We start from the raw sequence: 112,674 nt of genomic DNA, 5'->3' as shown, positions 1-112,674 counted from the left end.
CTCGGCGAGCAGCTCCTTGCGCGGCACCACCACTCCGGGCCGGGCGGCGAGGAAGGCCAGCAGGTCGAACTCACGTCTGGTCAGATCCAGGCGCACGCCGTCCAGTTCGGCCTGGCGGCGCAGCGGGTCGACGGTCAGACCGCCGACCTGCAGCACGGGGGACGGCGCCGCCTCGGCCCCGCCGGACCGGGCGCGGCGCAGCACGGCGGCCATCCGGGCCGAGAGATGCTCCACGGAGAAGGGCTTGGTCAGATAGTCGTCCGCACCGGCGTTCAGCAGCCGCACGATCTCCGTCTCGTCGTCCCGGGCGGTGGCCACGATCACCGGCACGTCCGTGATCCCGCGCAGCATCTTCAGGGCCTCGGAGCCGTCCAGATCGGGCAGTCCGAGGTCCAGAACGACCACGTCGAAGCGGAAATGGGCGACCTCGCGCAGCGCCTCCAGCGCCGTGCCGACGCTGCGCACGGTGTACGAGGCCTCGGTGAGGTGCCGGATCAGCGCCGAACGTACGAACTGGTCGTCCTCGACCACGAGAACACTTGCCATGGGCGGCACCGTACGCCATACGGGCGACCCCGGCGGCGGGCTGTGGACAACTCCGGCGGCGGCCTCGCGAAGCGCGTCCCGTCTTGCCCGGATCTTGTCCCGGACCGGCCCCGGTCCTGTCCCGGACCGCGACACGAGTGCGGCGGGTGAGGCAGTATGGGCCGACGATGCGCAGAGGACTCGTACACGTACTGGCCTGGCTGCTCGCCACCGGCGCGGCGGTCACGCTGTCGTGGTGGGGTGTCCACACGGTGATGGCGGCCACCGCCTACACCCCGCCCCGCGCCCTGTCCGTCTCTGCGGCCGACTCCGCGACGCAGGAGTCCAGGCCGGTGTCGTCCTCCACGCGGCGCCCGACCGGCGCCGGGGGCGCGGAGGAGACCGGGAAGGCCGGCGAGAGCGGCGGGGACGCCAAGGGCTCGGCGACCCGGCCTGCCTCCCCCGGCGGGAAGTCCTCCTCCCCGTCCGCGTCGGCCCGGGACCGGACACAGACGCCCGCCCCGACCGCCTCCGGCCAGGTGAAGAGCTACGACACCAAGGGCGGCCGGGCGGTGTTCGACCTCGGCGAGACCTCGGCGACGCTGGTGTCGGCGACGCCGGGCGCGGGCTGGTCGATGCAGGTGTGGAAGACGGAGACCTGGATCCGGGTGGAGTTCAGCTCGGGCGCGGACCGGGTGTCGGTGTTCTGCACCTGGCACGACGGCCCGCCGCGCGTGGAGATCGGGACGTACTGAGCCGAAGCGCCGCACGCCCCCGCGCAGTTCGGCCGCGCGGTCGTCCAGGCCCTTGGCCGCTCGGTCGAGAACGGACGGGCCGCTCGGCTGCTCCGTCGCTCGGCCGCTCAGGGGCTCAGGCGCTCTGCCGCTCTGCCGCTCTGTCGCTCTGCCGCTCGGCCGCTCTGTCGCTCTGCCGCTCAGCGGCAGACGGTCAGCCGCTCAGCGGAAGACGGACGGCGGAGGCGCCGGCGAGGCGACCGCCGCGAGGTCGGTCACCGGCGCGGCCCCGCCGGTGAAGTCGCGCAGCTCCCTGCCGTGCTGGACCCGCGCGGGATGCGGGTCGGAGGCGGATCTGCGGGTCAGCTCGGCGACCGGCAGGGGCGCGTCGGAGGCGACCAGCACCGCGTTGCCGAAGCGCTTGCCGCGCAGCACGGCCGGGTCGGCGATCAGGGCGAGTCCGGCGAACCGGGCGGCTGCGGTCGCGATCTGGCCGCGCAGGTACGGCAGCGGCGGGCCGTCGGCGATGTTGGCCGTGTAGATCCCGCCGGGGGCGAGCGCCCGGCGCACCTCGTCGAGGAACTCGGTCGAGGTCAGATGGGCCGGGGTGCGTGCCCCGCTGAACACGTCGCCGATGATCAGGTCCGCCCACCCGTCGGGCACCTTGGCGAGCCCTTCGCGGGCGTCCGCCGACCGCACCCGGATGCGGTCCCTGGGCGGCAACGGCAGTCTGCTGCGGACGAGTTCCACCAGCGGTGCGTCCCGCTCGACGACCTGCTGGGTGGAGCGGGGCCGGGTCGCGGCGAGGTACCGGGCGAGGGTGAACGCGCCCCCGCCGAGATGCACCGCCCGCACGGGCCGGCCGGCCGGGGCGCACAGGTCGATGACATGCCCGATCCGCCGCTGGTACTCGAAGGAGAGGTACTCGGGATCGTCGAGGTCGACGTACGACTGCGGGGCCCCGTCGATCAGCAGGGTCCACCCGCGGGCCCGGTCCCGGTCGGGCACCAGCTGGGCGAGCCCGCCGTCCACCTGGACGGCGACGTCCTCGCCCTCGCTCTGCCGCCGCTTCCTGGCCTTTCCCATGCCCGCATTGTCGCAAGCGGCGCGCTCACCCGCCGCAGGGGCGGTCACGGGCGGGCGGCCTCAGCCGCTCACTGACAGCTGTCGGCCGCGTCGATCAGGCGCTGTGCCTCGCCGAGCGCCTCCCGCAGCACCGCGGGGTCCGTGGCCAACTCCGCCTCACCGGGCGGCAGCAGCCACTCCCCGGCCCCCGCGGCCGCCGGTTCCGTCTCGGTGCAGACGCTGCCCGGCACGTCCCATCCGGCGGCCGTTCCCGGCGGCACCAGGAAGGCGAGCGTGTCGCCGCCGTCGTCGTGCAGCACGGGACCCACCGCCTCGTCGCCGGCCCCCCTGCGCAGGATGTCCACCGCCTCCAGGCCCTGCCGGGCCGGCACCGTCACCACATCGCACGCGGCAACCGGCGCGCCCACGGAATCCGCCGAACCCGCCGAACCTGCCGCACTGGTCACCATCTCGGCCTCCACACAAACTCCGCGCACGGAACCCTGCACAGGGTTCAACGCGGCGGGGCGTCAACGGCTACGCCGGAAGTGCGCCGCAAAGGATGGCACTTCATGGCAGATCACGGATGAGATATCCGGTTTGTAGCCAAACCCCGCGTGGCGGCTCCGTCACAGCAGGTACGTTCTTGCCCGCCGGAAACAGGGCGTCTCATGGACAAACCGCCCGCGAGTCACCCCGTCTCCGGCATGGTTCGACGGTTCGCAGAGAGGACCCGGCCATGGCGTCGTCAACGGTGCCCTCGCCCCAGCCAGCCCAGCCGCACCGGCCACCCCGGCCGAATCTCGTCTTCCGGCAGCTGCGCGGATCGCGCTCCCCTGCCGAGTTCGCCGCGGCGGTCCGCCGGGCCGCCCGCGAGATCGGCGAGCGGGTCAGCTGTGACGCGCGGTACGTGCACCGGGTGGAGACGGGCGAGATCCGCTGTCCCAACTACGCCTACGAACGGGTCTTCCTGCACATGTTCCCCGGCCGCACGCTCACCGACCTGGGCTTTCTGCCCCGCTCGGAGGTACGCGGGCGCCGGGCGCGGTACGACGGGGCCACGCCCCCGGCCGGCACCGCGGACCCGGCGGACGCGACGAGTGAGACCAGCGGGGCGTACGAGCCGTATGACACGTATGACGCGTCGGACCCGTACGACACGCACGACAACGAGGAGAGCGACGTGCTGCGTCGCGCATTCATGACCGGCGGCGGTGCCACGGTGGCCGCCGCCTCACTGGGCCCGCTGGCGTTCGCCGCGGACGCCTCGGCGGCACAGCGCACGGTGCGCCGCGCCGGGGCGGGCGACGCGCGCGCCCTGGAGGAAGCGGTGCGCCGGATCCGGCTGCTCGACGACCGGCACGGGGCCGACGGGCTCTACCGGCGGGCGGCCGCCCCGCTGCGCGCCGCCTACGCCCTGCTGGACGCGGGCACCACCCGGCAGCGCACGGCGGACCGCCTGTACTCGGGCGCGGGTGAACTGGCGATCTCGGTGGGCTGGCTGGCGCACGACTCCGGCCGCTTCGACGACGCGCGCTCGCACTACGCGGAGGCCCTGGCGACCGCGCGGATGGCGGGCGACGCGGGCCTGGAGGCGCACGCCTTCTGCAACACGGCGTTCCTGGCGCGGGACGCGGGCCGGCCGCGGGAGGCGGTGCGGGCGGCGCAGGCCGCGCAGCGGGTCGCCCGCCCGCTGGGCTCGGCCCGGCTGATGTCGCTGCTCGCGCTGCGGGAGGCGGGCGGCTGGGCGGGGCTCGCCGACCGGGCGGGCTGCGAGCAGGCGCTGGCCCGGGCCCAGGCGTACTTCGACCGCGGCCCGAGCGACGCTGACCCGGAGTGGATGACCTTCTACGGCGAGGCCGAGCTGGAGGGCCTCGAGGCGCAGTGCTGGTCGACGCTGGGCGACTGGCCGCGCGCCGCCCGGCACGCCCGCCGGGCGGCCGAGCTGCAGGACCCGCACTTCACCCGCAACATCGCGCTCTACACGGCGGAGCTGGCCGACGACCTGGCCCGGGGCGGACGCCCCGACGAGGCGGCGGTCGCGGGGATGCGGGTGCTGGACCTGCTGACGGACGTGCAGTCGTCCCGTATCCAGACGATGCTGGCGGGCACCGCCCGCGTGCTGCTGCCGCACCGCCGCACCTCGGGCGTCTCGGCCTTCCTGGACCGCCACGCCTCGCTGTCCGCGCCGCGCTCCCGCTCGCTGTCCGCGTAGCCCGCCCGCGGTCTCCCCGGGTTCCGCCGGCCTCCCGCGCGCTCCCCGTCGCACTCCCGCCGGGTCCCACCCTCTCGCCACCACCGGATGTACGCCCGCGTATGTCCGTATATGCCCGAGCATGCCTGCGTGTCGTGCGGGGGCGCGGCGAGGGGCGGGACCCCACGGGACGAAACTCACAGGCATGACCTCCCCGCGATCGCGCACCCTGTTCCGGAGCAACCCCGAGGGCGATCTCAGCGTCTCTCAGGGCCGAGGGCGCCCGCGCCAGGCGTCCGCCACACCGTAGAGTGGCTGACCGCCGACAGGCCGCGTCGCACGAAGAGGAACGGGGAGGGCGGTCGGATGCCGCACAGCGAGAAACCGGGCACCGAGGGAGCCCCGGCGACCCGGCTGCGCTGGTGGACCGAGCTGCCGCTGATCGTCCTGGTGTACGCCTGCTACTCGGCGGGCCGGCTGATCGTACGGGGCGACGTCGCGGACGCCGTGGACCACGGTCTGGCGATCCTGCGCATGGAGAAGGCGCTCCACCTCAACGCCGAGCACCCGCTGAACCGCCTCTTCACCAACGAGCCCTGGATCGGCATACCCGCCGACTTCTGGTACGCCTCCCTGCACTACCTGGTCACGCCGGCGATCCTGGTCTGGCTCTTCCGCTGCCGCTCCGTGCGCTACCGCGCCGAGCGCACCTGGCTGATGACCTCGACGTTCATCGGCCTGATCGGCTTCACCCTGCTGCCCACCTGCCCGCCGCGGCTGCTCGACGCAAGTCACGGCTTCGTGGACACCATGGCCCAGTTCAGCTCCTGGGGCTGGTGGGGCGGCGAGGCGAGCGCGCCGCGCGGCCTGGGCGGCATGACCAACCAGTACGCGGCCATGCCGAGCCTGCACGTCGGCTGGGCGCTGTGGTGCGGCGTGATGCTGTGGAGGTACAGCAGCAGCCGCTGGGCCCGGACCGCCGCCGTGGTCTACCCGCTGGTGACGACGATCGTGGTGATGGGCACCGCCAACCACTACTTCCTCGACGCGGCCGCCGGTGCCGCCGTGATGGGCGCCGGTCTGCTGCTCACCCCGTTCGCCCTGCGCACCGCGGACCGGGTCAAGGCGCGGCTGCGGACCGGCACCGCGGCCGTTCCCGCGGCGGGCTCCGCCTCCGGTGCGGCGGTGGGTTCACCCTCCGGGGCGGTGGCCGCCTCGTCCGCCGCCGCGGACACGTCCGGTGCGGGTTCTCCGATTGTCAGTGCCGGATGCCAGACTTCCGCGGGTGAGCGAATTCCACGGCAGCGAGCGTCACGGTTCGAGTCAGGAGCCGAGCAGCCGGGTGCCTCCCCCTCGGACGCGGGAGAAGGCGCTGCGGCACCGGCTCGCTGAGCTGCGCGGCCCCGAGGTCCAGGCCAAGGCGCTGGACGCGCGGGCCCTGGCCGCCCTCGCCGCCAACCCGGGCTGCCGGCGCCGCGCCATTCTCGACGGCGCCGGGGTGGACAAGGCGAGGCTGGCGAGCGCGCTGGGCGCCCCGTCCGTCTTCGGCCAGTCGCAGTTCGCCTTCGTGCGGGGCAACGCCTTCGAGGCGAAGGTCAAGGCCGACGGCGGCACGGAGCTGCTGCGGCTGGCGCACGAGAAGCTGGACCGCTCGGCCGAGCCGCCGGCCGGCGCGAGCGTGCCCGACCTGACCGCGCAGGGCCCCGAGGGCCGCGCCGCGCGCACCGCCCTCGCCCTGCGCGAGGCCACCGGGGCGAGCGGCACCTGGACGCTGCTGGACCATCCGATGCTCGCCCTGGACGTGGCGGGCTCGCCCGCCTTCCTGGAGCCGGACGCGGTGATCGTGCACCCCGACGGCAGCTGGTCGGTGGTGGAGATCAAGTCGTTCCCGATGCTGGACGGCTCCGCCGATCCGGCCAAGGTCGGCGCCGCGGCCCGGCAGGCGGCGGTGTACGTGCTGGCGCTCGAGGAGGTGGCGGCGCGGCTCGGCCCTCCCGCCCGGGTGCGCCACCGCATCCTGCTGGTCTGCCCCAAGGACTTCTCCAACCTGCCCACCGCCTCCGCCGTGGACGTCCGCAAGCAGCGCGCGGTGACCGCACGGCAGCTGACCCGCCTCACCCGCATCCAGGAGATCGCCGACGCGCTCCCCGAGGACGTCTGCTTCTCGCCCGAGCTGCCCGCCGAGCAGCTGGCGGCGGCCGTGGAGTCGGTCCCCGCGACGTACGCGCCGGAGTGCCTGTCCTCCTGTGAGCTGGCCTTCCACTGCCGGGAGCGGTCCCGCGAGGCCGGGGCGGTGACCTGCCTGGGCCGCCCGGTCCGCGCCGAGCTGGGCGGTCTGTCGACGGTCGGCGAGGTGCTGGCGGCGGCCCGCGGCGAGGCCGGCGACCCCGAGGACCCGGCGGTGGCGGCGCTGCGCCGGGCCGCCGCCCTGCGCGCGGAGGCGCTGGCGGCGCGGGAGGTGGCCGGGTGTCGCTGATCACCACCCTGGCCCGGCTCGAGGCGGTCAGCAGGGACCGGGCGCAGCCCGCCGCGACCGTGCGGCACCGGCATCTGTCGGACCGTCCGCTGGTGTTCGTGCCGCTCACCACCGCCGGTGAGGCGGGAGCCCCGCTCGGCGCGCTGGTCGGCACCGACCGGGACGCGCCGAGGCTGCTCGTGGTGCCCCAGCCACGCGACCGGGACCTGCGGTTCGCGTTCCTCGCCGAACTGGCCGACGTGGTGCTGCCGTACGTCGACTCCTACGGAGAGGCGGTGGAGGCCGCCGAGCGCACCGAGACCGACCCGGAGACCGGCAAACGCGTCAAGGTCGAGGTCGAGCTGTGCGCGGACGCGCCCCAGCTGATCGTGCCGAGCCGGGCCGGTGTCGAGCTGGTGCGCCTGCTGGGCCGTTCGATGCGCTTCCGGCGCACGGCCGAGGAGGACCCGCAGGCCCCCTTCCCGGCGCCGCCGCGGGTGCCGCTGCTCGGACGGTGGCTGACCCACTTCGGGGAACGGGCGCGGGTGCCCGGGTCCTCGCTGCTGCTGGCGATGACCGATGTGCTGTCCCGGCACTGGGCGACCGGCCAGTCCAGCCTGGAGGACCAGCACCTGGGCGCGCTGCTGGCGTGGATCGACCCGCCCGAGGGGCGCGGCGGCGCGGAGGCGGCCCGGGAGCGGGAGCTGGCGCGGGACGCCGACGGCCAGCTGCTGTACCCGCCCGCGGGACCGGCCACCGACCCGGCGTTCGACAACAAGCTGCTCGCCCCCGCCATCGAGGCCTACGACCGGGCGCGTTCCGCGCTCGCCGCGGCCGAGGACGGCGTCGAGGCCGATGCCCGTCTCGGCGAGCTCACCGCCGCCGAGCGGCGCGTCCGCGACCTGGTGGAGAGCCGCACGCTGCCGACCTGGCGGGCGGTGTGGCAGGGCCTCGACCTGCTGCGGGAGCTGCCCGAGGGCGCGCATGTGGCCGAGCGCTGGACCCGGGACCGCTGGTCGTACACCGGCCACCGGGAGCGGGTGCTGGCCGGTGAGCCGCCGCAGCCGCGCCGGGACGACCCGGTGACCGCGGCCACCAAGCTCGCGACCCGGGAGCGGGAGCAGGCCCGTCTCGAGGCCCAGGAGGCGCTGGACGATCCGCTGGTGATGGCGGCCCGCCGGCTCTCGGGGGAGGCCTTTGCGGGCGAGGTCACCGACGTGGTGATGACCTGGACCGAGAGCAGACGCCCCAGCCCCCGCCCGCTGGTGACCGTCCGCACGGACGACCGTCCGCATCTGGCCGAGGGCGCGCGGGTGTACCGCTCGTCGAACGGCAAGCCGCAGACGGCGGAGCTGGTGGCGCGCGAGGAGGACGGCGGGGTGCTGGTGCTGCGCGTGCTGGACCGGATGGGCCGCGGCCGCGAGCCCGAGCCGGGGTCGGTGCCGGAGAAGGGCGAGCGGCTCTGCTTCACGCTCTTCGAGCACGAACCGCGTGGCGGCGCCAAGCTCCCCGACCCGGAGGAGACGCCCTGGACGCACGGCGGCCCGCCCGGTGAGGAACCGGCGGCCGAGCCCGCCGACCCGGTGACGGAGGAGGACATCCTGTGACCGCTGAGGTCATGAGCGACGTGGCCGACCCGGGCGCCGCCGCCGCGCTCGCCACCGAGGCGATCCTGCACGACACGCTCCACGGCTCCGCGCGCGGTGTGGTCGTCGACTCCCCGCCCGGCGCCGGCAAGTCCACCCTGGTGGTGCGCGCCGCACTGGAACTGGCCGCGGCGGGCCGCCCGCTGATGGTGGTGGCGCAGACCAACGCGCAGGTGGACGACCTGGTGCTGCGGCTCGCGGAGAAGAACCCGGACCTGCCGGTGGGCCGCCTGCACAGCAGCGACTCGGACCCCTACGACAAGGCGCTCGACGAGCTGGCGAACGTCCGCACCTCGGCGAAGGCGGCGGACCTGGCCGGCCTGGACGTGGTGCTGTCCACGGCGGCGAAGTGGGCGCACGTCAAGGGCGTCGAGCCCTGGCGGCACGCGATCGTCGACGAGGCGTACCAGATGCGCTCGGACGCGCTGCTCGCCGTGGCGGGGCTGTTCGAGCGGGCGCTGTTCGTCGGCGACCCGGGCCAGCTGGACCCGTTCTCGATCGTCGGCAGCGAGCAGTGGGCGGGCCTGTCCTACGACCCGTCGGCCTCCGCCGTCACCACGCTGCTGGCGCACAACCCCGGCCTGCCGCAGCACCGGCTGCCGGTCTCCTGGCGGCTTCCGGCCTCGGCGGCCCCGCTGGTGTCCGACGCGTTCTACCCGTACACGCCGTTCCGCAGCGGCACCGGCCCCGGCGACCGCCGGCTCGCCTTCGCCGTCCCGTCCGACGGTTCGGCCCCCGACCGGGTGATCGACGAGGCCGCGGCCACCGGCTGGGGTCTGCTGCAGCTGCCCGCCGCCCACACCCCGCGCACCGACCCGGAGGCGGTCGGGGCGGTGGCCGCGGTGGTCCGCCGGCTGCTCGACCGCGAGGGAGCGGCCGTCTCCGAACGCTTCCCGGACGCCGCCCCGTTGACCGCCGACCGCATCGCCGTCGGCACCGCCCACCGCGACCAGGCGGCAGCGGTGCGCGCGGCGCTGGCCCGTCTTGGCGTCACCGAGGTCACCGTCGACACGGCGAACCGGCTCCAGGGCCGCGAGTACGACGTCACGGTCGTCCTGCACCCGCTGTCGGGCCGCCCCGACGCCACCGCCTTCCACCTGGAGACCGGCCGCCTGTGCGTGCTGGCCTCCCGCCACCGGCACGCCTGCATCGTGGTCTGCCGTGACGGGGTCACCGACCTCCTCGACGACTACCCGTCCACCGAACCGGTCCAGCTCGGCACCGTGGTGAAGTTCCCGGACGGCTGGGAGGCCAACCACGCGGTCCTGGCCCACCTCTCCGCCCACCGTGTGACCTGGACGCCGTAGCTCCCGTCCGGCGGCCCGGATCCCACGACCAAAGCCGCACCCCCGTAGACCATCGGCCGATGCCCCGGCCGGCCGCCCCGGCGCACACTCACCAGGCCGGACGTCACACCCACGGGGACACGAGTGAACCTGCACAAGAAGCCGCTGACCGCGACCCGCGAGGAAACCGTCCTCGCGGAGTCACCCCTGATCGTCGTCGTCGCCTGCACCCTGCTCGGCGCGGCCCTCGGCGGCCTCCTCCCCCTCCTCGCCGGACTGCTCCTGAACTCAAGTGGGCCCCGTTCAAGGGCCCCGCCGAGCTGCTCACCTCCGTCCCGGAGCCCTGCCTCACCCTCGGCGCGGTCGGCCTCGGCACCCTGCTCGGCCTGCTGCTCGCCTTCCTCGCCCTCCACGAGTCCCTGTCCGTCCGCATCACCGACGACCTGCTCGTCCTCACCGTCCGCGACACCGCGCACGAGATCCCGCGCCAGGACGTCGCCTCCGCACACCGCGACGGCAAACAGCTCGTCCTCCTCGCCCACGACGGCACCGAACTGGCCCGCGAGGACAGCGACCTGCCCTGGAACCGTCTCTCCACCGCCCTCACCGCCCACGGCTACCGCTGGGCCCCGCAGGATCCGCACCGCGACGCGTGGCGCCGCTGGGTCCCCGGCACCCCCGGCCTGCCCGCCGGCGCCGACGCCCTGCTCAAGGCCCGCGCCGGCGCCCGCAGGCGCGACGACGCCGACGAGGCCCGCGAACTCCGCGAGGAACTCCGGCGCCTCGGCGTGACCGTCCGCGACGAGAAGAACCGCCAGTACTGGCGATCGACCGTCCCGCAGTCCTGAGTCAGCCGGCACACCCGTGGTGCAAAATATGACAAGTTGAGGCCAAACCGACCATCTGCTACAAGAGAGCGACCTCACACAGCAGATGCACACTTCGGGGGACCCATGCCCGCCTCTCCGCCTCCGGCGACGCCACCCGGCGAGGAGACTCCGTTATGGAAGCGGATCAACAAGTCGCTGGCCGTCATCGGCGGTGCCGCCGCCCTGGCCGGGATCGTGTTCGGGGCGGTCACGCTCCACCAGCAGGAGCGCAGCACTGACGCCGCCGTCGAGTCCGAGGACCGCGAGCGGCAGAAGGACGAGGAGGAGAAGAACAAGGAGGCCGGCCCCCCTGTCGAACAGGCCATCGGCGCCCCGGCCTTCTACGGAAGCCGCTTCGCCTTCCCCGACCGGACCACGTCCCTGGACGCGGGGGGCCAGTCCGCGTACGGGACACCGGAGTACGCGGACTGGTTCCGCAGGAATCACGCACGCCCCGTGGGCGTCGACGCGCACCGGGTGACGCTGTCACCCCTCCACAAGGGGACCGTGGTGATCCAGAGCATGCGCATCACGGACCGCACGTGTCGTCCGACGCGATACACGGGGACTGCTGTGGTGCCGCCCCCCATCGGGGACGGCGGCGAGGACGTCACGCCCACAACGGTCGCGTTCGACCTGACGGAGAGGACCCCCGTGCCCAGGGCTCTCGAACGTCCGGATCCGTCGAGGTCCACCGGCGTGGAGACATGGCAGCTGGCGGGCAACGCGTTCTCGAAGGCCGTCTACCTGGACGGCGGGGAGGAAAGAGACGCGCGCACCTTTGATCTCTATTTCTTCACCGGCGGCCATGACTGCGAGTTCAAGGTCGAAGCGAACATCACCAGCGGTTCGAAGGACGCCTGGTACCCCCTGAAGATCGGCGACAAGGGCACCGTCGAGATCGCCGGTCAGACCGATCGCTACGAGTCCGTCGTGATGCCGCGGCACGTCGACTACTGGGACCCCGTGCAGCACGAACTCCGCGGTCCGGGAAACCCGTTCGACACGGTGAAGGTGGACAAGGAGAGCCGCTGATCCGCGGCCGCCGCACAGGCCCGGCCATCCGCGACTCGCGGGAATCCGGGCCCGGACACCCCGCACGGAATAACCGGAGACCGTCTCCTGTTAGGGCTCAGCGCGGTACCGCACCGCACGGTCGAGCACGGCCCAGTACGACAGGAGGCACCCCACCGTGACCGCAGACGACGAGACAGGCGACGAGATCCGGGGCACCGCACGCGGCAGCGCCCCCGTGCCCCTCTCCGTTCTCGACCTGGTCACGGTCGGCGCAGGGCGCACCGCGAGCGACGCGCTGCGCACCAGTGTGGCCCTGGCCCGACTCACCGAGGCCCGCGGCTTTCACCGGTACTGGGTCGCCGAGCACCACTCCATGCCGGGCGTCGCCTCCTCGTCCCCGGCCGTGATCCTCGCCCACCTCGCCGCCCACACCGACCGCATCCGGCTCGGCTCGGGCGGCGTGATGCTGCCCAATCACGCTCCCCTGGTGATCGCCGAGCAGTTCGGCACGCTCGAGGCGATGGCGCCGGGCCGGATCGATCTGGGGCTCGGCCGCGCTCCGGGGACGGACGGGGCGACCGCGGCGGCCCTGCGCCGCACCGACCGTCTGAACGAGGGGGCCGACGACTTCCCCGAGCAGCTCGCGGAGCTGACCCGGTTCCTGGACGACGACTTCCCCGACGGGCACCCCTACCGGCGCATCCACGCCGTGCCGGGGCCCGTCCAGGGCACCGCCCCGGGCGGTGTGCAGTCGCCGCACCGGCCGCCGATCTGGCTGCTCGGCTCCTCCGGCTTCAGTGCCCGCCTGGCCGGGATGCTGGGGCTGCCCTTCGCCTTCGCGCACCACTTCTCCGCACGGAACACCATCCCCGCGCTCGACCTCTACCGCGAGTCCTTCCGGCCCAGCACGGTCCTGGACCGGCCGTACGCCCTCATCGGGGTCGCCGCGCTGGCCGCCGACGAGGAGAAGGAGGCCCGCCGGCAGGTGCTGGCCGCCGCGCTGAACATGGTGCGGCTGCGGACCGGGCGGCCCGGCCTGGTGCCGACCCCGGAGGAGGCGGAGGCGTATCGCTTCTCACCGATGGAGCGGGAGTTCGTCGACTCCTGGAACGCCAATGGGGTGCACGGCACCCCGGACGAGGTCCGGGCCGGTCTGGACGACCTGCAGAAGCGCACCGGCGCCGACGAGTTGATGCTCACCGCCAACGCCCACAGCGGCCAGGCGCGGCTGCGCAGCTATGAGCTGATCGCGGACGCGTACGGCCTGCCCCGCGGCTGATCGGCCGTCAACCGGCAGACAGCGGCTAGGACTTGGCCGCACCCGCCTGGACCCCGGCCTCGGGGCTGTCCAGCAGCTCGGAGATGCGGTCCGGCGGCACCGGCCGGGAGTAGAGCCAGCCCTGGCCGGTGTCGCAGCCGATGCGGCGCAGGCGGGTGGCCTGGGCCGAGGTCTCCACGCACTCGGCGGTGACCGTCAGGCCCAGCCGGTGGGCGAGCTGGACCATCGCCTCGACGATGACCTCGTCGGCCGGGTTGGGCGGGGCCGCGGCCCGCTCCTCGTACTGGAAGCCGCGGACGAAGGAGCCGTCGAGCTTGAGGACGGACACCGGCAGGCGGCTGAGGTAGGCCAGGTTGGAGTAGCCGGTGCCGAAGTCGTCGATGGCGATGCGCACGCCCATGTCGCTGAGCGCCTTGAGCGCCTGCAGCGGGCGGCCCGCCGAGCCCATCACGGCGGACTCGGTGAGTTCGAGCTGGAGCAGATGGGGCGGGAGCCCCGTCTCGGTGAGGGTCTCGGCCACGTCCGTCACCAGGTCCGAGTCCCAGACCTGGCGCACCGCCACATTGACGCTGACGAAGATCGGCGGCTCGTCGGGGTGCTCCACCTGCCAGCGTCGGGCCTGGCGGCAGGCGGTGCGCAGCACCCAGCGGCCCAGCGGGACGATCGAGCCGTCCTCCTCCGCCAGTCCGATGAACCGATTCGGCGTCAGGGTGCCGAACTGCGGGTGGTTCCAGCGGATCAGCGCCTCCACGCCGTGCACCCGGTCGTCCTCCATGCCGACCAGCGGCTGGTACTCCAGCGCGAACTCGCCCCGCTCGATCGCCGGCCGGAGGGTGGAGGCGAGGGCCTGCCGGGTCATGCGGTGGGCGTTGCGCTCGGGGTCGAACAGCGTCCAGCGGGCCTTTCCGTCGGCCTTGGCCCAGTACAGCGTGGTGTCGGCGGCCTGCATCAGCGCGGTGGGCGTGGTGCCTGCCGCGTGCCGTTCGACCACGCCGATGGACGCCGACACCGACAGCCGCTGCCCGGCCAGGTCGTACGGCTCCTGGATGGCGGCGAGCAGCGATTCGGCGAGGTCGGCGACCTGCTCGGTGCCGGTGGTGTCCTCCACCAGCAGCGCGAACTCGTCGCCGCCGAGCCGCGCCACCAGCGGGGTGCCGGCCCTGGTCGCCCGGGCCCGCCCGGCCTCCTCCGCGCAGCGGACCAGGCGTTCGGCGACGGCGGACAGGAGCCGGTCGCCGACGCGGTGGCCGAGGGTGTCGTTGACGGCTTTGAAACCGTCGAGGTCGAGGTAGCACAGGCCGATCCGGCCGGTGCCGCTCTGCTCGTAGGACTCGGCCTCCAGCGCGGCGGTGAGGCGTTCGAAGAACAGGGTGCGGTTGGGCAGCCGGGTCACCGGATCGTGCATCTGCAAGTGCCGCAGCCTGGCCTGGAGTTCGCGGCGTGAGCTGATGTCGGTGACCGAGAGCAGGACGGGACCGTCCGCCTCGGGCAGCGGGGTGACCGTGACCTGCACCCACAGCGAGTGGCCCTCGGGGTGCTTCAGCCGGCGGGTGCAGCGCAGCTTCGCCTGCCGGCCGCGCAGCACCTCGAGGTAGGCGTGCCAGGTGCGGGCGTCGGAGGACAGGTCCACCAGGTCGGCGGCGACGGCCCCGCTGAGGCTGTCCGGGTCGCTGCCCAGCAGGGCGGCGAGGGTGCCGTTGGCGCTGACCACCATGCCCTCGCGGTCGACGACGGCCATGGCGAGCGGGGCGGCCGTGAAGACGGACTGGTAGGGCGGCTGGGGCGGCGCCCCCTCCGGCCCGCCGCCCGGACCGGCCTCGGGGTCCGGCCCGTGCAGCGGGTCGGAGGGGGCGGCCAGGGCGGTCGGCTGCGGTGTGGATTCGGTACCGGGAGACGTGACAATCTCACTCTCTGTGACGACCGGCCGGTCGAGATGTGCGGGCGCCGGCCCTTCGGACGTTCCGCTCACCGCTCGCTCCCGCAGTGCACTCGATCGCTGTCCGTGCAGGAAGGTCTCAGGAAAGTGTGCCGATCATAGAGGCTGGCCCAGGGGCCTTCCAGCCACTGTCCAGTCTCAGGGACGGTCCCGCATCTCTGCCAGATCGTTTCTGCCCGCAGGTGGAGGCATTCTTCGACCCTCCGACCAGTTGTGACGTTCCGTGAGTGGTTCGGGGGTGTCGGACCCGCCCGGTCGGACGCACTCCTCACCCGGGCGGCGTAGCCGAACAGGGCGCAGTACGACAAATCCTCTCAATCTGGGTGCGGTGTCCCGTGAGCCGTCCCCCGGAGGTCCCCGTGCCGCGTCAGCTCCCCCTGAGAGGACTCGGCCGCGAGGCTCTCCGGGGATTGGGCCGACTGGGTGTACGGGCCCGGCCGGCCGGGCGGCTGACGGCCACCACCCGGCCCCGGCTGCGCACCACGGCCGCGATGTGCACCACGATGTCCGCGCTCGCGGCGACCTCGCTGGTCACCGCGCCCTCGGCCGACGACGAGCCGTTCTCCACCGCCTCCTGCGCCCTGGCCAGGACCGAGGCGCACCACTCGGAGGGCCTGGACACCTGGAACGCCGCCTACCCACGGCCCAGCCGCGTGCTGGACGCCGTGATGGTGTTCCTGTCGTTCCCGGACTCCCACCCGCTCACCACGCCCGCCGAGCTGGCCGCCGACCACTTCCCCGCCACCAGCGACTTCTTCCGGCGCTCGTCCTACGGCCGCTTCACCCTGCGCCCGCACCCGCTGCGCCAGTGGATCCGCATGCCGCGCCCGTCCACCGCGTACGCCATACAGCGCGACTGGACGGTCGCGCACCGGGCGGCCTATCTGCGGGACGCGCTCGCGGCGTCCGACGCGCACGTGGACTTCTCGCGGTACGACATCGTGTACTTCGTCGCCGACCCGGACGCGCCCGGTGTGGACTCCGACGCCACCAAGGTCGTCAATCTGGATTCCCCACTGCGGGCCGACGGCCGTGACATCCGCCGCTTCGTCACCGTGTTCGAGAACCATCCCCCGGACCGGCTGGTCCTCGCCCACGAGACCGGCCACGTCTTCGACCTGCCCGACCTCTACAACCGGCCGGTGGACGGCAAGGGCGACTGGGACACCCATGTGGGCGACTGGGATCTGATGGGCAGCCAGTTCGCTCTCGCCCCGGACCTGTTCGCCTGGCACAAGTGGAAGCTGGGCTGGCTGGATCCGCGCCAGGTGCGGTGCGTGCGCGGCGGCGGTCCGGTGCGGCTGACCCTCGAGCCGCTGGGCGCGGGGCCCGGGGTACCGGTGACGGGCGCCGCGGGGGCGCCGTCCTTCGGCCTGGGGCACGGGGTGAAGCTCGCGGTGGTGCGCACCGGCCCGCAGAGCGTGCTGGCCCTCGAGGCGCGCGGCCCGGTCGGCAACGACGCGGCGGCCTGCCGGGAGGGGGTGCTGGTCTACCGGGTGACCAGCGGCACCCAGTCCGGCAGCGGCCCCATCGAGGTGATCGACGCCCACCCGGAGACGGAGGCCTGCTGGGAGAACTCGGTCTACCCGCCGCTGGCGGACGCCCCGGTCGCCCTCGGCGAGACCTTCACGGTGCCGGACGAGAACGTGCGGGTGGAGGTGGAGGGGCGCACGGCCTCGGGGGCCTGGACGGTGAAGATCACCACCGGCTGATCAGGAACGAGGAAGGCCCTCCGCTCGCGCGGAGGGCCTTCCTCGTGTCGTGCGCCGCCAGGGACTCGAACCCCGGACCCGCTGATTAAGAGTCAGCTGCTCTAACCAACTGAGCTAGCGGCGCCTGCTGACGTCGTAGACATTAGCACCCTGATCCTGGGGAGGAAAAATCGATATCCGCACCGCCGCGCGGGCCGCCCGGACGGCCGCCCAGAGCAGCACCTCCGGGCCCGGCAGCCAGGGGTGACGCGTGTCCGGGGCCACCAGCCAGCGCGACCCGGAGCGCTCCCCGGGCACCGCGCCGACGGGGGCCGGGACGGTCACCGCGTCACCGGCGCCGTGGCACAGCAGCGGAGGCACGGCGTCGGCGCGCCCCCGGGACCGGCCGCCGGCACCCCACTCCTCCCACTCGAGCAGCGCCGGGAGCCGCCGGGCGGTGCCGACCACGGCGAAGAGCAGCATGCGCCCGCGGAACTGCGCGACCGGGCCGGAGCCCGGCCCCTCCTCCCACATCCGGTCCAGCATCCGGCGCCCGAAGATCGCGGGGGTGCTGACCACGTCGAAGGCGACCCCGCAGGGCAGCACCGCCGGAGCGTCCGGCCGCTCCCGCCAGTAGGAGAGCGTGCTGCGGGGATACGTTCCTGCCGAGGCCAGCCAGGCGGCGCCGTCCGGGGTGACACCGCTGACGTCGGGGGCGTTCGGTGCGCTGCTCATGACGTCCACATCTACCGGTGGTGAGCGCATGGTCGCCGGTGGTTGCCGGAAATCGGGACAGCAGGGGCGGACGGGGAGTATCGTGCCCGCCCGGCATATGCCACGCGCGTTCGACAAGAGGCCTCCCCGCACCCGGCGTGCGGAGCCGCTCCACGCGGTCCGTGCGGGCCGCTACACGGGGTCGGCGAAACCGCGCCCCTCGCCGCCGCGCAGCAGATCCCGGCCGAACTCGACCATCCGCCGCGCGTAGTCCTCGGTCCACTCGGCGCGTTCGGCGATGTCCGCCGTGGTCAGCCGGTCGAAGCGGCGGGGGTCGGCGAGCTGGGCGGCCGCCATCGCCTGGAACTCCGCCGCCCGGTCCGCCGCCGCCCGGAACGCGAGCGTCAGCTCCGTGGCCCGCTCCAGCAGCAGGCGCGGGTCGTCGATCGACTCCAGGTCGAAGAAGTGCTCCGGATCGGAGGCCGCCTCCGCGGGCTCGAAGAGCAGGGGCGCGGGGCGTAGCCGCGGCTGGTCCCGACGCGGCGCGTGCTCCGCCATGTCTTCTCCTTCTCGTGCGTCGCGATCGACCCTCTGGCACATGGGCCACCGTCCATTGTCCCGCGCCCGCGCAAGAGGGCCTCGGCCCGGCCCCGGCCACGGCACCGGCCTCCGGCTCGGGTGCCGGCTCGGGCCTCGGTTCCGGCCTCGGTTCCAGCTCCGGCTCCGGCTCCGGTGAGCCTCCCCAGCGGCGACGGGAACCATCCCTCCCCCTGACAGGCAAGTCGTTACTTGCATATCCTGTCCGGCATGGCGGAGGATGTGTTCAAGGCGCTGGCCGATCCCACCCGTCGGCGCATTCTCGACGAGCTGGTGGAGCGCGACGGGCAGACGCTGTTCGAGATCTGCACGCGGCTGGCGACCAAGCACGGACTGAGCCTGTCCCGCCAGGCGATCAGCCAGCACCTGGCCGTCCTGGAGGCCGCGGATCTGGTCCGCACCCGCCGCCAGGGCCGCTACAAGTTCCACGACCTGAACACCGCACCCCTGGAGCACATCGTCACCCGATGGCTCCGGCCCGATCCCCCTGAGGGCAGACCATGAGGATCCACCTGACCAGCGTCTTCGTCGACGACCAGGAGAAGGCGCTGCGCTTCTACACCGATGTGCTGGGCTTCGTGAAGAAGCACGACGTGCCGATGGGCGACCACCGCTGGCTGACCGTGGTCTCCCCGGAGGAGCCGGACGGCACCGAGCTGCTTCTGGAGCCGTCCGTCCACCCGGCGGTGGCCCCGTACAAGTCCGCCCTGGTGCAGGACGGCATCCCGGCCGCCTCCTTCGCGGTGGACGACGTACGGGCCGAGCACGAGCGGCTGCGCTCCCTCGGGGTGACCTTCACCCAGGAGCCCCTGGAGATGGGCCAGATCACCACCGCCGTCCTGGACGACACCTGCGGCAACCTGATCCAGATCATCCACGCCGCGTGAGCGGCGCGCATCCGGGCCGGGCGGTCCCCGCCGGCCTCACACCTGGACGATCGGCTCCCTGGTGAACAGCGAGCCGAGGGACGGCGCGTTGACCCGGCGGTCGGCCAGCCGCAGGCCTTCCCAGACGGTGACCTGGTTGGCGGTGAGCACCGGCTTGCCGAGCTCCTTCTCCAGGGCCGGGATGTGGGCGGCGGTGTGCAGGGCGGTGTCCGGCAGCAGCAGCGCCTCGGCGTCCGGCCGGTCGGCGGCGCGGGCCAGCGCGAACACCTCCTCCTCGCCCCAGGTGCCGACCTCGGCGGCGGTGATGATCCCGGAGCTGCGCACACCGGTCACCTCCAGGCCGCCCGCCCGCAGGAAGCCGGCGAACAGCTCGGCCACGTCGTCGGGATAGGTGGCGCCGACGGCGACCCGGCGCACCTCGATCTCCCGGGCCGCGTTGACGAAGGCGAAGGACGTGGAGGAGGCCGGCATCCCCGCCGCCAGGGCGAGTGAGCGGACCTGCTGGTGCGCTCCCTCCCAGCCGAGCACGAAGCTGCCGGAGGTGCAGGCCCACACCACCGCGTCGGCGCCCGCGTGCCGCAGTTCCGCCGCCCCGGCCGCCAGCCGCTCGGCCGAGCCCATCTCCCGCAGCGCGTCCACCCGGTGCGCGTCCTCGCCGATGTCGGTGTGCACGACGTCCACCCGTACGTCGCTGCCCAGCAGCTGCTCGATGCGCGGATAGTCGTCCTCGGCGGAGTGGCCCGGGTAGAGGATGCCCAGTGCGGTCATGTCCAGCCTTCCTGCTGCTTCTCGTCCGACCTGTCGGTGATGCCCTGCGCGGGTCGCGCGTCCTGCACGTTCTGTGCGTTCTGCACCACGGAGCCGGGCCGCGGGTCCGGCAGTGCGGGTTTGGAGCGCGCCGACTCGTCGATCAGCGCCTGATACGGTCCCACCGCGCGGGTACCCAGCCGGCGCAGCGCCGCCCACATGGTCACCTGGTTGGCCGAGATGACCGGTATGCGAAGTTCCGCCTCGAGCTGCGGGATCACGTCGTAGGTGGGCAGGTTGGTGCAGGACAGGAAGAGGGCGTCGGCCGCGCCGAGCCGGCCGCGCACCGCCGCCCGCCGGGCCATGTCGACCACCTCGCGATAGGTGACCTTCCAGATGTGGCGGGTCAGGCTCATATAGGCGCAGCCGGTGACCGTGACGCCCGCCTGCGCGACATAGCTCTCCAGCGCCCTGGTCACCGAGACGGTGTACGGGGTCACCAGCGCCACCCGGCGCACGTCCAGCTCCACCAGCGCCTCGAGGAGCGCGCCCGAGGTGGTGATCGCGGGGACGGAGCCGGCCCTGCTCATCGCCTCGCACATGGCCCGCTCGCCCGCCACGCCGCCGACGAAGCTGCCGGAGGTGCAGGCGTAGGCGACGACCTCGGGCGCCACCGCGGTGAGGGTGCGCACCGCGTCGCCGAGGGTCTCGTGCTCGCTGATCATCCGCGCCAGGTCCAGGCTCACCTCGACCGGCACATAAGGGGTGCGGGTCAGATGGAGGGACACCTCGTCGGGCACCCAGCGCCACAGCTCGCGGTCCAGCGCGAAGTCGAAGGGGGCGACCACCCCGACCCCACGCTGCGGGCCCGGTCCACCGAGAAAGGAGACGTCCATGACAGCACCGGCCTCACGCTGGGAGGAGAGCACGCGAAGAGCCATACAACGGTTCGCCGAAACGCCCGTGTTGACGACGGTAGGTTCGGGTGCGAGCGTGGTCAATCCGCGCATCTCAGACGCCCGGAACAACCCGGGAAGGAACCGGTCCACGCGGAGGAACGGCGGCCCATGACCACCCCCACACTGCTCGTCCTGGACGCCGAGCCACCGCCCCGGCTCGGCCGGCTCACCGGCCGGGTGCGGATCGAGCACGCCGACGAGTCCACGCTCGCCGAGCGGCTGCCGCACGCCGATGTGCTGCTGGTGTGGGACTTCACCTCGCACGCCGTGCGCAAGGCCTGGCCCGGCGCCGGGCCCCGCCCCCGCTGGGTGCACACCGCCAGCGCCGGCGTGGACCATCTGATGTGCCCGGAGCTGGCCGCCTCCGACACGGTGGTCACCAATGCGCGCGGCGTGTTCGACCAGCCGATCGCCGAGTACGTCGCCGCCCTGGTGCTCGCGCTCGCCAAGGACCTGCCGCGCACCCTGGAGTTCCAGCGGGAGCGGACCTGGCGGCACCGGGAGACCCGCAAGGTGGCCGGGACCCGGGCGGTGGTGGTCGGCTCGGGGCCGATCGGGCGGGCGATCGACCGGACGCTGGGGGCGCTGGACGTCACCACCGCGCTGGTCGGCCGCACCCGGCGGGACGGGGTGCACGGCCCGGAGGACCTGGACCGGCTGATCGCCCGCGCCGACTGGGTGATCGCCGCCGCGCCGCTGACCGAGCAGACCCGCGGCATGTTCGACTCCCGCCGCTTCGGCGTGATGCAGCCCTCGGCCTGCTTCATCAACGTCGGCCGCGGTCCCCTGGTGGTCGAGGAGGCGCTCGCCGAGGCGCTGCGCCGGCGCTGGATCACGGCCGCCGCCCTCGATGTCTTCGCCTCCGAGCCGCTGGACCCGGCGAGCCCGCTGTGGGAGGTGCCCGGTCTGATCGTGTCCCCGCACATGAGCGGGGACACCGTCGGCTGGCGGGACGAACTGGCACAGCAGTTCATCCAGTTGTACGAACGCTGGGAGGCCGGGCAGCCCCTGGTGAACGTGGTCGACAAACAACGTGGGTATGTACCCGGACACTGACGTTCCCTGGAGGGTGGATGACCGAGCTCACCGAGCTGACCGCCGTGGAACTGCTCGACGGCTACCGCCGGGGCGAGTTCGGCCCCGTGGAGGCCACCCGGGCCGCGCTGCGCCGGGCCGAGGAGATCCAGCCGGAGCTGAACGCGTTCGTCCGCATCACCGCCGACGAGGCCCTGGAGCAGGCCCGGGCCGCGGAGGAGCGGTGGCGGCGCGGCGAGCCGGACGGCCTGCTCGACGGGGTGCCGGTGACGGTGAAGGACATCCTGCTGCTGGCCGGCCACCCCACCCTGAAGGGCTCGCTGACCGTCGACCCAGAGGGCCGCTGGGACGAGGACGCCCCGTCGGTGGCCCGGCTGCGGGAGCACAACGCGGTCTTCCTCGGCAAGACCACCACCCCCGAGTTCGGCTGGAAGGGCGTCACCGACTCCCCGCTCAGCGGGATCACCCGCAATCCGCACGATCCGGCGCGCACCCCGGGCGGCTCCAGCGGGGGCGCCGCGGCCGCCGTGGTCCGGGGCGCGGGGCCGCTGGCGCTCGGCACCGACGGCGGCGGCAGCGTCCGCATCCCGGCCGCCTTCTGCGGGATCTTCGCGCTGAAGCCGACGTACGGGAGGGTGCCGCTGTATCCGGCGAGCGCCTTCGGCACGCTCGCCCATGTCGGGCCGATGACCCTGGACGCGGCGGACGCCGCGCTCCTGATGGACGTGATCGGCCACCCCGACTCGCGGGACTGGTCGGCGCTGGGCCCGGCGCCGGGTTCCTTCACCGAGCAGCTGTCCGGCGGGGTGCGCGGGCTGCGGGTGGCGTACTCGCCGTCGCTGGGCGGACAGGTGGCGGTGCAGCCGGCCGTGGCGACGGTGGTGCGGAAGGCGGTGGAGCGGCTGGCGCAGCTCGGCGCCTACGTCGAGGAGACCGACCCGGACTTCACCGAGCCGGTGGAGGCCTTCCACACCCTGTGGTTCGCGGGGGCCGCCCGGGTGGTGCAGCGCCTCACCCGCTACCAGCGGGAGCTGCTCGACCCCGGGCTGCGGGAGATCTGTGCGGAGGGGGCGCGGTACTCGGCGCTGGACTACCTGGCCGCGGTGGACGTCCGGATGGACCTGGGCCGGCGGATGGGCCGCTTCCACGACACCTACGACCTGCTGGTCACGCCGACCCTGCCGGTCACGGCGTTCGAGGCGGGCGTGGAGGCGCCGAAGGGCTCGGGGCACCGGCGCTGGACCGGCTGGACCCCGTTCACCTACCCGTTCAACATGACGCAGCAGCCCGCGGCGAGCGTGCCGGTCGGCACGGACGCCGACGGCCTGCCCATCGGGCTCCAGCTGGTGGCCGCCCGCCACCAGGACGCCCTGGTGCTGCGGGCCGCCCATGCGCTGTACGAGGCGGGGGTGGCCGCCCCGGTCAGGCCCCGCGGGACGGCGGGAGGAACGGTCAGGCCCGGCGGAAGCTGAGCGTCTCCCCCGCCGCGCCGGTGCGCCACAGGTCGTTGCAGGCCTCGGCCAGCTCCGGCAGCCCCTCCACCACCTGCCCCCAGACAATCCCCGGTACCCAGCCCACGTCGCCGTTGAGCAGCAGGTTGTTCCGCTCGTAGAAGAGTGCCAGGTCCACCACCGTCGTCCCCGGCCGGACCTCCCGGTCGTAGCCGTAGGCCCGGGTGCCCAGCTCGGTACCCGCGAAGGAGAAATAACAGAGATCTCCCGGGATAGGGGTGACTGTCGGGTTTTCCAGTGGTGGCTCCGATTCCGCGAACGGCGGGAAAAGGGCGTAGATCTCGTTGCGTGCGTACTTGGCGTGGTAGACGTCGCCGCTGAGCGGGAGCGCGTCCCATACCGCGGAGCAGGTCAGCGGCGCCCTGTCGTCGAGCAACCGCGCCACGCCGCGCACACCACGCCGAGTGAGGGCGACTTCGACACAGCGTTCCGTCATTCCGCCTCCTCGGATGCTTTCGGGAGGGTTACCCGGCAGGCCCGCCTCCCATGCCCGGCCGCGACATTGCCCTTCGGGCCACCTCACCAAAGGACAATTGTTGCCGCCCTCAAAGCGTCGGCAGAATTTCGGCTGCAGCGAATTGCACAGCCGAGAGGAACTCTGAAATGACGAAGAAGCGCACTGCGCTCGGATTTCTGGCCGTGGCCCTGAGTGCGGGCGTGACACTCGGCACCGCTTCCTCCGCTCAGGCGGCAGCGCACGACGCGAAGGCCGTGAAGTACAGCAAGAAGTGCGGCGGGGGCCCGGGAAACTGCAAGCTCACGAAGCACCACCCGAAGAAGGGCACGGTCAAGGTCACGGTCGACAACAGCGGGAACAGCCCGATGCGTTACGGCTGGGACATCCGGCACAAGGGAAAGATCGTGTGCTGGGGCGAAATCCGTGAGAACTGGAAGAAGCCCAAGACGTTCACCTGCAAGAACATGCCCAAGGGTCTGCTGACGCTCACCATGCCCTATCGGAAGAGCACCAGCATCAGCCTGAAGTGGTGACCGTCCGCCACCTCGGGAGCGAGGACCAGGACCGACTCGCCGTATCACACAATTCCGATTCTTGGAGTGCACACATGCCACTCGGCACCGCATCCGTCTCGAAGCGTCGTGGGCTGGGAATCACGGGAGCGCTGACCGCCGTCGGCCTCGCCCTGGGCGCCCTCACCATGACCCCCGTACACGCCGCCGAGACGGCCGGAGCATCCGCGCAGGCGTCCAAGGTCGCCGCCGCCAAGGGCAAGGTCGTCAACATCAGCGGCAAGATGCCCGGCTGCCGGGTCCACGCCGTCGTCAGTGCCAGCAAGAAGACCGCGTCCGGGTACCTGAGGAGCTCGTGCAAGTACGGATCCGCTCACGTCCTGGCCGGCATGCTCACCATCGACAATCAGAAGACCAAGACCGTCACGAAGCGGCAGCGGACCGGAAAGATGGCCGAGACGAAGACGATCAAACTGTCCAACCCGAAGGGCACCCAGAAGATCTGCATGGTGGGCAGCTGGAACCACCCGCTCGGCCCGGCGCCGCAGCAGCGCAGCGAAGCCCGCGCCTGCGTCAAGTACTGAACCTCTGCGCCTGAAGTACCGCACCCCCTGTGCCCGGCGCGCGACCACGGCGCCGGGCACAGACACGACCTCTCCACGAACGAGAGGGAATACTCAGCAGCAACCTGGGTAGCGGCGCGCCCATGGTTCCAGAACAGGCAGTCGACAACGGCTCACGGCCCAGAGGCCGCCCCGCCATCTCCCGCCGCCTGCTGCTCACCGGCACCGCTGCTCTGGCCACCACCGGCGTGGTCGGCGCGGCGAGCGGCTGCAGCCGAGTGGCCACTGCGGACACCGGAGACGGCGGGCATCTGCTGCAGCAACTACGCGCGAGGGGCACCGTGCGCCTGGGCATCGCCGGCGAGCAGCCCTACGGATACATAGGCAAGGACGGAGAGATCACCGGTTCCGCTCCGGCCATCGCCACCCGCATCTTCCAGCGGCTGGGCGTCGAGCGGGTGGAGCCGTTCCCCACAGAGTTCGGCTCGCTGATCTTCGGGCTCAACTCTCTGCAGTTCGATGTGGTCGCGGCCGGCATGTACATCAACCCCGAACGCTGCGAGCAGGTCCTCTTCGCCGATCCCGAGTACCAGATGAAGGATGCCTTCATCGTACGCAAGGGCAATCCGATGAATCTGCGAACCTACGAGGACATCGCCCGCACCGGCGCTCGCATGGCCACCGGTATCGGCTACGCGGAGATCGACTACGCCAAGGAGGCTGGTGTCAAGAAGATCGACACCCTTCCCGACCAGTTGGCCGGTCTCCTCGCCGTCGAACAGGGCCGCGTAGACGTCTTCGCGGGGACCGCGGTCACCGTGCGCAATGTGGTCGAGCAGTCCGGCAGCAACAAGGTGGAGGCCACTGACGAGGTCACGCCCATCGTGGACGGCAAACCGGTCATCGACGTCGGCGGGTTCGCGTTCCGCTCGACGGAGCGCAATCTGCGTGACGCGTTCAACCGGGAGCTGCACAAGATGAAGCGCAGCGGCGAACTGCTCGAAGTCATGCGCCCCTTCGGCTTCACCGAGGACCAGATGACGTCCCTCACGGCCGAGGAGAAGTGCCGCCCATGACAGACTTCAGCGCAGGCCTCTGGGAACTGCTGCTCAGGGGTGTATGGATCACGGTCCAGCTCACCGTGTACAGCGCCGCTCTCGGCGCGGCCGTCGCTTTCGTCGTGGGTCTGGCGAGGACCCACCGGCTGTGGATCGTCCGCTTCATCTCCGGGGCCTATTTCGAGATCTTTCGGGGCACTTCGGCCCTGGTACTGATGATCTGGGTCTTCTTCGTGGTGCCGCTGACCCTGGGCTGGCAACTCGTACCGATGTGGGCAGCCGTCCTCACCCTGGGGTGCACCTACGGCGCCTACGGCTCCGAGATCGTCCGCGGAGCGGTGGCAGCGGTGCCGCCGGCCCAGACGGAGGCAGGTATCGCACTGGGCTTCACCCCCGCTCAGCGGCTGAGGAAGATCGTCCTGCCCCAGGCCTGGCCCGAGATGGTGCCACCTTTCAACAACCTGCTCATCGAGCTGCTGAAGGGCACCGCCCTGGTTTCGGTGCTGGGCGTCGGCGACATCACCTTCGCGGCCCAGCTGGTGCGCAACGCCACCGGTGACAGCGCCCCGGTGTACACCGTCATCCTCGTCATGTACTTCGTGCTCGCCTTCCTGCTCACCCGTGTCATGCGCCTGGTCGAGCGCAGGGCGAAGGCGGGAGTCGGACGGTCCGCGCCCTCTGGTCGTACCGTGATCCGCAAGGCTGGTCCTGGTCCACGGAAGGACCTCGTCGCCGACTCGTCGGCCACCGGAGGTGCCGCATGAACTGGAACTGGACCACACTGAAGGACTTCCTGCCGTCCTTCTGGGACGGACTGCTGGTCACTCTGCAGGCCTTGCTGCTGGGCTCGTTGATCGCCTTCGCTCTCGGACTCTTCTGGGCCCTGGCCCAGCGTTCCCGGCTGAAGGTGGTGAGCTGGCCGGTCACCGCGTTCACGGAGTTCATACGCAACACCCCGCTGCTCGTGCAGCTCTTCTTCATCTTCTACGTGCTGCCCGAGTGGGGTCTGACCCTCTCCGCGCTGACCACCGGGGTCGTCGGCCTGGGTCTGCACTACTCGACGTACACGGCCGAGGTGTACCGCGCCGGCATCGACGGTGTGCCCGCGGGGCAGTGGGAGGCCGCCACGGCCCTCAGCCTTCCCCGTTCACGCACCTGGACCGCGGTGATCCTTCCGCAGGCCCTGCGGCGTGTCGTGCCCGCCCTCGGCAACTACGTCATCGCGATGCTGAAGGACTCGCCGATGCTGATGACCATCGGCGTCCTGGAGATGCTGGGCGAGGCCCGCCAGTTCGGGTCGCAGACCTTCCACATGAACGAGCCGATCGTGCTCGTGGGCATCGCCTTCATCCTCATCGCCTACCCCGCCTCTCTCCTTCTCCGAGCCCTGGAGCGCCGCCTTGTCCGCTGAGACCGAACCCACACCCCAGATTCCTCGTGACACCGGGACGACCCGCGAAGTCATCCGCCTCGACCAGGTCACCAAGCGCTTCGGTGACAACACCGTCCTCGATCAGCTCAACTTCACGGTGGACGCCGGAAAGCACGTCACGCTGATCGGCCCTTCGGGGTCCGGCAAGACGACCATCCTGCGGCTGCTGATGACGCTGGTGCAGCCCGACGAGGGCATCATCACCGTGGACGGGGAGCAGCTCTACCCCGCCCCCGAGAAGCAGGTCCGGGAGGTGCGCAAGAAGATTGGAATGGTCTTCCAGCAGTTCAACCTCTTCCCCAACATGAAGGTGCTGCGGAATGTCACCGAGGCTCCCGTCACCGTCCTCGGGATGTCGAAGGACGAGGCGGAGGCCAGGGCGCGGGAGCTGCTGGAGCTGGTCGGTCTCGCCGACAAGTGCGACGCCTATCCGACGCACCTGTCCGGCGGGCAGCAGCAGCGGGTCGCGATCGCCCGGGCGCTGGCGATGCGGCCGCAGGTGCTGCTGCTCGACGAGGTGACCTCGGCGCTCGACCCGGAGCTGGTCGCGGGTGTCCTCGACGTGCTGCGGGACATCGCCCACAGCACCGACATCACGATGCTCTGTGTGACCCACGAGATGAGCTTCGCCCGGGACATCTCCGACCAGGTGCTCATGTTCGACTCGGGCCGGGTCATCGAATCCGGCTCGCCGGAGAAGCTGTTCGGAGACCCCGATCACGAGCGCACGCGCGAATTCCTGAGCACCATCCTGTGACGAAGAGGTTCCGTTCATAATCGCAAAGAAGGTGAATGTTCACGCGCTGACCACACTGCGCACTTCACGCCATGGAGGGTGATTTCAGAAGTGGCCAATAAGGGATTCCTGCAGTCCACTTCGTGATCTAGAGTGGGCGTTGCCAGTGAGACAGTCAACGGGGAAACGGGGAATTCGTGTCCACTGCAACGACCACTCAGCCCGCATGTTCCGCCGCATGCTCGTGCCGGATCATCCTCCGGGCCGCCGACGGAGCGCCACCCATAAAGGAGTTAACCGATCGCGAACGGGAAGTACTGGCCCTGCTCGGGGGAGGCATGGCCAACCGTGCTCTGGCCCGGCGGCTGGGCATTGCGGAGCGCACCGTCAAGGCCCATGTCGCACACATCATCGAAAAGCTAGGACTGAACACCAGACTCGAAGCGGCGGTCGTCGCGGCGGTACACCATGGGCTGATCTGCCCGGAGAGGCATTCCGCCGTCGGATAGACCGCCCACGGAACGGCCGGTGCGGGCGGCGCCGAAATCCGGCGCCGCCCGCACCGGCCGTTGTCATAATCCAGCGGCATACCCCCTGTTCACGACGCCTCTTTCGCACCACGGCAGCGTCCCGGGAATCTCGTCAACACCCGCTCCGCAGCAGCTCCTTGACGGCTATCGTGGACGGGAATCGCCGACCGGACCGCGGCCCTGACCACGTGAGCGCAGCGCGAGGTGAGCAGATGAGGCTGGAGCCGACCACGCCGTACCGCTCGGTCCAGGGCGCCCTGCGGGTGCTCGAGACGGTGGCGCGGCACAGCGGCGGGATCGGTGAGGCGGAGCTCGCCCGGGAGAGCGGCCTGGGGCCGGACCGGCTGGCCCCGCTGCTGCGGATGCTGGTCCGCGAGTCCTATGTCGAGCGGCTCGCCGACGGCAGCTGTGCCGGCGGGGAGGCCCTCGCCCGCCTCGGCTCCGCCCGGGACCACGACGAGGCCCTGCGCGCCAAGCTCCAGGCCACCCTGGACCGGCTGCGGGACAGCGTGGGTGCCGCCGTCTATCTGAGCCGGTACGTCGACGGCGAGGTCAAGGTCACGCAGTACGCGGACAGCCCGGCCACCCCGAAGGTCAACGAGTGGGTCGACTTCCGGGTGTCCGCGCACGCGACGGCGGTCGGCAAGAGCCTGCTCACCCAGCTCGACCACCAGGGCCGGCGCGACCATCTCGCCCGGTACCGTCCGGCGCGGCTCACCTCGCGCACCATCACCAGCGACAAGGTGCTGCTGTCCCGGCTGGCGGCACAGCCGCCGACCGTGCCGGTCCTCGATCTGCAGGAGTACGCGGTCGGTACGGTCTGCGCCGCGGTGCCGATCACGGCGGGGTCCTCGGTGGGGAGCCTCGCCCTGTCCCTGCCCGTGGAGCACGCGCACCGGCTGCGCCAGGCCGCCGAGACCCTGAACCGCGGTGCGGCCCCGGTGCTGCTGTCGCTGGCGATCTGAGGTTCCCGGCCGGCCGCTCGGGCGGTGGTCAGGAGCACCCCTTCGGACCAGGTAGTATTGACGTCGACGCCGCCCGCGGGGACGCGGACGGTGTGAGTCATGCGCCGCTAGCTCAGTTGGTTAGAGCAGCTGACTCTTAATCAGCGGGTCCGGGGTTCGAGTCCCTGGCGGCGCACGCAGAAGGGCCTCTCGTGGGAGCGGGAGGCCCTTTGCCATGCCCGGACGTCTGCGGCCTTCGGCCGCTCGGCGCCCCGTCCGGCCCGGTTCGTCCGGGCGCGGGGGTGACCTGCCCACGCCGGACGAACCGGTGGTTCACTTCAAGCCCGGAACGGGGCCCTGGGGTGCGGCGGTCAGAACTCGACGTCCGAGCAGGCGTAGAACGCGTTGCCGGTGTCGGCGATCGTCCAGACCGCGAGGATCACATGGTGGCCGCTGAGCCCCGTGGGGAGCCGGCCGTCGTGCGAGAGCGTCTGCGGCGGGCGCTGGCCGTTGTAGGGCACGGTCAGGAACGGGGTCAGGTTGAGGTCGGACCGGGAGAGCTTGTGGTCCTCGTTCCAGCCCTGCTTGGTGACGTAGTACTTGAAGTCGGTGGTGGCGTGCATGGCGGTGAACTGCCACCGGAAGGTGTAGTTCTGCCCGCCCGTGACCTTGGTGGTGGGCCAGGCGCCGCCCGAGGGGGTGCGCGGGTTGTCGAGCTGGCCGAACCGCGTGTTGTTGCCGGAACAGATCTGGCCGTCCGCGGGTCCGCCGGAGGGGAAGCCCTTGGGGCCCTCGACGCTCTGCGGCTCCCACTGGATGTCGCCGCAGTTGGTGACGGTGCCGTTCTGGCAGAGCTTCTGCCGGCTGACGGGCAGATCGGTGTAGCCGTGGCCGCTGGCCCCGCCGGAGGAGAGCACGAGGGCTCCCGTCGTGGCCAGTCCCACCGCGGCTGCGTACAGCTTGGTCCGTGTGCGCATGCTGCCGCTCCTGGAGTGTGGGGGAAGATCAGTGAGCCGTGCACTAGGTCTAGACCAAGCGTCAGCGTATTGCCGTTGGTTGAACATGTCCATACCAATCGACCGACCTGTTCGGCCGGCCGGTCAGGGACCGGTGTGACTCCGCCCCGCACAGAACGCCACCGTCAAGTCCCTCACCAGCGCCTTGCGTTCGTAGTCGTCCAGCTCGACCAGGCCCCGCACGGTCAGCCGGGTCACGGTGTCCTCGACCGAGTCCACGACCGCGTTCAGCACGCTCGCCCGGTGCTGGGCGTCCAGCGCGGCGATCCGGCGGCGGTGCATCGCGGCGGCCACCTCCGGGGCGTACTCCACCCGCACCGGCCGCACCGCGAACACCTCGATCCCCACCGGCGCCGTGTCCTGGGCCACCGCTCGGGTCAGCGCCTCCTGCGCCGCCTCCATCTGGCCCTTGCCCGCCCCCGGCTCCTCCACGGGCACCCGCAGCAGCGCCGCCTCCACGCACCGGCGCAGATAGCTCTCGTGGTCCTCGACCCCGAGCACGGCCCGCGCGGTGTCCCGCACCCGCCACACCACCAGCACCACCACCCGCAGCGCCGCCCCGCCGCGGTCGGCCGCCTGCATCGGCTCGCTGCGCCAGTGCCGCAGCCGCACGTCGACCCGGCGGCGCAGCAGCAGCGGATTGACCCAGAGCAGTCCGGTGCGGCGCACGGTCCCCCGGTAGCGGCCGAACAGGTCGAGCACCCAGGCGCGTCCGGTCCGCCCCCGGGCCAGCCCGCCGAAGCCGAAGAGCCCGAGCGCCGCCGCGCCCGCGTACGCCGCCCACTGCGCGGGGCCGAGCCCCGCCGCCGGCGCCCCGAGCCCGGAGGCACCGGACACGGCCGGCAGCACCCCCGCCCACCAGGAGGTGGCCAGGCATCCGGCCGCCCCGCACAGCCCGGCAGCCACGCCCGCGGCGCCCGGCAGCACCCTGGCCGGCCGCTCCACCAGCTCGGGGTCGACGCCCGGCTCCGGGCGCGGGCCCTCGGCGGCGGGGCGGCGCAGCCGAGGCTGCTCCCCGGTGCCCTCCCTGCGGCCCACCACCGCGGGCCGCAGCGGCAGCGGCGCCGGGTCGGGGTCGTCACGGAACAGCAGATGGACGGGGATCTCGGTGGTGGACTCGGTGCGGATGAGCCGGGCGGGCCGGGGCGCCGCCGCTGCGGTCGCCGCTGCCTGCTGCCCGGTGGCCCGGCCGGGCCCCGGGGCGGACGCCGCGGCGGCTTCGGGGGTGGACTCGGGGGTGGACTCCGGGGTGTGGTCGGTGGTCGTGGTCATGCGTGCCTCCAGCCTTCGCGCCAGATGCGTCACATCGGACAGTGCCTCGGGGCCGGCTCACCGAGGCGGGCTCGGCAGCCGGCTCACAGGAACAGCCGTCGCCAGGTCTCCGGGCCGGGGTGGCCGTCCGCGGCGCCGCCACGCCAGCCCTGGGCCCGCTGGAACTCCTCGACGTTGCGGCGGTCCTCCTCGGTCCAGCGCGGGCCCGGACCGGTGGTGTAGTGGCGGCCGAACCCCTTCCTCACCAGCTGCCGCCCCAGCCGGGTGACGTACTCGTTCTCGGCGCCGGGCCGGAAGGCGGCCCGCCCCGGATAGCCCGGCACCCCGTGCGAGGCGGGGGTCCGGCCCGCGCCGAAGGGCGTCCCCGCCGACCCGGGCACGGCGGAAGCGGAACCTCCGCTCTGGGTGCCGCGCGGGACGTCCTCGCCCCGGCCGGAGCGCACCCGCCCGGGCTCCGTGACGTACCCGTCGACGGCCCCGGGGCCGGAAAGCGACGCCCCCGGGAACGGCGCCCGGCGCGGCACGACGGCCGGGACGGAGCCCGCCCTGGAGGCGGTGACGCCCTTGTAGCGGTACGGGACGTAGCGGCTGGAGTTGCTCCAGTAGGCGTACGGAGTCGTCCTGGCCACGGCGTGCGGCGGCGTCATCTCGTAGGCCAGATAGGAGGTGCGCCCGGTGTCGGACCAGCCGCCGAAGAGGACGACATGGGATCCCTGGACGGGGTCGGCGGCATTGTGGAACAGCAGTATGTCGCCCGGCTGGAGTTCGCTTTTCGAGATTTTCTCGGCGTAGCTCGCGAGCGATCCGGTCCATTCGTTGCGGGGCAGGTTCCAGGCCATCGAGACATAACCCGAACAGTCCTGCCGGTAACCGTCGGACCAGTACGCGTCCGTGCGGTACGGAACCTTCTCGGTCACCCATTTCCGCGCCCTGCGGATGATCTCCGCTCGGGTGATCGCGCGGATCTGCGGCGAGGTCTCGGGAGGCGTGCTCTGCCCGCCGGGGCCGTACAGCGGGGCCTGCGGACCCTGCGGCGTCTGACGCTCCTGACCTGCGGAATCGCCGGGACGAAGGGTCCCGCCGGGGGCCGGCGAGGGGGACGGGTCGGCCACCGCCGGGATCGCGCCGCCGCCCAGCGCCGCAGCCGTCGCGGCGGCCACCACCAGCGGCCTGCGCGCAGCCGGATGTCCGGCCGGCCGGCCGGAGGGGTGATGCGGAAGGACGCGCCGCCAGTGCACGCATCCGGGGCAGTCGCAGTCGCTCGCGGGCTCGAATTCCTCGAATACCGGCGACTCCATGCGATTCCCCTCACATTTCCCGGGACCACCCTGACCACTTTCGCGCCTGTCCACGGAGATCAGTTTCCCAACTGTCCGCACCGGGCGCATGTTGACGGTCCGAATGATGTACCCCGCGCCGGCCGCTCCCGCCCGGCCCGCGACGGGGGTGGTCGGGAGCACCCCTCGGGGTCCTGTAGAGTGACCGCGTCAGCCGGCGCCGCTAGCTCAGTTGGTTAGAGCAGCTGACTCTTAATCAGCGGGTCCGGGGTTCGAGTCCCTGGCGGCGCACCGACCGGACGGGCTCCCCGTGATCACGGGGGCCCGTCCGTTTTTGGCCTGATTCCGACGCGCTCCCGTTGAGCGCGCGCCTCGCGCCGCACGTATGCATCAGTGGTCCCCACCACTCCTCCACACCCGTCACAATGGACACGTATGGCCGGTGAACACCGTGTTTCGTATCTTGCGATCATGTATGGGCACCGGGGACCCTGGGTTCTTCACGTCTGCCGCGGGTCGCGCGGCCGTGGAGGGGGCGGGAAAGCGGTTGCCGTCGGCGCGGGACGAGGGGTTCCGCTCATGACGCGATGCCGTGGGGGGCATCATGCAACCGGAAGAGCGCTGAACGGTGTCTATAAGCTGTGGATGACGTGGTGACAGCGGTCTACCACTGATACGTCTGTGACGGTCGAGGGGGACTGGAGCGGACGCTAGGAAGCGACGAAACACGTGGCGGAGCCACGTGTGGGGGGATGACTCATGACGTCGACGCCCACGGGCGCCCGCGGGGACCACGACCCGTCCAGGACCACCCAGCTGCGGGTGCCGCAGAGGGGGTGGAACACGGGCACGTTCCGGCGGATCAAGAAGACGCTGCCGCGCTACGACTACGAGCACTACAGCCGGCTGGCGGGTCCCCTCACCCAGCCCGACCCGAACAAGCCCTACCGCGTCCAGTACCGCTCGCTGATCGGCCAGGAGCCGCACCGCATCCGCATCGGGCTGATGCTGGCCGCGGCACCGGTGCTCTCGCTGGTGCTGCTGGTGTGGCTGCTGCAGCCCTCGCACTGGACCGAGCGCGACTACCCGGCGTTCGAGTGGCTGCCCGCCCTCGACGTCGTGATGCTGGTCTCGATCGGTCTGATCGAGTTCTTCCGCTGCATGAACGTGCTGTCCAACGCGCACGCCACCCTGGTCGCCCGCGACCCGATCCCGGTGGTGCCCGAGACCGGCACCCGTGTGGCGTTCCTCACCTCCTTCGTGCCCGGCAAGGAGCCGCTGGAGATGGTGACCAAGACCCTGGAGGCGGCCGTCAAGATCCGCCACCGGGGCACCATGCACGTCTGGCTGCTGGACGAGGGCGACGACCCCGAGGTGAAGGAAGTCTGCGCGCGCCTGGGCGTGCACCACTTCTCCCGCAAGGGCGTCGCCAAGTGGAACCAGAAGAAGGGCCCGCACCGCGCCAAGACCAAGCACGGCAACTACAACGCCTGGCTCGAGGCACACGGTGACGACTACGACTTCTTCGCCTCGGTCGACACCGACCACGTGCCGCTGCCCAACTACCTGGAGCGGATGCTCGGCTTCTTCCGCGACCCGGACGTCGGCTTCGTCATCGGCCCGCAGGTCTACGGCAACTACGACAACTTCGTCACCAAGGCCGCCGAGTCCCAGCAGTTCCTCTTCCACGCGCTGATCCAGCGCGCCGGCAACGCCTACGGCGCGCCGATGTTCGTGGGCACCTCCAACGCGGTGCGCATCAAGGCCATCAAGCAGATCGGCGGCCTGTACGACTCGATCACCGAGGACATGGCGACCGGCTTCGAGATGCACCGCGCCCGCAACCCGGAGACGGGCAACAAGTGGCGCTCGGTGTACACGCCGGACGTGCTGGCGGTCGGTGAGGGCCCCAACGCCTGGACCGACTTCTTCACCCAGCAGATGCGCTGGTCCCGCGGTACGTACGAGACGATCCTCAAGCAGTACTGGAAGGGCTGGTTCTCGCTCCCGCCGGGCAAGCTCTTCAACTACACGATGATGATCATCTTCTACCCGATGTCCGCCCTGAACTGGATCCTCGCGGCCATCAGCTGCGCGCTGTTCCTGGGTCTGGGCGCCTCGGGTGTGAACATCGACCCGGCGGTCTGGCTGATGCTCTACGGCAACGCCTCGGCGCTGCAGATCGGCCTGTACATCTGGAACCGCCGCCACAACGTCTCGCCGCACGAGCCCGAGGGCTCCGGCGGTGTGGCCGGCATGATCATGTCCGCGCTGTCGGCGCCGCTGTACGCCAAGGCGCTCATCGACTCGATCCTGCGCCGCAAGAGCAAGTTCGTCGTCACCCCGAAGGGCGACTCGGCCAGCCCGGACACGTGGTTCGGCACGTTCCGCTACCACTGGTACTTCATCCTGATCTTCGGTGGATCCATCGTCGCCGGATTCGTCTACGGACACTCCCACCCGGCCATGGTCATCTGGGCCTCGTTCGCGCTGCTGATCACCGCGGCGCCGATGTTCGCCTGGCGCCACGGCATGCGTCAGGAGCGCAAGCGGCCGCCGGGGCAGGAAGGGGGGCAGCCGCAGCCGGCGCCCGCCTTGGGAACCGGCGAGGACTCCCGGACCCAGGCATTTCCGCGGATACCGCAGCCGCATGCCTCGCACGCCCAGGGCCGCCCCAGCTGGGCCGGCTCGCACGGCGCTCCGGGAGCAGCAGGAGGTACCGGGGCAGCCCCCGGCAACGACCAGACCATGCAGATCGCCCTTGGTGGACTTGGGGGACGTAAGGAATGAAGGACCGTGCAGGCCGCCGTCGCGCCCGTCGCCTCGCGATAGGTACGGCGGTGGTGCTGGCGCTGGCCGGCATGAACGGGCCGTGGCTGTACCGCTTCGGCACCGAGAAATACCACCAGTACAAGATCAATCAGCCGGAGTACAAGGCCGCCAACGGCAAGTGGGAGATCATCGAGTTTCCCGAGGAGTACCGGCAGAACACCATTCACGCGGCGCTGCTGCGCACCGGCAAGGTGCTGCTCGTCGCGGGGTCCGGCAACAACCAGGACAACTTCGACGCGAAGAAGTACGACACCCGGATCTGGGACCCGGTCAAGGGCACCATCAAGAAGGTGCCCACCCCGAACGACCTGTTCTGCACCGGGCACACCCAGCTGGCCAACGGCAACCTGCTGATCGCGGGCGGCACCAAGCGGTACGAGAAGCTCAAGGGTGACGTGAAGAAGGCCGGCGGTCTGATGCTGGTCCACAACGAGAACCCGGACAAGCCGATGACGCTGCCCGCGGGCACCAGGTTCACCGGCAAGGAGAACGGCAAGACCTTCGTCTCCAAGGACCCGGTGCTCGTCCCGCGCGCCAAGAAGAACTTCGACAAGGCGACCGGCAAGTTCCTCGGCAACACGCCGGGCGTGGGCCGCATCTACGTCGAGGCGGAGAAGGAAGGCGCCAAGTACGAGACCGGCACCCAGGACAACTACCGCATCCAGGGCCTCACCGGCGCCGACGCCCGCAACACCTACGGCATCGCCGAGAAGCTCGCCCTGGACAAGAAGGACTTCCAGGGCATCCGGGACGCCTACGAGTTCGACCCGGTCGCCGAGAAGTACATCAAGGTCGACCCGATGAAGGAGGCCCGCTGGTACCCGACGCTCACCACCCTGAGCAACGGGAAGATCCTCAGCGTCTCCGGCCTCGACGACATCGGTCAGCTGGTCCCGGGCAAGAACGAGATCTACGACCCGAAGACCAAGAAGTGGACCTACACCGACAAGGTCCGTCAGTTCCCCACGTACCCGGCGCTGTTCCTGATGCAGAACGGCAAGATCTTCTACTCGGGTTCCAACGCGGGCTACGGACCGGACGACGTGGGCCGCGACCCGGGCATCTGGGACGTGGAGACCAACAAGTTCACCAAGATCCCCGGGCTGAGCGACCCCGACCTGATGGAGACGTCCGGCACGGTGCTGCTGCCGCCGGCGCAGGACGAGAAGTACATGGTGATCGGCGGTGGCGGGGTCGGTGAGTCCCGCAAGTCCTCCAACAAGACCCGCATCGTGGACCTGAAGGCGGACAACCCGCGCTTCGTGGACGGCCCTTCGCTGGACAAGGGCACCCGCTACCCGCAGTCGTCGATCCTGCCGAACGACGAGGTGCTGATCTCCGGCGGCTCGGAGGACTACCGCGGCCGCAGCGACTCCAACATCTTCGAGGCGCGGATCTACGACCCCGCGAAGAACGAGATGCGCCGGGTCGCCGACCCGCTGGTGGGCCGGAACTACCACTCCGGTTCGATCCTGCTGCCCGACGGCCGGGTGATGTTCTTCGGCTCCGACTCGCTGTTCGCGGACAAGGCGAACACCAAGCCGGGCAAGTTCGAGCAGCGCATCGAGATCTACACCCCGCCGTACCTGTACGGGGACCGGGAGCAGCCCGAGCTCTCGGGCGGCCCGAAGACCGTGGAGCGCGGCGACTCGGCCACCTTCACCTCCAAGGACGCGGCCAAGGTGAAGAAGGTCCGGCTGATCCGGCCCAGCGCCACCACCCACGTCACCGACGTGGACCAGCGCTCGATCGCGCTGGACTTCCAGGCCGACGGCGACAAGCTGACCGTGACCGTGCCGAAGAACAAGAACCTGGTGCAGTCCGGCTGGTACATGCTGTTCGTCACCGACGGCGAGGGGACGCCGAGCAAGGCGCAGTGGGTGCACGTCCCGTGACGACGGCCCCGCCGCCCGCGCAGCGGACATGAGAAGGGGGGCGCCCTCCGTGACGGAGGGCGCCCCCCTTCTTCGTGCTCTTCGCCCCTTCGCGCTTCTCCGTGTGCTCCTGCTCAGTCGCTGGCCTTGGCGAGCTCGAGGGCGTAGTCCGCCCACCACTGGCCGGCCTTGGGGCCGCCCTTGCACTCGCCGTCGGACTCACCGGGGCGCTTGACCCACAGGTAGGCGTCGACGAGCGGGTCGTCCGTCTTCACCGTCGGCGTCTCCCCGAGGGCACGGCCGGGCGGGTTGCACCAGCGTTCGTCCGCCTTGCCCTGCGTGTAGGGGCCGTTGCCGTTGCGGCTGGTGTCGATGACGAAGGGCTTGTTGCCGACCTTCGACGACAGCTGCTTGCCGTAGTCGATGGAGTCCTCGGTGGTGTAGAAGTTCGACACGTTCACCGCGAAGCCGTCGGCCTTGTCGATGCCGGCCCGCTTCAGCGGCTCGTGGATCTGGTCGGGGTCGCCCCAGCCGGCGTTGCCGGCGTCCAGGTAGACGCGGGTGTTCTTCAGCGCCGTCAGCTTGTCCACCGCGCCGCTGAGCAGGTCGTAGCGCTCCTCGTGGAACTGCTGCGGGGTGCAGCCGTCCACCAGGTGCAGCACGGCGTCGGGCTCCAGGATCACCGTGGCCGGACGGTCGCCGATGCCCTTGGCCACCTCGTCGACGAAGGCCCGGTAGGCGTCGCCGTCGGCGGCGCCGCCCTGCGAGTACTGGCCGCAGTCGCGGTGCGGGATGTTGTACAGCACCAGCAGCGCGGTGCGGCCCGCCTGGTCGGCGGCCTCGGTGTAGCCGCGGGCCTGCTCCTGAGGGTTCTCCGGGCTGATCCACTCGGCGACCGGCTGCTCGGCGATCTTCCGTATCTGCTCCGCCTCGCTCTTCTTGCCGTCCTTGATCAGCTCGGCGACCTTGCGGGCGGCGAGACCGTCCGGATTGACCCAGAACGGGGTGGATTCCTTCGGCTGCTGCGTGATCTCCGCGCCGGCCGCGTCCGGACCCTTGCCGCTGTCGCCGTCCGACGAGGAACACCCCGTCATCAGCAGTGCCGCCCCCAGCACCACTGCGGACGCCCGCCTCCCGGCGAACGCCCCGACCCCCCTGTTGCCGTACATCCAACCCCCCTCGGGTGGACTCGTATCAAGTCGATGAGCCTCAATCCTGACATACGTCTCGTGACGCCCACGCGGTTGCGCCCATGCTTGTCCACCAGCCGTTACGGGCCGCCCGGAAACCCGGCGAAGGGCAGGTCGGAGGCCTGCGGGGTGTGAGTCAATGGAGCAGCCCGTGACGCCCGCCCGGGGGGTCGCCCCGCGCCCGTCCGCCACCCGTCACCGCCCCGGGGACCGTCCGCCCGTCACCGACCGAGGGAGCAGCAGCCGTGCCTCGAACCCCCGCCGCCGGACACCGCCCGCGCGCCCTGCTCGCCATGCACGGCCATCTCGCGGCCCGGCTTTTCGACAAGGACACGCTGCACCGCCTGACCGAACTCACCGAGCTCGACCCGGATCTGGTCGTGGACGACTTCACCACCCCCGCGGCCGAGCGGGCGCTGCGCGAGACCGAGGTGATCGTCAGCTGCTGGGGCTGCCCTCCGCTGACGCAGGACGTGCTCGACCGCGCGCCCCGGCTGCGGGCCGTCGTGCACGCCGCCGGATCGGTCAAGCAGCACATCACCGAGGCCTGCTGGCGCCGCGGCATCCAGGTCTCCTCCGCGGCCTGGGCCAACGCCCTGCCGGTCGCCGAGTACACGGTCGCCTTCGTCCTCCTCTCCGGCAAGCAGGTGCTGCGCGTGCGCGAGGACTATCGCGCCCGGCGCGCCGCCCACGACTGGGGGGCGGACTGCGCCGGCGCCGGCAACTACCGCAGAGCCGTGGGCATCGTCGGCGCCTCCCGGATCGGCCGCCGCGTCCTGGAGCTGCTCCGCCCCTACGACCTGGAGCTGCTGCTGCACGACCCGTATCTGCCGCCGGGCGAGGCCGAACGGCTGGGCGCGACGGCGGTGGAGCTGGACGAACTGTGCGCCCGCAGCGACGTGGTGAGCGTGCACGCACCCGAACTGCCGTCCACCCGCCATCTGTTGAACCGCGAGCGGCTGGCGCTGATGCGCACCGGGGCCACGCTGATCAACACCTCGCGCGGCTCGCTGATCGACCAGCGGGCGCTCACCGAGGAACTGGTCACGGGCCGGCTCTCCGCCGTCCTCGACGTCACCGAGCCCGAGGTACTGCCGCCCGACTCCCCGCTCTACGACCTGCCCAATGTGGTGCTCACCCCGCACGTCGCCGGCTCCCTCGGCAACGAGCTGCACCGGCTGGCGGCGGCCGCCGCGGACGAGGTGGAGCGCTGTGTCACGGGGCGGCCGTTCGCCCATCCGGTGACGGAGGAGGAGTGGGGACGCTCGGCCTGACCGGGGTGGTGCCCCGGGAGGCCGAGCGTCGGAGCGGTGCGGGAGTGCGGGGCGCTCCGGCGGGTGGGTCAGCCGGTGGCGCCGGTCAGGTAGGCCGAGGCGATGGCGCGGGGCTCGCAGCGGTCGACGGGCTCGTCGGCGGGGCCGGCGCAGGTGACCAGGTGCAGCCCGGCCCGCTCGCCGCTGCCCGGCGCGGACACCGGGAGGGCGTCGGCCCGGGCGCTGTCGAGCACCCGTACGGACACCACGGTGAACTCGGCGACGCCGCCGTCCGCGCGGGCCACGCGGAGCTGCTGACCGCGCTCGAGGGTGCTCACCTCGGTCCGCCCCAGCAGCAGGGCCGTGCCGGAGGCGCCCGGCGTGACCCCGTCCCGATACCAGGCGATCATGCCGGGACGGTCGGCGGCGGGTGACGGGGTGAGTGTGCCCCGGTCGTCCAGCCCGCGGGCCACCACCGGTGCCTCCACGCCGAGGACGGGGATGTCCAGCCGCAGCGGGGCCGCCTCGGCGAGCGGCCGGTGGGCGGGAGGCAGGTCCGTCTCGGGCGGGCGTCCGGCCGCCGCCATGTCGCCGGTGGCCGCCCCGGTCAGGCCGGGCGGCAGGGCACCGGCCTCACGCCCCCACAGCCACAGCCCGAGCAGCAGTACCGTCCAGGCGACACCGGAGAGCAGGCGCCCGGTGCCGCCGCGTTCTCGTCCGGCCATGGTCAGCTCGTCCCCCGTCGCCGGCGCAGATGCCGTCCGCGCACCGCCGCCGCTGCCGCGGCGCCGACCCCCATGAGGGCCAGTCCGAGCACGACCTGGGCCGTGCCGGGACCCTCCGCACGGGCGTCGGAGGCGGCGAGGGTGAGCGCGGCGAGAAGGAGGGCGCTGGTACAGACAGTGAGACGCTGGGAACGCATCGTGAACCTCCTGTCACGGGGAGCGTCCCCCGCCCACCCCGGCCACGCATCCCCGGTACGGGCCGATTGCTCCGTACGGGTGAGGATCGGGCCGGTCCGTCCGGCGGCGCCGGTTCCTCAGACCAGGTCGACGATGTCCGCGATGGAGTCGACGACCTTCGACGGCCGGTACGGGTAGTTCTCCACCTGGTCGGGGCTGGTCAGGCCGGTGAGCACCAGGAAGGTCTGCATCCCGGCCTCCATGCCGGCCAGGACGTCGGTGTCCATCCGGTCGCCGATCATCGCGCTGCTCTCCGAGTGCGCCCCGATGACGTTCAGTCCGGTGCGCATCATCAGCGGGTTCGGCTTGCCCGCGAAGTACGGCTGCTTGCCGGTGGCCTTGGTGATCAGGGCGGCCACCGCCCCGGTCGCCGGCAGGGGACCCTCGGTGGAGGGGCCGGTCTCGTCGGGGTTGGTGCAGATGAAGCGGGCGCCGCCGTTGATGAGCCGCACGGCCTTGGTCATGGCCTCGAAGGAGTAGGTGCGGGTCTCGCCGAGGACGACGTAGTCCGGCTCGTGGTCGGTGAGAACGTACCCGATGTCGTGCAGCGCGGTGGTCAGACCGGCCTCGCCGATCACATACGCGGAGCCGTTGGGCCGCTGGTCGTCGAGGAACTTGGCCGTGGCGAGGGCGGAGGTCCAGATGTTCTCCAGCGGCACCTCGAGGCCCATGCGGCGCAGCCGGGCGTGCAGGTCGCGCGGGGTGTAGATCGAGTTGTTGGTGAGCACCAGGAAGGGCTTGCCGGACTCCCGGAGCTTCTTCAGGAAGGCGTCGGCGCCCGGGATGGGCACTCCCTCGTGGATGAGGACGCCGTCCATGTCGGTGAGCCACGATTCGATGGGCTTGCGATCTGCCATGTGCTTCGTACTCCCTGGCGGCGTTGGGGACACGGGCGGGGCGCCGGAACCACGGCGTACCGACGCACCCAGGGTAGTCAGGACCGGGTCTCACGGACCCGGTCGATCTCCTGGGTACCAGTTGCCGCTGCTCGTATGACGGCTCCCTGTACTTCCGCTTGCCGCGGGGCCGACGGCGGCTGACGGGCCTGCCGCGGGACGGCCGGCCTCGTTCTCGGCTGGGCGGCGGTCGTCGTCCTCTCCGGGTCAGCGGCGGCCGGGGAGGCGGCGGGCGAGCAGCACGGCCCCGGTGCCGGCGAGGACGAGGAGCGCGGCGCCCGCCAGGGCGAGCATGGTCCTGCCGCGTCCGGTGCGGGCGAGTTCGTCGGCGAAGGGGATCCGGTCGAAGGGGGGCGGGGGTGTGGGGGTGGAGGTGGCGGCGGAGGTGGCCGCTCCGGCGGACGCGGTGTCGGCGGGTCGTCCGGTCTCGGCGGGCCCTGCGGGCTCGCGGGGTGCACCGGTTGCGTCGGCGGAGGCGGCCGGCCGCTCGGACGCCCCGGAGTCGCCGGTCTCCCCGGGCGGCCGCGGGGTGGCCGGCTCCCTCCCGGCGATGCGGAAGCGGTAGTCGTTCGACTGCCCGACCCACTCCCCGTCCTGTCCCCTGCGCTGGACCACGGCCGCGTTGGCGGTGACCTCGTTGGCGACGGCGCCGGAGGTGATGGCGAGGCGCAGCCGTACGTCGACCGTCCGGTCGGGGCGCACGGTGAACCCGCGGAAGCCGCCGCGGTCGTCGGCGAGTGCGCCGATCAGCTCGTCCTCCTCCGTGCGCACGAACCGCACGGGGTGCGGGCGGCCCTTGTCGTCGTGGAACTCCATCACCGTCTGCGCGGGTCGCAGGGCGTGTGCCTCGTCGACGAGCACGATCACCGGGTGGATGTGCGTGCAGGTGCGGTCGGTGGTGTTGGTGAGGCTCAGCCGCCAGGTCCCGTGGCCGCCCCCGGCGGTGTAGCTGCGGGGTCCGCCGTGCAGGCGCGTGGTCAGCGGGAAGCCGCGCTCGTCGTCGCCGGCACAGCTGGGCAGCGGGGCGAGCGGTGCCGCCTGCGCCGGGGTGGAGAGGGCCGGCGCGGCGGTCGCGAGGGTGACGAGCAGGGCGGCGGTCGCCGCCGGACGGAAGGGCAGGGCCGTGGGCGGTCGCATGAACACATGACCATGCCGGTCGGGCGGCTCCCCGCACACCGCCATCCGGTGCACCCGCCCCGAACGCCCGGGCAACTCCGCCCGCTCGGAGCACATGACGGCTCTCGGGTGGACAGGACGGGTCGGGCCCGCCCGGGACCCCGTCGGCTACGCGGGGCCCGTCTCTCCGGCGCCCCGCCCGAAGACCGGCGCCAGGACCAACTGGGCCGCGCCCTCCGCGACCTCGCGCTCCCCGCCGGGCGCGACCCGCACCGGTACGCCACCCGCAGGCCCGCCTTCCCGCCGGGCGCGGGCGTCGAGGACGGCGCCGACCCCGCGCAGGAACGCCTCGGGCGCCGCGGTGACCGTACGGCCGCCGAGCAGCACCAGGTCGATGTCGAGCAGCCCCACCAGGTTGGCGGCGCCCGCGCCGAGCACCCGGGCCGCCTCGTCGAGATCACCGGCCGCCACGGCGTTCAGGCACAGCGCCTCGATGCACCCGCGGTCGCCGCAGCCGCAGGGCGGTCCGTCCAGCTGGATGACCTGGTGCCCGAACTCGCCGGCGCCGGTGCGCGTCCCGCGGTGCACCCGGCCGCCGAGCACCAGTCCCGCGCCGAGCCCGGTGCCGAGGTGCAGGTAGGCGAAGGACCGGGGGCCCTCGCCATCGCCCTCCGGGGCTCCCACAGAGGTGCTGAGGGCAAGCCCGAGGGCCGCCGCGTTGGTGTCCTTGTCGAGGACGACGGGTATGCCGAGCCGGCGCGCCAGCGCGTCCCGCAGCGGGAAACCGTCCCATTCGGGGAAGCCGGTGACGCGGTGCAGTACGCCCCTGGCGTGGTCGAGAGGGCCGGGGAGCGCGACACCGGCGCCGAGCAGCGAGGGCACCCCGGCCAGAGTGCCGTCCGCCGGTCGCAGCACGTCCGTGACCAGTGCGGTCGTCGCCTGTGCCACACCGTTCAGCACGGGCTCCGCGCCCGCCCCCAGGTCCAGCGGGGAGCGGTGCTCCCCCACCACGGTGCCGTTGAAGTCGACCAGCACGGCCCGCAGTTCGTCCCGGTCCAGGTGGACACCGAGCGCGTGCGCCGCCTCCGGCACCAGGCGCAGCACGGTGCGCGGCTTGCCGCCGGTGGAGGCGCGGCGCCCGGCCTCGACGGCGAGGCCCTCCTGCCGCAGCCGGGCGGTGATCTTGCTGACCGCCTGCGGGGTGAGCCCGGTCCGCTCGGCGAGCTCCAGCCGGCTGATGCCCGCGGCACCGGCGGTGCGCAGCAGGTCGAGCACGAGGGCGCTGTTGTGGCTGCGCAGACCCAGCAGATTGACCCCGCCCCCGCCCGGACCACCGGGACCGACGGGACCGCCCGTACCGACGGCACCACCCGGACCGGCGGGACCGCCTGGGCCGGCGGGAGCGCCCGGACCGGCGGGGGCGTCCGGGCCCGCCGCCCCTCCCGGCCCCGCCGAGCCTCCCGGATCCGCCGAACCCGCCGGCCCGGCGCCCGTACCGCTTCCCGGCATCCCGTCGCCGTCGGCCGCACCACGGCCCACGCCCGCGTCCCCGTCGATCGCCCTGTTCACGCTCCCCATTCTCCCCCGCGCTTGCACTTTGGCAACAGCGTTGCGAAAGTGGAGTCATGACTGGCCCCACCACTGGCACCGGCACTCCCCTCCGCGTCGGCCTCATCGGCTACGGCCTCGCGGGCTCCGTGTTCCACGCCCCGCTGATCGCCGCCACCGAGGGCCTCGCGCTCGACACGGTGGTCACCTCGAACCCGGAGCGGCAGCGGCAGGCCCGCGCCGAGTACCCGGACGTCCGCGTCGCCGCCACCCCGGACGAGCTGTTCGCCCGCGCCGACGAGCTGGACCTGCTGGTCGTCGCCTCCCCGAACAAGACCCACGTCCCGCTGGCCACCGCCGCCCTGAAGGCCGGCCTGCCGGTCGTCGTCGACAAGCCGCTGGCCGCCACGGCGGCCGAGGCCCGGGAACTGGCGCGGTTCGCCGAGGAGCGCGGCCTGCTCCTGTCGGTCTTCCAGAACCGCCGCTGGGACAACGACTTCCTCACCCTGCGCAAGCTGATCGGCGAGGGCGAGCTGGGCGACGTCTACCGCTTCGAGTCCCGCTTCGAGCGGTGGCGCCCGCAGCTCAAGGGCGGCTGGCGGGAGTCCGGCGACCCGGCGGAGATCGGCGGCCTGCTCTACGACCTCGGCAGCCATGTCGTCGACCAGGCGCTGGTCCTCTTCGGCCCGGTGACCACCGTGTACGCCGAGACCGACGTCCGCCGCGAGGGCGCGGCGACCGACGACGACACCTTCATCGCGCTCACGCACGAGAACGGCGTCCGCTCCCACCTGTACGTCTCGGCGACCGCCGCCCAGCTCGGCCCGCGCTTCCGCGTCCTGGGCTCGAAGGCCGGCTACGTCAAGTACGGCCTGGACCCGCAGGAGGCAGCCCTGCGCGACGGGCTGCGCCCCGGCACGGACGCGCCGTGGGGCGTGGAGCCGGAGGAGCTGTGGGGCAGGGTCGGCGCCGGCGAGTCCCCGGTGACCGGCGGCGGCCGCCCCGAGCCGAGCCTGCCCGGCGACTACCCCGCCTACTATGCGGCCGTGGCGAAGGCCCTCACGGCCGGCGGACCCAACCCGGTGACCGCGCTTCAGGCGGCCGACGCGCTCGACGTACTGGAGGCGGCCCGCCGTTCGGCACTCGAGAAGGTGACGGTGACGCTGTGACGCACGACCCCGAGCTCACCCCGAAGTTCCACCCGGAGCTGACCCCGAGCGTGGAGGAGCTGGAGGCGCAGGAACGGCGCCTGGTGTTCCAGCAGTTCACCCACGACGACGCCTGGGAGCTGGGCTCCCTGCTGGTGGAGATGGCCCGCGAGCGGCAGGCTCCGGTCGCCATCGACATCCACCGCGCGGGCCAGCAGCTGTTCCACGCCGCGCTGCCGGGCTCCACGCCCGACAACGACGCCTGGATCGCGCGCAAGCGCCGCGTGGTCGAACGCTACGGCTCCTCGTCCTACCTGGTCGGCGCCCGCCACCGGGCCAAGGGCACCACGTTCGAGGAGTCCTCCCGGCTCGACCCCGACGCCTACGCGGCGCACGGCGGCTCCTTCCCGGTCAACGTCGAGGGCGTCGGCGTCATCGGCGCGGTCACCGTCTCGGGCCTGCCCCAGCTCCAGGACCACCGCTTCGTGGTGGAGGCGCTGGAGCACTTCCTGACCAAGCGCTGAACCCTGCGTACGTACCGGCGGCCGGCCTCCCGCACACCCCGGCAGCCGACCCCCGTACGTCCCGCGTACCTCCAGGCAGCCGGCCTCCGCCTCCCGTACGTCCCGCGTACCTCCAGGCAGCCGGCCTCCCGTACGTCCCGGCTCCTGGACCCCGTACATCCGGGCGGATGGAGGGCCCCTCGCCGTGGTGCGTCACACGGCGAGGGGCCCTTCGCTCACCCGGTTCCGGTGTCCGGGGATCCGGGTGTCCTGATCAGACGCCCGCGATCGACTGGATCCAGGAGCGGTACGCCGTCACGTTGGTGTAGGCGGTCGTGGTCTGCCGGTCGCTGGTGGAGGCGACGCCCACCTGGATGCCACCCGCCATCATCGGGCCGCCGGAGTCGCCGCCAGCCGTGATGCCGTTGCCGCGGCGGGCGCAGATCGCGGAACCGCCGTAGGCGTCACCGCACGCGCCGGTGACCGTGACATCGGCGACCTTCAGGTACTGGGACTGGCAGTTGATCTCCGAGCCGCACCGGGAGGTGGCGCCCCAGCCGTACACCTGCACGGTCTGACCGACCGTCACCGAGCCGGGCTGCCCGAGCCGCGCGTAGGTCGTGGAGACGGACCGGTCGAGCCGGACGAGGGCGAGGTCCGCGCTGTGGGTGTAGGTCTGCACACCGTTGGCCACGACGCCGCCGCTGTACTGGTCCAGGCTGCCGATGCGGAACGACAGTCCGCCGCCGCTGACGCAGTGCTTGGCGGTGAGGATCCAGGTCGGCGCGATGATGGTGGCGGAGCAGGTCTCCGTGCCGTTGGAGAACAGCCGCGCGGCCCAGGGGCCGCTGCTCGCGTACCCGCCGCCGATGATGGGCTGCGGCCCCTTGGTGGACGGAGGCACGGGGGCCTCGGCCGCGCTCGCGGTGGGGACCAGCAGTGCGAAGACGGAGACGACTGCTGCGAGAAGAGCGGGAACGAGCCTTGATATACGCAAGGTTCCTCGATTCGGAAAGCGCGCCCTGCGGGCGCGGGTGTGTGGGGGATCGACGGCCCGGACTTCCGCCCGGGGGCCGCCGCCGCTGCCGCGAACTCCCGCCCGTGAAACGGGAGTTCGCCACAGCCATCCACAGAATTCCGGAGGAACCGGCCGACGGGGTACTCACACTTGGCGATAGCGCGGCGCTATAAGCGCCGTTTCGGAAACAGGCGCCCGTCGGGGGTGCGCGTCAGGCGGCCTTCAGCTCCTGCCGCTGCCGCCCCAGCCCCTCGACCTCCAGCTCGACCACATCGCCGGCCCGGAGGTACGGCTTCGGCTCCGGGCGGCCCATCGCCACCCCCGCCGGCGTCCCCGTGTTGATGACGTCCCCGGGGTACAGGGTCATGAACTGGCTGACGTACCGCACGACCTCACCCACCGGGAAGATCTGCTCGGCCGTCGAACCGTCCTGCTTCAGCTCCCCGTTGACCCACAGCCGCAGCCTCAGGTTCTGCGGGTCGGGCACCTCGTCCGCCGTCACCAGCCAGGGCCCCAGGGGGTTGAACGTCTCGCAGTTCTTCCCTTTGTCCCAGGTCCCGCCCCGCTCGATCTGGAACTCCCGCTCGGACACGTCGTGCGACACGGCGTACCCGGCGACCTGCGCCAGCCCCTCCTCGGCCGACTCCAGATAGCGCGCCGTGCGCCCGATCACGACCGCCAGCTCGACCTCCCAGTCGGTCTTGACCGACCCGCGCGGCACCAGCACCGTGTCCTGCGGTCCGACGACCGTGTCCGGCGCCTTGAGGAAGATCACCGGCTCGGCGGGCGGCTCGGCCCCCGTCTCCTTCGCATGGTCGAAGTAGTTCAGCCCGATGCACACGACCTTGCCGATCCGCGCCACCGGCGGGCCGATCCTGAGCCCCGTCCCGTCCAGCGCGGGCAGCTCACCACGGTCGGCGGCGGCCCGGATCCGGCCGAGCGCCGCCTCGTCGGCGAGCAGCGCCCCGTCGATGTCCGCGACCAGACCCGACAGGTCCCGCAGGACTCCCTCGGCGTCGAGCAGCGCGGGTCGCTCCTGGCCCGCCGTACCGACTCGCAGCAGCTTCATGACAGACGTCTCCCTCGATCGCGGGCGCCCGCCCGATGCTGGCGATCGGTGCGGCGAGCCGCAGCAATCGGAGGACTGGTGCGATCCTCCAAGAGCACTGTCCACTCCGCAAGACCCCGTTCACGTACTGGACCGCGCCCGCGGAGACCCGCTCAGCGGTTCAGCGGTACAGCACGGCCCGCTCCGCCAGGCTCTGGGTCCGCCGGCCACCGTTCGCCCCCTGGCCAGCCGCCCTCTCACGTCACCACCCCGTCGGCAGTACGGTGTCCCCCATGCGCCCCGACATGCCTGCCGAGAACGTCGACCACACCGCCGAGGCGGCACGCCTGGAGCGGACCGCCGATCTCTACCCCGAGGACGCCGAGTCCCTGCTGCTGCGGGCCGCCGCCCACCGCGAGCTCTCCGGCGACCGCCCCGCCGCCACGGCCCTCTACGACCGCCTGCTGGCCTCCGGCACCCCGCTGGACAACCCGCACCTGGTCCGCGCCCTGAAGGCCTCCAACCTGTGGGAGTACGGGCACGAGGCGGAGGCGCGCGCCATCATCGAGGGCATCCGCACGGCCGCCCCGCGCGACCCGGCCCCCTGGGTGATCGTCGCGGAGGCCCTGGAGGCCCACGACGAGCTGGAGCAGGCCCACGAGACGTTCACCGAGGCGGTACGCCTCCTGCTGGCCGACGCCCCGGCGACTCCGCCGAGGCCCACGCACCCTCTTCTCTTCGGCAGGCACCGGGTCCGCCGGATGCTGGGCGCCGACCACGACGAGTGGGACGCCCTCGCGGACTCCGTCCACACCCTGCCGATCAGCCTGGACGAGCTCCACGACCCCAAGCGCGTATGGTCCCTCGGCTCGGAGAACCCGGCGGAGCTGGAGGCGGAGCTCATCCGCCTGCGCGCGGAACTCGGCGCCTACCGCGAGGCCCTGTCCCGCCCCTTCCCCGTGGCCGTCCTGCACTGGCCGGCACCGGAACTGGCGGAACTCCTCGAGGCGTATCCCTCCCTGGCCGAGGAGTACCCCTCCCACGAGGCGCACCTGGCGACCATAGAGTCCGCCCTGCGGGAACTGGCCTCCTCGGGCACCGGCAACCTGGGCATCGTCACCGGCACGGTCCCCTCCTACGAGGCGTTCGCCGCCGCGGAGGGCGCGTCCCCGGCGGACGCGACGCTCCTCCCCCAGTACGCGACGACCCTGGCGGCCCGGGGCCGCGCGGTCGCCTGGCCCCCGGACCCGGGCGCCCCCTGCTGGTGCGGCTCCTCAGCCCCGTACGAGACCTGCCACGGCACCCCGGCCTGACCGGGGCCTGCTCGGCTCGGGCGCTCCCGAGATGCACAGCCGCCCGGAACGGCAAAACTGAACATATGACCACCAAAGCACTCCTGGAGGGTGGCCCGGACGACCTAGCAGGCAAGGTCGTCCCGATCACTCCCCCCGGCCAGGAACTCAAGATCCCCCACCTGGGCGGCTACGAGCACTACAAGGTCACGACCCGCCACGCCCAGACCGAGGAGGGAGACGCAACGGTCTACGAGTGGTGGGAACGGACGGAGGTGGCCGAGTAGGCACCCTCGGAACCGAGACACGACGACGCCCGTTCACCGGTACGACGTGGACGGGCGTCACTCATGACCAGGTGACGGCCGCCGTCAGCCCCTGGAAAGGCCGGCGCGAGCCTCCGTGCCGGGGATCCGCGGATCCGGAACGACGGATTTCACTTCGTGCAATCCCCCTGACTCGCCACACCTACCGCACGATATCGTCACATCCGATCAGTTGGACTGGCATGCCGTGCGTCTCGTGGCATGTCCCGGCGAGCGAGGAACACCTGGATGCCGCTGCACCAGCCGCCTTCGGCATGGCAGTTCGAAGTACCCACGACCGGCAGCAAGCAGCTTCCTCCGGCGGCACGGTCATTCGAGTCCCTCACACATCAGGGGTACGGCTTCGAGGCGGCCATCGCCGACCTGATCGACAACTCGATCGACGCCGGAGCCCACAACGTCGTGGTGAGCTTCCTCCGGGACACCGGTGAGCACGGCGGACGCGACCGCCTCGTCAGCCTGCTGGTCATCGACGACGGTCAGGGCATGGACGAGGCGGGCCTCGACACCGCGATGACGGTCGGGGGTCAGGAGACGTACTCGGCCGGGGCGCTGGGGCGTTTCGGCGCCGGTCTCAAAGCCGCCTCGCTCTCCCACGCGGACTCGCTCACCCTAATCAGCCGGACCAAGCGCAGCCCCTCGGCGGGCCGGCGCTGGCTCACGGCCCGCGCGCAGGCCGACTTCACCTGCGACATCGTCGATTCGGGGTACTGCCAGAATCTGGTCGACCGCTACGACGGGATCATCGGCTGGCACGGCACGATCGTGCGCTGGGACCAGGTCCGCGCGTTCGAGACCATCACCGCCGGACAGACCGACCGCTACCTCAACGACGCGATCGAACGGCTCGAGACCCACCTCGGGCTCTACCTCCACCGTTTCCTCGCCCGCGACGACTTCCACGTGGACATCGTGGTGGAGGACGTCCACACCCGTGAGGAGCTGGACCACCGGGGCGTGGAGCCCATCGACCCCTTCGGCTACCGGGTCACGGGCCGCCCCGGCTACCCGCGAGAGTACGTCGCACCGGTCGAGGGCGTCGGCGACATCACGCTCACCGCACACATATGGCCGCCCAAGTCGCCGCTGGTCGCCTTCCGGGGCATCGGCCCGCTCGCCGAACGCCAGGGCTTCTACCTCTACCGCAACGACCGGCTCGTCCAGGCCGGCGGCTGGAACGACACCCGCAGCGCGGAGGGCCACCTCGCTCTGGCCCGGATCGCCGTCGACCTGCCGCCCGAGCCCAACGACGTGTTCGCCCTGACGGTGAAGAAGGACGGCGTCCAGGTCACGCCGGCGTTCGCCCGCGGGCTGGAGAAGGCCACCGTCCCCGGCACCGGGCACACCTTCGCCGAGTACCTGCACGAGGCCGAGGCCACCTACCGCGAGGCGGCCAAGCGGCGCACCGAGGTCAGGCGTCCCTCGGCCGTCCCGCCCGGCAAGGGCATCGACCCGAAGCTGAAGCGGACCCTGCGGGACGAACTGCCGCAGCTGGAGGGCGCCGACCCCATCACCTTCACCTGGGCCAGGCTCGACGTGCCGCCCGGTGTCGACTCCGCCGACCTGCTGTTCACCATCGACCACAAGGAACGCACGGTCATCCTGAACAAGGACTACCGGCACGCCTTCAACGGCGGGCGCCGCGGCGGTTCAAACGACGCCCCGGTCCTCAAGAGCATGCTCTATCTGATGCTCAACGAGATCTTCCAGAAGGAGCGGGTCTCGGCCAACCAGACCGACAAGATCGCGCTGTGGAACAGCGTGCTCGTCTCCGCGGTACGAGCCGAACTGGCCCGTACAGAGGGCTGACAGCCCCTCTCCCCCAGGCAACGTCCCGTACTTCCAGAGAGGCGCACACCGCTGTGACCGCCGAGACCCGCCCCGCGGCCGACCACCTCGCCGACCTCCACGGTGAGATTCTCGACTCGATGAGCCGGAGAGGCCCGCGGCACTTCGCCAAGCTCGCCTTCGCCCTCTCCGACTCCGACGAGCCGGCGGACACGGACCTGTCCGTCTTCCGCGACCGTCTCCTTGCCGCGGACCCCGGCGACGAGCTGCTCGTCCTGTGGCGCCGCCGGCTCACGGCCTGGGACTTCGAGGAGTCCCCTGCATGGTCGTCGACCGCCCCTCGCACCCGCGAGCGCCGCTCGGAGGTCTACGACAAGCTCGCGTTCGGCCCCGACCTGCGCAAGGCGCTGGACGCAGCTGTCCCGATCCACACCGAACCCGGCCCCGTCACCATCAGCCGCGAGTTCGAGCCCTGGTACAGCCGGGAACTGGCGGCGAACCGCTCCTTCTACTGGACCTCGTACGAGCGCCTGCTGCGCCGCAAGGGCTGGAGCGACGCGGCGGTCACCGGCCTGGACGAGGCCGCGCACGCGGTGGTGGAGCGGCTCGCCGACCCCACCCGCGAGGAGCCGTACGGCGCACGCGGTCTGGTGGTCGGCTACGTCCAGTCCGGCAAGACGGCCAACTTCACCGGCGTCATCGCGAAGGCCATCGACGCGGGCTACCGCCTGGTGATCGTCCTCGGCGGCACCCTGAACCTGCTCCGCGGCCAGACCCAGCGGCGTCTCGACATGGAACTGATCGGCCAGGAGAACATCCTGGGCGCCGCCGACCCGAACGACCCCGACGCCCTGGTCGGCATCGACTACCAGGACGACGAGGACTGGCCCGAGAAGTTCGTCTCGTTCGGTGCCCGTCCCTCCCTGCTGGGCGCCTTCGACATCGAGCGTCTGACCTCGCGCGACCGTGACTACATGGCCCTCGAACGCGGCATCAGCGCCCTGGAGTTCGAGAAGCCCGACCGCACCCGCCCGCTCCACGACCCGGCGAATCTGCACGCGGCCCGGGCCCGCATCATGGTCGTGAAGAAGAACAAGAGCGTGCTGGAGAAGCTGGTCAAGGACCTCAAGAAGATCGGTCCGATCCTCGCTGAGATCCCGACTCTGATCATCGACGACGAGTCCGACCAGGCCTCGGTGAACACCACCGACCCGAAGAAGTGGGAGGCCGGCACGGTCACCCGCACCGCCATCAACGGCCAGATAAGCAAGCTGCTGAAGCTCCTGCCCCGTGCCCAGTACGTGGGCTACACGGCAACCCCCTTCGCCAACGTCTTCATCGACCCGGGCGACGAGGAAGACCTCTTCCCGCGCGACTTCCTCATCTCCCTCCCCCGTCCCGACGGCTACATGGGCGTCCAGGACTTCCACGACCTGGACAGCGCCGACGGCGAGGGCGAGGCCGAGAAGCGGCACGTCCGGGGCATCTACGAATCGACCGGTGACCGCCTCCAGGAGGCCCTGGACGCCTTCGTCCTCACGGGCGCGCTGAAGCTGTACCGCGCCACCCACGGTGTCCCCGAGGGGCCGTTCCGCCACCACACTATGCTCGTGCACGAATCGGTGCGCATGGCCGAGCACGCCGCGCTCGCTCTGCGCATCAGCAACATGTGGCACAACGCCGCCTACACCGGCCCGGACGGCCACGCGCGCCTGTCGGCCCTCTTCGACAAGGACTTCCGGTCGTTCGCGGACAGCTCCCTGCCCACACCGACCACGTACGCCGAACTCAAGCCGCATGTCGCGCGAGCTCACCAGCTCATCAGCCGGGGCGGCAGCCCGGTCATCGTCGTCAACGGCGACAGCGAACGCGACTACGCCCAGCCCGACCTGGACTTCGACCGCACCCCGAACGTCTGGAAGATCCTGGTCGGCGGCACGAAGCTGTCGCGCGGCTTCACGGTCGAGGGCCTGACGGTCTCCTACTACCGCCGGACGACACAGCAGGCCGACACCCTGATGCAGATGGGCCGCTGGTTCGGCTTCCGCCCCGGCTACCGCGATCTGGTACGCCTCTACATCGGCCGCGAGGAACAACTCGGCCGGGGCCGCAACGCCAAGACGGTCGATCTCTACGAGGCCTTCGAGGCCATCTGCCGCGACGAGGAGCTCTTCCGCGCCGAACTCGCCCGCTACGCCCCCATGGTGGACGGCCGCCCGCAGGTCACCCCGGCCCAGATTCCGCCGCTGGTGGCCCAGCACCTGCCGTGGGTGAGACCGTCGGCCCGGAACAAGATGTTCAACGCGGAGCTGGTGGAGGTGCGGTCGCCCGGGACCTGGGTCGAGCCGACCGCCCACCCGGAGACGTCCGAGGAGTTGGCCCACAACACGGCGTCCTGGGAGCCGGTGCTCGCCGCACTGGGACGTGATCCGGTGACCCTCGCGGTCGGAGACGGCCCGGCGTACGAGGCTCGGGTGGGAACGATCTCGCACGAGACGCTGACCACGGTGCTCTGCGCACTGCGCTGGTCGGCGCCGAGCCAGTTCTCGCCCCACCTGGAATTCCTGCTGGGCGCCGCGCAAGGAGCCACGAAGATCGACGACTGGCTCGTGATCACCCCGCTGCAGACGTCCGCCCGGCGCGTGGAGGCGCGCATCCTGGGGCACGGTCCCTTCACCCCGGCGAGGCGGAACCGGCGACGGGGTCCGCTGTTCGGCGCGCTCAGCGAGCCCAAGCACCGTGACGTCGCGCTGCGCGTGGCGGGGGCTCTGGAGACGGCCGGGAACGCGGCCGTCGAGGGGTACGTCCGCTCGGGCCGTGGCGCGCTCCTGCTGTACCCGGTGGTCGAGTCCGAGCCGCGTCTCGGTCCCGACGGGACGATCGCTCCCGGTGACGTCGTGATGGCCTTCTCGTACGTGGCCCCGCGGTCATCGGTGGGTACCGGGCGCCCGCTGGTCCGGTTCCGGACGATCGACAAGAGCCGGCAGGATGCGGTGGTCATCGACCGAGCCGACGTACGCCCCTGAGGCTTGACACCATTGAACACCGTGAGGCCCTCGTCCCCCGACGTCTCCGCGCGCATGTCCCGCCAGGCCAGCAAGGACACCAGTGCCGAACTGGCCGTACGACGCCTGCTGCATGCGGCGGGCCTGCGCTATCGCGTGGAGTACCCGGTGCCGGGCATGGCGCGGCGTCGTATCGACATCGCCTTCACGCGGGCGAAGGTGGCGGTGCTGATCGACGGGTGTTTCTGGCACGGGTGTCCCCTGCACGCTACGTGGCCGAAACAGAACGCCGAGTGGTGGCGAGCCAAGTTGGATCGGAACATGGCGCGCGATCGTGAGACCACCGAGCATCTGACCGCGCAGGGGTGGACGGTGTTGCGGTTCTGGGAGCACGAGGCTCCTGAGGAGGTGGCCGTACAGGTGCGGACCGCCGTGGCACGGCGTCTGGCGGAGAAGGGGCGGGGGCACCGGAAGTGGGCGGACTGACCTTCATGGACGTGTGCTCCGGTGCGGGTGGCCTCGCCCTGGGGCTGGAGCGGGCCGGCTTCGAGCCACGTCTGTTGTTGGACGACGACGAACTCACGGTGGAGACGCTGCGCCTCAATCGGCCGCGCTGGAACGTGCTCCACGCCGATCTCGTGGACTTCGACCCGGTCGAGCACCCCGAGAGCTATGACGTGGACCTTCTCTCGGCGGGTCTGCCACGGGTGCGGTCCAGCGCCACCGTGGGACGGGCGGACTCGCAGACCGAACTGCGCCTGTTGAGAGCCACGATCCTCCTGGTGCACGCGATCAAACCGCGGGCGGTGCTCATCGAGAACGTCCCCGAGCTCGCTCACGCCGAGGAGTACCGGCCGTTCCGGGATTACGCCCGAGCGGAGCTCGTCCATCTGGGATACGCGTTCAGCTGGTTCGTGGTGAACGCCGTCGACTTCGGCGTGCCGCAGAACCGCAAGCAGGGCGTCCTGGTGGCCGTCGAGCGGAGCCGAGCCCACGCCTTCCGGCCACCCGCTCCCACGGTGCGAGAGCCGAGGACGGTCGGTGCCGTCCTCGGGCCGTCCATGGCCGCACGCGGATGGCGGGACGCCGCCCGCTGGGCCGCTCAGGCCGACGAACCGGCTCCGACTCTGGTCGGAGGCTCGAAGAACCGCGGCGGCGCCGACCTGGGGCCGACCGGCGCCAAGCGCAAGTGGGCGACCCTCGGCGTGGACGCGCACACGGTGGCCGACACGGTCCCCGGCCCGGACTTCGTCTGGGCCCCGGAACTCGGCAGGGACAACATGGTGAAGCTCACGACCGACCAGGCGGCACTGCTGCAGGGATTCCCGGAGTCGTGGCGGATCGCCGGGCGCAAGACCGCCCGCTACCGCCAGATCGGGCACGCGACACCGCCGCCCGTCGGAGAGGCGCTGGGCCGGGCGATCGCGGAAGCCCTGGACAGCGACTCGGCACACTTCCCGGCCGGCTAGACTTCCGCCACATGACCAGCACGGCACCACACCAGTCCATCCTCGACAAGCCCTATGTCCTGGATCTCTTCGCCGGGCCCGGTGGGCTGGACGTGGCCGGACACGTGCTGGGCGTCCGCAGCCTCGGGATCGAATGGGACCGGAGCGCCTGTCTGACGCGCTACGCGGCGGGTCTCGAGACCTTGCACGCCGATGTGAGCGCGGTGCGCAGAGACTCCTTCGAATCGCTGCCGCCGGATATCAATGTGCTGGCCGGCGGTCCGCCATGTCAGACGTACTCGGTGGCCGGAAAGGGTGCGGGCCGCAGAGCTCTGGACGAGGTCAAGCGATACATCGATCGTCTGATGGCGGGCGAGGACGACGCGGAGATCGACAAGGATCTGAAGAACCTCAGCGATCCCCGCACCGCGATGGTCCTCGAACCCCTCCGGTACGCGATCCGCGCGACCAGGAGCCCGAGCCGGGATCACCGCCCGTACGACGTCATCGTTCTGGAGCAGGTCCCGGCGGTCGAGGCGCTCTGGGAGCAGTACGCGAAGGCGCTGGAGGGGAACGGCCTGCCCGACGGGACTCGGTACAAGGTCGTCGTCGACGTGCTGGACACGGAGACTTACGGGGTGCCGCAGACGCGCTCGCGAGCAGTGCTGATCGCGCGGCGCGCCGAGCTGGGCGCGCCCTCCCTGCCCGCGCCGACCCACCGCGCCTACGAGGCGAAGGCGTGGAACAGGATGAGCGCCAGGTCCTCGACCCACGCCCATCAGCCCACGCTCGACGAGAGGGGCACCCCGGACCCCGACGACGATCTGCTGCCCTGGACGTCGATGGGGCAGGCTCTCGCGGAGCCGGTGGGCGGGCACCCGGGCCGCAGGGTGCCGTTCCTGGTTCGCTCGAACTACGGCAGCTCGGGCAACCCCGGTCGGCGCGGAGTACGGACCGACCGACAGCCCGCCGCCACCGTCACCGGCCGCATCTCCCGCTTCGTGGTGTTCGAGCACCTGAACGAGAAGATCGTCCGGGAGGGCGCGAGGTTCAGCATGAACGAGGCGGGGATGCTGCAGAGCTTCCCGCCCGACTATCCGTGGTCCGGTACAGCACAGGCCCAGCAGGTGGGCAATGCCGTCCCCCCGCTGTTCGGTGCGCATCTGCTGAGTGCCGCTCTGGGGCTTCCCGCACCCGATCCGCAGTCCCTGAGGAAGCCGTGGCAGCGGGCCACGGAGGAGCAGCGCGCCAAGCTGCGCAGCGAGGGTTGCGGGGCCGCCGACCACTGCACCCCCCGCTGCCCGCGCCCCGACGAACAGGCGACGCGGTAACCGCCCGGTGGGGTTCAGTCGCCGTTCTTCCTGCCCCTGATCGGTGCGGTCTCGAACAGCTCCGTGAAGTAGGCGGTGAGCGCGTCGACGGATTCCTCGGGCACGGGGTCCTCGTCCGGCCCTTCGGGGAGTTCGTGCCGCCCGACCGGCGGTGCCGAGGCAGCCTCGTCGATCCACTCCCGTAGCCGGGCGGGGTTCCTGGGCTCGTCCGGTGCGAGCACGTCGTAGATCAGGGTCGCTCCGGCCGCGTTGATCGCGGCGCTCAGGCCGTTGATCTCTCGACCGGTGGTGACCGTGCCCCGCTCGAGCAGGCGGACCAGTGCCTGAGCCGTGGGTCGGTGGTCGATCAGGTCGAGGCGGAGAACCGTGTGGATGAGGTCCTGGTTCCCGCAGGCGATCTCGACCGGCCCGTAGTCGGGTCCGTTGCGGAAGAGTTCGGCCGCCCACCACAGTCTGGAGAAGCACTGCCGGTCCGCCGGGCCGCGAAAGCGCTCGGCGGCGATCCGCCGCTCCGGGTGCCTGGCCGTCGGCTCTCTCAGGTGCCGCCAGGCCACGTAGTCGGGGGCCACTGCGAGGGCCAGGTGGTTCCACAGTCGCTTGTCCGCCGCCTCTCGCCGGGTCAGACGCAGCGTCGCGTGGAGGCGTGGGGCCAGCCAGGCGTCGGCGCGAGTCCGGTCCTCCCGGAACTCGAACATGGCGTCCTCCACCAGGCTGCGGATCGGTTCGACCCACCACCTCGCGTCGTCCTCGGGCAGCTCCTCGACGACCTTGGCGAGGTCGATGCCACCGTGGACCTGCTCACCTCTCAGGAGTTCCTCGGTGAGGAACGTGTCGACGGCCGATGCGGGCAGCAGCGCCAGACGCTCCGGTACGTGGTCGGGCTGGGTGATCACGTCTCGCTCTCCCGGTTCATCTGTTCCAGGGCGCGGATGACATAGCCGAGCGCCCTGGATGCCTCGGCGCGGCGGACCGCCGCGTAGTGGATGCGGGTCTGGAGTTCCGCCCAACCCGACTCTCCCGTGCGTCGGCGGTGGACCTGCCGCAGGGCCTCCTCGACGTGCACGCCGGGAACGACGTCGGGCAGCATCTCCCGCAGCACCTCGCCCTGCCAGTCGGTCGGGAAGACCGGGCCGCTACCCGGTTCCACCTCCAGGTCGCCGATGGCGCTGTGGAACACCGCGGTCCAGACGTCCGTGGCCATCTGGGCGACCAGGAGGTCTCTCACCTTGCTGTCGACGCCGGAGCCCTTGCTGTCCAACAGCCCCATGACACCCTCGACATCGGTGTTCACGAAGACGGTGGGCACCCTGGCCGAGGTGTCGACGACCCACGGGGCGTCGGCATAGACCCGCAGCCAGTCGCGGGAGCTCCTGCTGAACGAGGCCTTCTGCACCTCGAGTCGCAGCCCCCGGACCGGTTCGTCGGAGACCGTGTCGACGACCCAGCTCCGATCGGTCTCGGCGATCGACCGGCCACGCACTCCGTCCACCGTTCCGACGGCGTACACGGCCAAGGAGGCCCGCCCCAGGTGATCGTCGCGGAGCACCTCCACGGAGCCCGACCAGTCCCGACCGTTCTCCGTGTCTCGCGTAAGTTCCGTCGAGGTACGGACGTTGGTCTCCCCGTCCGTGAGGACGGCGAGCACACGCAGATCGGACCAGGCGGCGTCGGGCGCGTCCGCCCCGGGCGGCAGCGTGGCCGAGAGACCGATCGTGGCGCTCGACCAGTCGTCGTGCCCGGCGATGCCGAGTGCCACGGCCTGCTGCTGGGTGGAGTACGCGGTGGTCTCCAGTCGGTCGCGGGTGCCGTCGGGGAGCCTGAGGGAGACCGAGGTCACCCGGAGCGTGATCGGACGGTTGAGCCGCTTGTACGGGTAGATCTTCACCGCGTCACTCACCCTTCCCGGCACGCAGTTCGAGGACGAGGCGGGTGAGCGAGGTCCTGACCGGGTGGCTGGTGATGTCGGTTGCCCCTCGGAACGTCGCGCTGCGGATTCCGGGTGCGAAGCGCAGGGTTCCGTCCTGCACCTCGCAGCCCTCGACAGCCACGAGTTCGGCCCACTCCAGTCTTGGGCGGCCTCCGGAGCGCACGTCCAGCTGGGCGATCGGCACCATCGGGACGACCTGGTCGCCCTTCGGGATGCTCACCTCCGCGGTGATCTGCCACTCTCCCCCGTCGCCGATCGTCGCCTCGAGCCCTTCGAGGACCGGTATCACCGGTCCGGAGGGTGCCTTCGCCTTCGGACGCTTCCTCACGGTCAGCGCCTTGCGCAGCGCCTCACCGCCTCCTTGGTTGCCGCGCCTGGGCCGTGCGACGAGGTCCCTGACGGCGTTGTTGACCTCGCTGGTGAGCATGCTGATCCGCCGGTAGGCGGAGGGCGACCAGCGAAGGGTCAGCTCCTCCGTCTGCCCCCAACGATCGTGCTCGGGCGGTTCCGCCGCCCGCAGGAACTCCTCGGCCTCCTGGGCGAAGGGGGCGGACTCGCCCGCCGCCTCACCCACCAGGAGCACGGCCTGGAAGGGGTTGGTCCCGACCGGCAGCCTGGGGACGCCGGCCTTCCTGACGGTCATGCGGTTGCCGCGCAGGGAGTGCACCTGGTTCTTCGTGCCGTCCCTGTCCTCGGCCTCGGTGACCAACAGGACCGCTTGGTGCGTCCCGAGGGTCCCGCGCGCTCCTCCCTGGAGCGGCAGCTTCAGCGGAACGGTCCTCGCCGCCACCTGCCCGGCCTCGGTGAGTCGGTCCACGGTGGCGCCCTCGTAGTACGCCCGCAGGGCCCGGGTGCGGGAGGGCTGCTCCACGGAAGGGTCCACCTGTTGTTCGGGCACGACCTCTTCGCCGTTGCGCAGGGCACGGACGGAGACCTCCAGGAGCGGCAGTCTGCCGCCCCCACCGGTCATCGCGGCCCAGAAGTCACGCCCCAGTGCCTCGACGAGACGCCGATGCATCCGGCGGATGTCCCGCGTGTCCTCGCTGCCCTCCTCCTCGGTGATCTCGTCATCGCCCTCGGACACGCTGCCCTCGAGGCTGGCCACGTCGTGCGCGCCCACGATGAGGAAGGAGGTACCGGGTTCGTCGCTGTCCCGGGTCAGGTGCAACCGCGCCACGGTCTCCTCGTCCGCCCACCAGGAACGAACCACCCTGGCACCCGGCGAGTCGGGATCGGGACGACCGAACCAGGCTGGGCCCGCGTACGGTTCGCCGTTCACCTCACGCCAGGGCAGTTCGAGGCGGCCGATGACCCGCCGCTCCGTCCGCCCCTCGTGGGGCACGGAGAGGGTCGAGTTGATGAGCACGAGCCCCAGGGCGCTGGTGGCCCACAACGTGGCCTTGCCCAGGCCGTAGGAGCCACCGGCGGCGGTACCGGACTTGAGGCTCTCCAGTTGCCGCCGGACCACGGCCGCGAACTTGCCGTCGGCGTAGTCGTCCCCGGTGAGGCCCGAGGCGTTGTAGTCGTCGACCCGCAGCAGGACCAGACGACCCTTCTCGTACATGTCGCGCACGCCGGCGTCGACGACCCGACCGACCTTCTGATGTCCGGCGATCTCGGAGACGGCCGAGTAGTGCGGGAAGAGCTCGTTCCAGAGAATCGCGTCGCGGAAGGCGTCCAGGGCCTCGCCGGTCAGCTCGTGCAGGGTGTAACGGACGCGGACCGGGCGTCCGTTGTCGGTGAGGCGCTCGTCGAGGCTGTTCTGGCAGGTCTCACGGGCGAGGACCTGCACGTCGGCGTCGAAGGCGAAGGCAGCGGCATTGCCCAGATCGCGACCACCGTCGGGGTATCCGGGCCGGTGGTACCAGGTGAGCGGGAGGCCGGACCGGGTGTCGGTGGTGCGGGTGTGCACCGTGCTCACATCTGTGCCGAGTGCCTTCGCGATGTCCGCCATGACAGTGGGGCGTGGCGTCGATCTCCCGGTGATCCACGCGGAGACGGCGGCCCGAGTCAGTCCCAGTTCCTCCGCCAGTTCGGCCTGCGTCTTCCCCGCGAGCTTGAGCTGACGGGCCAGCCAGGGCCCGAACTCCTCACCAGTCTCCACGCGTCACCTGTCTTCCCTCGAGGCGTACCGGGAGGCTAATTTGACAAGAGAGACCGTGTCAACTGACAGTTGACCGGAGCTCGGTCGTCCGAGTCGATCACAACGACGACCAATATGCCCGATTCGACCCCACTGTCCCCACCAGGAAACAGGAAAGCGGAGTCAGTTCCGAGAACGAACGGAAGTTCGGGGGTTGCGCCGTTGAGTAGCGATCGATAACTTCCATCACGATGGAAAAGCCGTCCCGCCCACGAGACCCCAATTAGGGGGATCGAGCGGCCGGGAACACGTGTGCTCGAACAGTGTCGGCGACAGGCAGAAGAACTTTCACAGAAAGCCTGCGACGCGACGACTTCACCGCTATCGTGATCGGCCACGAAGAAGCATCTGTTCCACGGGGGGCGTGGGGGCACGAAATTAACCCCTGTGCGACAGACGCCATGCATCAGGGGGGATTCACTCCATGGAGGAGCAGAACTCAGGCGACTTCCCGAAATCGTTCCGGAAGTGGGTCGCTTTCGAGCTGAGCAGTAGTCCAGCACCCGGCATGGTCGGGGCGGCAACCGTACACTCCGCCTCGCCCTGACGTACGGCACGTCCGGCTCCGAGACGCCGTTCGACTCCCACGGGCCACCTTGTTCCTATCCGGCCGGCCCGTTCTCAGACATTCGCCCGTGCCTCGACCTGCCCAGGGGTGCATCAACCGTGCCGTCCTCTTACTCTCCGGTCATCGAAACCGTCCTGCAGCAATCGTCTCGCGTCCTGCAGACCTACGCCGTCGACCCCGGTCTCGTGGCCGAGCACGCGAACGGTGAACGTCGTATCACGCAAGGCGGATACGGTGACCGCCAGCTTTTCGAACTCGTCCAGAACGCGGCCGACGAAATGGCCGACGATCCCGGTGGACGCATCCACGTCGTTCTCACCTCGACGCATCTGTACTGTGCCAACGAGGGGAATGCGGTGACCCCGGAGGGCGCCGAGACGATTCTCCGGATGAGCATGTCGAGGAAGCGCGGAGGTCAGATCGGACGCTTCGGCGTCGGTGTCAAATCCGTCCTCGTGGTGACCGACGCTCCTCAATTCTTCAGCCGCACCGGGAGTTTCGGGTTCGACCGCGACTGGTCGTACGAACGGATCAAGTCCGTCCCCGGTGTCACGGATCGCTACGGATCGGAGTTCGACGCACCGGTCCTGCGGATGGCCCGCCCGCTCGACGCGCAGGCCGAACGCGCCACCGACCCCGTCCTGGACGAGCTCCTGACCTGGGCGATCACCGTCGTGCGCCTGCCCCTTCTCGAGAAGGCTGACGAGCGCCTGGGGCAGGACATGCATGGGGGCCGAGCCGAGCATCAAGGCGAGCCGCGCGAGGAGTTCCCCGTCGGTTTCCAGTTCTTCTCGCCTCACGTCGGCAAGGTGGTGCTGGAGGACCGGCGGCCCCAGCCCCCGGCGATCCGCATTCTGACGGCACGTCAGTCGGGCGCGCTGCGCACCGTCGTCGAGGAGCGGACCGGGAAGACGCCGGCCACCGAGCACTGGCGCGTCTTCACCACCACCCATGAGCCCGGCCCGGCCGCCCGCGCCGACGCCGGAGAGCTGCATGACCGGATCGCGCTCGACCTCGCCTGGGGCGTACCGGCCCTGGAGAAGGACCCGGACAGCGGCCTGTACGTCAGCCCCCGTTCGCGCGGCCGCGGGAGGTTCTGGTCCTTCTTCCCGACCAAGTACGAGATGTCTCTGAGCGGCATTCTCAACGGGGCGTGGAAGACCAACGAGGACCGGCAGAACCTGCTCGACTCGTCCCCCTTCAACCAGGAGATGATCCGCGTCTCCGCGAGGCTGGTCGTCGACTCCCTGCCCGACCTGGCACCCGCCGAGGACCCGGCCGCCTATCTCCCGCTGCTGCCCGGCCGTGTCAAAGAGGCGATCAGCTGGGCCGACGAGTTCCTGACCCGGGAGATCTGGGCACGCACCGCGGACCGTCCGTCGCTGCCCGACCAGGACGGAGTTCTGCGCCTTCCCAAAGAACTGCGGATCCACCCGCGGCTCGACAAGGACCCGAAGCGACTGTCCCGTTGGCTGCGCATGTGGCACGAGTGCCCCGGACGCCCGTCGAACTGGCTGCACCCGAACGTCGAGGCGGACTCACTGCGGTCCGGCAAGGTGGAGCACATCCTCGGGGCCGCCGGCCACGAACGCAGCGACGTCCGCACCTGGCTGGAGGCATTGGTCGAGAGCGGCACCGCCGAGGCCTCCGCGGTGGCTGTGCGGATCCTCGCGGACATGATCGAGGCCGGCAACCCGCACGCCGCGGAGGCGCGCCAGGCTCGCATCGTGCTCACCGAGGAGCACGGTCTGGTCGCTCCCGTGCCCGGCAAGGTGTTCCGCCGCGCCGACCAGGGCGGGTTGCGCGAGTCCCTCGTGTATGTGGTCGACGAGATCGCCCAGGACCCGTCGTCGGCACACGCCCTCGACGTGCTGGGCATCCGTGAGGCCGATGCCGAGGGCCGATTCGTGAGCGTCTTGGACCAGGGCTTCGACCACTACCGCGAGTCGGACTGGGAGCGGTTCTGGGAGCTGTTCCGTCAGGCAGGGGTACGACGTCTGGCCCACAAGGTCATGGAGCGCGTCCCCTCGCCCCGGTCGACGCTCCGCGTGCGCACCGCCGACCGACGGTTCCGGCCGATCGAGGACTGCATGCTGCCCGGCGTCGTGGTCGACCCGGAGCGCGATCCGAGCGTCGCCGTCGACATGAAGTTCCACTCCGACGACACGCCGTTCTTCACCCAGGTCGGGCTGCGGGACCGACCGACAAGCGGGGTGCAGCCCGGGGCCGACGAGGCCTGGTTCCAGGAGTACCGCGAAACCGTCCACGCCGCCTGTCTGCGCGGCCTGGACGCTCGTGCCCCACGCCCCTCGCTGACCAGGTTGAAGGTGGAGGGCGCCCCGATCGGTGGTCCTCTGCACCTCTTCCGCGCCCTGTCCGACGAGTCGCGTGCGCGGTTCCTGAAGGCGCTGCCCGACGACGCCGTGGTGGACAACTGGACGCGTCAGATCGGCGCGCAGAGCAGCACCAGGCAAGCGGTGACCTCGCCGATCCGGTGGATGCTGCGGAAGTACGGCACGGTCGCCACCTCCCAAGGCGTCAAGCCGCTGCGCGAGGCGGTCGGTCCGCAGCTCGCCGCCTACCGCGACGTGCTGCCGGTCGCCGACATCTCGCACGAGAAGGCCCGCAGGCTCCGGCTGCCCAGCACGGTCGACGAAGTGCCTGCCGACCGTTGGGACGCGCTCCTCGACGAGGTGTCCCGCAGTGAGGACGACACGTTCGTCGGCAAAACCTACGTCATGCTGACGCGCATCGGCGCAGACTTCCCCGAGGACTCCTTGACCCGTTGCCGGATCGGTGACACCTGGGGCACCCGACCCGACGACGAGATCACCGTCGCCGTCGGCCCCGCCGAGTACCGGGCGCTCCGCGCGGAGCAGCTGCCGGCGCTGCTCGTACCGACCGCCGAGGACGCCGAGCTGATGGTCGAGAAGTGGGGCATGCTCCGCTACTCCGACGTGATCAGCCGGGAGACCCGCGAGGTCCCCGAGGGCGGACCCGTTCCGTTGATCGAGCTGTTCCCGGCTCTGCGGCAGCGGCTGAGCAGCGGGAACCGGAACACCATGGTGCAGCGCTGCACCGAACTGGAGGAGATCACCCGCACGCCCGACGGCATGCGCGCCGAGCCGCTGGAGGCAGTCAGTCAGAACGGCGTGGTCAAGGTGCGCGTTCCGGTGGCTCCCGAACAGATGCTGATGCTCGTCGACCGGGAACTGGAACTGGGACTGGGTCCGGCCGGATGCCGGGCCGTCCTGGAGCACCAGGAGCGCATGGCCCGGGACAGAGAGCTGAAGGCGGCACGGGATGCGGTGCGCGCGGCCGAGGACGTCGTGGACAAGATCGAGCTGCTGATCGGCGCCGACGCCCTCCGTGCCGGCCTTCCCGAGGGACTGATGGAGGCCGAGCGGCAGGCCACCGGCGGCGCGGAGCCCTCGGGGCGCCGAATCGCGCAGATGGCGTTCAACGCTCACGGCGACGGCGTGCTCCAGCAGCACGCCAGGGACATCCAGGCCAGGTTCCCCGACGCGCCCGTGGGATACACGGGTTCGTCGGCCGCCATCGCCTTCGTCTCGGGGCTCGGTCTGCCGGTCGCGTTCGCCGGCTCGAGGACCCCGCCGCCGCCCCCGTTCGAAACCGTGGAGGGCCCACGGAATTTCCCCTCCCTGCACGACTACCAGGAGGACCTGGTCCGCAACGTCTCGGACATGCTCGACCGGCTGGTCCCCCAGCGCGGCATGCTGTCCCTGCCCACGGGCGCCGGCAAGACCCGGGTGACGGCGGAGGCCGTGATCCGCTGGGTCAAGCGGGTCGGTGACCTCAAGGGGCCGCTGCTGTGGATCGCGCAGACCGAGGAGCTGTGCGAACAGGCGGTGCAGAGCTGGAAGTTCGTATGGAGCAAGGTCGGCGCGGAGCGACCGCTCACCATCAGTCGCCTGTGGGGCAGCAACGAGGTCGGGAACGTCGTCGAACACCCGCACCTGGTGGTCGCCACCGACGCCAAGCTGGAGCGGTGCCTGGACACCGACCGCTACGTCTGGCTTCGCGAACCCGTTCTGGTGATCGTGGACGAGGCGCACACCGCCATCTCCAAGCGGTACACCCACGTACTCGGCCTGCTGGGGCTCACCCAGTACGAGACCTCCCGCCATCTCCTCGGACTGACCGCCACCCCGTTCCGCAATCGCAACGAGGAGCAGACGCGCCTGCTCGTCCGGCGTTTCGGCAACCGGCGCCTCGACGAGGGAGTCTTCCCCTCCGGCGATCCGTACCGCGACCTGCAGGAGTGGGGCATGCTCGCGCAGGTCGAGCACCGTACCCTGGAGGGTGGCCGGATCGTCCTGGACCGGGACGAGAAAGCTCACGCGGAGCGCATGGCGGTGCTCTCCCGCTCGGCCGAGCAGCGACTCGCCGACGACCATGCGCGCAGCCGGCGCATCGTTGACTCGGTGGCCGAACTCCCCGACGACTGGCCCACGTTGCTGTTCGCCACGTCGGTCGATCACGCCAAGTACCTGGCGGCCATGCTCAACGACCGGGGTGTCCCGTCCGCCGCTGTGGACTCGACGACCAGCCCGCAGGATCGCCGCGCCCGCATCGAGAGCTTCCGCGAAGGACGCATCCGGGTGCTCACCAACTACGGCGTGCTCACTCAGGGGTTCGACGCACCCGCCACCCGGGCGGTGGTGGTGGCCCGTCCGGTCTACAGCACCAACGTCTACCAGCAGATGATCGGCCGAGGCCTGCGCGGACCCAGGAACGGCGGCAAGGACACGTGCCTGATCCTCAACGTCAGCGACAACATCGCCAACTTCGACACCCAGCTCGCCTTCACCCAGTTCGAGCACCTCTGGAGCCGGAAGTGACCGACGCGTACCTCGACAGTCCCGCGCTCACCGCCGAGCAGCGGGCCGTGGTCGAGCAGCCCTGGGACGCCAGGGTCCTCGTCACCGCACAGGCCGGGGCCGGCAAGACGCACACACTGGTGCGTCGGCTCGACGCGCTGTGCGGCCACGGGGACCCCGAAGAGGCGCTACAGGCGGCCGAGATCCTGGTGCTCACCTTCTCCCGGGCGGCCGCCCGGGAGCTGCGGGAGCGCATCGCCCGACACGGTGATCGGGCCCGCCGGGTGCGCGCTCAGACCTTCGACGCCTGGGCCTACGGGGTGCTGGCCCAGGCCTGCCCGAACGGCGAGTGGGGCTCGGTGGGGTTCGACGACCGGATCATCGCGGCGACCGACGCCATAGAGAAGGGCGCGTTGGAGATCGGGGACTCGGTGCCTCCCGCCCACGTCATGATCGACGAGGTACAGGACCTCCTGGGGGTCCGCCGGGAACTAGTGGAGGCGGTGCTCGACCGGTACCAGGACAGCTGCGGCTTCACGATGGTCGGGGACGCCGCCCAGTCGGTCTACGGATTCCAGATCAAGGACCCGTCCGAGCGCGCCGACGAGACGGGCCGGTTCTTCGACTGGCTGCGCTGCTCGTTCCCCGACGACCTGGTGGAGCTGCAGCTCACCCGGAACTTCCGTGCGGTGACCCCCGAGGCCAGGGTCGCGTTGGCCCACGGCCCCCGACTGCAGCAGGTCACCGACGCGGAGGAGGCGGGGCGGCTCTACGAGGAACTGCGCGACCTGCTCCTGGATCCGGAAAATGCTCTGGCGGACCTCACCGATCCCCTCACCCTGAACAATCTGCGAGACCTCTCCGACACCTGTGCGATCCTCTCCCGCGACAATCGGCAGGCCCTGGTGGTCTCCGACCTGCTCCACAAGCACGGCGTCGAGCACCGGCTACGTCGCCCCCTGGAGGAGCGACCGGTGCCGTACTGGGTGGCCGAGCTGCTGCGCCGCACCGAGGCGACAGGGCTCACCGAGGACCGGTTCCGCGCCCTCCTCGGTGAAATACCTCTGCCGTACGAGCCGAACACGGACGCTCTCTGGACAGTGTTGCGCCGGGTCGCACGCGGCGCCGGGCGCGATGTGCTCGACCTGGAACGGCTGCGCCGGGCGGCGGCCGACGGTCGGTTCCCGGACGAGGCCGCCGATCCGGAGACCACCCGGCTCGTCGTCTCCACCGTGCACCGGGCCAAGGGCCTGGAGTTCGACCAGGTGATCGTCCTGACGCCACCGACCGTCGTCGAGCTCCGCAAGCAGCACAAGGAGGAGCTGGACCTCCCCGCCGAGGCCCGCGCCCTGTACGTGGCGATGACCCGGGCCCGTCACGACCTCTACCACGTGGGCTCCCCCGAGCTGCCGAAGTTCCGAAGAGCCGGGGCCAGAAGCAACGGCCGCCGGTACGTCGGCGGCTGGAAGTCCTGGGAGAGATTCGGGATCGTCGCCGAGGCGGGCGACGTGTGCCGCGACAACCCACCCGCCTATGACACCGGAGGCGCAGAGACCCAGACCTACCTCCTGGAACGAGTGCACCCAGGGGACGAGGTGGTGCTGCGCAGGCGCCACGACATGCCGACGGGTGAGTACCAGAGCCCGCCCTACGCCCTGCTGCACCGGGGACGGGAGATCGGGGAGATGTCCGAACGGTTCCGTGAAGGGCTGTTCCAGGTGCAGAAGGTCAGCCGGTCGTGGGAGCCCTGGTGGCCCGACGAGATCCACGGCCTGCGGATCGACACCTTGGAGACCGTGACCGGCAGCATCGCCGCCGGCGCCAACGCCGGACTCGGGGATCGGGGCGTGTGGATCGCCCCGCGCATCACCGGGATCGGGTGGTACCGCAGCGCCGACAGAGACGAGGAGCAGCGCGCATGACGCAGACGACAGACCCGCATGCCGAGCACTACCGGGTGCGCGACGAAGAACTGCTCGCGGGGCTCCGCCGTGAACTCTTCGGCCCCGACGAGGAGGCCGACCCCGAAGAGAGGGCGGAGGTCCTCGACCAGGACGCGCCGATCGACCGGTATCTGACCGGGGTGCTGTATCCGCGTGCCTCCAGGGAGAGGAGGCGCGAGAACGCCGCCGAGCAGGACGGTCTGGACACCGCGCCCGTCTCCACGCGTGGGGACGCGGAGGAGGCCGCCGATACCGACGACATCGGTGTCTCCGGGGACAAACGTCCCTCCTCCATGGGGCTGACCTTCGCGGTCGATCCGGCCGAGTGCGGCACGATCACGATCTCCACGTATGCGGCCGTCTACGAACCCCGCGACGCCGAAGGAAAGCCGATCCCGGCCCGCCGGGCCGAGGCTCGCACCACGGCCGAACAGCGGGAACGGTGGCACCGCAGGGAACTCTCGCTGCCTCCCGAGACGGTCGACGTCACCACCTCGGTCGGCGACAAGCGCGTGGACCTGGACGAACGAGCCCAGCTGCGCATCATCGTCCGCCGCGCCGACCCGACCACGAACACGGTCACCGTGACGGTGACGCTGGTCAACACGCAGAAGGTCGGGGAACGGGACCTCCAGGACGCCTTCGCCCTCTTCCAGTGCCGTCTCAAGATCCGAGCCGCCAACGGCTCCAGCGCGTTCGTCGAGCGTCCGGCTCCGGACTCCGCCCACGATCCGGAGATCGCCACCAGCCGACTGCTGCACCGTCACGCCCCGACCTTCGCGGTCGGGCACGGTTGCGCCGCCGCCTGGGACTGGGATCCTTCGCCGATAGGCGTGGACGACGCCCGCACCGCCGCAGTCCCGGAGGTGCGCACCGAGTTCGTGCCCAGCGTGGAGGTATTGCTCACCGACTCCAACCCGGAGATCGACAGTTCCTCGCTGTCCATGCTCGGCCTCGCCGAGAACCCCGACGCAGAGGTTCTGGCCGCCCTGGAAGCTCTGGCCCAGGGGTACGAGGACTGGATCGACCGCAAGGCGGTGGAGGCGGACGCGCTGGCGGGCGGCCCGCACGAAGGGCCCGCGCGGGAGCAGGTGAGGGCATGCCGTGAGGCGCTCGGTCGTATCCGTGCGGGTATCGACCTGCTGCGCACCAAGCCGGATCTCATGAGGGCGTTCCGGCTCGCCAACCGGGCCATGGCGGACCAGCGGGCGCGGAGCGCCTGGGTCAAGGGCGGACGCACCGGTGCGCCCGACCCGGCTGCCGGCCGGTGGCGTCCCTTCCAGATCGCCTTCATGCTGCTCTGCCTGGCGGGCATCGACGACCCGAAGCACGACGATCGAAGGATCTCCGACCTGCTCTGGTTCCCCACCGGTGGTGGCAAGACGGAGGCCTATCTCGGGCTGATCGCCCTCACGTCCTTCCTGCGGCGCATCCGCAAAGGCCCGGACGGCGGCGGTGTCACCGTGATCATGCGCTACACCCTGCGGCTGCTCACGCTGCAGCAGTTCGAACGCGCGGTAATCCTGCTCTGCGCCATGGAGAACCTGCGGCGCCGGACGCCCGAGTTGGGTCATGAGGAGTTCTCCGTCGGCATGTGGGTCGGGCGCTCGGCCACGCCGAACGAACTGTCCGTGGCCGCCGCACGGCTCGACGAGCTGCGGGCCAACCTCTCCAAACGGCTCGCCACCGAGAACCCCGTCCAGCTGCACGCCTGCCCCTGGTGCGGCACGGGTCTGGATGCCAGGAACTACGAGGTCGACGAAGACGCCAGGCGGATGTACGTCCGCTGCCCCGACGCCGGCTGCGACTTCAGGGACGGCCTGCCCGTTCATCTGGTCGACGAGGCGGTCTACGACGCACGCCCCACCTTGGTGATCGCCACCGTCGACAAGTTCGCCTCCATGCCGTGGCGTCCGAAGACCTCCGCCCTGTTCAACCTCGACGACCCGAACGACCCCACGCCTCCTCCGGAGTTGATCGTCCAGGACGAACTGCACCTGATCTCAGGACCGTTGGGCACGTTGACCGGCCTGTACGAGACGGCCGTGGACGCGCTGGCCGACCGCCCCAAGGTGATCGCCTCCACGGCGACCATCCGTCGGGCGGCCGACCAGGGACGCCACCTCTTCGCTCGTGAGGTGCGGCAGTTCCCGCCCGCCGGCCTGGACGCCCGCGACTCGTGGTTCGCGGTGGAGTCACCGCGCGAGGCAAAGGCGAGCCGCCGCTACGTCGGGCTGCTGGCCCCGGGCACCAGTCAGTCCACGCTGCTCATCCGGACGTACGCCACGCTCCTGCACAGGGCACGGCACGCGAACACCACGGACGAGGTGCGTGACGCCTACTGGAGCCTCGTCGGCTACTTCAACAGCCTGCGCCTGCTCTCCGCGGCCGAGCTCCAGGTCCATGACGACGTGCCGGCCTACCTGGAGCTGCTCGCGGAGCGCGAGGGCGTGGCCGTACGCTCGATCCCCAACTACTCGGAGTTGACCAGCCGTATCGACGCCAGTGAGATCCCCGCGCGTCTGAAGGGCATCGAGAAGAGGCTGCCCGACCCCGACACCGTGGACGTCCTGCTCGCCACGAACATGATCGCGGTGGGGGTGGACGTGGATCGACTCGGGCTGATGGCAGTGATGGGGCAGCCGCAGACGACCGCCGAGTACATCCAGGCGACCAGCCGGGTCGGCCGGGCCCGTCCCGGCCTGGTCGCGGTCATGCTCAACGCGGCGCGCGCCCGTGACCGCTCCCACTACGAGAACTTCCAGAACTTCCACTCCGCCCTCTACCGCGAGGTCGAGTCCACCTCCGTGACCCCCTTCTCCGCCCGCGCACGCGAACGGGGTCTGCATGCGGTGATCGTCGCTCTCGCCCGCATCCTGATCCCGGAGGCCCGCCCCAACGAAGGCGCGGGCAAGGTCGAGTCCTACGAGGACATCCTCCGCGACCGAATCAAGACACTGCTGATGGACCGCGCGAGCGCGGTCGCCCCCGAGGAGGCCGAGGCCGTCTCCCAAGGGTTCGACGAGTTCGTCGAGTGGTGGCTCAAGCAGGCCGACGCCCACGGTGGGCTGCTCTTCGAACCGAAGCCGGGCAAGAGGACCCCGTCGCTCCTGAAGGCCTACGACGACGAGTCGGAGGACAGGTACGCGTGGTCCACGCTCTGGAGCCTGCGCGACGTCGACGCCGAGACCGCCCTGTTCATGGAGGGAACCCGATGACCCCACCGCCCGCCCGTCGCCGCCGGACCGGCACGAACGCGAACGTCCCCGTCCACACCTTTCTGCGTCGCGGTACGGTCCGCCGAAGCCAGGCCATCACCACGTACGGCGTGGGGTCGCTCATCGCCGTCGACCACGAGTCCTTCATCGTCTCGGGGCTGGACGAGGCCGACCGGAGCTGGAGTGCCGACGAGTCGCCGAGGATCCACGAGCGGCGGCTGGAACGGCTGCTCGGTGTCGACCACTTCCGACTGCCGCCTGCATCCGGCGACACCAGCAAGGACGGCCTGCGGGTCCGCCGCTTCCCGCAGATGCACTCGTGCCCCGGGTGCAACGAACTGCAACCCCACCGCGACTTCAACCCGCCCGCCGGCCGCAGCGTCTGCGGAACCTGCGAGACGGAGCTCGTGCCCTCTCGTTTCGTCGTCGCCTGCGAGGCCGGCCACCTGGGCGAGTTCCCGTACTGGCACTGGGTACATCGCTCCGAGGACCGATCTTCCACGGCGGCCGGCAAGTGCGGCGGCAGACTCATGCTCCGCACGTCCGGGCGGACCTCCTCGCTCCGCTCCATCCTCGTCTCCTGCACCTGCGGACGGGCTCCGGAGGTCTCGATGGAGGGTTCCTTCCGCAAGAGCGCCCTCAAGGACTTGGGACTCACCTGCAGAGGCACTCGCCCTTGGCTGGGCTCCACGGCCCCGAATCAGGAGTGCGGGCTCCCCCTGCGCACCTTGCAGCGCGGTTCCTCCTCGGTTTGGCAGCCGGTGCTCAAGTCGGCTCTCTCCATCCCGCCGTGGAGCAGCGGCCGAGCGGATCCGCTCGCAGGTCACTGGGAGAAGCTCAGGAAGTACGACGACAGGGCGGCCGTCCAGATCTATCTGGACGCCGTGTTCGACGAGGGTGTGTGGCCCGTCACGCTGGACGAGGTGATGGAGCTGCTCGCAGCGGAACGCGAGGAGGATCCTGACGGCGAGACGGACGCCTCCTTCGACCACCGCTATCGCGCCCTGCGCAACAAGGAGTACGAACGGCTCCGCGCCGGAAACGAGGAGAGCGACCACTCTCGCGACGAGCAGTTCGTCTGCGAGCCCCCGCTGGGCGATCAGAGCGTGCTCGAGCCCCTCGGGGTCACCGGACCGATGCTGGTGAAGAAGCTCCGAGAGGTGCGCGCCCTGAAGGCGTTCACCCGCCTCGTCGACGCCGAGTCGACCACGGACATCAAGGAGATGCCGCTCTCCCAGAAGCCGCTGCGCTGGCTGCCGGCCATGGAGGTCCGCGGCGAGGGCGTCTTCCTCCGCCTGGACGAGGGCCGGCTGGGCGCCTGGGAGAAGGCGACGGCGGTGGCGGCCCGGGTCGAGCGCATGCGCGCCGCCCACCAACGCCTCCTGGAGCAGCGCGCCCCCGACCCGAGCCGGGCCGTGCCGTCCCCGGCCACACCTCGCATGGTTCTGCTGCACACGCTGGCGCACGTGTTGATCAACGAGTGGAGCCTGGAGGCGGGCTATCCCTCCGCGTCCCTGCGCGAACGTCTGTACGCGGCCGACGACATGGCCGGACTGCTCGTCTACACCGCGACGAGCGACTCGGCCGGCAGTCTGGGCGGTCTCGTCGCACAGGGCGAACCCGAGCTGCTCGACCGCACGGTGCGTTCGGCCCTCCGCCGCGCCGCATGGTGCTCCTCCGACCCGCTGTGCATGGAGGCGGAGGCATCGGGCACCGCCGGGACGAACCTCGCCGCCTGTCACGCTTGCGTGATGCTCCCGGAGACGAGCTGCGAGCACAACAACATCTTGCTCGACCGCGCACTGCTCGTAGGCACTCCGGAAGAACCCGACGTGGGCTTCTTCGCGAGAGCACGGCACGACTGACGTAGATCCAGCATCCGTCTCATGCCCGACCACGGGGAGGTGGCCGACGACCACCGACTGCTTTGTGCGCGTCACCTCCCCAGCTCCGCCTCGTACCGCGTCTGCACACGGTCCAGTGCTGACTCCACATCACAACCGTGTGCACGCAGCCAGTGCAGGTAGTCCGTGATGACGGTGATCACCGACTCCTCAGCCATCACTCGCCCATCCCTGCCCACGCCCGACAGACAGTGCTGGGTCGTATCTGTGTACGTCCCCCGCGCCTCGGTCCGCCTGCCTCCGGAGGTCTCCACAGGGGTGCTCGGGGAGGTGAGTCCGGTCGCCAGCTCGCACCAGGTGACCTTGCGGTCGGGGCCGAGCTCAACGCCCCACCGTTCGGCGAGTGCGTCGATCAGAGCCATGCCTCGGCCGCCCTCCGACTCCATGTTCGCGTCGAGCAGGGTGGGCAGGGCGCGAGTGTCCGGGTCACGGACCTCGATGCGTAGCCGCATTCCGTTCATCGAGACGCCGAGCGTGGCCGGCGTCCCGGGGCCGACGTGCGTGATGACGTTGGCCACCAACTCGCTGACACAGAGCTGAGCTTGGTCGATGACCTCGTGCAGTTCCCAGAGGGCTAAGTGCGACCGCATGACTCGGCGCAGCCCCGCCACCTCCTTGGGTTCGGCCGTGAAGGCCAGATCCCATGACGTTTGTCTCATGCATGCTTCCTGGCCCACGAGAACCCCTCTCCGCGCGACGTGACCCCATGGACGACTGCCAGTCATGGGGCATCACGGTGCGTTGCTTCGCCACCAGAGTGGAGCTCGCGTATCCCGTCGTGCAATGTGCACGGCGGGATTCCCACGACCGAGTGATTGGCAGGCACAAGCCTTGGCGCAAGACTGAACGTCCGCTATCCGAAACGGGGTTGATATGGCCGGATCACCCACCGCCCGCCGGCGTCGCCTGTCGATCGAGCTGAAGAAGCTCCGCGAGCAGAGTGCGCTCACCTGCGCTCAGGTCGGCGAGGCGTTGGACTGGAGCGGTTCCAAGGTCAATCGCATGGAGACCGGCAGCGGGCGGGTCCAGCCGTCCGACGTGGACGCGTTGTGCCGCTTCTACGGCACCACGGACGAGCTCCGCGAGTTCCTGAAGTCACTGGCCCGTCAGGCCAAGACACGTAGCTGGTGGCAGGTACACGGCTCGGGCGTGCCCCAATGGTTTTCCATCTACATCGGCCTTGAACAGGACGCTTCCACCTTGCGCCAGTATCAGTGCGAGGTACTGCCCGGTCTCCTCCAGACAGAGCCGTATGCCCGCGAACTGCACACCTGCGGCTCGTACCTGCCTGCTGAGGACATCGAGCGCGCCGTCCGCGTGCGCCTCGAACGTCAGTCGATGCTCAACGCTCCCGACGCCCCCGACTGCTGGTTCGTGGTGAGCGAGGGGGCGGTACGCAGGGTTATCGGCGACCACGAGTTGATGCAGGCGCAACTGGAGCACCTGTTGGGGGCAGTAGATCGGCCGAGTGTGACCTTGCAGGTGTTGCCGTTCGACGCGGGCACTTGTCCCACCACCGGGTCGTTCACCTTGCTGGGGTTCCCTGATCCTGAAGACCCGGACATCGTGTACCGGGATGGCATTACGGACGCGATGTACTTGGAGGGCGAGCCCCATGTCCGCGAGTACAACCGCGCCTTCGACGAGCTGAGGGCCGCCGCCCTGAGCCCGCGGCGGTCCATCCAACTGATCAAGGACATGGTGAAGGAAGGCACACAGTGAAACCCTCGCCCGGTAACAACACTCAGCCCCCGCCCGCATGGGTCACGTCGTCCTACAGCAACGGGGCGGGAGGCGAATGCCTCGAGTGCGGAGCCGGGGGCGACCGAATATGGCTACGCGACTCGAAAGTCGGCGCTGACGTAGTCGCTTCCGTCAGCCCCGAGGCATGGCACACCTTCACGCGTGCGGTGCGGCAAGGCTGGTCGGAGAACCGCTGAGCGGCCGAGTACCCCCCGAGTCTCCAGCCGCCCCGGGCCCCTGCAAAGACCCGTCATCGAGGCGTGAGCAAACAGAACTCGTTGCCCTCCGGGTCGGTCAGGATCGTCCAGTGGATGTCGGACTGATCGATGCCGGGGTCTCCGGCGCCCAGGGCGCGCAGGCGGGCCTCCTCCGTCGCCATGTCGTCGCCGGGGTAGGGCCTGATGTCGAGGTGGACGCGGTTCCATACGCGCTTGGGGTCGGGCGTGCGGACGAACTCCAGGTAGGGGCCGACGCCGGCGCTGGAGCGCATGCTCGCGTGATCGTCGGCGACCTCGTGCACCGTCCAGTCCGTCGCCTCGCCCCAGAAGCGGGCCATCTGACGCGGGTCGGCGCAGTCGACGACCACCGCGGCGATCGGCCCCGTGTCCTGGTAGACCGGACGGGGTTCCAGAACGCAGAACTCGTTGCCCTCCGGGTCGGCCATGACCGTCCAGGGGACGTCGCCCTGGCCCACGTCGGCGAGCGTCGCGCCGAGTTTCTGCAGGCGCTCGACCGTCTCCGCCTGGTGGGCGGCCGAGGTGGTGGCCAGGTCGATGTGCACCCGGTTCTTGACCGTCTTGGGCTCCGGGTCGGCGATGAGGTCGATGCAGACCGCTGAAGGGTCGGGGTAGGAGAAGCCCACGGGTTCGAGATTGGTGACGCCGGGCGCCTCGCTGTCGATCCCCCACCCGAGCACCTCGGCCCAGAACCGGCCGAGCGCCGCGTCGTCCTGCGCCTTCATGTTGATCTGCACGAGTCGCGTAGCCATTCGGCCGATCCTAGGGCTACCGCTGCCGTCGACCCACCCGTTTTCGAATCAGGCATACGGTCGTGACGGTGGGTGTTCTCCGCCGAGCAAGGGGCTCCGGGAGCAGGCCATGGGCTCAGCACGCCGCCCCGGTAGCGAAATGAACGGTGGCACGGGCCTGTTGAGGAACTCATGACTCGACGACCAGGGCCCAGGGTGTTGTCCGAAGAAGAGCTTTCCGCGGTGCTCGGGCGGCAGCGGTTCGGCACGCTGGCGACCGTCAAGCGGGACGGACATCCCCATCTGACGACCATGGCCTATGCCTGGGATCCCGGCGCACGGCTGCTGCGGTTCTCCTCCACGGCCGACCGGCTCAAGGTGCGGCATCTGAAGCGCGATCCACGGGCGGCACTGCATGTGCCGGACGGCAGCGTGTGGTCGTTCGCCGTCGCCGAGGGGCTGGCCGAGGTCTCGGAGATCACGTCCGTTCCGGGCGACGCGGTCGGGCGGGAGCTGCTCGGGATGATCCCGGAGGGGGAGCGGCCGGAGGACGAGGCGGCGTTGTTGGAGGAGCTGGTCGCCGAGCGGCGGGTGGTCATCCGGCTGAAGGTGGACCGACTGTATGGAACGGCACTCGACGTCGACGCCGGGTAGGCCGGGAGGGGAGGGCGGGAGAGGAGGGGGCGCCACCGGGCCGGGCCGGCGGCCCAGAGCGTCAGTCCAGGTCGCCCCGTTCGATGCAGAACTCGTTGCCCTGGGGGTCGGCCAGGGTTACCCAGCCCTTGCCGTCGGGGCGGGTGTGGTCGGCCAGTTGGCGGGCGCCGAGGGAGAGGGCGCGGGCCACTTCCTCCGCGCGGGTGCGGCCGGTGGGTTTGAGGTCGAAGTGGAGCCGGTTCTTGGTCGCCTTGGCCTCGGGTACGCGGACGAAGAGCAGGCCGGGGCCGGTGCCGGCCGGGTCCTCGATCAGGGCCTCCGGGTCGCCTGGCTTGTCGTCGTCGGAGAGGGGGCGTCCCAGCACCTCGCTCCAGAAGGTGGCGAGTTCGTAGGGGTCGCCGGTGCAGTCGAAGGTGATGTGGCGGATCGTGGGGTTCACGAGGGGCTCCAGGGGCGCGGCGGGTCGGTCTCGCAGGATGGCGTGGCGGGAGGGGCGGCGTCGACGGGTTTTCCGGGAGCAGCCACGAGTTCGGAGGGACCTGCCCGACCGGCACCTCGCCCCCTGAGCCGGGCGGTCTGCCCGACCGGCACCTCGGCCCCTGAGCCGCCGGCAGCGCCCGCGGGAGTTAGCCTCGGGGCAGGTGAGACACGCGTCCCGGCACGGGGCACGGCAGCAGGAGGCAAGGCATGGCGAAGGTTCCCAGCTCGGTGGTGGCCGCGAGTGGACTGGTCGGCGGCTACGGCGTCGCCCGCTGGACGCGGAAGCGGCAGCTGGGCGGGGTGGTCCTCGCCGCCGCCGGTGCGACGGCCGCGCGGCAGTGGCGGCAGCAGGCCGGCGGGGTGGCCGCGAGTGCGCTGACGGCCGCGTATGTCGCCGCATTCGCCGGGTCGCATCCGCTGGCCAAGAAGGTGGGCGCCTGGCCGGCGGTCTTCGGTGTCGCCGGTGCCGTGGCGCTGGCCTCCTGGGCGGTCGCCGACCGCCGCGGCTGAACAGAGCAGAGCAGAGAAGCGGGGCGTCTTACGCCTTGGACGTTCACCACGCGGCCGGTGGGGTCCCTGACGAAGAAGCGGCGTACGCCCCAGTCCTCGTCCCGCAGCTCTCGTACGATCTCCGCGCCCGAGGCCCTGACCTGGGCGCCAGGACCGTGCACCAGCAGACCGTCAGCGTGGCGGCGCTTGTCCCCGCGCCTCCGGTCGCGGGCGGGCCCTGGCGCCCGGCGCCTCCAGCACCACCACGCTCCCGCTCCCGCTCCCCCTCCCCCTCCCGCTTCCGCTCCGCACCGCCCCCGCAGTCCTACGCCCCCAGCGCCCGCGACACCGTGTAGATCAGCAGGCCCGCCAGCGAGCCCACCACCGTGCCGTTGATGCGGATGAACTGCAGATCGCGGCCGATGTTCGCCTCGATCTTCTTGGTGGTGTGCTCGGCGTCCCAGCTCGCCACGGTGTCGGTGATCAGGGAGGTGATCTCCTTGCGGTAGGTGGTGACCACGTAGACCGCCGCGCTCTCCAGCCAGCCGTCGATCTTGCCCTGCACCTTCGGGTCGGCGGCCATCCGGGCGCCCAGGGAGAGCAGCGAGGCCCGCACCCGCAGCCGGAGTTCGCTGCGCTCGTCCTCCGCCGCGGAGACGATCATGGAGCGTACGGCGGTCCAGACGGAGGCGATGAGGTCCTGGACCTCGTCGCGGCCCAGGATGTCGGTCTTCAGGCGCTCCACCCGCTCGCGGGTCTCGGAGTCGGCCTGCAGATCGGAGGCGAAGTCGGTGAGGAAACGGTCGAGGGCGGCGCGGGCCGGATGGCTCGGCATGTCCCGCATCTCGGCGCAGAAGCGCAGCAGTTCCCTGTAGACGCGCTCGCCGACCTTGCGGTCCACGAACCGGGGCGTCCAGCCGGGCGCGCCGCCCTGCACGGCGTCCATCACGGAGTCGCTGTGCAGCACCAGCCAGTCGTGGGCGCGGGAGACGACGAGGTCCACGGCGCGTTTGTGGCCGCCGTCGGCGACGATCTTCTCCAGGGTCTTGCCCACGCCGGGGGCGATCTCCTGGGCGTGGGCGCGGCGGGTGACGGCCTCGCCGACGACCGCCTGGACGTCGGAGTCCCGCAGCACGGTGAGCGCGCCGCGCAGCGCGGCGGACAGCTCGGCGGTGACCCGGTCGGCATGGTCGGGCACGGAGAGCCAGGCGCCCAGGCGGCTGCCGATGCCGACGGAACGCAGCCGTTGGCGCACCACGTCCTCGGAGAGGAAGTTCTCGCCGACGAAGTCGCCGAGGGAGACGCCGAGCTGGTCCTTCTTGGTGGGGATGATCGCGGTGTGCGGGATGGGCAGGCCGAGGGGGCGGCGGAAGAGGGCGGTGACCGCGAACCAGTCGGCGAGCGCGCCGACCATGCCGGCCTCGGCGGCCGCGGCGACATAGCCGGCCCAGGCCCCGGCGCCCTGGGCGGCGGCCAGCTTGGCCAGGACGTAGACGAGCGCGACGAACAGCAGCAGCCCGGTGGCGGTGAGTTTCATCCGGCGCACGCCGCGCCGCTTCTCCTCGTCCGCCGCGCTGAACGTCGTCATCGCGCGGTCGACGGCCGGGGCGGAGCGGTCCTGCCGCCCGGTGTGATCCTGCTCCCGCGCAGCCCGCCGGCCGGTTTGCCCGGCATCTGGCGCTTGTGTGCGTTCCATCCCGCTCCACCCGTTCGGCGATCCCTCACACATTGTCCCTTCCTGACCGACTCCCGGAACGGAACACAAGTTCCCGGCGTCTGTCCGAAGGGGGATGGCAAGGGGGTCCTGTCAGCCGCGCCCCGCCCATGGCGCATCATGGGCTCATCGGATCGGAGCCTCGGGCTCCCACCTCCCGAGGAGAACAGCACAGCATGACCCGGTCTCGTGACGGGGGCGCCATGACGCCTCCCGCCAAGTACCGAGCCCTGCTCGCCGCGGTCGTCGCAGCGATCGTGGCCGTGTCCACCGCGATCTTCGTCGGCGTGTCCTCGGACGAGGGCACCAAGGGCCGCGGCGGCCTCACGGGCCGTGGCGGCCAGAACAACCCGGCCGCACCCGCCTCCACCGGCACCTGGGTCGGCTCCTGGGCCACCTCCCCGGTCCGGGGCGAGCCCGGCACGGAGATACGCGGGCTGGCCGGGCGCTCGGTGCGCAACGTCGTCCACACCAGCGTCGGCGGTTCCAGCGCCCGCGTCACCCTGTCGAACCTCTACGGGCAGTCCCCGCTGACCATCAGCCACGCCTCGATAGCCGTGGCCGCTGGCCCGGGCACGCCGGCGGCGCTCGCCGGAACGATGCGGCAGCTGACCTTCACCGGGCGGCCGTCGGTCGTGATCCCCGCGGGCAGCCAAGTGGTCAGCGACGCGGTGCGGCTGACCGTCCCGCACGACGGGGACGTGCTGATCACCACCTACTCCCCCACCCCCTCAGGACCGGTCACCCAGCACCCGCACGCCCGGCAGATCTCCTACGCCGCCGTCGGCGAGCACACCCGCGACACCACGGGCACCCCCTACACCGAGCGCTCCACCTCCTGGCGGTACGTGACCGCCCTCGACGTGCTGAGCAAGGAGTCCGACGGCACGATCGTCGTCCTCGGCGACTCCCTCACCGACGGCATCGGCGCCGCCACGGGCCGCAACACCCGCTGGCCGGACGTCCTGTCCGACCGGCTGCACGCGGCCGTCGCCGCCGGCCGGGACGTGCCGCGCTACAGCGTCGTCAACGAGGGGATCAGCGGCAACCGCGTCCTCGGCGACGGCCTCGGCCGCCCGCCGGAGAACCCCAGCGGCCTGAACCGCTTCGGCCGCGACGTGCTCGACCGGCCCGGCGTGAAGGTCGTCGTGGTGGTCCTCGGCATCAATGACATCCTGCGCACCCCGGGCACCGCGGACCCGGCGAGCGTGGTGGGCGGGCTGCGGTCGCTGGTGGACCGCGCCCACGCGCGGGGCCTGAAGGTCGTCGGCGCCACGCTGATGCCGTTCGGCGGCCACCGCGGCTACACCGACGCCCGCGAACAGGTGCGCCGGCAGATCAACGCCGAGATCCGCGCGGGCCGCGTCTTCGACGCCGTCGTCGACTTCGACCGGGCCGTGCGCGACCCCTACGACCCGCGCAGACTGCGCCGCGAGTACGACTGCGGCGACCATCTGCACCTCAGCGACCGGGGCTACGCCCGCATGGCGGAGTCCTTCGACCTGGACCTGCTCAAGGGCGGAGGGTCGGCGGCGCTGTAGACGGCGCGGCGGACCGGGCCGCCGGGACGGTCACTCCAGTTCCTTGCGGTAGCGGTCGCGTTCCTCGCGGTGGCGGTCGCGCTCCAGCCTCTGCCGCCGGCGTTCCTCACGCAGCCGCTGCTTCTCGGCACGCGGCAGCTTGCGCTGGACGCCGACGCCGCCCCAGAAGGCGAAGCCGGTGACGATCACACGAGGGGCGCCGGGGGCGCCCGGCACGCCCGCCTCCCGGTGGTCGAAGCCGCCCATGACGCCCATGCCGCGCACCACGACCTCGACGCCCGGCGGAACGATGACGTCCACCCCGCCCATGATCGCGACCGCGTTGATCACGACCTCCCGGTCGGCGAAGTCCGCCTCGCGCAGGTCGATCTCACCGCCGCCCCAGAACGCCACGCAGTTCAGCCGGCGCGGCATGGTCCAGCGGCCCTTGCGCTGGAAGCCCGACATCACCGCCACGGCCCACTGCGCGCCCCCGTCGTCCTCACGGCGGACGATCCGGTCGGCCCACGTGCCGCTGGTCGCGGGCTCCTTGTTCAGCGACACCACCGGCGCGGCCGCACCCGCGTTCGGCAGGTCACGGGTGATCGGCTCCAGCTCGCCGTAGGTGCGGGCCTTGTACGTCGCGTCCAGGCGTTCCCCGAACTCCTCCATGTCCAGGCGGCCCTCGGCGAGGGCCTCCCGCAGGATGTCGGCGACCCGTTCACGGTCGGCGTCGGAGGCGCGGAGGTCCGGGACAGCGTCGTCGGTCATACGCAGCAGCCTACGATCTGCCCCCGACCGACGGCTACGACCACGTCCGCCGGGCCTCCGGTCCCCGCTCCGGCCGCTAACCCGGCTCCCCGTGCTCCCCTGCTCCGCGTACCTCCCGGCGCTCCCCTTCCCCGCTCCAGGTCACCGGTGACGAGACCGCGTCCACGGCCCGCACCCGCCGCCCCCGCCTGCGGAAGCCGGCCGTCCCGCGCACGCCGAAGACGGTTGCCACGGCCCTTTCCGGGCACCGGCAGCCGGGAGAAGCGCCGGTCACCCGTTCCGGGGCAGCCATGCGTGTGAGAAGCCGCAAGTCTGCACGACGCGCGCCGTGGCGGGGAACTGTTCGCCGGATGCGACAGTCTTCCATGAGTGGGAGCGCACCAGGCGTACTGGAGCGAACGAGGCGAAACAGGAGTCCGTGCACGACATGAGCGACGAGCCGCAGCAGCAGCCCCAGCCGGGCTGGGCACCCAGAGAGCCGCAGGCGGCCAGCGCCCCGCAGGGCAAGCGCAGGCGCACCGGGTGGCGGCGGCTGATCCCCACCTGGCGGATGGTGCTCGGCACCTTCCTCGTCGGCGCCCTGCTCCTCGTCGGCGGTTTCGTCCTCGGCTACACCCTGGTGAAGATCCCGCCCGCCAACGCGCTCGCCACCCAGCAGGCCAACGTCTACCTCTACGCGGACGGCTCGGTCATCGCCCGTGACGGGGAGGTCAACCGGGAGAACGTCACCCTCGCCCAGGTCTCCAAGGACGCGCAGCACGCCGTCCTGGCCGCCGAGGACCGCGACTTCTACACCGAGTCGGCCGTCGACCCCGGGGCCATGGTCCGCGCCGCCTGGAACACCGCCACCGGCAAGGGCAAGCAGTCCGGCTCCACGATCACCCAGCAGTACGTGAAGAACTACTACCTGCGGCAGGAGCAGACCGTCACCCGCAAGGTGAAGGAGTTCTTCATCGCCATCAAGCTGGACCGCGAACAGTCCAAGGACAAGATCCTCGAGGGCTACCTCAACACCAGCTACTTCGGCCGCAACGCCTACGGCATCCAGGCCGCCGCCCACGCCTACTACGGCGTCGACGCCGCCGAGCTCGACCCCGCCCGCGCCGCCTACCTCGCCGCGCTCGTCAACGCGCCCAGCCAGTACGACGTGATCGCCCACCCGGAGAACCGCGACAAGGCCGAGGCCCGCTGGAACTACGTCCTGGACGGCATGGTCGCCAAGGGCTGGCTCGGCAGGTCCGAACGGGACGGCATGAAGTTCCCGGTGCCCAAGCAGACCACCGTCTCCACCGGCCTGTCCGGCCAGCGCGGCTACATCGTGAACGTGGTCAAGAACCACCTGATCGAGAACAAGATCGTCAGCGAGGAGGAACTGGACGCGGGCGGCTTCCGCATCACCACCACGCTGCACAAGGACAAGCAGGACGCCTTCGTCGAGGCCGTCAACGACAAGCTGATCGACCGGCTCGACAAGAAGAACCGCACGGTGGACACCTACGTCCGCGCGGGCGGCGCCGCCGTGGAGCCGAAGACCGGCAAGGTCGTCGCGATGTACAACGGCATCGACTACGTCAAGCAGTACACACCCAACGCCACCCGCCGGGACTACCAGGTCGGCTCCACCTTCAAGCCGTTCGTGTTCACCTCCGCCGTCGACCACAAGTCCAGCACCCAGGACGGCCGGCCGATCACCCCGAACACCCTCTACGACGGCACCAACAAGCGCCCGGTGCAGGGCTGGAGCGGCGGCCGCTACGACCCCGAGAACGAGGACCAGCGCTCCTACGGCGACATCACCGTCCGCGAGGCCACCGACAAATCGGTGAACGCGGTGTACGCGCAGATGGCGGTGGACGTCGGCTCCGACAAGGTCATGCAGACCGCCATCGACCTCGGCCTGCCCTCCTCCACACCGGAGCTGACCCCCTCCCCCTCCATCGCCCTCGGCGTCGCCACCGCCAGCCCGCTCGACATGGCCTCCGCCTACGCCACCCTCGCCAACCACGGCGAGCACCACCCGTACCGGCTCGTCGAGAAGGTCACCCACAACGGGGAGAAGGTCGAGCTGCCGAAGCACCGGGCCGAGCAGGCGGTCAGCCGCGAGGCCGCCGACACCACCACCTCGGTGCTGCGCAGCGTCGTCCGCCAGGGCACCGCCACCGCCGCCCTGGGCGCGGGCCGCCCGGCGGCCGGCAAGACCGGCACCGCCGAGGAGGACCGGGCCGCCTGGTTCGCCGGCTACACGCCCGAACTGGCCACGGTGGTCGCCGTGATGGCCCAGGACCCGGAGACCGGCGCGCAGAAGAAGCTCTACGGCGCCCTCGGCCTGCCCCGCATCAACGGCGGCGGCGCCCCCGCCGAAATCTGGGCCCAGTTCACCCGCGACGCCCTGCAGGGCGAGCCGGTGCGCGACTTCGACCTGCGGCTCATGCCCGGCGCGGACCGGGTGGACCCGTCCCGCTCCGGCAGCCCCAGCGGCGAGCCCTCCGACGGGGCCGGAGCGGGCGAGGAGAAGACGCCGGAGGGCGAGGAGCCGCCCGCGCAGACGCCCGGCGAGAACGAGGACGAGGACCAGGACCAGGACCAGGGCGGCGACCAGCAGGGCGGCACCGGCGAGACCACGGGCGGCAACACCGGCGGCCAGACCGACGGCGGCGGCACCACGAGCGGCACCGACGGCGGCACCACCGGCGGTGACGACGGCGGCGTCGGGGACATCGGCGGCGCGGGCCAGGGCGGCCCCGGCGGCATCGTCCCGACCCGCAGGCCCTGAGGCGCGCCGCGGCCCGCCGGAGGGAGCCGGAGTCCGGTCAGTGACCCGAGGTGGCCTTCAGGCCCACCACGGCCACCAGCAGCAGACAGATGAAGAAGATCCGGGCGGCGGTCGCCGGCTCACCCAGCACCAGGATGCCGAGCACCGCCGCCCCGGCCGCTCCGATGCCGACCCACACGCCGTAGGCGGTGCCGATGGGCAGGGTCCGGGCGGCGTACGACAGCAGCAGCATGCTGGCGACGATGCCGGCGCCGGTGAACACGCTCGGCCAGAGCCGGGTGAATCCGTCGGTGTACTTCATGCCGACCGACCAGCCGACCTCGAGCAGACCGGCGACGACGAGCAGCACCCAGGCCATGACGGACACCTCCGGGACACGAAAGGAAACGGGGGTGCGTCGTCTTTGCCTTCACCCGGTACGGCGCGTCTCGTCGGGTCCCAGCGGCCAACCACCGGACCTTCCCATCCTAGCCAGGAGACGACGAGAGGGGCCGGTGACGACGGTCACCGGCCCCTCCTGCCTGAGAACCGCAGGTGTTTACATTTACAGGTACAAGCCGGTCGAGTCCTCGGACCCCTCGAACCGGTCCGCGGCCACGGCGTGCAGATCGCGCTCACGCATCAGCACATACGCGACCCCCCGCACCTCGACCTCGGCGCGGTCCTCCGGGTCGAACAGCACCCGGTCACCCGGCTCCACGGTCCGTACGTTCTGCCCCACCGCGACGACCTCGGCCCAGGCCAGCCGCCGGCCCACCGCCGCCGTGGCGGGGATGAGGATGCCGCCCCCCGAACGCCGCTCGCCCTCGTTGGTGTCCTGCCGCACGAGTACGCGGTCGTGCAGCATCCGGATGGGCAGCTTGTCGTGCTGAGGACTGTGCTCGTTTCTGTTGGCGCTCACGCTGTGAAACCTACCTGCCTTCGCCGCGACCCGACGCGGGCGGGTCAGCCCCTGCGCCGCCGGGTGCCCAGGGCCAGCAGCCCCACCACACCCACGACCAGGACCGCCACCGGAACGACCCGCTCGAGGCGGGGAGAGCCGTCCGCGTCCACGAACTTCGCCTTCACATCACTCACCACACGGTTGACGCCGACGTAGGCCCGCCCCAGCGTGTGATCCACGTTGGCGGCGACCTTCGCCTTCGCATCACCCATGATCGTCTTCGGGTGCACGCGCACACCGATCTCGTCCAGGGTCTCGGCCAGGACCGCCCGGCGGCGCTCGATGTCCGCCTCGATCTGCGCCGGGGTTCTGGTGTCCGCCGTGTCCGCCACCGTGTCGCCTCCGAAATCCGCTGATACCTGTGCGGACAGTCTGTCAGCTCCGCACGCCGCCGCCATGTCAGGACCCCCGGTTACGCTAGTCCGATGAGCGAGCGACTCCAGCCCGGGGACGTGGCCCCCGACTTCACCCTCCCCGACGCCGACGGCAACCAGGTCTCCCTGTCCGACCGCAAGGGCCGCAAGGTCATCGTCTACTTCTACCCTGCCGCCCTCACTCCCGGCTGCACCAAGCAGGCCTGCGACTTCACCGACAACCTGGAGCTCCTGGCCGGCGCCGGCTACGACGTCATCGGCATCAGCCCCGACAAGCCGGAGAAGCTGGCGAAGTTCCGTGAGGCGGAGTCCCTGAAGGTCACCCTGCTCTCCGACCCGGACAAGCAGGTCCTGGAGGCCTACGGCGCCTGGGGCGAGAAGAAGAACTACGGCCGCACGTACATGGGCGTCATCCGTTCCACGATCATCGTGGACGAGGAGGGCAGGGTCGAGCGCGCCCTCTACAACGTCCGCGCCACCGGCCACGTAGCCAAGATCATCAAGGACCTGGGCATCTGACCTGGGCATCTGAACCTGCCCCGTCCCCCGCGTCCCCGAGCGGCTCGTACCGGTGGTGCACGGCCGTGCACCACCGGTACGAGCCGCTCCGCATTCCGTGCGTGACCGTCCGACAAACGATTCGTTACTCCGTACGGGATCACGAACATCTGATCGCCGGCGGAGGGGGCAGGACGCGATGGGGGCGAGTGCGTACACCAGGGAGCGGCTGGAGGAGGCGGCCCGAGGGGCGCGGAACCTCTCCGAGGCGCTGGTGAGGCTGGGGGTGGATCCCAGGAGTCCGACGCGTGACTACGTCGCCCGGCGGATGAAGAAGCTGGGGGTGGATGTCTCCCACTTCGAACGCGAAGGCGCCAAGTGGTCCAGGGAAGTCCTCGAACCCGTGGTCGCCGGCTCGAAGAGCGTGAGCGAGGTTCTCCGCAGACTCGGGCTCGACGTGGTCGGGGGGCATCACACCCACATCACCCGGCGGATCAAGGCTCTCGGCCTCGACACATCCCACTTCACACCGGTGGTCCGCACCGAGCGGCAGCGTCACAATCAGCGCCGCCGGACCCCCGAGGAGATCCTCGTCGCGGACGCGTCGGAGCACGCGAGGCGGGTCCCCAGCGGTCGTCTCAAGCGGGCCATGCTCGAACTCGGCAGGAAGGAGCGGTGCGCCTTGTGCGGGACGGACGGCGTCTGGCAGGGGCATCCGCTCCCGCTCGAGATCGACCACATCGACGGCGACTGGCGCAACAACCGCTTCGAGAACCTCCGGTTCCTCTGCCCGAACTGCCACTCCACGACGGACTCCTACCGAGGCCGGAGCAAGGGGCGTCCGGCCCGATGACCGGTGGCATCCGGTACACGCGCGAGCGGCTGGCGGAAGCCGCGGCACGGTGCTCCAGCCTCGACGAGGTGATCGCCTTCCTGGGAACTCGCCCGTACAGAAGTCTCCGTCGCCACCTGATGAGGCGCTTCGCCCACTTCGGGATCGACATCCGCCACCTCGGTCTCTCCCAGCGGACGCCCCGTCCCACGTCCGACGAGTTGCGTTCGGCGGTCCTCGCATCGGCTTCCGTCGCCGAGGTGCCGCGCCGGCTGGGGCGCCCGGACAACGGCGGACAGCGCGCGACGCTGCGCCGGTGGATCTCCGAGGAGGGCATCACCACCTCGCACTTCGTGGGGCAGGGGCACCGGAGGGGCAAGCGGAGCCACAACGCGAAGGCACCGGAGGACATCCTGGTCAAGCGCGAAGGGACGCGTCGGACGGAGACCGTGCTGCTGCGCCGGGCCCTTCTCGCAGTGGGCGTGCCGCATGAGTGCGCCAGGTGCGGCACAGGGCCGGAATGGCTCGGCAGGCCCATGACACTGGAAATCGATCACATCAACGGCGACTGGAGCGACAACCGGCGGGAGAACCTCCGGTTGCTCTGTCCCAACTGTCACGCGATCACGGACACCTGGTGCCGAGGAGGCCGACGAGCGCGTCGTCGCGCCCAGTAGAGTTAGCTCGGCTGCGGGCCCGTACCCCAGCTGGCAAGAGGGCGCCGGTTTAGGTCCGGTGTGTCGTGGGTTCGAGTCCCACCGGGCCCACCGACGCAGGGGCTGTCCGTGGCGACAGCCCCGTGTCGTCTCTCAGCCCAGCAGCTCCCGTACCGCCGGCACCAGTGCCCGGAACGCCTTGCCGCGGTGGCTGATCGCGTTCTTCTCCTCGGGGGCCAGCTCCGCGCAGGTGCGGGTCTCGCCCTCGGGCTGGAGGATCGGGTCGTAGCCGAAGCCGTTGGTGCCGGCGGGCTCGCGGCGCAGGGTGCCGCGGAGCTGCCCCTCGACCACGCGCTCCGTGCCGTCGGGCAGGGCCAGGGCGGCGGCGCAGGCGAAGTGGGCGCCCCGGTGCTCGTCGGGGACGTCGGAGAGCTGGGCCAGCAGCAGGTCCAGGTTGGCCTTGTCGTCGCCGTGGCGGCCGGCCCAGCGGGCCGAGAAAATGCCGGGGGCGCCGCCCAGGACGTCCACACACAGGCCGGAGTCGTCGGCGACCGCGGGAAGGCCCGTGGCCCGGGCCAGGGCGCGGGCCTTGAGCATGGCGTTCTCGGCGAAGGTGACGCCGGTTTCCCTGACGTCGGGGATGTCCGGGTAGGCGTCGGCGCCGACCAGTTCGTGGGTCAGGCCGGCCTCGGCGAGGATCGCCCGGAGTTCGGTGATCTTTCCGGCGTTGCGGGTGGCGAGGATCAGGCGGGTCATGGGGACCAGTATTCCGGTCCCCGGCCGTTCACCGTTCCGGTCCCCCGGGTCCGTTCCCTGTCCGGTCCTCCGGTCCGCTCCTTGTGCTGGTTCTCCGGTCCGTTCCCTGCGCCAGTCCTCCGGTCCGTTCCCTGTTCCGGTGCACCGCTCGTCGCCTTCGCGCCGGTGCCGGGTGGGCGGAGGGTGCCTGACGGCCGGGCCTGGTTACGGCGTGCAGACCTTGGTCAGTTCGCCGGCCGCGTCGGTGACCGGGCTGATGTCGGGGGTGTTGTCGCCGTCCTCGATGGCGGTGCGCACGTTGTCGACGGCCTTGCCGAGGTCCTTGACGGCCTTGTCGACGTCGGCGTTGTCGGTCTTGTCGCCGATCTCGCCGAGGTTCTTGTCGATGGAGTCCAGCGACTCCTCGAGCTGGGTGGGGTCGTCGGAGGCGTTCTCCACGGCCTGCTGGAGCTCGGTGACGCTGTCGGCGATGGCGTCGGCGGTCTGGACGCAGTCCAGTGCCTTGTCGACGGCGTCGCAGCCGGTGGTCAGTCCGGCGGTCAGCGCGACCGCCGCCAGGGTGGCGGCGACGGCTGCGGTGCGGCGTCGGAGGCTCGCGGCCACGGAACGGTCCCTCCCTCGCCGGCCGGTCTGCGGGCCGGCCTTCAGCGGCTGGCCGGGCGCATCGGTTCGATCCGGTGCGCCCGTACCCGTTCAGACGCGGCGGTGACCGGCGTGGTTGCCCGCGGCGGCCACCTGATTTGGTGCGCCTTTTACCTTGCCATGCCGCCGTGGCTTCTCCTGCCGCTTCTCCTACCGCTCCAGGGTCGCGGCGAGCGCGGCGCGCTGTGCGGCGGCGAGTTCGGTGCAGCCGGCGACGGCGAGGTCGAGCAGGGCGTCGAGTTCCTCGCGGGCGAAGGGTTCGGCCTCGGCGGTGCCCTGCACCTCGACGAAGCGGCCGTCGCCGGTGCAGACGACGTTCATGTCGGTGTCGGCCTTGACGTCCTCCTCGTAGCAGAGGTCCAGCATGGGGACGCCGCCGACGATGCCGACGGAGACGGCGCTGACGGTGCCCGTGAGGGGCTGGCGGCCGGGGCGGACGAGCTTCTTGTCCTGGGCCCAGGAGACTGCGTCGGCGAGGGCCACGTAGGAGCCGGTGATGGCGGCGGTGCGGGTGCCGCCGTCGGCCTGGAGGACGTCGCAGTCCAGGACGATGGTGTTCTCGCCGAGGGCCTTGTAGTCGATGACGGCGCGCAGGGACCGGCCGATGAGGCGGCTGATCTCGTGGGTGCGGCCGCCGATGCGGCCCTTGACGGACTCGCGGTCTCCGCGGGTGTTGGTGGCGCGTGGGAGCATCGCGTATTCGGCGGTGACCCAGCCTTCGCCGCTGCCCTTGCGCCACCGCGGGACGCCCTCGGTGAGGGAGGCGGTGCACAGGACCTTGGTGTCGCCGAAGGAGACGAGGACGGAGCCTTCGGCGTGCTTGCTCCAGCCGCGTTCGATGGTGATCGGGCGGAGCTGTTCGGGGGTGCGGCCGTCGATTCGAGACATGGTCTCGAGCCTAGCCGTAAGGCGTGAGGGGCCCGTCCCGTGGTGGGGCGGGCCCCTCGGAACCCTTGGGCGGCGGTCGATCAGCCGTGCTGTGCCGCCGTGCCGGGTGCCGGCTGTGCCGGTGGCGGGCGCCTCACATCATGTCTTCGATCTCCGCCGCGATGGGGTCGGCGTCGGTGCCGATGACGACCTGGATGGCGCTGCCCATCTTGACGACGCCGTGGGCTCCGGCGGCCTTCAGGGCGGCCTCGTCGACCTTGGCGGGGTCCGCGACCTCGGTGCGGAGGCGGGTGATGCAGCCCTCGACCTCTTCGATGTTGTCGATGCCGCCCAGCCCGGCAACGATCTTCTCAGCCTTGGTGGCCATGTTCGTTCTCCCTGATCCGAACCGCTTTGTCGCAGTAACCCACAGTTGGCCCATCTTCGCGAGCGGTCGTGTCGTGCGTGCCGAATGATGTCGTCACGACAGCGGAACCGTCCGTCGACTGGTCTACACCACCGGGGGGACGGTCGCCAAACCCGCAGTGAAGGGGACCGGATGAGCACTGACCGTCCCGCCGGGAGCGAGGAGACCGTCAGCCCTGTCCGGGAGCGCTGGAACCGGCTGTTCCAGGGTCTGCAGAAGATGGGCCGCAGTCTTCAGCTGCCGATCGCGGTGCTGCCTGCGGCGGGCATCCTCAACCGGCTGGGGCAGCCGGACGTCTTCGGCGACGACGGGCTCGGCTGGACCAATGTCTCCAAGGTGATGAGCGGCGCGGGCGGTGCGCTGCTGGACGGTTCGCTGGGTCTGCCGCTGCTGTTCTGCGTCGGCGTGGCGATCGGCATGGCGAAGAAGGCGGACGGTTCGACGGCGCTGGCGGCGGTGGCCGGTTTCCTCGTCTATTTCAATGTGCTGCGGCAGTTCCCCAAGGACTGCCCGGAGGGCGCGAAGGCGGTGCCGGACGTCGGCTGCCAGCTGGCGGACGGCACGGTGACGGCGTACGACTACCAGAATCCGGGGGTGTTCGGGGGCATCGTCATCGGTCTGCTCGCGGCGTTCTTCTGGCAGCGTTTCCACCGGACGCGGCTGGTGGACTGGCTGGGCTTCTTCAACGGCCGCCGGCTGGTGCCGATCATCATGGCGTTCGTGGCGATCGCGTTCGCGGCGGTGTGCCTGTGGATCTGGCCGCCGGTCGGCGAGGCCCTGGAGAGTTTCAGCGACTGGATGACCGGTCTCGGCGCCTGGGGTGCGGGTGTGTTCGGGGTGGCGAACCGGGCGCTGCTCGTGGTGGGCCTGCATCAGTTCCTGAACGTGCCCATCTGGTTCCAGTTCGGCACCTACACGACGCCGGACGGGAGGGTGGTGCACGGCGACATCAACATGTTCCTGGCCGGGGACCCGGATGCGGGGCAGTTCACCTCGGGGTTCTTCCCGATCATGATGTTCGCGCTGCCGGCGGCGGCCCTGGCGATCACCCACTGCGCCCGTCCGGCCCGCCGCAAGGAGATCGGCGGTCTGATGCTGTCGGTGGCGCTGACCTCTTTCGTCACCGGTATCACCGAGCCGATCGAGTACTCGTTCCTGTTCGTCGCCCCGCTGCTGTACGCGGTGCACGCGGTGCTGACGGGTGTGTCGATGGCGGTGACCTGGGCGCTCGGCGTCCGGGACGGTTTCAGCTTCTCCGCGGGTCTGATCGACTATGTGATCAACTGGGGTCTGGCGACCAGGCCGTGGGCGATCATCCCGATCGGCCTGTGCTTCGCCGTCCTCTATTACGTGATCTTCCGTCTCGCCATCACCCGGTTCGACCTGAAGACTCCGGGCCGGGAGCCGGAGGCGGAGGTCGAGGACACCACCAAGGCCTGAGCTGGGCTTTCGGGGGCGCCGGGCGGGTCTTCGGGGCGGTCACCGAGCGTAGTGCGGACGTCGCAGGAATCACGGGTTCCTTACGCGCCCTTCATCGTGCTACAACAGGTCTACACCACTGAGTGGTGTAGACCACCACCGATGGAGGAACCATGAGCACCGCCACCGCATCGGCGGCCCCCGCGAAGAAGCGGGGATCCGGCCTGTTCCAGGGGCTGCAGAAGGTCGGCCGCAGCCTTCAGCTTCCCATTGCCGTCCTGCCGGCGGCGGGCATCCTGCTGCGGCTCGGCCAGGATGACGTCTTCGGCGCCGACGGTCTCGGCTGGGACAAGGTCGCGGCCGTGTTCGCCACCGCGGGTGGCGCCATCTTCGACAATCTGCCGATGCTCTTCTGCATCGGCGTGGCCATCGGCTTCGCCAAGAAGGCCGACGGCTCCACCGCGCTGGCCGCCCTGGTCGGCTTCCTGGTCTACAGCAACGTCCTGAAGGCGTTCCCTGTCACCGAGGCCCAGATCAAGGCCGGCGAGGACATAGCCGCGACCTACAACAACCCCGGTGTCCTCGGCGGCATCATCATGGGTCTGCTCTCGGCCGTGCTGTGGCAGCGCTACCACCGCAAGAAGCTGGTGGACTGGCTGGGCTTCTTCAACGGCCGCCGGCTGGTGCCGATCATCATGGCCTTCGTCGGCACCGCGATGGGTGTCTTCTTCGGCCTGGTCTGGGAGCCCATCGGTGACGGCATCTCCGCCGCCGGCGAGTGGATCACCGGTCTCGGCGCCTTCGGTGCGGGTCTGTTCGGTCTGGTCAACCGCGCGCTGATCCCGGTCGGCATGCACCAGTTCGTCAACACGGTCTCCTGGTTCCAGATCGGTGACTTCACCAACGCCGCCGGTGAGGTCGTCCACGGTGACCTGAACCGCTTCTTCGCGGGCGACCCGGACGCCGGGATGTTCATGTCGGGCTTCTTCCCGATCATGATGTTCGGTCTTCCGGCCGCCGCCATCGCCATCGCGCACGCCGCCCGGCCCGAGCGCCGCAAGGCCGTGATGGGCATGATGGTGTCCCTGGCGCTGACCTCGTTCGTCACCGGTGTGACCGAGCCGATCGAGTTCGCGTTCATGTTCATCGCGCCGATGCTGTACGTGATCCACGCGGTGCTCACCGCCCTGTCCCTGGCGGTCACCTGGGCGCTCGGGGTGCACGCCGGCTTCACCTTCTCGGCGGGCTTCATCGACTACGCCCTCAACTGGAACCTGGCGACCAAGCCATGGATGATCATCCCGATCGGCCTGGTCTTCGCGGCGGTCTACTACGCGGTCTTCCGCTTCGCCATCGCCAAGTTCAACCTCCCCACCCCGGGCCGCGAACCCGAGGAGGAGGTCGAGGACCTCACCAAGACGTGACCTCGGCCGCCTAGCACCGACGAACGCAGGCCCCGGAACCGATGCACTCGGTTCCGGGGCCTGCGTCATGCCGGGCGGCGCTGCCCCCGGCGGCCCGGTCGGGGCCGCCTCAGAGCTCGTACGTCCTGCCGGGCGCCGCGAGTTCCACCGGGCCGTCGTAGACCGCGCGGGCGTCGGCGAGGTTGATCTGCGGGTCGGTCCACGGGGGGATGTGGGTGAGGACCAGGCGGCGGGCATGCGCGCGGGCCGCGGTCTCACCGGCCTCACGGCCGTTGAGGTGCAGGTCCGGGATGTTCTCCTTGCCGTGCGTGAAGGCGGCCTCGCACAGGAAGAGGTCGGCGTCCCGGGCCAGCTCGTCCAGCGCCGGGCTCACTCCGGTGTCGCCGGAGTACGCCAGCGACTTCCCGTCGTGCTCGACGCGGATGCCGTACGCCTCCACCGGGTGCGCCACGCGCTCGGTGTGCACGGTGAACGGGCCGATCTCGAAGGTGGACGGCTTGACCGTGTGGAAGTCGAAGACCTCGCTCATCGAGGAGGCCGACGGGGTGTCCGCGTAGGCGGTGGTCAGCCGGTGCTCGGTGCCCTCGGGACCGTAGACGGGCAGGGGGGCGCAGCGCCCTCCGTCGTGCCGGTAGTAGCGCGCCACGAAGTAGGCGCACATGTCGATGCAGTGGTCGGCGTGCAGATGGCTGAGGAAGATCGCGTCGAGGTCGTAGAGACCGCAGTGGCGCTGCAGCTCGCCAAGGGCGCCATTGCCCATGTCGAGGAGCAGCCGGAAGCCGTCGGCCTCGACGAGGTAGCTCGAACAGGCCGATTCCGCGGACGGGAACGACCCCGAGCAGCCGACGACGGTGAGCTTCATGGAGCAGAAACCTCCGCTGGCGGATATGGAGACACGGGGGTCGTGCGGTTTGTCGAGCGTAAGGCGCAAAACCTTCGGTCGCTCCTCCACCCGTGGCCGTTGTGGGCGAACTCACCTGAGCTGTCACCGGTTCGGCTGGACGCGGGGCGTGCGAGGCGCATGCCGGGGCGCCCGCCACCGGGCGCACCGGCTCTCCTCCAGCCTCCCGCTCCGCCTTCCGTTCCGCACGTCCGGGGCGCATGCTGAAGGCCTGCACGGCCCATGAGCAGCAAGGCGGCGAGGCAGATGGGCGCGAACGACTCCGCGTGGCGGAACCCCGAGGCCGAGATCCTCCACCTCGGGCGCGCGGAGCCGGTGCCGCCGGCCGAGCAGCGCGACAACCTGGACCGGGCGCTGCAGCTCTACCTCGGCAGGACCCGGGGCAGGATCGTGGAGCGCACCGGCCACGGCATCGTCGTGGAGCGCCCGGCGCAGGTGAACCATGTGCTCCACGCGCTGCTGTCGCTGCTGACCTTCGGCCTGTGGCTGTTCGCCTGGCTGCTGGTGGTGATCTCGTCGCATCCCCGGCGCTTCCTGGTGACCGTCGACGCCTGCGGCGCCGTCCACGCGAACCCGCTGTGAGCGCAGCGGGGTCGCGGGAAGCGCGGAGCATGCCCGGAGAGCGGAACAGCAGCCCGCGCGAAGGGTCCGGTGATGCGCGGGCTGCTGTCGTGGGCGGTGCTGGATCGAGTCCGGCCGGTCAGGCCGGGGTCAGGCCCAGAGCTGGCCCTGGAGGGTCTGGATGGCTTCCTCGGTGGTGGCGGCGGTGTAGACGCCGGTGGAGAGGTACTTCCAGCCGCCGTCGGCGACGACGAAGACGACGTCGGCGCTCTCCCCGGCCTTCTGTGCCTTCTTTGCCACGCCGATGGCCGCGTGCAGGGCGGCTCCCGTGGAGACGCCCGCGAAGATGCCCTCCTGGCGGAGGAGTTCGCGGGTGCGGGTGACGGCGTCGGCGGAGCCGACGGAGAAGCGGCTGGTCAGCACGGACGCGTCGTACAGCTCGGGGACGAAGCCCTCGTCGAGGTTGCGCAGGCCGTAGACCAGGTCGTCGTAGCGGGGCTCGGCGGCGACGATCTTCACGTCGGGCTTGTGCTCGCGCAGGTAGCGGCCGACGCCCATCAGGGTGCCGGTGGTGCCGAGGCCGGCGACGAAGTGGGTGATGGACGGCAGGTCGGCGAGGATCTCCGGGCCCGTGGTGGCGTAGTGGGCGCCCGCGTTGTCGGGGTTGCCGTACTGGTAGAGCATCACCCAGTCCGGGTGCTCGGCGGCCAGTTCCTTGGCGACGCGCACGGCGGTGTTGGAGCCGCCCGCGGCGGGCGAGGAGATGATCTCCGCACCCCACATGGCGAGCAGTTCCCTGCGCTCCTGCGAGGTGTTCTCGGGCATCACGCACACCATGCGGTAGCCCTTGAGCTTCGCGGCCATGGCGAGCGAGATGCCGGTGTTGCCGGAGGTCGGCTCGAGGATGGTGCAGCCGGGTGTGAGCCGGCCGTCCTTCTCCGCCTGCTCGATCATGTACAGCGCCGGGCGGTCCTTGACGGAGCCGGTGGGGTTGCGGTCCTCCAGCTTGGCCCAGATCCGGACGTCGGCGGACGGCGAGAGCCGCGGCAGGCGCACCAGCGGGGTGTTGCCCACCGCGGCCAGCGGCGAGTCGTAGCGCATGGCCGCTGCTCAGGCCATGCCGCCGGCCACGGCCGGCAGGATCGTGACGTTGTCGCCGTCGCTGACCTTGGTCTCGATGCCGTCGAGGAAGCGCACGTCCTCGTCGTTGAGGTAGACGTTGACGAAGCGGCGCAGCTGGTCGCCGTCCACGATGCGGGCCTGGATGCCCGCATACCGGGTCTCGAGGTCGGCGAAGAGCTCGGCGAGGGTGTTCCCGGTCCCCTCCACCGTCTTCTGGCCGTCGGTGTACTGGCGGAGGATGGTCGGGATGCGGACCTCGATGGCCATGGTGGAGGGCTCCTGTCGGAAGGGGTGGTCTGGTTCGTGTGGGCGCGCGGCGCGTCCGCCGCGGCTCGTGGCCCGTGCGGCGGCGGGGCGGGTCAACAGATGGCGCTGTTCAGCCTGCACAGGTCGACGTGCAGCCGCGCCACGAGCAGAGTGCCCGGCGCCGTTTCGCTCACGTCGAGAAGAACCATGCGGTCATCGTATCGATTCCCGGGCGGCCCCCCGGAGTGTGATCTCACCGTGCGGACACCCTTCATCCGCCATTCGGAACATGCCAGGTCGGTGGGCCGGCCGCGCCGGCTCAGTACGACTCGACGACCTTGACCTCCTCCTCTGTGACCTCGCCCTCGACGATGCGGAACGACCGGAACTGGAACTCGCCGGCGCCGTCGGTGTCGGCGGTGGAGACCAGCACGTAGTGGGCGTTCGGCTCGTTCGCGTAGGAGATGTCGGTCCGGGAGGGGTAGGCCTCGGTGGCGGTGTGGGAGTGGTAGATGACCACCGGCTCCTCGTCGTTGTCGTCCATCTCCCGGTAGAGCTTCAGCAGGTCCTGGGAGTCGAACTCGTAGAAGGTGGGCGAGCGGGCCGCGTTCAGCATCGGGATGAAGCGCTCGGGGCGGCCGGAACCCACCGGCCCCGCGATCACGCCGCACGCCTCGTCGGGGTGGTCGGCGCGGGCATGGTCGACGATCTTGTCGTACAGAGCCTGGGTGATGGTCAGCATGGGGCTCAGGATAAGCGGACGGGCCACCCCGTACCGAGGAGTGGTACGGGACGGCCCGGATGCTGGACGCCCGGAGCGGTGGCGGCAGGGGGTGCCACGAGTACTCCCTGCCGGCGGGCGTCCCTCCGCGGGAGCCGCGCGCCCGGTCAGCCGACCTTCTCGAGCTCCGGCTCGCGGCGCTCGGCGATCTGCGGGTTGCGGCTCTTCATGATCGCCCAGCCGGCGGCCAGGGCCACGGCCCAGCCGGCCGCCACATAGAGGCAGATCCGCGCGTCCTTGTCGTACGCGATCATGCCGGTCACGGCGATCAGGAAGAGCAGGGCGACCCAGCTGAACAGCGAGCCGCCGGGAGCCGGGAAGGGCGAGCCGGGCAGCCGGTCGGCGACGACCCCGGCGCGGTAGCGGATGTGGCTGATGAGGATCATCATCCAGGTCCAGATGCCGGCCGCGGTGGCGACGGACGTGACGTAGAGGAACGCCTTCTCCGGCACCACGTAGTTCAGGATCACGCCGATGCCCATGAGCGCCACGGAGACGGTGATGCCGACGGCGGGCGTCTTGCGGGCGTTGAGCCTGGAGAAGGCCTGCGGGGCCTCGCTGTTGGCGGCCAGGTCGCGCAGCATCCGGCCGGTGGAGTACATGCCCGAGTTGCAGGACGACAGGGCCGCGGTGAGCACCACGAAGTTCACGATGCCGGCGGCGAGCGGGATGCCGATCCTGCCGAAGGCGTGCACGAAGGGGCTCTCACCGGCGGAGAACTCGGTCCACTTGACCACGGAGAGGATGACCAGCAGGGCGCCGACGTAGAAGACGATGATGCGCCAGGGCAGGGTGTTGATGGCCTTGGGCAGGGTCTTCTCGGGGTTCTCGGACTCGCCCGCGGTGACGCCGACCAGCTCGACGGCGAGGTAGGCGAACATGACGCCCTGGAGGGTCATCAGGCTGGAGCCGATGCCGTTGGGGAAGAAGCCGCCGTGCGACCAGAGGTTGGAGACGGTGGCGGTGTCACCGGCGTCGGAGAAGCCGAGGGTGAGCACGCCGAGGCCGATCACGATCATGCCGATGATCGCGGTGACCTTGATCATCGAGAACCAGAACTCGACCTCGCCGAAGATCTTGACGGAGATCAGGTTGACGCCGAACAGCACCACCAGGAACACCAGGGCGCTGACCCACTGGGGGATCTCCGGGAACCAGAAGTGGATGTAGATCGCGGCGGCCGTCAGCTCGGCCATGCCGGTGACCACCCACATCAGCCAGTAGGTCCAGCCCGTGACGAACCCGAAGAACGGGCCGAGGAACTCACGGGCGTACTCGGCGAAGGAGCCGGAGACGGGCCGGTAGAGGAGCAGTTCTCCCAGGGCCCGCATGATGAAGAAGATGACGACGCCCGCGAGGGCGTACATGAGAACGATGCTGGGTCCGGCCTTGGCGATGTTCGCACCGGCGCCCATGAACAGGCCGACGCCGATGGCCCCGCCGATCGCGATCATCTGGACCTGGCGGCTGCCGAGCCCGCGTTCATACCCCTCTTCAGGAGTTTCGGTGACCTTCGCAGAGGTCATGTCGTGCGCCTTTCTCCATGCCGATCCGGGCCGCAGGTCGGCCGCGGATCGGGTCTCGATCCCCCCGGACTGATGGAGCTGAGCGGACTGCGAGATTCCGCTCGATTGCCATGCCGGTGGTGACCGGCCGGTGGCGCACCCGTCCGAACATTCGGGTGGCGCTCGGCGGGCGGTCGTGAAGATGTATCACGGCCGCACGATTGATCACTGGCTCGGATTGTGGCGCGCATCACGGCAAGAACCGGACAAAGCGCGCCCCACAGACCCATACAAGACGGATCTTTTGACTTGATCGTTAATCGGATTTGAGCGTCCTCTGAGCGAACGCGTCAGCGAAGATTTCCGCACTTTCCCGGTCGATTCCGGGCATGGAAGGGCGCGGCGGGTCCGGCTGCGCGGCGCTCACGGCATCAGCGTCGCAACGAGCGTCTCCTGGAGCCCGCCGAGCCAGAGGTAGGCCATCACCATCGGCTTGCGCGCATCGTCGTCCGGGAGGCGGTAGAGGACCTCGGTGTCGTCCTCGTCGTCGATCTGCAGCCGGGCGCCGATCGCCAGGCGCAGATCGTTCAGCGCGCCGAGCCACTGCCTGGACTCCTCCGGCGACAGCTTGAGCACCGCGACGCCCTCGCCGGCGGCGGTGAGGGCGTCCAGGGACCTGATGACGGCGAGGGCGTTCTCGCGCTTGCCGGCGCGCAGGTCGTTCTCGGTGTAGCGGCGGAACTCGGCGGAGTACGCCCGCTGCTCCTCGGCCTGCTCCGGGGACGCGGAGCCCTCCGGGTCGCAGTAGGCGTCCGGGAAGAGACGGCGCAGCACCGGGTCGGCGGGGGGTTCGCTGGGGCCGTCGGAGAACAGCTCGGCGAGCGGGTCGGCCGGGGCGTCCTCGGCGGGGCCGGGGCCGATCAGCTCCATCAGCTGCACGGCCAGGGACCGGATGATGGAGATCTCGACCTCGTCGAGCGCGACGGCCGCGCCGCCGCCGGGGAGCGGTTCGAAGTGTCCTGGCATGGAGGCGATTCGCTACTTCCGGTCCTGTTGGAGGGTGGCCCACAGACCGTAGCCGTGCATGGCCTGGACATCCCGCTCCATCTCCTCGCGGGTGCCGCTCGACACGACCGCGCGGCCCTTGTGATGGACGTCGAGCATGAGCTTGGTGGCCTTGTCCTTGGAGTAGCCGAAGTACGTCTGGAAGACGTACGTCACATAGCTCATGAGATTGACCGGGTCATTGTGGACGATCGTGACCCATGGGACGTCCGGCTCGGGTACGGCGAAGCTCTCCTCCGCCGACTCGGTGCGTTCGATCTCCAACGGTGCGGGTGACGTCACACTGCCCATGCTGCCACGCCTCCCTGAAATCGTCACACCGACGAAAAGGGAGTATCCTCGTGCCTGACGGATCTTCCGGGGACGGTCCCCGGACCCCGGCCGCTTTCGGGGTGCCCTGCGAGACGAACCAGGAGTATCGGAGTGGGCGTTGCGGATCTCGGGCTGCCGGTGGATGTTCCCTCGACGGCCCTCTTCACGGACCACTACGAGCTGACCATGCTGCAGGCCGCGCTGAAGGCCGGAACGGCCGACCGGCGCAGCGTCTTCGAGGTGTTCACCCGGCGGCTGCCGGAGGGCCGGCGCTACGGCGTCGTGGCCGGCACCGGGCGGGTCCTGGACGCGCTGGAGAACTTCCGGTTCGACGAGGGCGTGCTGGAGTTCCTGCGCGAGCGCCGGGTGGTCGACGAGGAGACGCTGCGCTGGCTCGCCTCGTACCGCTTCTCCGGCGACGTCTACGGCTATCCGGAGGGCGAGGTGTACTTCCCCGGCTCGCCGGTCCTGCGGGTCGAGGGCAGCTTCGCCGAGTGCGTGCTGCTGGAGACGGTGATCCTGTCCATCCTCAACCACGACTCGGCCATCGCCGCGGCGGCCTCCCGGATGTCCTCGGCCGCCGGCGGCCGGCCGCTGATCGAGATGGGCGCGCGGCGCACCCACGAGCTGGCGGCGGTGGCCGCCGCGCGCGCCGCGTACATCGGGGGCTTCGCCTCCACCTCCGACCTGGCGGCGGGCTTCCGTTACAACATCCCCACCGTCGGCACCTCGGCGCACGCCTTCACGCTGCTGCACGACACCGAGCGGGACGCCTTCCGCGCCCAGGTGGACAGCCTCGGCCGGGGCACCACGCTGCTGGTGGACACCTACGACGTCGCCGAGGCGGTCCGCACGGCGGTGGAGATCGCCGGTCCCGAGCTGGGCGCGGTGCGCATCGACTCCGGCGACCTGCTGCTGGTCGCGCACCGAGTGCGCCACCAGCTGGACGAGCTGGGCGCCAAGAACACGAAGATCATCGTGACCTCGGACCTGGACGAGTACGCCATCGCCTCGCTGGCGGCGGCACCGGTGGACGGATACGGCGTCGGCACCCGGCTGGTCACCGGCTCCGGGCACCCCACCTGCTCCATGGTCTACAAGCTGGTCGCCCGGGCCGAGACCTCCGACCCCGAGGCGCCGCTGGTGCCGGTGGCGAAGAAGTCGGTGGGCGGCAAGACGTCCATCGGCGGCCGCAAGTGGGCCGCACGGCGGCTGGACGAGGAGGGCGTGGCCGAGGCCGAGGTGGTCGGCACCGGTCCCGTGCCGGACGAGCTGTCCGACCGGCAGCTGCTGGTGCAGCTGATCAAGGGCGGTGAGGTGCTCGCCCGCGAGCCGCTGGACGCGGCCCGGGACCGGCATGCGGCGGCCAAGGCGGCCCTGCCGCTCTCCGCCACCCAGCTCTCCCGAGGGGAACCCGTCATTCCGACGGAGTACGTCAAGTCAGGCTCGGGTAGCTAGCTCAGTGTCCGGGTCTGCCGGGGCCCGGCATGTCCGGACTGCCGGGGCCCTGTCAGTGCCGTCCGTCATTCAATAGGCTCGGAAGCTCACCGGCCGGGCCAGTTTCTCACCCGACCCCATAGTCGAAGGACTCCGACCATGCGCCGCGCCTTGATCGTCGTCGATGTGCAGAACGACTTCTGTGAAGGGGGCAGCCTCGCCGTGGCCGGTGGGGCGGAAGTGGCTGCCGCGATCACCGAGCTGATCGGGCAGGCACCGGCCGGCTACCGGCACGTGGTGGCCACCAGGGACCACCACATCGCCCCCGGAGGACACTTCGCCGACAACCCGGACTACGTCCACTCCTGGCCCGCGCACTGCGTCGCCGGGACCGAGGGAGTCGGCTTCCACCCGAACTTCGCCCCCGCGGTGGCCTCCGGCTCCGTCGACGCCGTCTTCGACAAGGGTGCCTACTCGGCTGCCTACAGCGGCTTCGAGGGCACCGACGAGAACGGCGTGAAGCTGGCGGACTGGCTGCGCGAGCGGGGGATCGACGAGGTCGACATCGTCGGCATCGCCACGGACCACTGCGTGCGGGCGACCGCGCTGGACGCCGTGAAGGAAGGGTTCCGCACGCGGGTGCTGCTCGATCTCACGGCGGGTGTCTCCCGGGAGACGACCGACCGGGCCCTGGAGGAGCTGCGGCAGGCCGGGGTCGAACTCACGGGCAAGCCGGTCGTCCACGCCGCTCAGTGACCGCTGCGTCACTGCGGGCGGCCCGCATCGCCCCGGCGGCACCAGTGCCCGCGGTCGGGCTCACGTCTGCGGCGTCGTCCGTCTGAGCAGCGCCCGGATGGGGTGCCAGAGCTCGACGGAAAGGTCGGCCGAGAGGTCGGCTGCGGGCGCCGTGCGCCATATCAGGCCGTCGGGGTGGTGGAGGACCGCGGTGACCTCGTCCGGCGTGGGCGGGGCCGCGTTGCCCCGGAGATAGATCGCCCGGAGACCCAGGTTGCGCAGCCTGGTCAGGGCGCGCGCCCGGTTCTGGGCGTGGACGAGCACGCGGACGCCGGACGGCGCCTCGGCGGCGGGGCTGGGCAGGTTCAGTGCCACCACCACCGTGCCGTTCGGCAGCTTGCAGAAACCTCCTGCGGCCATCTGGTCATACCCCCGTGTCAGCCGGTGTCGATCCGTGTGTCAATAAGAGAACCACAGGACGCACCTAAACACGGATCGGCGGTGACCCGCCAGGGGGTCACCGCCGATCACGCTCTGACCTGGGCAGACGCTGTTTACCTGCCCGCAGGGGCGACCTCCAGCTCGATCGTCGAGCCGTCCTTCGCCTCCTTCAGGATCTTGATCTTCGTGTTGGTGTCAGTGATCTTGACGCTGCCCGTCGGGTTCGCCTCGTCGTAGTAGTCGTTCTTCCGGTCGTTGAAGACCGAGACGCCCTTCGAGCCCGGGATCCGCTTCGCCACGTCCTCCTTGTGCAGCGTCATGCCGTCGGTGCGGAACTTGCTGAAGGTGGCGTCGTAGGTCTGGATGCGGTTGCGCATCAGCGTGCCGTCGGCCCACTTCAGCGCGTCCGGGTGGGAGTCGACCGGCAGGATCAGACCGGTGCCGGGGTGCTGGCTGGTGTTGTTGTCCTGCTGGGAGGTGTCCCACTTCCAGATCAGCAGACCGTTCTGGTACGCGAAGTGCTCGACCCAGTCCGGGCGGGCGGTGAAGCCGAAGTTGTACGGGCCGACCTCGAGGGTCTTGTCGTACGAGATGTACTGCCGGTTCTCGGCGATGTAGTACTGCTCGTAGTCCTTGGTGAAGGACGCGCCGACGCGGGTGAAGCCGTTGGACTTCCAGGCGTCGTCCGCGGTCTCGGCGTTGTCGGTGAACACCGCCTCGCCGTCCGCGGTCACCGAGATCGCGTCGGCCGTGAAGCCCTTCTGGGCCACGCCGCCGTCGGTCTGGTAGCGGAAGCGCAGGTCGATCTTCTGGCCGGCGTAGGCGTCCAGGTCGAACGCGAACTTCTTGTAGCCGTCGAGCGTGCCGTGCAGCGCGGGCTTGTCGCTGCCGTCGCGCGGGATCGGCTGGCCGTCCACCGTGCCGTCGATCGCGGTCCAGTTGGCGCCGCCATCGGTCGACACCTCGGTGTAGAGGTAGTCGTAGTTGGCCTCGATGTCGTACCAGCCGTCGAAGGTCAGCTCGGCCTCGGACTTGCCGGTGAGGTCCACCGTGCGGGTCAGCGTGTTGCGCAGGTCGTCACCGCTGCCGGACCACCACTGGGTCTCGCCCTCGGCCGGCTCGATGATCTCGGTGGTGACGGCCTTCTTGGGCAGGTTCACCACCAGCGCCTGCTTGTGCTTGGTGTTGTACTCGGCGACGCCCAGCTTGTGCCAGGAGTTGACGCCGGCCTTGGCGGTGTCGTAGTTCAGCCAGCCCAGCTGCAGCTTGTCCCAGGCGGTCATGTCGCCGGGGAGGTCGCCGATCTCCTTCTTGCCCGTGCCGAGCCAGGAACCGGACGACATCAGCGTCCAGAAGCCGGTGCCGTTCTCGCCGCCCGCGGTGTCGTAGAGGTCCGGCAGACCGAGGTCGTGGCCGTACTCGTGGGCGAAGACGCCGAGTCCGCCGTTCTCCGGCTGGATGGTGTAGTCGCCGACCCAGATGCCGGTGTCGCCGATCTTGGCGCCGCCGAGCTTGTTGAAGTCGGGGCCGGTGGCGCCGGCGTCGGTGCCGAAGGCGTACCAGCGGTGGGCCCAGATCGCGTCCTCGCCCTGGGCGCCGCCGCCGGCGGACTCGTCCTCACCGGCGTGCACGATCTGGAAGTGGTCGATGTAGCCGTCGGGCTCGTTGAAGTCGCCGTCGCCGTCGTAGTCGTAGCGGTCCCACTCGTCGTAGCGGGCGACCTCCGCCTTGATCTGGGCGTCGGTGCGGCCGGCCTTCTTCTGCTGCTCCACCCAGGCGTTCAGACCGTCGCTGACGACGTTCCACACGCTCGGGCAGTTGCTGTCGCCGCAGGCGTTGTTGCCGTAACGGGCCTCGTTGTAGGGGACCTTCACCCAGTCGGACACCTGGCCCTCGACCGAGTAGCGGCCGGAGGACTGCTTCTCGTAGTACGTCTTGACCGAGTCGACGCCCTTGCCGTGGCCGAAGTACAGGTCCTCGTAGTGCTGCTGGTTGTAGTCCTCGCGCCAGGCCGTGGAGTTGTCCTTCTTGCGGTCCGGCTTGGCTATCTGGTTGTGCAGGGGACCGGGGGTGCCGCCGTAGCGGCTGTCTATCTTGTCGCCGAACTCCACCAGGATGGTGAAGATCTTGTCGGTCTTCTCCCGGCCGAGCTCGACGTACTTCGCGTCGCCCTTCTTGCTCTTGAGCTGAACGACCTTGGAACCGTCGCGCTTCTTCACCGAGGCCTTGCCGGAGAGGACCTGGTGCAGGGCCTCCTCCCGCTGGGCGGCCTGAGTGTCGCTCAGGGGGCCCTTGAGGTCGTGCGAGTCCGTGCCCTTCGCCGGATGCGGGTCGTGGCGGTCCACGGCCGGCGGCCGGGCCGGCGAGTCCGCATGCGCGACGCCGGCGGCAGACAGCGTGGCAGTGGCCGTTGCGAGCGCGACAGCGGTGGCCGCCGCTCTGAACGTCCAGGGTCTACTGGTCACTTGAGTTCCTCCCCCGCGTGCGCGTGCGCGGATTGGGGGGCAGATGCAGTGCAGGATCCACGCACGCGTGATCAACGCGTGTAGTCAAGTGACGACATTTGACTAGAGGTTCGCCAGAAAAGACAGACCTTGACTTGGACAAGTCAAGTGCACTATGCAGAAGGCGTTGTTCGCTTAACGGACGGCAGGGGTCAACCCAACACAGTCCGAACCGGGTTGCATGTGACACCGGCGCATGCGTCTGTCCACTGTGCGGACATCATGACTCCGTGCGCCCCCCGTGCACCGACCCTGTCGGTTAGGTCACGCTTACTGTCCGTTCCGCTCGGGCACGCTCGCGGTTAGAGTCGCTTGGCGGAACGCCATGTGAGCCGGCGGAATGCCAGGCCGACAGCCCCCGACTCCGAGGACACGATGGCCATGCCCCGTCCGACTGTCGCTCAGTTCGCCTACGGTTCGTGCACCGTGGTCCTGTCCACCCTCACCCTGCTGCTGGCGTCCCGGACGAGTTCGGCGGCCGGGACGGCGGCCGTCGCCGTCGCGGCTCTCGCCCTCGGACTGCTGGTGGCGGTGAAGGCTCCGGGCATCCGCCGCACCCGCCGGCTCTCGGTGGTACGCCCGGCCCCCGCCCGTCCTGAACCGGCCGCGTCCGCGGAGCGGGTACGGGCCACGGTCCCCGCCCCGGTCCGCGAGAGCGTGCGCGAACCCGTGCGGGAGAAGGCGGCGTCCTGAGCCCCGTCCCCGGCGTCCTGGAGCCCGCCCCGGTCGCGGCCCGCCGGAGGGCCGGAGGTCAACGCGTGCTGACCACCACGGTCTTGGCCGCCTTGTCGTGCAGGCCCTGCTTGTAGGGGCGGTCGAAGAAGCTCCAGCCACCCGCGATCGCGGTCCACACACAGGCACAGCAGAAGGCGAACGGCAGCCAGAGCACCGCGGCGCGGATGAGGGAGGTCTGCACCGAGGGGGTGGACCCGTCGTTGAGGTTCGCCACGCGCATGTTCAGCAGCTGCTTGCCGAGGGTCTGCCCGTTGCGTGCGGTCAGCACGGTGTCGTAGGCGATGTAGAGAACCGCGCCGATGACGGACTGCCCGAGCGTGCTGCCGACCTCCACCTGGTCGCTGTCCCACTCGTACTGGTTGAAGCCGAACGCCCAGGAGAGCAGCCAGACCACCACGCCCACCAGGATCAGGTCGATGATGCGGGCGAGGGTGCGCTTGGCGCTGTCGGCGAGCGGGGGCATACCGGCGAGCGGGTCGCCGGGCCCCCCGGGACCGGCGCCGTAGGGACTGCCGGGACCGGAGCCGTAGGGACTGCCGGGGCCTCCCGGGCCGCCGGGTCCACCCGGTCCTCCAGGACCTCCGCCGCCGTAGGGGCCGCCACCGGGGCCGTAGGGGCTGCCGCCGCCCGATCCGTAGGGGTCGCCGCCACCGCCGCCGGGGTACGGCGGGGGCTCGTTGCCGTACGGGGAGCCGGAGGGAGAACCCGCTCCCGGACGCTGCCCGGGGCCCTCCCCCGGCGGGGGCTGCTTCTTGAACGGGTCGTCGTCAGGCTGACCGGAGCCGTGGGGCGGTTCGGTGCTCATGGCCCGAGTCGACCGCACTCCCCCGCCCCGCGCATCCGGCGAGCCGCCGTCCGGAGTACCTCGCCGTCAGTCCGTCACCGACCGCCGGGAGCACCGCCGTCAGCCGGCCACGAGCCGTCGGAGTACCGCCTCAGCCCGCCACGAAGGTGTGGGCCGCCTTGTCGTGCCAGCACTGCCGCCACGGCTTGTCGAACAGGCACCACAGCACACCGACCACACCCACGACCAGCAGCCCGGGGATCCAGTAGACCAGCCAGCGGCGCAGAGCCGCGCCGAACTCCGGTGTCTCATGGGCCTCGATGTCCCGGACCTCCAGACCCAGCAGCTTCTTGCCCAGGGTGCGGCCCCATTTGACGGTGGGCAGCACCTCGGTGAGCACCCCGGCGAGCAGCAGGACGGCGAGCACGATGCCGAGGTGGACGGAGGTGGTGCCGTCGATCAGCCACACCGTGACGGTCTCGCCGGAGAGCTTGGCCGCGTCGATCTTCGCGTTGATGTGGTCGACGGCCTTGATGCCGAGCGGCACGGCGGCCACCGAGGTGAGGGCGCCGGCCACGAGGGTGTCGAGCAGCCGGGCCACGAACCGCTTGCCGAGCCCCGCGGGACGGGCGGAGGCCTGGCGCCGCGCCGCGGCCTGGAAGGGGTCCTCCGTCGGCGGCTTCCACGGCACGACCGGCGGTTCCTCCCCGCCCGCCAGCCGGTGCACCTGCTGCGCCCACGAGGCCTGCCCGCCACCGGGACCGCTGGTCAGCGGCGCGGCACCGGGAGCGGCTGCCGCGGGCGGTACGGCGGCGTTCGGGGCGGCGGGAGCGGCAGGCGCAGCGGGGGCGGCGGGGCCCGGCTGAGCGGCGGCGCCCGCCGCGCCCGGGGCCGGCCGGTCCGCGGTGGCCTGCGGGGGCACGGCGGAGGCGGTACCGGGGGCGGCGGAGGCCGAGGCGGCGGACGCCTGCTGAGGACCTGACAGGGCGGTCGGGGCGGCGGACGCGCTCCCGGTGCGGCGCGGGGAGACCGCGCGGAAGGTCATGGTGCCCGGGTCGTCGTCGGCGGCGTCCGCGGCGGCGGCCGCGGATCCCGGCTTCGGCTTGCGGAAGACGAAGGTGCTGCCCCCGGCGGCGGACTCCTGCGGCTCCGGCGTGCCCTCCGTACCTGCCGCTCCCGCGGCGGCCTCGGTCCCCTGGGCGCCGCCCGTGGAGCCCGCGGCACCGGCGGGCTTCGCCGCGGCGGCGTCGGACGTGGCCCGGGCCGGGTCACCCGCCGGTGAGGCGGACGTGCCGGCCGCACCGGACGTGCCCGTGCCGCCCGCCGCGTCCTCCTCCGCCTTCCGCCCGCCCGGGGTGTGCGGGACCCTCGGGTCCGTGCCCCAGGAGACCTTCTGGTCCCGGTCGCCGCCGAAGCCGGACTGGCGGGAGCGGTCGGCGGCCCAGGCCGAGGCGGGCTCGGGACGGCTGCCGTGCTGGGCATCGGCGGCGGGGCCGGTACGGGACGGCTCCTCGACCGGATCCTCGTCGAAGAAGTGCGGCCCGGTCTCCTCGACGGAGGGCGCCGCACCGGGCGGCGGTGCCAGCGACTCCCCGTTGGAGGGCGCCGGGCGGCTGGTGCCCGGTACCCACGCGGACCCGTTCCAGTACCGGACATATCCGGGAATGGACGGATCGGGGTAGTACCCTGCGCGGGGCTTGTCGTCGCCTGGTGCCGGGGTTGGGGCGCTCATGTCCGTCGTCCCGTATCTGCTCGAGGTGGGTCGGGGGGCTCCACATCTATCAGACCCGCGCACGTGCCTGGGCCCGTCCCACCGGACCCACCCCTTCGGGGCACCGTTGTGGTAACCCCCGATGACGTGTGGTGCGCGCCGCGAAAAAGCCCCCCGGACCCGCGTAATGCCTCCGCGCCCGCCCGCTCTCTCCTCCCGACAGCCCTTCACGGGGGCCTTTCACAGGAGAGGAACACACACCATGCACATCGTGGTGGAGCGCGAACTCGAAGTGCGGCTCGTCCTGGCGCCGGAGCGGAGCATCCCGGTGGCGGCCCTGCTCGCCTACCGCAGCGACGACCCCTACGCCGTCCACATCACCTTCCACACCGACTCCGCCTCCCCCGTGCGCTGGACGTTCGCCAGGGACCTGCTGATCGAGGGCGTCTTCCGGGCCTGCGGCCACGGGGACGTGCGGGTGTGGCCGTCGAAGGCGGACGGGCACGGCGTCGTGCTGATGGCGCTCGCCTCCCCCGACGGCGAAGCCCTCCTGCAGGCCCCCACGGCGCAGGTGTCGGCCTGGCTGGAGCGGACGCTGCGCGCGGTGCCGCCGGGCAGCGAGGGCGAGCAGCTCGGTCTGGACGACGGACTGGCCGGGCTGCTCGCCCAGTGACCCCGGCGGCACCGGGGTCAGAACAGTTTGCCCGGGTTGAGGATGTTCAGCGGGTCGAAGACCTGTTTGACGGCCCGCTGCATCTCCAGCCCCACCGGGCCGAGTTCGCGGGCCAGCCACTCCTTCTTCAGCACCCCCACCCCGTGTTCGCCGGTGATGGTGCCGCCGAGTTCCAGGCCGAGCGCCATGATCTCGTCGAAGGACTCGCGGGCCCGCCGGGACTCCTCGGGGTCCTGGGCGTCGAAGCACACGGTGGGGTGGGTGTTGCCGTCGCCCGCGTGGGCGACCACGCCGATGGTCAGGCCGTGCTTCTCGGCGATCCGCTCGACGCCGTCGATGAGTTCGCCGAGCCGGGAGCGGGGCACGCACACGTCGTCGATCATCGTGGTGCCCTTGACCGCCTCCAGGGCGACCAGCGACAGACGCCGCGCCTTGAGCAGCAGCTCGGACTCGGCGGCGTCGTCCGCGGGGACGACGCTGGTGGCGCCGGCCGCCTCGCACAGCGCGCCGACGGCGGCCAGGTCGGCGGCGGGGTCGGCGGTGTCGAAGGCGGCGAGCAGCAGCGCCTCGGTGGAGTCCGGCAGGCCCATGTGCGCCAGGTCGTTGACCGCCTTGACGGTCGTACGGTCCATCAGCTCCAGCAGCGAGGGGACGTGCCCGCCCGCCATGATCCGGCACACCGCGTCGCAGGCGGCGGCCCCGGAGGAGAACTCGGCGGCCAGCACCAGCTGCCCGGGCGGCTTGGGGCGCAGGGCGAGGACGGCGCGGACAACGATGCCGAGGGACCCCTCGGAGCCGACGAACAGCCGGGTCAGGTCGTATCCGGCGACCCCCTTGGCGGTGCGGCGGCCGGTGGACATCAGCCGGCCGTCGGCGAGCACCACGTCGAGGCCGAGGACGTACTCGGCGGTCACCCCGTACTTGACGCAGCACAGGCCGCCGGAGGCGGTGCCGATGTTGCCGCCGATGGTGCACTGCTCCCAGCTGGAGGGGTCCGGCGGGTAGTACAGTCCGTGCTCGCCGACCGCGCGGGACAGATCGGCGTTGACGACGCCCGCTTCGACGACGGCGATCCGGTCGACGGGGCTGATCTCCAGGATGCGGTCCATCTTCGTCAGGGACAGCACGATGCAGCCGTCGGTGGCGTTGGCGCCGCCGGACAGGCCGGTGCGGGCGCCCTGCGGCACCACCGGCACGCGCAGCTCGGTGGCGGTGCGCATGACGTGCTGGACCTGCTCCACGGTGCGCGGCAGGACGACCACGGCGGGGCTGCCTGCGGGGCAGAAGCTCGCCATGTCGTTGGCGTAGGAGGCGGTGACGTCCGGGTCGGTGAGGACGGCCTCGGCGGGCAGCCCGCGAAGCAGCCCGTCGACGAGAGGTCCGGCCGCCACCGTGTCTTCGTCGCGGCGCGCTTCGATACGGCTCATGATCACAGCCTGGCACCCGGGGCCATCGGTGTGAACCCCGTGTACGGCAGCCACAGCACTCGGGGTGTGATCGTCGTACCGGTGCGGGGTGTGCCGCACAGTGAGCGCCATGGAGGACAAGCCAGACGACAAGCCGGGGGGCGAAGCGGTCGGAATTTCGAGCGGCACGGCGGGCGGAGAGCCGCAGGCCCGGCCGGCCCGGGCTGCGGACGGCGGGCCCGAGGTCCCGGCGGACGACGAACCGGAGGCCCCGGCGGACGAGGAGGCGTCCCCCGGGCCCCGCCGCACCGAACGGCGCCGGGTGCTGCTCGCCTCGGTCGCCGCTTGTGCGGTGCTCGGCGGGCTGCTTGTGCTGCTGCCGCTGGGGCGGGGGGACGACGGGCCGCCGGAGCCGGCGCCGGGAGCGCGGGCGATGGCGGCGGTCACCAGCGGGGTGCCGGCCTCGACGACGGATCTGCAGGCGCTCGTCGAGGAGCGCGAGCGGCATCTGCGGAGGCATCCGCGGGACGCCCGGGCCTGGGCGGTGCTCGGCACGGCCCGGGTGGAGCAGGGGCGGCGGCTGGCCGATCCGTCCGCCTTCCCGCGGGCCGAGCGGGCGCTGCGGACCTCACTGAAGGTGCGCCCGGAGCGGAACGCGGAGGCGCTGCGCGGCCTGGCGGCCCTGGCCAACGCCCGCCGGGACCATCCGGCGGCCCGCAGGTGGGCCGAGGCCGCGCGTCGGCTGGAGCCGGGGCAGTGGACGACGTACCCGCTGCTGATCGAGGCGTACCGCGGGCTCGGTGACCACGAGACGGTGGACCGGCTGCTCGACCGGCTCACCAGGCTGCGCAAGGACCCGGCGGTGATGGCGGTGACGGCCGCCGTGTACCGGGACCGGGGCTGGCGGGAGGACGCGGCGGCGCAGCTGGCCGACGCGGCGGCGGCCACCGTCGACCCGGCGGAGCGGGCGGCCTATGTGGAGCGGGCCGGGCAGCTCGCCTGGGAACGGGGCGATCTGACCGAGGCGCTGCACCACTTCCAGGAGGCGGTGCGGCTCGACCCCGGCCAGCGGGCGGCCCAGGCGGGGCAGGGCAGGGTGCTGGCGGCGATGGGGCGGACCACGGAGGCGCTGAGCGCCTACCGGGTGGCGCTGGAGAAACAGCCGCGGCCCGAGTACGCGCTGGAGCTGGGCGAGCTGTACACCTCCCTTGGCATGCCGCAGGCGGCCGGCGTGCAGTACGACCTGCTGCGCGAGCGGGTGCGGCGGGCGGCCGCCAACGGGGTGGACGAGAACCTGGTGCTCGGCCGGTTCGAGGCGGACCACGGGGATCCGCGGGCGGCGGTGCGGCGGCTGCGCGCGGAGTGGGAGCGGCAGCCGTCGGTCGCGGTGGCGGACGCGCTGGGCTGGGCGCTGCACCGGGCCGGGGAGCACGAGGAGGCGCTCGGTTTCGCGCGGCGGGCCACCGAGGGCGAGCGCGGCGGCGGGGTGCGCAGCGCGCTGTACGCGTTCCACCGGGGCATGATCGAGCGGGAGCTGGAGCGGTACGGGGCGGCGCGGCGGCATCTGCGGGAGGCGCTGCGGATCAACCCGTACTTCTCGCCGCTGAAGGTGCGCGAGGCGCGGGCGGCGCTGGCCCGGCTCGGCGAGCCGCCGGTCGAGTCCGGGGCGTACGTGTCGTAGCGGCGGCGTGGGCGGGCAGCCCCTCCTTGCCGTGGCGGGCGGGGCGGGCACCTCGCGGC

General features: G+C 71.1%; 103 protein-coding genes, 4 tRNA genes, 1 pseudogene and 1 riboswitch (1 of these 109 only partly in view). Of the genes and pseudogenes, 58 read left to right on the top strand and 50 right to left on the bottom strand.

Going from position 1 to position 112,674, the window contains the following annotated elements; all coding sequences use genetic code 11:
• Positions 1-546: the 5' portion of a response regulator transcription factor gene (locus tag HCJ93_RS11950; RefSeq protein ID WP_206317270.1), read on the bottom strand. 174 nt of this gene lie to the left of the window's left edge; the window shows 546 of its 720 coding nt (coding positions 1-546); it begins with the start codon at positions 544-546; its stop codon lies off the left edge, out of view.
• 167 nt (positions 547-713) lie between these two features.
• Here HCJ93_RS11950 and HCJ93_RS11945 point away from each other — a divergent pair, with 167 nt between their 5' ends.
• A complete protein-coding gene (locus tag HCJ93_RS11945) occupies positions 714-1,280 on the top strand; it encodes a hypothetical protein (RefSeq protein ID WP_167994027.1) in 567 nt (188 codons plus the stop codon).
• Between the two features lie 201 nt (positions 1,281-1,481).
• On the opposite strand, the gene HCJ93_RS11940 is transcribed toward HCJ93_RS11945, so the two are convergent.
• Positions 1,482-2,345 carry a spermidine synthase gene (locus HCJ93_RS11940; protein ID WP_167994025.1) on the bottom strand — a complete coding sequence of 288 codons (864 nt, stop codon included), beginning with the start codon at positions 2,343-2,345 and terminating at the stop codon, positions 1,482-1,484.
• Between the two features lie 68 nt (positions 2,346-2,413).
• On the bottom strand, positions 2,414-2,794 hold the full coding sequence (locus HCJ93_RS11935; protein ID WP_167994023.1) for a hypothetical protein: 381 nt from the start codon (positions 2,792-2,794) through the stop codon (positions 2,414-2,416).
• A 269-nt stretch (positions 2,795-3,063) separates the two neighbouring features.
• Here HCJ93_RS11935 and HCJ93_RS11930 point away from each other — a divergent pair, with 269 nt between their 5' ends.
• The 8 genes from HCJ93_RS11930 (at position 3,064) to HCJ93_RS11895 (ending at position 13,070) form a co-directional block, all read left to right on the top strand.
• Positions 3,064-4,539: an NsdA family TPR-like regulatory protein gene (locus HCJ93_RS11930; RefSeq protein ID WP_167994021.1), complete on the top strand. Its 1,476-nt coding sequence runs from the start codon at positions 3,064-3,066 to the stop codon at positions 4,537-4,539.
• 345 nt (positions 4,540-4,884) lie between these two features.
• Positions 4,885-5,910, top strand: coding sequence for a phosphatase PAP2 family protein (locus HCJ93_RS11925; RefSeq protein ID WP_167994019.1), 1,026 nt, complete (start codon positions 4,885-4,887; stop codon positions 5,908-5,910).
• Positions 5,861-6,994: a hypothetical protein gene (locus HCJ93_RS11920; protein WP_167994017.1), complete on the top strand. Its 1,134-nt coding sequence runs from the start codon at positions 5,861-5,863 to the stop codon at positions 6,992-6,994. The genes HCJ93_RS11925 and HCJ93_RS11920 overlap by 50 nt, the downstream gene beginning before the upstream one ends.
• Positions 6,985-8,580, top strand: coding sequence for an amino acid adenylation domain-containing protein (locus HCJ93_RS11915; RefSeq protein ID WP_167994015.1), 1,596 nt, complete (start codon positions 6,985-6,987; stop codon positions 8,578-8,580). The genes HCJ93_RS11920 and HCJ93_RS11915 overlap by 10 nt, the downstream gene beginning before the upstream one ends.
• Positions 8,581-8,591: 11 nt before the next feature.
• A complete protein-coding gene (locus HCJ93_RS11910) occupies positions 8,592-9,926 on the top strand; it encodes an AAA family ATPase (protein ID WP_167994144.1) in 1,335 nt (444 codons plus the stop codon).
• 59 nt (positions 9,927-9,985) lie between these two features.
• A complete protein-coding gene (locus tag HCJ93_RS11905) occupies positions 9,986-10,753 on the top strand; it encodes a YqeB family protein (RefSeq protein WP_240967562.1) in 768 nt (255 codons plus the stop codon).
• Between the two features lie 105 nt (positions 10,754-10,858).
• Positions 10,859-11,809: a hypothetical protein gene (locus tag HCJ93_RS11900; protein WP_167994013.1), complete on the top strand. Its 951-nt coding sequence runs from the start codon at positions 10,859-10,861 to the stop codon at positions 11,807-11,809.
• A 157-nt stretch (positions 11,810-11,966) separates the two neighbouring features.
• Positions 11,967-13,070, top strand: coding sequence for an LLM class flavin-dependent oxidoreductase (locus tag HCJ93_RS11895; protein WP_167994011.1), 1,104 nt, complete (start codon positions 11,967-11,969; stop codon positions 13,068-13,070).
• Positions 13,071-13,095: 25 nt separating this feature from the next.
• On the opposite strand, the gene HCJ93_RS11890 is transcribed toward HCJ93_RS11895, so the two are convergent.
• Entirely contained in the window at positions 13,096-15,039 is a 1,944-nt protein-coding gene (locus tag HCJ93_RS11890; RefSeq protein WP_167994009.1) for a putative bifunctional diguanylate cyclase/phosphodiesterase, read from the bottom strand.
• A gap of 326 nt (positions 15,040-15,365) precedes the next feature.
• On the opposite strand from HCJ93_RS11890, the gene HCJ93_RS11885 reads away from it, so the two are divergent.
• Entirely contained in the window at positions 15,366-16,718 is a 1,353-nt protein-coding gene (locus HCJ93_RS11885) for a M6 family metalloprotease domain-containing protein (protein ID WP_167994007.1), read from the top strand.
• Positions 16,719-16,768: 50 nt separating this feature from the next.
• Here the strand turns inward: HCJ93_RS11885 and HCJ93_RS11880 are convergent.
• The 3 genes from HCJ93_RS11880 to HCJ93_RS11870 all read right to left on the bottom strand — a co-directional run bounded on the left by HCJ93_RS11880 (position 16,769) and on the right by HCJ93_RS11870 (position 17,969).
• Positions 16,769-16,842 (bottom strand) — tRNA-Lys (locus HCJ93_RS11880).
• Positions 16,833-17,432: a hypothetical protein gene (locus HCJ93_RS11875; protein ID WP_167994005.1), complete on the bottom strand. Its 600-nt coding sequence runs from the start codon at positions 17,430-17,432 to the stop codon at positions 16,833-16,835. Before HCJ93_RS11875 ends, HCJ93_RS11880 begins: the two co-directional genes overlap by 10 nt.
• A gap of 171 nt (positions 17,433-17,603) precedes the next feature.
• Entirely contained in the window at positions 17,604-17,969 is a 366-nt protein-coding gene (locus tag HCJ93_RS11870) for a DUF8844 domain-containing protein (RefSeq protein WP_167994003.1), read from the bottom strand.
• Positions 17,970-18,218: 249 nt separating this feature from the next.
• Between HCJ93_RS11870 and HCJ93_RS11865 the strand changes: the two genes are divergently transcribed.
• Both HCJ93_RS11865 and HCJ93_RS11860 read left to right on the top strand, forming a co-directional pair.
• Positions 18,219-18,512, top strand: a complete 294-nt coding sequence (locus HCJ93_RS11865) for an ArsR/SmtB family transcription factor (protein WP_167994001.1) — start codon at positions 18,219-18,221, stop codon at positions 18,510-18,512.
• Positions 18,509-18,895 carry a VOC family protein gene (locus HCJ93_RS11860; RefSeq protein WP_167993999.1) on the top strand — a complete coding sequence of 129 codons (387 nt, stop codon included), beginning with the start codon at positions 18,509-18,511 and terminating at the stop codon, positions 18,893-18,895. The genes HCJ93_RS11865 and HCJ93_RS11860 overlap by 4 nt, the downstream gene beginning before the upstream one ends.
• 36 nt (positions 18,896-18,931) lie before the next feature.
• On the opposite strand, the gene HCJ93_RS11855 is transcribed toward HCJ93_RS11860, so the two are convergent.
• Entirely contained in the window at positions 18,932-19,663 is a 732-nt protein-coding gene (locus HCJ93_RS11855) for a maleate cis-trans isomerase family protein (protein WP_167993997.1), read from the bottom strand.
• On the bottom strand, positions 19,660-20,538 hold the full coding sequence (locus tag HCJ93_RS11850) for a maleate cis-trans isomerase family protein (RefSeq protein ID WP_167994142.1): 879 nt from the start codon (positions 20,536-20,538) through the stop codon (positions 19,660-19,662). The genes HCJ93_RS11855 and HCJ93_RS11850 overlap by 4 nt, the downstream gene beginning before the upstream one ends.
• A 171-nt stretch (positions 20,539-20,709) precedes the next feature.
• On the opposite strand from HCJ93_RS11850, the gene HCJ93_RS11845 reads away from it, so the two are divergent.
• Positions 20,710-21,657, top strand: a complete 948-nt coding sequence (locus tag HCJ93_RS11845; RefSeq protein ID WP_167993995.1) for a D-2-hydroxyacid dehydrogenase — start codon at positions 20,710-20,712, stop codon at positions 21,655-21,657.
• Between the two features lie 17 nt (positions 21,658-21,674).
• Positions 21,675-23,108 carry an amidase gene (locus HCJ93_RS11840; RefSeq protein ID WP_167993993.1) on the top strand — a complete coding sequence of 478 codons (1,434 nt, stop codon included), beginning with the start codon at positions 21,675-21,677 and terminating at the stop codon, positions 23,106-23,108.
• Here HCJ93_RS11840 and HCJ93_RS11835 read toward each other — a convergent pair.
• Positions 23,089-23,583 (bottom strand): DUF3830 family protein, encoded by a 495-nt coding sequence (locus HCJ93_RS11835; protein ID WP_167993991.1) that lies wholly within the window; start codon positions 23,581-23,583, stop codon positions 23,089-23,091. The genes HCJ93_RS11840 and HCJ93_RS11835 overlap by 20 nt on opposite strands.
• A gap of 167 nt (positions 23,584-23,750) precedes the next feature.
• Here HCJ93_RS11835 and HCJ93_RS11830 point away from each other — a divergent pair, with 167 nt between their 5' ends.
• The 9 genes from HCJ93_RS11830 (at position 23,751) to HCJ93_RS11790 (ending at position 29,575) form a co-directional block, all read left to right on the top strand.
• Positions 23,751-24,137: a hypothetical protein gene (locus HCJ93_RS11830; RefSeq protein WP_167993988.1), complete on the top strand. Its 387-nt coding sequence runs from the start codon at positions 23,751-23,753 to the stop codon at positions 24,135-24,137.
• Between the two features lie 74 nt (positions 24,138-24,211).
• A complete protein-coding gene (locus HCJ93_RS11825; RefSeq protein ID WP_167993986.1) occupies positions 24,212-24,700 on the top strand; it encodes a hypothetical protein in 489 nt (162 codons plus the stop codon).
• 122 nt (positions 24,701-24,822) lie between these two features.
• Positions 24,823-25,755 (top strand): ectoine/hydroxyectoine ABC transporter substrate-binding protein EhuB, encoded by a 933-nt coding sequence (gene ehuB / locus HCJ93_RS11820; RefSeq protein ID WP_240967561.1) that lies wholly within the window; start codon positions 24,823-24,825, stop codon positions 25,753-25,755.
• A complete protein-coding gene (gene ehuC / locus HCJ93_RS11815) occupies positions 25,752-26,501 on the top strand; it encodes an ectoine/hydroxyectoine ABC transporter permease subunit EhuC (RefSeq protein ID WP_167993984.1) in 750 nt (249 codons plus the stop codon). Before ehuB ends, ehuC begins: the two co-directional genes overlap by 4 nt.
• A complete protein-coding gene (gene ehuD, locus HCJ93_RS11810) occupies positions 26,498-27,148 on the top strand; it encodes an ectoine/hydroxyectoine ABC transporter permease subunit EhuD (protein ID WP_167993982.1) in 651 nt (216 codons plus the stop codon). The genes ehuC and ehuD overlap by 4 nt, the downstream gene beginning before the upstream one ends.
• Before the next feature lie 19 nt (positions 27,149-27,167).
• The gene (gene ehuA / locus HCJ93_RS11805) at positions 27,168-27,926 is read left to right on the top strand and encodes an ectoine/hydroxyectoine ABC transporter ATP-binding protein EhuA (RefSeq protein ID WP_373563576.1); all 759 of its coding nucleotides are present in this window, start codon (positions 27,168-27,170) and stop codon (positions 27,924-27,926) included.
• A gap of 176 nt (positions 27,927-28,102) precedes the next feature.
• Positions 28,103-28,414: a helix-turn-helix domain-containing protein gene (locus tag HCJ93_RS11800; protein WP_309141381.1), complete on the top strand. Its 312-nt coding sequence runs from the start codon at positions 28,103-28,105 to the stop codon at positions 28,412-28,414.
• Between the two features lie 233 nt (positions 28,415-28,647).
• Entirely contained in the window at positions 28,648-29,400 is a 753-nt protein-coding gene (locus HCJ93_RS11795) for an IclR family transcriptional regulator (RefSeq protein ID WP_167993978.1), read from the top strand.
• Positions 29,401-29,501: 101 nt separating this feature from the next.
• Positions 29,502-29,575: transfer RNA gene (locus tag HCJ93_RS11790), tRNA-Lys, on the top strand.
• A 175-nt stretch (positions 29,576-29,750) separates the two neighbouring features.
• On the opposite strand, the gene HCJ93_RS11785 is transcribed toward HCJ93_RS11790, so the two are convergent.
• The 3 genes from HCJ93_RS11785 to HCJ93_RS11775 form a co-directional block, all read right to left on the bottom strand.
• On the bottom strand, positions 29,751-30,356 hold the full coding sequence (locus HCJ93_RS11785) for a lytic polysaccharide monooxygenase auxiliary activity family 9 protein (protein ID WP_167993976.1): 606 nt from the start codon (positions 30,354-30,356) through the stop codon (positions 29,751-29,753).
• Between the two features lie 123 nt (positions 30,357-30,479).
• A complete protein-coding gene (locus HCJ93_RS11780) occupies positions 30,480-31,667 on the bottom strand; it encodes an SPFH domain-containing protein (RefSeq protein ID WP_167993974.1) in 1,188 nt (395 codons plus the stop codon).
• A gap of 83 nt (positions 31,668-31,750) precedes the next feature.
• Positions 31,751-32,965: a peptidoglycan-binding protein gene (locus HCJ93_RS11775; RefSeq protein WP_167993972.1), complete on the bottom strand. Its 1,215-nt coding sequence runs from the start codon at positions 32,963-32,965 to the stop codon at positions 31,751-31,753.
• Between the two features lie 196 nt (positions 32,966-33,161).
• Here HCJ93_RS11775 and HCJ93_RS11770 point away from each other — a divergent pair.
• The 3 genes from HCJ93_RS11770 to glxA all read left to right on the top strand — a co-directional run bounded on the left by HCJ93_RS11770 (position 33,162) and on the right by glxA (position 37,671).
• Positions 33,162-33,235: transfer RNA gene (locus HCJ93_RS11770), tRNA-Lys, on the top strand.
• A 468-nt stretch (positions 33,236-33,703) separates the two neighbouring features.
• Positions 33,704-35,734, top strand: a complete 2,031-nt coding sequence (locus HCJ93_RS11765) for a glycosyltransferase family 2 protein (protein WP_167993970.1) — start codon at positions 33,704-33,706, stop codon at positions 35,732-35,734.
• Positions 35,731-37,671, top strand: coding sequence for a radical copper oxidase GlxA (glxA, locus tag HCJ93_RS11760; protein WP_167993968.1), 1,941 nt, complete (start codon positions 35,731-35,733; stop codon positions 37,669-37,671). The genes HCJ93_RS11765 and glxA overlap by 4 nt, the downstream gene beginning before the upstream one ends.
• A gap of 113 nt (positions 37,672-37,784) precedes the next feature.
• On the opposite strand, the gene HCJ93_RS11755 is transcribed toward glxA, so the two are convergent.
• Positions 37,785-38,819, bottom strand: a complete 1,035-nt coding sequence (locus HCJ93_RS11755; protein ID WP_167993966.1) for a glycoside hydrolase family 6 protein — start codon at positions 38,817-38,819, stop codon at positions 37,785-37,787.
• 314 nt (positions 38,820-39,133) lie between these two features.
• On the opposite strand from HCJ93_RS11755, the gene HCJ93_RS11750 reads away from it, so the two are divergent.
• Positions 39,134-40,114, top strand: coding sequence for a hydroxyacid dehydrogenase (locus HCJ93_RS11750; protein WP_167994137.1), 981 nt, complete (start codon positions 39,134-39,136; stop codon positions 40,112-40,114).
• Positions 40,115-40,182: 68 nt separating this feature from the next.
• Here the strand turns inward: HCJ93_RS11750 and HCJ93_RS11745 are convergent, their stop codons facing one another.
• The 5 genes from HCJ93_RS11745 to HCJ93_RS11725 form a co-directional block, all read right to left on the bottom strand.
• Positions 40,183-40,818: a sortase domain-containing protein gene (locus tag HCJ93_RS11745; protein WP_167993964.1), complete on the bottom strand. Its 636-nt coding sequence runs from the start codon at positions 40,816-40,818 to the stop codon at positions 40,183-40,185.
• Between the two features lie 2 nt (positions 40,819-40,820).
• Positions 40,821-41,015, bottom strand: coding sequence for a hypothetical protein (locus HCJ93_RS11740; RefSeq protein WP_167993849.1), 195 nt, complete (start codon positions 41,013-41,015; stop codon positions 40,821-40,823).
• 117 nt (positions 41,016-41,132) lie between these two features.
• Positions 41,133-41,912: an HAD-IIA family hydrolase gene (locus tag HCJ93_RS11735; protein ID WP_167993962.1), complete on the bottom strand. Its 780-nt coding sequence runs from the start codon at positions 41,910-41,912 to the stop codon at positions 41,133-41,135.
• A gap of 246 nt (positions 41,913-42,158) precedes the next feature.
• The gene (locus HCJ93_RS11730) at positions 42,159-43,088 is read right to left on the bottom strand and encodes a hypothetical protein (RefSeq protein WP_167993961.1); all 930 of its coding nucleotides are present in this window, start codon (positions 43,086-43,088) and stop codon (positions 42,159-42,161) included.
• A 147-nt stretch (positions 43,089-43,235) separates the two neighbouring features.
• Positions 43,236-44,636 (bottom strand): ROK family transcriptional regulator, encoded by a 1,401-nt coding sequence (locus HCJ93_RS11725; RefSeq protein WP_309141380.1) that lies wholly within the window; start codon positions 44,634-44,636, stop codon positions 43,236-43,238.
• Between the two features lie 56 nt (positions 44,637-44,692).
• Between HCJ93_RS11725 and HCJ93_RS11720 the strand changes: the two genes are divergently transcribed.
• Positions 44,693-45,784: a Gfo/Idh/MocA family protein gene (locus HCJ93_RS11720; protein ID WP_167993959.1), complete on the top strand. Its 1,092-nt coding sequence runs from the start codon at positions 44,693-44,695 to the stop codon at positions 45,782-45,784.
• Complete coding sequence (locus HCJ93_RS11715) at positions 45,781-46,287, top strand: heme-degrading domain-containing protein (protein ID WP_167993957.1); 507 nt, start codon at positions 45,781-45,783, stop codon at positions 46,285-46,287. Before HCJ93_RS11720 ends, HCJ93_RS11715 begins: the two co-directional genes overlap by 4 nt.
• Positions 46,288-46,540: 253 nt before the next feature.
• On the opposite strand, the gene HCJ93_RS11710 is transcribed toward HCJ93_RS11715, so the two are convergent.
• Complete coding sequence (locus HCJ93_RS11710; RefSeq protein ID WP_167993955.1) at positions 46,541-47,263, bottom strand: S1 family peptidase; 723 nt, start codon at positions 47,261-47,263, stop codon at positions 46,541-46,543.
• A 232-nt stretch (positions 47,264-47,495) separates the two neighbouring features.
• Entirely contained in the window at positions 47,496-48,353 is an 858-nt protein-coding gene (locus HCJ93_RS11705) for a fumarylacetoacetate hydrolase family protein (RefSeq protein ID WP_167993953.1), read from the bottom strand.
• A gap of 272 nt (positions 48,354-48,625) precedes the next feature.
• On the opposite strand from HCJ93_RS11705, the gene HCJ93_RS11700 reads away from it, so the two are divergent.
• From HCJ93_RS11700 to HCJ93_RS11670, 7 genes are all read left to right on the top strand, one after another.
• Positions 48,626-49,645, top strand: coding sequence for an SEC-C domain-containing protein (locus tag HCJ93_RS11700; protein ID WP_167993951.1), 1,020 nt, complete (start codon positions 48,626-48,628; stop codon positions 49,643-49,645).
• 65 nt (positions 49,646-49,710) lie between these two features.
• Complete coding sequence (locus HCJ93_RS11695; protein ID WP_167993949.1) at positions 49,711-49,911, top strand: DUF5988 family protein; 201 nt, start codon at positions 49,711-49,713, stop codon at positions 49,909-49,911.
• 267 nt (positions 49,912-50,178) lie between these two features.
• On the top strand, positions 50,179-51,759 hold the full coding sequence (locus tag HCJ93_RS11690) for an ATP-binding protein (RefSeq protein WP_167993947.1): 1,581 nt from the start codon (positions 50,179-50,181) through the stop codon (positions 51,757-51,759).
• A gap of 119 nt (positions 51,760-51,878) precedes the next feature.
• Positions 51,879-54,764: a Z1 domain-containing protein gene (locus HCJ93_RS11685; RefSeq protein ID WP_167994133.1), complete on the top strand. Its 2,886-nt coding sequence runs from the start codon at positions 51,879-51,881 to the stop codon at positions 54,762-54,764.
• Between the two features lie 54 nt (positions 54,765-54,818).
• Positions 54,819-55,229: a very short patch repair endonuclease gene (locus HCJ93_RS11680; RefSeq protein WP_167994131.1), complete on the top strand. Its 411-nt coding sequence runs from the start codon at positions 54,819-54,821 to the stop codon at positions 55,227-55,229.
• Positions 55,217-56,212 carry a DNA cytosine methyltransferase gene (locus HCJ93_RS11675; protein ID WP_167993945.1) on the top strand — a complete coding sequence of 332 codons (996 nt, stop codon included), beginning with the start codon at positions 55,217-55,219 and terminating at the stop codon, positions 56,210-56,212. Before HCJ93_RS11680 ends, HCJ93_RS11675 begins: the two co-directional genes overlap by 13 nt.
• 11 nt (positions 56,213-56,223) lie before the next feature.
• A complete protein-coding gene (locus HCJ93_RS11670) occupies positions 56,224-57,522 on the top strand; it encodes a DNA cytosine methyltransferase (RefSeq protein WP_167993943.1) in 1,299 nt (432 codons plus the stop codon).
• A gap of 14 nt (positions 57,523-57,536) precedes the next feature.
• On the opposite strand, the gene HCJ93_RS11665 is transcribed toward HCJ93_RS11670, so the two are convergent.
• The 3 genes from HCJ93_RS11665 to HCJ93_RS11655 are packed head-to-tail and all read right to left on the bottom strand — an operon-like array spanning position 57,537 to position 61,553.
• Positions 57,537-58,415 carry a DUF6339 family protein gene (locus HCJ93_RS11665; protein ID WP_167993941.1) on the bottom strand — a complete coding sequence of 293 codons (879 nt, stop codon included), beginning with the start codon at positions 58,413-58,415 and terminating at the stop codon, positions 57,537-57,539.
• Positions 58,412-59,407: a hypothetical protein gene (locus HCJ93_RS11660; RefSeq protein WP_167994129.1), complete on the bottom strand. Its 996-nt coding sequence runs from the start codon at positions 59,405-59,407 to the stop codon at positions 58,412-58,414. The genes HCJ93_RS11665 and HCJ93_RS11660 overlap by 4 nt, the downstream gene beginning before the upstream one ends.
• 4 nt (positions 59,408-59,411) lie before the next feature.
• On the bottom strand, positions 59,412-61,553 hold the full coding sequence (locus tag HCJ93_RS11655) for a helix-turn-helix domain-containing protein (protein WP_167993939.1): 2,142 nt from the start codon (positions 61,551-61,553) through the stop codon (positions 59,412-59,414).
• Between the two features lie 705 nt (positions 61,554-62,258).
• Here HCJ93_RS11655 and HCJ93_RS11650 point away from each other — a divergent pair.
• Genes HCJ93_RS11650 through drmB form a run of 4 tightly spaced genes read left to right on the top strand, consistent with a single transcriptional unit; the run spans position 62,259 to position 74,027 of the window.
• Positions 62,259-67,022, top strand: a complete 4,764-nt coding sequence (locus HCJ93_RS11650; RefSeq protein ID WP_167993937.1) for a DEAD/DEAH box helicase — start codon at positions 62,259-62,261, stop codon at positions 67,020-67,022.
• Positions 67,019-68,923 (top strand): UvrD-helicase domain-containing protein, encoded by a 1,905-nt coding sequence (locus HCJ93_RS11645; protein ID WP_309141379.1) that lies wholly within the window; start codon positions 67,019-67,021, stop codon positions 68,921-68,923. Before HCJ93_RS11650 ends, HCJ93_RS11645 begins: the two co-directional genes overlap by 4 nt.
• Complete coding sequence (locus tag HCJ93_RS11640; protein ID WP_167993935.1) at positions 68,920-72,162, top strand: helicase-related protein; 3,243 nt, start codon at positions 68,920-68,922, stop codon at positions 72,160-72,162. The genes HCJ93_RS11645 and HCJ93_RS11640 overlap by 4 nt, the downstream gene beginning before the upstream one ends.
• Complete coding sequence (gene drmB, locus HCJ93_RS11635; RefSeq protein ID WP_167993933.1) at positions 72,159-74,027, top strand: MrfA Zn-binding domain-containing protein; 1,869 nt, start codon at positions 72,159-72,161, stop codon at positions 74,025-74,027. The genes HCJ93_RS11640 and drmB overlap by 4 nt, the downstream gene beginning before the upstream one ends.
• A gap of 71 nt (positions 74,028-74,098) precedes the next feature.
• Here the strand turns inward: drmB and HCJ93_RS11630 are convergent, their stop codons facing one another.
• Positions 74,099-74,725 carry an ATP-binding protein gene (locus tag HCJ93_RS11630; protein ID WP_167993931.1) on the bottom strand — a complete coding sequence of 209 codons (627 nt, stop codon included), beginning with the start codon at positions 74,723-74,725 and terminating at the stop codon, positions 74,099-74,101.
• A gap of 214 nt (positions 74,726-74,939) precedes the next feature.
• Between HCJ93_RS11630 and HCJ93_RS11625 the strand changes: the two genes are divergently transcribed.
• Positions 74,940-75,788, top strand: coding sequence for a helix-turn-helix domain-containing protein (locus tag HCJ93_RS11625; protein ID WP_167993929.1), 849 nt, complete (start codon positions 74,940-74,942; stop codon positions 75,786-75,788).
• The gene (locus HCJ93_RS11620; protein WP_167993927.1) at positions 75,785-76,006 is read left to right on the top strand and encodes a DUF397 domain-containing protein; all 222 of its coding nucleotides are present in this window, start codon (positions 75,785-75,787) and stop codon (positions 76,004-76,006) included. Before HCJ93_RS11625 ends, HCJ93_RS11620 begins: the two co-directional genes overlap by 4 nt.
• A gap of 53 nt (positions 76,007-76,059) precedes the next feature.
• Here HCJ93_RS11620 and HCJ93_RS11615 read toward each other — a convergent pair whose 3' ends face one another.
• On the bottom strand, positions 76,060-76,797 hold the full coding sequence (locus HCJ93_RS11615) for a VOC family protein (protein WP_167993925.1): 738 nt from the start codon (positions 76,795-76,797) through the stop codon (positions 76,060-76,062).
• Positions 76,798-76,968: 171 nt separating this feature from the next.
• Here HCJ93_RS11615 and HCJ93_RS11610 point away from each other — a divergent pair, with 171 nt between their 5' ends.
• Positions 76,969-77,430, top strand: a complete 462-nt coding sequence (locus HCJ93_RS11610; protein ID WP_167993923.1) for a pyridoxamine 5'-phosphate oxidase family protein — start codon at positions 76,969-76,971, stop codon at positions 77,428-77,430.
• A 61-nt stretch (positions 77,431-77,491) separates the two neighbouring features.
• Here HCJ93_RS11610 and HCJ93_RS11605 read toward each other — a convergent pair whose 3' ends face one another.
• Complete coding sequence (locus HCJ93_RS11605) at positions 77,492-77,869, bottom strand: VOC family protein (protein WP_167993921.1); 378 nt, start codon at positions 77,867-77,869, stop codon at positions 77,492-77,494.
• Positions 77,870-78,117: 248 nt separating this feature from the next.
• Here HCJ93_RS11605 and HCJ93_RS11600 point away from each other — a divergent pair, with 248 nt between their 5' ends.
• Complete coding sequence (locus HCJ93_RS11600) at positions 78,118-78,420, top strand: hypothetical protein (protein ID WP_167993919.1); 303 nt, start codon at positions 78,118-78,120, stop codon at positions 78,418-78,420.
• A 38-nt stretch (positions 78,421-78,458) separates the two neighbouring features.
• Here HCJ93_RS11600 and HCJ93_RS29425 read toward each other — a convergent pair.
• Positions 78,459-78,566, bottom strand: a pseudogene (locus tag HCJ93_RS29425) (VOC family protein); the annotation flags it as partial.
• Between the two features lie 158 nt (positions 78,567-78,724).
• Entirely contained in the window at positions 78,725-80,095 is a 1,371-nt protein-coding gene (locus tag HCJ93_RS11595; RefSeq protein WP_167993917.1) for a DUF445 domain-containing protein, read from the bottom strand.
• A gap of 194 nt (positions 80,096-80,289) precedes the next feature.
• Here HCJ93_RS11595 and HCJ93_RS11590 point away from each other — a divergent pair, with 194 nt between their 5' ends.
• Positions 80,290-81,654 carry an SGNH/GDSL hydrolase family protein gene (locus HCJ93_RS11590; RefSeq protein ID WP_167993916.1) on the top strand — a complete coding sequence of 455 codons (1,365 nt, stop codon included), beginning with the start codon at positions 80,290-80,292 and terminating at the stop codon, positions 81,652-81,654.
• A gap of 30 nt (positions 81,655-81,684) precedes the next feature.
• Here the strand turns inward: HCJ93_RS11590 and HCJ93_RS11585 are convergent, their stop codons facing one another.
• Complete coding sequence (locus tag HCJ93_RS11585) at positions 81,685-82,404, bottom strand: DUF1707 SHOCT-like domain-containing protein (RefSeq protein WP_167993914.1); 720 nt, start codon at positions 82,402-82,404, stop codon at positions 81,685-81,687.
• Positions 82,405-82,831: 427 nt separating this feature from the next.
• Here HCJ93_RS11585 and HCJ93_RS11580 point away from each other — a divergent pair, with 427 nt between their 5' ends.
• The gene (locus HCJ93_RS11580) at positions 82,832-85,177 is read left to right on the top strand and encodes a transglycosylase domain-containing protein (protein WP_167993913.1); all 2,346 of its coding nucleotides are present in this window, start codon (positions 82,832-82,834) and stop codon (positions 85,175-85,177) included.
• 37 nt (positions 85,178-85,214) lie between these two features.
• On the opposite strand, the gene HCJ93_RS11575 is transcribed toward HCJ93_RS11580, so the two are convergent.
• The 3 genes from HCJ93_RS11575 to HCJ93_RS11565 all read right to left on the bottom strand — a co-directional run bounded on the left by HCJ93_RS11575 (position 85,215) and on the right by HCJ93_RS11565 (position 86,452).
• Positions 85,215-85,535: a DMT family transporter gene (locus HCJ93_RS11575; RefSeq protein WP_167993912.1), complete on the bottom strand. Its 321-nt coding sequence runs from the start codon at positions 85,533-85,535 to the stop codon at positions 85,215-85,217.
• A gap of 33 nt (positions 85,536-85,568) precedes the next feature.
• Positions 85,569-85,638: riboswitch (guanidine-III (ykkC-III) riboswitch) on the bottom strand.
• Positions 85,639-85,721: 83 nt separating this feature from the next.
• Entirely contained in the window at positions 85,722-86,078 is a 357-nt protein-coding gene (locus HCJ93_RS11570) for a GroES family chaperonin (protein WP_167993911.1), read from the bottom strand.
• Positions 86,079-86,122: 44 nt separating this feature from the next.
• Positions 86,123-86,452 (bottom strand): DUF3618 domain-containing protein, encoded by a 330-nt coding sequence (locus tag HCJ93_RS11565; RefSeq protein WP_167993910.1) that lies wholly within the window; start codon positions 86,450-86,452, stop codon positions 86,123-86,125.
• Between the two features lie 93 nt (positions 86,453-86,545).
• On the opposite strand from HCJ93_RS11565, the gene bcp reads away from it, so the two are divergent.
• The 4 genes from bcp (at position 86,546) to HCJ93_RS11545 (ending at position 88,591) form a co-directional block, all read left to right on the top strand.
• Positions 86,546-87,013 carry a thioredoxin-dependent thiol peroxidase gene (gene bcp, locus HCJ93_RS11560; RefSeq protein WP_167993909.1) on the top strand — a complete coding sequence of 156 codons (468 nt, stop codon included), beginning with the start codon at positions 86,546-86,548 and terminating at the stop codon, positions 87,011-87,013.
• Between the two features lie 178 nt (positions 87,014-87,191).
• Complete coding sequence (locus tag HCJ93_RS11555) at positions 87,192-87,845, top strand: HNH endonuclease signature motif containing protein (RefSeq protein WP_167993908.1); 654 nt, start codon at positions 87,192-87,194, stop codon at positions 87,843-87,845.
• The gene (locus tag HCJ93_RS11550) at positions 87,842-88,501 is read left to right on the top strand and encodes an HNH endonuclease signature motif containing protein (protein WP_167993907.1); all 660 of its coding nucleotides are present in this window, start codon (positions 87,842-87,844) and stop codon (positions 88,499-88,501) included. Before HCJ93_RS11555 ends, HCJ93_RS11550 begins: the two co-directional genes overlap by 4 nt.
• 15 nt (positions 88,502-88,516) lie before the next feature.
• Positions 88,517-88,591 (top strand) — tRNA-Leu (locus tag HCJ93_RS11545).
• Positions 88,592-88,633: 42 nt separating this feature from the next.
• Here the strand turns inward: HCJ93_RS11545 and rdgB are convergent.
• From rdgB to HCJ93_RS11525, 4 genes are all read right to left on the bottom strand, one after another.
• A complete protein-coding gene (rdgB, locus tag HCJ93_RS11540) occupies positions 88,634-89,236 on the bottom strand; it encodes an RdgB/HAM1 family non-canonical purine NTP pyrophosphatase (protein WP_167993905.1) in 603 nt (200 codons plus the stop codon).
• 204 nt (positions 89,237-89,440) lie between these two features.
• Positions 89,441-89,839 (bottom strand): hypothetical protein, encoded by a 399-nt coding sequence (locus HCJ93_RS11535; RefSeq protein ID WP_167993895.1) that lies wholly within the window; start codon positions 89,837-89,839, stop codon positions 89,441-89,443.
• Between the two features lie 189 nt (positions 89,840-90,028).
• Positions 90,029-90,766 (bottom strand): ribonuclease PH, encoded by a 738-nt coding sequence (gene rph / locus HCJ93_RS11530; protein WP_167993893.1) that lies wholly within the window; start codon positions 90,764-90,766, stop codon positions 90,029-90,031.
• A gap of 133 nt (positions 90,767-90,899) precedes the next feature.
• Positions 90,900-91,133 carry a PTS sugar transporter subunit IIB gene (locus HCJ93_RS11525; RefSeq protein WP_167993891.1) on the bottom strand — a complete coding sequence of 78 codons (234 nt, stop codon included), beginning with the start codon at positions 91,131-91,133 and terminating at the stop codon, positions 90,900-90,902.
• A 171-nt stretch (positions 91,134-91,304) separates the two neighbouring features.
• Between HCJ93_RS11525 and HCJ93_RS11520 the strand changes: the two genes are divergently transcribed.
• Entirely contained in the window at positions 91,305-92,612 is a 1,308-nt protein-coding gene (locus HCJ93_RS11520) for a PTS transporter subunit EIIC (protein WP_167993889.1), read from the top strand.
• A gap of 152 nt (positions 92,613-92,764) precedes the next feature.
• Positions 92,765-94,015, top strand: a complete 1,251-nt coding sequence (locus HCJ93_RS11515) for a PTS transporter subunit EIIC (RefSeq protein ID WP_167993887.1) — start codon at positions 92,765-92,767, stop codon at positions 94,013-94,015.
• A 109-nt stretch (positions 94,016-94,124) separates the two neighbouring features.
• On the opposite strand, the gene HCJ93_RS11510 is transcribed toward HCJ93_RS11515, so the two are convergent.
• A complete protein-coding gene (locus HCJ93_RS11510; protein ID WP_167993885.1) occupies positions 94,125-94,877 on the bottom strand; it encodes an MBL fold metallo-hydrolase in 753 nt (250 codons plus the stop codon).
• A gap of 261 nt (positions 94,878-95,138) precedes the next feature.
• Here HCJ93_RS11510 and HCJ93_RS11505 point away from each other — a divergent pair, with 261 nt between their 5' ends.
• The gene (locus tag HCJ93_RS11505) at positions 95,139-95,498 is read left to right on the top strand and encodes a hypothetical protein (protein WP_167993883.1); all 360 of its coding nucleotides are present in this window, start codon (positions 95,139-95,141) and stop codon (positions 95,496-95,498) included.
• A 129-nt stretch (positions 95,499-95,627) separates the two neighbouring features.
• On the opposite strand, the gene HCJ93_RS11500 is transcribed toward HCJ93_RS11505, so the two are convergent.
• The 7 genes from HCJ93_RS11500 to clpS form a co-directional block, all read right to left on the bottom strand.
• Positions 95,628-96,578 carry a PLP-dependent cysteine synthase family protein gene (locus HCJ93_RS11500; RefSeq protein ID WP_167993881.1) on the bottom strand — a complete coding sequence of 317 codons (951 nt, stop codon included), beginning with the start codon at positions 96,576-96,578 and terminating at the stop codon, positions 95,628-95,630.
• A gap of 9 nt (positions 96,579-96,587) precedes the next feature.
• Complete coding sequence (locus HCJ93_RS11495) at positions 96,588-96,866, bottom strand: MoaD/ThiS family protein (RefSeq protein ID WP_167993879.1); 279 nt, start codon at positions 96,864-96,866, stop codon at positions 96,588-96,590.
• 92 nt (positions 96,867-96,958) lie between these two features.
• Positions 96,959-97,054 (bottom strand): putative leader peptide, encoded by a 96-nt coding sequence (locus HCJ93_RS30140; protein ID WP_344001581.1) that lies wholly within the window; start codon positions 97,052-97,054, stop codon positions 96,959-96,961.
• Between the two features lie 110 nt (positions 97,055-97,164).
• Positions 97,165-97,587: a M67 family metallopeptidase gene (locus tag HCJ93_RS11490; RefSeq protein WP_167993877.1), complete on the bottom strand. Its 423-nt coding sequence runs from the start codon at positions 97,585-97,587 to the stop codon at positions 97,165-97,167.
• A 146-nt stretch (positions 97,588-97,733) separates the two neighbouring features.
• Positions 97,734-99,152 (bottom strand): amino acid permease, encoded by a 1,419-nt coding sequence (locus HCJ93_RS11485; protein WP_167993875.1) that lies wholly within the window; start codon positions 99,150-99,152, stop codon positions 97,734-97,736.
• A gap of 402 nt (positions 99,153-99,554) precedes the next feature.
• The gene (locus HCJ93_RS11475) at positions 99,555-100,157 is read right to left on the bottom strand and encodes a DUF2017 domain-containing protein (protein WP_167993873.1); all 603 of its coding nucleotides are present in this window, start codon (positions 100,155-100,157) and stop codon (positions 99,555-99,557) included.
• A 12-nt stretch (positions 100,158-100,169) separates the two neighbouring features.
• The gene (clpS, locus tag HCJ93_RS11470) at positions 100,170-100,487 is read right to left on the bottom strand and encodes an ATP-dependent Clp protease adapter ClpS (RefSeq protein ID WP_167993871.1); all 318 of its coding nucleotides are present in this window, start codon (positions 100,485-100,487) and stop codon (positions 100,170-100,172) included.
• Positions 100,488-100,619: 132 nt separating this feature from the next.
• Between clpS and HCJ93_RS11465 the strand changes: the two genes are divergently transcribed.
• Entirely contained in the window at positions 100,620-101,966 is a 1,347-nt protein-coding gene (locus HCJ93_RS11465) for a nicotinate phosphoribosyltransferase (protein ID WP_167993869.1), read from the top strand.
• 138 nt (positions 101,967-102,104) lie between these two features.
• Complete coding sequence (locus HCJ93_RS11460; protein ID WP_167993867.1) at positions 102,105-102,701, top strand: nicotinamidase; 597 nt, start codon at positions 102,105-102,107, stop codon at positions 102,699-102,701.
• A gap of 60 nt (positions 102,702-102,761) precedes the next feature.
• Here the strand turns inward: HCJ93_RS11460 and HCJ93_RS11455 are convergent, their stop codons facing one another.
• Together HCJ93_RS11455 and HCJ93_RS11450 are read right to left on the bottom strand one after the other, a co-directional pair.
• The gene (locus HCJ93_RS11455; RefSeq protein ID WP_167993865.1) at positions 102,762-103,100 is read right to left on the bottom strand and encodes a hypothetical protein; all 339 of its coding nucleotides are present in this window, start codon (positions 103,098-103,100) and stop codon (positions 102,762-102,764) included.
• 134 nt (positions 103,101-103,234) lie between these two features.
• Positions 103,235-105,586: an immune inhibitor A domain-containing protein gene (locus HCJ93_RS11450; protein ID WP_167993863.1), complete on the bottom strand. Its 2,352-nt coding sequence runs from the start codon at positions 105,584-105,586 to the stop codon at positions 103,235-103,237.
• 414 nt (positions 105,587-106,000) lie between these two features.
• On the opposite strand from HCJ93_RS11450, the gene HCJ93_RS11445 reads away from it, so the two are divergent.
• Positions 106,001-106,318, top strand: a complete 318-nt coding sequence (locus tag HCJ93_RS11445; RefSeq protein WP_167993861.1) for a hypothetical protein — start codon at positions 106,001-106,003, stop codon at positions 106,316-106,318.
• A 58-nt stretch (positions 106,319-106,376) separates the two neighbouring features.
• Here HCJ93_RS11445 and HCJ93_RS11440 read toward each other — a convergent pair whose 3' ends face one another.
• Both HCJ93_RS11440 and HCJ93_RS11435 read right to left on the bottom strand, forming a co-directional pair.
• A complete protein-coding gene (locus tag HCJ93_RS11440; RefSeq protein ID WP_167993859.1) occupies positions 106,377-107,165 on the bottom strand; it encodes an RDD family protein in 789 nt (262 codons plus the stop codon).
• A 130-nt stretch (positions 107,166-107,295) separates the two neighbouring features.
• A complete protein-coding gene (locus HCJ93_RS11435) occupies positions 107,296-108,876 on the bottom strand; it encodes an RDD family protein (RefSeq protein ID WP_167993857.1) in 1,581 nt (526 codons plus the stop codon).
• A gap of 241 nt (positions 108,877-109,117) precedes the next feature.
• Here HCJ93_RS11435 and HCJ93_RS11430 point away from each other — a divergent pair, with 241 nt between their 5' ends.
• Complete coding sequence (locus HCJ93_RS11430) at positions 109,118-109,528, top strand: SsgA family sporulation/cell division regulator (protein WP_167993855.1); 411 nt, start codon at positions 109,118-109,120, stop codon at positions 109,526-109,528.
• Positions 109,529-109,545: 17 nt separating this feature from the next.
• Here the strand turns inward: HCJ93_RS11430 and HCJ93_RS11425 are convergent, their stop codons facing one another.
• Positions 109,546-110,961 carry an FAD-binding oxidoreductase gene (locus HCJ93_RS11425; protein ID WP_167993853.1) on the bottom strand — a complete coding sequence of 472 codons (1,416 nt, stop codon included), beginning with the start codon at positions 110,959-110,961 and terminating at the stop codon, positions 109,546-109,548.
• A 103-nt stretch (positions 110,962-111,064) separates the two neighbouring features.
• On the opposite strand from HCJ93_RS11425, the gene HCJ93_RS11420 reads away from it, so the two are divergent.
• The gene (locus HCJ93_RS11420; RefSeq protein WP_167993851.1) at positions 111,065-112,615 is read left to right on the top strand and encodes a tetratricopeptide repeat protein; all 1,551 of its coding nucleotides are present in this window, start codon (positions 111,065-111,067) and stop codon (positions 112,613-112,615) included.
• Positions 112,616-112,674: the final 59 nt, after the last annotated feature.

The sequence above is a fragment of the Streptomyces composti genome (genome assembly GCF_012034205.1).
In the GTDB taxonomy this organism is placed as follows: domain Bacteria; phylum Actinomycetota; class Actinomycetes; order Streptomycetales; family Streptomycetaceae; genus Streptomyces; species Streptomyces composti.
The sequence above is the reverse complement of the archived record's forward strand: the minus strand, read 5'-3'. Positions and strand labels throughout refer to the sequence as shown.

Coding starts and splice junctions, on each gene's coding strand:
- HCJ93_RS11945 (WP_167994027.1), top strand. CDS start 714: ATGCGCAGAGGACTCGTACACGTACTGGCCTGGCTGCTCGCCACCGGC.
- HCJ93_RS11940 (WP_167994025.1), bottom strand. CDS start 2,345: ATGGGAAAGGCCAGGAAGCGGCGGCAGAGCGAGGGCGAGGACGTCGCC.
- HCJ93_RS11935 (WP_167994023.1), bottom strand. CDS start 2,794: ATGGTGACCAGTGCGGCAGGTTCGGCGGGTTCGGCGGATTCCGTGGGC.
- HCJ93_RS11930 (WP_167994021.1), top strand. CDS start 3,064: ATGGCGTCGTCAACGGTGCCCTCGCCCCAGCCAGCCCAGCCGCACCGG.
- HCJ93_RS11925 (WP_167994019.1), top strand. CDS start 4,885: ATGCCGCACAGCGAGAAACCGGGCACCGAGGGAGCCCCGGCGACCCGG.
- HCJ93_RS11910 (WP_167994144.1), top strand. CDS start 8,592: ATGAGCGACGTGGCCGACCCGGGCGCCGCCGCCGCGCTCGCCACCGAG.
- HCJ93_RS11905 (WP_240967562.1), top strand. CDS start 9,986: ATGCCCCGGCCGGCCGCCCCGGCGCACACTCACCAGGCCGGACGTCAC.
- HCJ93_RS11900 (WP_167994013.1), top strand. CDS start 10,859: ATGCCCGCCTCTCCGCCTCCGGCGACGCCACCCGGCGAGGAGACTCCG.
- HCJ93_RS11875 (WP_167994005.1), bottom strand. CDS start 17,432: ATGAGCAGCGCACCGAACGCCCCCGACGTCAGCGGTGTCACCCCGGAC.
- HCJ93_RS11870 (WP_167994003.1), bottom strand. CDS start 17,969: ATGGCGGAGCACGCGCCGCGTCGGGACCAGCCGCGGCTACGCCCCGCG.
- HCJ93_RS11865 (WP_167994001.1), top strand. CDS start 18,219: ATGGCGGAGGATGTGTTCAAGGCGCTGGCCGATCCCACCCGTCGGCGC.
- HCJ93_RS11860 (WP_167993999.1), top strand. CDS start 18,509: ATGAGGATCCACCTGACCAGCGTCTTCGTCGACGACCAGGAGAAGGCG.
- HCJ93_RS11855 (WP_167993997.1), bottom strand. CDS start 19,663: ATGACCGCACTGGGCATCCTCTACCCGGGCCACTCCGCCGAGGACGAC.
- HCJ93_RS11850 (WP_167994142.1), bottom strand. CDS start 20,538: ATGGACGTCTCCTTTCTCGGTGGACCGGGCCCGCAGCGTGGGGTCGGG.
- HCJ93_RS11845 (WP_167993995.1), top strand. CDS start 20,710: ATGACCACCCCCACACTGCTCGTCCTGGACGCCGAGCCACCGCCCCGG.
- HCJ93_RS11840 (WP_167993993.1), top strand. CDS start 21,675: ATGACCGAGCTCACCGAGCTGACCGCCGTGGAACTGCTCGACGGCTAC.
- HCJ93_RS11835 (WP_167993991.1), bottom strand. CDS start 23,583: ATGACGGAACGCTGTGTCGAAGTCGCCCTCACTCGGCGTGGTGTGCGC.
- HCJ93_RS11830 (WP_167993988.1), top strand. CDS start 23,751: ATGACGAAGAAGCGCACTGCGCTCGGATTTCTGGCCGTGGCCCTGAGT.
- HCJ93_RS11825 (WP_167993986.1), top strand. CDS start 24,212: ATGCCACTCGGCACCGCATCCGTCTCGAAGCGTCGTGGGCTGGGAATC.
- ehuB (WP_240967561.1), top strand. CDS start 24,823: ATGGTTCCAGAACAGGCAGTCGACAACGGCTCACGGCCCAGAGGCCGC.
- ehuC (WP_167993984.1), top strand. CDS start 25,752: ATGACAGACTTCAGCGCAGGCCTCTGGGAACTGCTGCTCAGGGGTGTA.
- ehuD (WP_167993982.1), top strand. CDS start 26,498: ATGAACTGGAACTGGACCACACTGAAGGACTTCCTGCCGTCCTTCTGG.
- HCJ93_RS11795 (WP_167993978.1), top strand. CDS start 28,648: ATGAGGCTGGAGCCGACCACGCCGTACCGCTCGGTCCAGGGCGCCCTG.
- HCJ93_RS11785 (WP_167993976.1), bottom strand. CDS start 30,356: ATGCGCACACGGACCAAGCTGTACGCAGCCGCGGTGGGACTGGCCACG.
- HCJ93_RS11780 (WP_167993974.1), bottom strand. CDS start 31,667: ATGACCACGACCACCGACCACACCCCGGAGTCCACCCCCGAGTCCACC.
- HCJ93_RS11775 (WP_167993972.1), bottom strand. CDS start 32,965: ATGGAGTCGCCGGTATTCGAGGAATTCGAGCCCGCGAGCGACTGCGAC.
- HCJ93_RS11765 (WP_167993970.1), top strand. CDS start 33,704: ATGACGTCGACGCCCACGGGCGCCCGCGGGGACCACGACCCGTCCAGG.
- glxA (WP_167993968.1), top strand. CDS start 35,731: ATGAAGGACCGTGCAGGCCGCCGTCGCGCCCGTCGCCTCGCGATAGGT.
- HCJ93_RS11755 (WP_167993966.1), bottom strand. CDS start 38,819: ATGTACGGCAACAGGGGGGTCGGGGCGTTCGCCGGGAGGCGGGCGTCC.
- HCJ93_RS11750 (WP_167994137.1), top strand. CDS start 39,134: ATGCACGGCCATCTCGCGGCCCGGCTTTTCGACAAGGACACGCTGCAC.
- HCJ93_RS11745 (WP_167993964.1), bottom strand. CDS start 40,818: ATGGCCGGACGAGAACGCGGCGGCACCGGGCGCCTGCTCTCCGGTGTC.
- HCJ93_RS11740 (WP_167993849.1), bottom strand. CDS start 41,015: ATGCGTTCCCAGCGTCTCACTGTCTGTACCAGCGCCCTCCTTCTCGCC.
- HCJ93_RS11735 (WP_167993962.1), bottom strand. CDS start 41,912: ATGGCAGATCGCAAGCCCATCGAATCGTGGCTCACCGACATGGACGGC.
- HCJ93_RS11730 (WP_167993961.1), bottom strand. CDS start 43,088: ATGCGACCGCCCACGGCCCTGCCCTTCCGTCCGGCGGCGACCGCCGCC.
- HCJ93_RS11720 (WP_167993959.1), top strand. CDS start 44,693: ATGACTGGCCCCACCACTGGCACCGGCACTCCCCTCCGCGTCGGCCTC.
- HCJ93_RS11705 (WP_167993953.1), bottom strand. CDS start 48,353: ATGAAGCTGCTGCGAGTCGGTACGGCGGGCCAGGAGCGACCCGCGCTG.
- HCJ93_RS11700 (WP_167993951.1), top strand. CDS start 48,626: ATGCGCCCCGACATGCCTGCCGAGAACGTCGACCACACCGCCGAGGCG.
- HCJ93_RS11695 (WP_167993949.1), top strand. CDS start 49,711: ATGACCACCAAAGCACTCCTGGAGGGTGGCCCGGACGACCTAGCAGGC.
- HCJ93_RS11690 (WP_167993947.1), top strand. CDS start 50,179: ATGCCGCTGCACCAGCCGCCTTCGGCATGGCAGTTCGAAGTACCCACG.
- HCJ93_RS11685 (WP_167994133.1), top strand. CDS start 51,879: ATGAGCCGGAGAGGCCCGCGGCACTTCGCCAAGCTCGCCTTCGCCCTC.
- HCJ93_RS11680 (WP_167994131.1), top strand. CDS start 54,819: ATGTCCCGCCAGGCCAGCAAGGACACCAGTGCCGAACTGGCCGTACGA.
- HCJ93_RS11670 (WP_167993943.1), top strand. CDS start 56,224: ATGACCAGCACGGCACCACACCAGTCCATCCTCGACAAGCCCTATGTC.
- HCJ93_RS11640 (WP_167993935.1), top strand. CDS start 68,920: ATGACGCAGACGACAGACCCGCATGCCGAGCACTACCGGGTGCGCGAC.
- drmB (WP_167993933.1), top strand. CDS start 72,159: ATGACCCCACCGCCCGCCCGTCGCCGCCGGACCGGCACGAACGCGAAC.
- HCJ93_RS11630 (WP_167993931.1), bottom strand. CDS start 74,725: ATGAGACAAACGTCATGGGATCTGGCCTTCACGGCCGAACCCAAGGAG.
- HCJ93_RS11625 (WP_167993929.1), top strand. CDS start 74,940: ATGGCCGGATCACCCACCGCCCGCCGGCGTCGCCTGTCGATCGAGCTG.
- HCJ93_RS11615 (WP_167993925.1), bottom strand. CDS start 76,797: ATGGCTACGCGACTCGTGCAGATCAACATGAAGGCGCAGGACGACGCG.
- HCJ93_RS11610 (WP_167993923.1), top strand. CDS start 76,969: ATGACTCGACGACCAGGGCCCAGGGTGTTGTCCGAAGAAGAGCTTTCC.
- HCJ93_RS11600 (WP_167993919.1), top strand. CDS start 78,118: ATGGCGAAGGTTCCCAGCTCGGTGGTGGCCGCGAGTGGACTGGTCGGC.
- HCJ93_RS11595 (WP_167993917.1), bottom strand. CDS start 80,095: ATGGAACGCACACAAGCGCCAGATGCCGGGCAAACCGGCCGGCGGGCT.
- HCJ93_RS11590 (WP_167993916.1), top strand. CDS start 80,290: ATGACCCGGTCTCGTGACGGGGGCGCCATGACGCCTCCCGCCAAGTAC.
- HCJ93_RS11585 (WP_167993914.1), bottom strand. CDS start 82,404: ATGACCGACGACGCTGTCCCGGACCTCCGCGCCTCCGACGCCGACCGT.
- HCJ93_RS11580 (WP_167993913.1), top strand. CDS start 82,832: ATGAGCGACGAGCCGCAGCAGCAGCCCCAGCCGGGCTGGGCACCCAGA.
- HCJ93_RS11575 (WP_167993912.1), bottom strand. CDS start 85,535: ATGGCCTGGGTGCTGCTCGTCGTCGCCGGTCTGCTCGAGGTCGGCTGG.
- bcp (WP_167993909.1), top strand. CDS start 86,546: ATGAGCGAGCGACTCCAGCCCGGGGACGTGGCCCCCGACTTCACCCTC.
- HCJ93_RS11555 (WP_167993908.1), top strand. CDS start 87,192: ATGGGGGCGAGTGCGTACACCAGGGAGCGGCTGGAGGAGGCGGCCCGA.
- HCJ93_RS11550 (WP_167993907.1), top strand. CDS start 87,842: ATGACCGGTGGCATCCGGTACACGCGCGAGCGGCTGGCGGAAGCCGCG.
- rdgB (WP_167993905.1), bottom strand. CDS start 89,236: ATGACCCGCCTGATCCTCGCCACCCGCAACGCCGGAAAGATCACCGAA.
- rph (WP_167993893.1), bottom strand. CDS start 90,766: ATGTCTCGAATCGACGGCCGCACCCCCGAACAGCTCCGCCCGATCACC.
- HCJ93_RS11525 (WP_167993891.1), bottom strand. CDS start 91,133: ATGGCCACCAAGGCTGAGAAGATCGTTGCCGGGCTGGGCGGCATCGAC.
- HCJ93_RS11520 (WP_167993889.1), top strand. CDS start 91,305: ATGAGCACTGACCGTCCCGCCGGGAGCGAGGAGACCGTCAGCCCTGTC.
- HCJ93_RS11515 (WP_167993887.1), top strand. CDS start 92,765: ATGAGCACCGCCACCGCATCGGCGGCCCCCGCGAAGAAGCGGGGATCC.
- HCJ93_RS11510 (WP_167993885.1), bottom strand. CDS start 94,877: ATGAAGCTCACCGTCGTCGGCTGCTCGGGGTCGTTCCCGTCCGCGGAA.
- HCJ93_RS11505 (WP_167993883.1), top strand. CDS start 95,139: ATGAGCAGCAAGGCGGCGAGGCAGATGGGCGCGAACGACTCCGCGTGG.
- HCJ93_RS11500 (WP_167993881.1), bottom strand. CDS start 96,578: ATGCGCTACGACTCGCCGCTGGCCGCGGTGGGCAACACCCCGCTGGTG.
- HCJ93_RS11495 (WP_167993879.1), bottom strand. CDS start 96,866: ATGGCCATCGAGGTCCGCATCCCGACCATCCTCCGCCAGTACACCGAC.
- HCJ93_RS30140 (WP_344001581.1), bottom strand. CDS start 97,054: ATGGTTCTTCTCGACGTGAGCGAAACGGCGCCGGGCACTCTGCTCGTG.
- HCJ93_RS11490 (WP_167993877.1), bottom strand. CDS start 97,587: ATGCTGACCATCACCCAGGCTCTGTACGACAAGATCGTCGACCATGCC.
- HCJ93_RS11485 (WP_167993875.1), bottom strand. CDS start 99,152: ATGACCTCTGCGAAGGTCACCGAAACTCCTGAAGAGGGGTATGAACGC.
- HCJ93_RS11475 (WP_167993873.1), bottom strand. CDS start 100,157: ATGCCAGGACACTTCGAACCGCTCCCCGGCGGCGGCGCGGCCGTCGCG.
- clpS (WP_167993871.1), bottom strand. CDS start 100,487: ATGGGCAGTGTGACGTCACCCGCACCGTTGGAGATCGAACGCACCGAG.
- HCJ93_RS11460 (WP_167993867.1), top strand. CDS start 102,105: ATGCGCCGCGCCTTGATCGTCGTCGATGTGCAGAACGACTTCTGTGAA.
- HCJ93_RS11455 (WP_167993865.1), bottom strand. CDS start 103,100: ATGGCCGCAGGAGGTTTCTGCAAGCTGCCGAACGGCACGGTGGTGGTG.
- HCJ93_RS11445 (WP_167993861.1), top strand. CDS start 106,001: ATGGCCATGCCCCGTCCGACTGTCGCTCAGTTCGCCTACGGTTCGTGC.
- HCJ93_RS11440 (WP_167993859.1), bottom strand. CDS start 107,165: ATGAGCACCGAACCGCCCCACGGCTCCGGTCAGCCTGACGACGACCCG.
- HCJ93_RS11435 (WP_167993857.1), bottom strand. CDS start 108,876: ATGAGCGCCCCAACCCCGGCACCAGGCGACGACAAGCCCCGCGCAGGG.
- HCJ93_RS11430 (WP_167993855.1), top strand. CDS start 109,118: ATGCACATCGTGGTGGAGCGCGAACTCGAAGTGCGGCTCGTCCTGGCG.
- HCJ93_RS11420 (WP_167993851.1), top strand. CDS start 111,065: ATGGAGGACAAGCCAGACGACAAGCCGGGGGGCGAAGCGGTCGGAATT.